The 115,343-nt window shown below is 42.2% G+C and carries 80 protein-coding genes and 1 tRNA gene (1 of these 81 running past the window's edge); 44 read left to right on the forward strand and 37 right to left on the reverse strand.

Annotation, left to right across the window (positions count from 1 at the left end; translation table 11 throughout):
* Window positions 1–616: 616 nt before the first annotated feature.
* Together arr and HWV58_RS18480 are read right to left on the reverse strand one after the other, a co-directional pair.
* The gene (gene arr, locus HWV58_RS18475) at window positions 617–1,060 is read right to left on the reverse strand and encodes an NAD(+)--rifampin ADP-ribosyltransferase (RefSeq protein WP_175635505.1); all 444 of its coding nucleotides are present in this window, start codon (window positions 1,058–1,060) and stop codon (window positions 617–619) included.
* A gap of 282 nt (window positions 1,061–1,342) precedes the next feature.
* The gene (locus HWV58_RS18480) at window positions 1,343–2,305 is read right to left on the reverse strand and encodes a phytanoyl-CoA dioxygenase family protein (RefSeq protein ID WP_175635506.1); all 963 of its coding nucleotides are present in this window, start codon (window positions 2,303–2,305) and stop codon (window positions 1,343–1,345) included.
* 42 nt (window positions 2,306–2,347) lie between these two features.
* Here HWV58_RS18480 and HWV58_RS18485 point away from each other — a divergent pair, with 42 nt between their 5' ends.
* The 9 genes from HWV58_RS18485 to HWV58_RS18525 all read left to right on the forward strand — a co-directional run bounded on the left by HWV58_RS18485 (window position 2,348) and on the right by HWV58_RS18525 (window position 19,717).
* Window positions 2,348–3,148, forward strand: a complete 801-nt coding sequence (locus tag HWV58_RS18485; RefSeq protein WP_217707025.1) for an aspartyl/asparaginyl beta-hydroxylase domain-containing protein — start codon at window positions 2,348–2,350, stop codon at window positions 3,146–3,148.
* Between the two features lie 137 nt (window positions 3,149–3,285).
* Window positions 3,286–4,098, forward strand: a complete 813-nt coding sequence (locus HWV58_RS18490) for a hypothetical protein (RefSeq protein ID WP_175635507.1) — start codon at window positions 3,286–3,288, stop codon at window positions 4,096–4,098.
* Window positions 4,099–4,525: 427 nt separating this feature from the next.
* The gene (locus HWV58_RS18495) at window positions 4,526–5,476 is read left to right on the forward strand and encodes a bifunctional UDP-sugar hydrolase/5'-nucleotidase (RefSeq protein ID WP_175635508.1); all 951 of its coding nucleotides are present in this window, start codon (window positions 4,526–4,528) and stop codon (window positions 5,474–5,476) included.
* Window positions 5,477–5,517: 41 nt separating this feature from the next.
* Window positions 5,518–6,060 (forward strand): phage tail protein, encoded by a 543-nt coding sequence (locus tag HWV58_RS18500; RefSeq protein WP_175635509.1) that lies wholly within the window; start codon window positions 5,518–5,520, stop codon window positions 6,058–6,060.
* 2 nt (window positions 6,061–6,062) lie between these two features.
* On the forward strand, window positions 6,063–7,217 hold the full coding sequence (locus tag HWV58_RS18505) for an ABC transporter substrate-binding protein (RefSeq protein ID WP_175635510.1): 1,155 nt from the start codon (window positions 6,063–6,065) through the stop codon (window positions 7,215–7,217).
* A 12-nt stretch (window positions 7,218–7,229) separates the two neighbouring features.
* Window positions 7,230–13,274: a cadherin-like beta sandwich domain-containing protein gene (locus HWV58_RS18510; RefSeq protein ID WP_175635511.1), complete on the forward strand. Its 6,045-nt coding sequence runs from the start codon at window positions 7,230–7,232 to the stop codon at window positions 13,272–13,274.
* A gap of 44 nt (window positions 13,275–13,318) precedes the next feature.
* Complete coding sequence (locus HWV58_RS24310) at window positions 13,319–18,202, forward strand: YDG domain-containing protein (protein WP_262890334.1); 4,884 nt, start codon at window positions 13,319–13,321, stop codon at window positions 18,200–18,202.
* 57 nt (window positions 18,203–18,259) lie between these two features.
* The gene (locus tag HWV58_RS18520; RefSeq protein ID WP_175635512.1) at window positions 18,260–19,147 is read left to right on the forward strand and encodes a PorP/SprF family type IX secretion system membrane protein; all 888 of its coding nucleotides are present in this window, start codon (window positions 18,260–18,262) and stop codon (window positions 19,145–19,147) included.
* Window positions 19,148–19,204: 57 nt separating this feature from the next.
* On the forward strand, window positions 19,205–19,717 hold the full coding sequence (locus HWV58_RS18525; RefSeq protein ID WP_175635513.1) for a hypothetical protein: 513 nt from the start codon (window positions 19,205–19,207) through the stop codon (window positions 19,715–19,717).
* 377 nt (window positions 19,718–20,094) lie between these two features.
* Here HWV58_RS18525 and HWV58_RS18530 read toward each other — a convergent pair whose 3' ends face one another.
* Entirely contained in the window at window positions 20,095–20,982 is an 888-nt protein-coding gene (locus HWV58_RS18530) for a LysR family transcriptional regulator (RefSeq protein WP_175635514.1), read from the reverse strand.
* A 107-nt stretch (window positions 20,983–21,089) separates the two neighbouring features.
* On the opposite strand from HWV58_RS18530, the gene HWV58_RS18535 reads away from it, so the two are divergent.
* The 4 genes from HWV58_RS18535 to HWV58_RS18550 all read left to right on the forward strand — a co-directional run bounded on the left by HWV58_RS18535 (window position 21,090) and on the right by HWV58_RS18550 (window position 24,243).
* On the forward strand, window positions 21,090–21,608 hold the full coding sequence (locus tag HWV58_RS18535) for a GNAT family N-acetyltransferase (protein WP_175635515.1): 519 nt from the start codon (window positions 21,090–21,092) through the stop codon (window positions 21,606–21,608).
* 2 nt (window positions 21,609–21,610) lie between these two features.
* Window positions 21,611–22,525 carry a DMT family transporter gene (locus tag HWV58_RS18540; protein WP_175635516.1) on the forward strand — a complete coding sequence of 305 codons (915 nt, stop codon included), beginning with the start codon at window positions 21,611–21,613 and terminating at the stop codon, window positions 22,523–22,525.
* Between the two features lie 12 nt (window positions 22,526–22,537).
* Window positions 22,538–23,041 (forward strand): GNAT family N-acetyltransferase, encoded by a 504-nt coding sequence (locus HWV58_RS18545; RefSeq protein WP_175635517.1) that lies wholly within the window; start codon window positions 22,538–22,540, stop codon window positions 23,039–23,041.
* 215 nt (window positions 23,042–23,256) lie between these two features.
* On the forward strand, window positions 23,257–24,243 hold the full coding sequence (locus tag HWV58_RS18550; RefSeq protein WP_175635518.1) for an arginase: 987 nt from the start codon (window positions 23,257–23,259) through the stop codon (window positions 24,241–24,243).
* 560 nt (window positions 24,244–24,803) lie between these two features.
* Here HWV58_RS18550 and HWV58_RS18555 read toward each other — a convergent pair.
* The 3 genes from HWV58_RS18555 to HWV58_RS18565 all read right to left on the reverse strand — a co-directional run bounded on the left by HWV58_RS18555 (window position 24,804) and on the right by HWV58_RS18565 (window position 28,573).
* Window positions 24,804–25,307: a CinA family protein gene (locus HWV58_RS18555; RefSeq protein ID WP_175635519.1), complete on the reverse strand. Its 504-nt coding sequence runs from the start codon at window positions 25,305–25,307 to the stop codon at window positions 24,804–24,806.
* A gap of 301 nt (window positions 25,308–25,608) precedes the next feature.
* Entirely contained in the window at window positions 25,609–27,372 is a 1,764-nt protein-coding gene (locus tag HWV58_RS18560; protein WP_175635520.1) for a flavin monoamine oxidase family protein, read from the reverse strand.
* A 13-nt stretch (window positions 27,373–27,385) separates the two neighbouring features.
* Entirely contained in the window at window positions 27,386–28,573 is a 1,188-nt protein-coding gene (locus tag HWV58_RS18565; protein WP_175635521.1) for an FAD-dependent oxidoreductase, read from the reverse strand.
* A gap of 658 nt (window positions 28,574–29,231) precedes the next feature.
* Between HWV58_RS18565 and HWV58_RS18570 the strand changes: the two genes are divergently transcribed.
* From HWV58_RS18570 to HWV58_RS18585, 4 genes are all read left to right on the forward strand, one after another.
* A complete protein-coding gene (locus HWV58_RS18570; RefSeq protein ID WP_175635522.1) occupies window positions 29,232–29,663 on the forward strand; it encodes a DUF1801 domain-containing protein in 432 nt (143 codons plus the stop codon).
* A 520-nt stretch (window positions 29,664–30,183) separates the two neighbouring features.
* Window positions 30,184–31,059 carry a formate dehydrogenase accessory sulfurtransferase FdhD gene (gene fdhD / locus HWV58_RS18575; RefSeq protein WP_175635523.1) on the forward strand — a complete coding sequence of 292 codons (876 nt, stop codon included), beginning with the start codon at window positions 30,184–30,186 and terminating at the stop codon, window positions 31,057–31,059.
* Window positions 31,060–31,066: 7 nt separating this feature from the next.
* Window positions 31,067–31,423: a DUF7009 family protein gene (locus tag HWV58_RS18580; protein ID WP_175635524.1), complete on the forward strand. Its 357-nt coding sequence runs from the start codon at window positions 31,067–31,069 to the stop codon at window positions 31,421–31,423.
* Window positions 31,420–33,741, forward strand: a complete 2,322-nt coding sequence (locus tag HWV58_RS18585) for an FdhF/YdeP family oxidoreductase (RefSeq protein WP_175635525.1) — start codon at window positions 31,420–31,422, stop codon at window positions 33,739–33,741. The genes HWV58_RS18580 and HWV58_RS18585 overlap by 4 nt, the downstream gene beginning before the upstream one ends.
* A 989-nt stretch (window positions 33,742–34,730) precedes the next feature.
* Here the strand turns inward: HWV58_RS18585 and HWV58_RS18590 are convergent.
* On the reverse strand, window positions 34,731–35,003 hold the full coding sequence (locus HWV58_RS18590; protein ID WP_175635526.1) for a DUF4242 domain-containing protein: 273 nt from the start codon (window positions 35,001–35,003) through the stop codon (window positions 34,731–34,733).
* Between the two features lie 447 nt (window positions 35,004–35,450).
* Here HWV58_RS18590 and HWV58_RS18595 point away from each other — a divergent pair, with 447 nt between their 5' ends.
* The 12 genes from HWV58_RS18595 (at window position 35,451) to HWV58_RS18650 (ending at window position 58,515) form a co-directional block, all read left to right on the forward strand.
* Complete coding sequence (locus HWV58_RS18595; protein WP_175635527.1) at window positions 35,451–38,567, forward strand: DUF5107 domain-containing protein; 3,117 nt, start codon at window positions 35,451–35,453, stop codon at window positions 38,565–38,567.
* Window positions 38,568–38,748: 181 nt separating this feature from the next.
* Entirely contained in the window at window positions 38,749–39,339 is a 591-nt protein-coding gene (locus HWV58_RS18600; RefSeq protein ID WP_175635528.1) for an RNA polymerase sigma-70 factor, read from the forward strand.
* A gap of 930 nt (window positions 39,340–40,269) precedes the next feature.
* Entirely contained in the window at window positions 40,270–41,415 is a 1,146-nt protein-coding gene (locus HWV58_RS18605) for a FecR family protein (RefSeq protein ID WP_175635529.1), read from the forward strand.
* 164 nt (window positions 41,416–41,579) lie between these two features.
* Window positions 41,580–45,044, forward strand: coding sequence for a TonB-dependent receptor (locus tag HWV58_RS18610; protein WP_175635530.1), 3,465 nt, complete (start codon window positions 41,580–41,582; stop codon window positions 45,042–45,044).
* A 13-nt stretch (window positions 45,045–45,057) separates the two neighbouring features.
* Window positions 45,058–46,710, forward strand: a complete 1,653-nt coding sequence (locus HWV58_RS18615; protein WP_175635531.1) for a RagB/SusD family nutrient uptake outer membrane protein — start codon at window positions 45,058–45,060, stop codon at window positions 46,708–46,710.
* Window positions 46,711–46,988: 278 nt separating this feature from the next.
* Window positions 46,989–47,687, forward strand: coding sequence for an RraA family protein (locus tag HWV58_RS18620; protein WP_235972766.1), 699 nt, complete (start codon window positions 46,989–46,991; stop codon window positions 47,685–47,687).
* Window positions 47,688–47,715: 28 nt separating this feature from the next.
* Entirely contained in the window at window positions 47,716–50,634 is a 2,919-nt protein-coding gene (locus HWV58_RS18625) for a glycoside hydrolase family 2 protein (protein ID WP_175635532.1), read from the forward strand.
* Between the two features lie 136 nt (window positions 50,635–50,770).
* Window positions 50,771–53,698, forward strand: coding sequence for a glycoside hydrolase family 2 TIM barrel-domain containing protein (locus HWV58_RS18630; protein ID WP_175635533.1), 2,928 nt, complete (start codon window positions 50,771–50,773; stop codon window positions 53,696–53,698).
* Window positions 53,699–53,857: 159 nt separating this feature from the next.
* Window positions 53,858–55,024: a mandelate racemase/muconate lactonizing enzyme family protein gene (locus tag HWV58_RS18635; RefSeq protein WP_175635534.1), complete on the forward strand. Its 1,167-nt coding sequence runs from the start codon at window positions 53,858–53,860 to the stop codon at window positions 55,022–55,024.
* A gap of 8 nt (window positions 55,025–55,032) precedes the next feature.
* Entirely contained in the window at window positions 55,033–55,821 is a 789-nt protein-coding gene (locus HWV58_RS18640; RefSeq protein WP_175635535.1) for an SDR family NAD(P)-dependent oxidoreductase, read from the forward strand.
* A 108-nt stretch (window positions 55,822–55,929) separates the two neighbouring features.
* Window positions 55,930–56,811 (forward strand): SMP-30/gluconolactonase/LRE family protein, encoded by an 882-nt coding sequence (locus tag HWV58_RS18645; RefSeq protein ID WP_175635536.1) that lies wholly within the window; start codon window positions 55,930–55,932, stop codon window positions 56,809–56,811.
* A gap of 51 nt (window positions 56,812–56,862) precedes the next feature.
* Window positions 56,863–58,515: a sodium:solute symporter family protein gene (locus HWV58_RS18650; RefSeq protein WP_175635537.1), complete on the forward strand. Its 1,653-nt coding sequence runs from the start codon at window positions 56,863–56,865 to the stop codon at window positions 58,513–58,515.
* A 279-nt stretch (window positions 58,516–58,794) separates the two neighbouring features.
* On the opposite strand, the gene HWV58_RS18655 is transcribed toward HWV58_RS18650, so the two are convergent.
* From HWV58_RS18655 to HWV58_RS18665, 3 genes are read right to left on the reverse strand one after another with little or no spacing between them, the layout of a single operon-like run.
* Window positions 58,795–59,343 carry a DUF5018-related domain-containing protein gene (locus tag HWV58_RS18655; RefSeq protein ID WP_217707028.1) on the reverse strand — a complete coding sequence of 183 codons (549 nt, stop codon included), beginning with the start codon at window positions 59,341–59,343 and terminating at the stop codon, window positions 58,795–58,797.
* A 26-nt stretch (window positions 59,344–59,369) separates the two neighbouring features.
* Complete coding sequence (locus HWV58_RS18660; RefSeq protein WP_175635538.1) at window positions 59,370–61,238, reverse strand: RagB/SusD family nutrient uptake outer membrane protein; 1,869 nt, start codon at window positions 61,236–61,238, stop codon at window positions 59,370–59,372.
* Window positions 61,239–61,250: 12 nt separating this feature from the next.
* The gene (locus HWV58_RS18665) at window positions 61,251–64,292 is read right to left on the reverse strand and encodes a SusC/RagA family TonB-linked outer membrane protein (RefSeq protein ID WP_175635539.1); all 3,042 of its coding nucleotides are present in this window, start codon (window positions 64,290–64,292) and stop codon (window positions 61,251–61,253) included.
* Window positions 64,293–64,506: 214 nt separating this feature from the next.
* Here HWV58_RS18665 and HWV58_RS18670 point away from each other — a divergent pair, with 214 nt between their 5' ends.
* The 6 genes from HWV58_RS18670 (at window position 64,507) to HWV58_RS18695 (ending at window position 69,735) form a co-directional block, all read left to right on the forward strand.
* Complete coding sequence (locus HWV58_RS18670) at window positions 64,507–65,370, forward strand: AraC family transcriptional regulator (RefSeq protein ID WP_175635540.1); 864 nt, start codon at window positions 64,507–64,509, stop codon at window positions 65,368–65,370.
* An 83-nt stretch (window positions 65,371–65,453) separates the two neighbouring features.
* Window positions 65,454–65,527: transfer RNA gene (locus tag HWV58_RS18675), tRNA-Pro, on the forward strand.
* Window positions 65,528–66,493: 966 nt separating this feature from the next.
* Window positions 66,494–66,961, forward strand: a complete 468-nt coding sequence (locus HWV58_RS18680; RefSeq protein ID WP_175635541.1) for a nuclear transport factor 2 family protein — start codon at window positions 66,494–66,496, stop codon at window positions 66,959–66,961.
* Between the two features lie 170 nt (window positions 66,962–67,131).
* On the forward strand, window positions 67,132–67,635 hold the full coding sequence (locus tag HWV58_RS18685; protein ID WP_175635542.1) for a DinB family protein: 504 nt from the start codon (window positions 67,132–67,134) through the stop codon (window positions 67,633–67,635).
* 373 nt (window positions 67,636–68,008) lie between these two features.
* Complete coding sequence (locus tag HWV58_RS18690; protein ID WP_175635543.1) at window positions 68,009–68,803, forward strand: SDR family oxidoreductase; 795 nt, start codon at window positions 68,009–68,011, stop codon at window positions 68,801–68,803.
* Window positions 68,804–68,820: 17 nt separating this feature from the next.
* Window positions 68,821–69,735: a helix-turn-helix domain-containing protein gene (locus tag HWV58_RS18695; RefSeq protein ID WP_175635544.1), complete on the forward strand. Its 915-nt coding sequence runs from the start codon at window positions 68,821–68,823 to the stop codon at window positions 69,733–69,735.
* Here HWV58_RS18695 and HWV58_RS18700 read toward each other — a convergent pair whose 3' ends face one another.
* The 17 genes from HWV58_RS18700 to HWV58_RS18780 form a co-directional block, all read right to left on the reverse strand.
* Window positions 69,736–70,434, reverse strand: a complete 699-nt coding sequence (locus HWV58_RS18700) for a sulfite exporter TauE/SafE family protein (RefSeq protein ID WP_175635545.1) — start codon at window positions 70,432–70,434, stop codon at window positions 69,736–69,738.
* Complete coding sequence (locus HWV58_RS18705; protein ID WP_175635546.1) at window positions 70,434–70,862, reverse strand: FixH family protein; 429 nt, start codon at window positions 70,860–70,862, stop codon at window positions 70,434–70,436. Before HWV58_RS18705 ends, HWV58_RS18700 begins: the two co-directional genes overlap by 1 nt.
* A gap of 12 nt (window positions 70,863–70,874) precedes the next feature.
* Complete coding sequence (gene ccoG, locus HWV58_RS18710) at window positions 70,875–72,242, reverse strand: cytochrome c oxidase accessory protein CcoG (protein ID WP_175635547.1); 1,368 nt, start codon at window positions 72,240–72,242, stop codon at window positions 70,875–70,877.
* A 6-nt stretch (window positions 72,243–72,248) separates the two neighbouring features.
* Window positions 72,249–73,160, reverse strand: coding sequence for a cbb3-type cytochrome c oxidase N-terminal domain-containing protein (locus tag HWV58_RS18715; RefSeq protein ID WP_235972767.1), 912 nt, complete (start codon window positions 73,158–73,160; stop codon window positions 72,249–72,251).
* Between the two features lie 81 nt (window positions 73,161–73,241).
* On the reverse strand, window positions 73,242–73,397 hold the full coding sequence (locus HWV58_RS18720) for a hypothetical protein (protein ID WP_175635548.1): 156 nt from the start codon (window positions 73,395–73,397) through the stop codon (window positions 73,242–73,244).
* Window positions 73,398–73,399: 2 nt separating this feature from the next.
* Window positions 73,400–75,541, reverse strand: a complete 2,142-nt coding sequence (ccoN, locus tag HWV58_RS18725) for a cytochrome-c oxidase, cbb3-type subunit I (protein WP_175635549.1) — start codon at window positions 75,539–75,541, stop codon at window positions 73,400–73,402.
* A 61-nt stretch (window positions 75,542–75,602) separates the two neighbouring features.
* Entirely contained in the window at window positions 75,603–75,785 is a 183-nt protein-coding gene (gene ccoS / locus HWV58_RS18730; RefSeq protein ID WP_175635550.1) for a cbb3-type cytochrome oxidase assembly protein CcoS, read from the reverse strand.
* Entirely contained in the window at window positions 75,782–78,166 is a 2,385-nt protein-coding gene (locus HWV58_RS18735) for a heavy metal translocating P-type ATPase (RefSeq protein ID WP_175635551.1), read from the reverse strand. Before HWV58_RS18735 ends, ccoS begins: the two co-directional genes overlap by 4 nt.
* Before the next feature lie 44 nt (window positions 78,167–78,210).
* Window positions 78,211–79,557: an oxygen-independent coproporphyrinogen III oxidase gene (gene hemN / locus HWV58_RS18740; protein WP_175635552.1), complete on the reverse strand. Its 1,347-nt coding sequence runs from the start codon at window positions 79,555–79,557 to the stop codon at window positions 78,211–78,213.
* Entirely contained in the window at window positions 79,557–79,988 is a 432-nt protein-coding gene (locus HWV58_RS18745) for a Rossmann-fold NAD(P)-binding domain-containing protein (protein ID WP_175635553.1), read from the reverse strand. Before HWV58_RS18745 ends, hemN begins: the two co-directional genes overlap by 1 nt.
* Before the next feature lie 509 nt (window positions 79,989–80,497).
* On the reverse strand, window positions 80,498–81,529 hold the full coding sequence (locus HWV58_RS18750; RefSeq protein WP_175635554.1) for a response regulator: 1,032 nt from the start codon (window positions 81,527–81,529) through the stop codon (window positions 80,498–80,500).
* Window positions 81,530–81,544: 15 nt separating this feature from the next.
* Entirely contained in the window at window positions 81,545–82,735 is a 1,191-nt protein-coding gene (locus HWV58_RS18755; RefSeq protein ID WP_175635555.1) for a PAS domain-containing sensor histidine kinase, read from the reverse strand.
* A 42-nt stretch (window positions 82,736–82,777) separates the two neighbouring features.
* Window positions 82,778–84,604, reverse strand: coding sequence for a hypothetical protein (locus HWV58_RS18760; RefSeq protein ID WP_175635556.1), 1,827 nt, complete (start codon window positions 84,602–84,604; stop codon window positions 82,778–82,780).
* 181 nt (window positions 84,605–84,785) lie between these two features.
* Window positions 84,786–85,934, reverse strand: coding sequence for an efflux RND transporter periplasmic adaptor subunit (locus tag HWV58_RS18765; protein ID WP_175635557.1), 1,149 nt, complete (start codon window positions 85,932–85,934; stop codon window positions 84,786–84,788).
* 9 nt (window positions 85,935–85,943) lie between these two features.
* Window positions 85,944–90,302 (reverse strand): CusA/CzcA family heavy metal efflux RND transporter, encoded by a 4,359-nt coding sequence (locus HWV58_RS18770; RefSeq protein ID WP_175635558.1) that lies wholly within the window; start codon window positions 90,300–90,302, stop codon window positions 85,944–85,946.
* An 89-nt stretch (window positions 90,303–90,391) separates the two neighbouring features.
* Complete coding sequence (locus HWV58_RS18775; RefSeq protein WP_175635559.1) at window positions 90,392–90,766, reverse strand: hypothetical protein; 375 nt, start codon at window positions 90,764–90,766, stop codon at window positions 90,392–90,394.
* A gap of 90 nt (window positions 90,767–90,856) precedes the next feature.
* Entirely contained in the window at window positions 90,857–91,258 is a 402-nt protein-coding gene (locus tag HWV58_RS18780; RefSeq protein ID WP_175635560.1) for a hypothetical protein, read from the reverse strand.
* Window positions 91,259–91,459: 201 nt separating this feature from the next.
* Between HWV58_RS18780 and HWV58_RS18785 the strand changes: the two genes are divergently transcribed.
* Entirely contained in the window at window positions 91,460–91,675 is a 216-nt protein-coding gene (locus HWV58_RS18785; protein ID WP_175635561.1) for a hypothetical protein, read from the forward strand.
* 91 nt (window positions 91,676–91,766) lie between these two features.
* Here the strand turns inward: HWV58_RS18785 and HWV58_RS18790 are convergent, their stop codons facing one another.
* The 9 genes from HWV58_RS18790 to HWV58_RS18830 form a co-directional block, all read right to left on the reverse strand.
* Window positions 91,767–92,063, reverse strand: coding sequence for a hypothetical protein (locus HWV58_RS18790; protein ID WP_175635562.1), 297 nt, complete (start codon window positions 92,061–92,063; stop codon window positions 91,767–91,769).
* A 139-nt stretch (window positions 92,064–92,202) separates the two neighbouring features.
* On the reverse strand, window positions 92,203–93,480 hold the full coding sequence (locus HWV58_RS18795; protein WP_175635563.1) for an MFS transporter: 1,278 nt from the start codon (window positions 93,478–93,480) through the stop codon (window positions 92,203–92,205).
* Window positions 93,481–93,485: 5 nt separating this feature from the next.
* Window positions 93,486–93,716, reverse strand: a complete 231-nt coding sequence (locus tag HWV58_RS18800; protein WP_175635564.1) for a hypothetical protein — start codon at window positions 93,714–93,716, stop codon at window positions 93,486–93,488.
* Between the two features lie 4 nt (window positions 93,717–93,720).
* Window positions 93,721–94,311 (reverse strand): TetR/AcrR family transcriptional regulator, encoded by a 591-nt coding sequence (locus tag HWV58_RS18805; RefSeq protein WP_175635565.1) that lies wholly within the window; start codon window positions 94,309–94,311, stop codon window positions 93,721–93,723.
* A gap of 462 nt (window positions 94,312–94,773) precedes the next feature.
* Window positions 94,774–97,905: an efflux RND transporter permease subunit gene (locus HWV58_RS18810; RefSeq protein WP_175635566.1), complete on the reverse strand. Its 3,132-nt coding sequence runs from the start codon at window positions 97,903–97,905 to the stop codon at window positions 94,774–94,776.
* Between the two features lie 27 nt (window positions 97,906–97,932).
* Window positions 97,933–99,024, reverse strand: a complete 1,092-nt coding sequence (locus tag HWV58_RS18815; RefSeq protein ID WP_175635567.1) for an efflux RND transporter periplasmic adaptor subunit — start codon at window positions 99,022–99,024, stop codon at window positions 97,933–97,935.
* 10 nt (window positions 99,025–99,034) lie between these two features.
* Window positions 99,035–100,306 carry a TolC family protein gene (locus HWV58_RS18820; protein ID WP_175635568.1) on the reverse strand — a complete coding sequence of 424 codons (1,272 nt, stop codon included), beginning with the start codon at window positions 100,304–100,306 and terminating at the stop codon, window positions 99,035–99,037.
* A gap of 34 nt (window positions 100,307–100,340) precedes the next feature.
* Entirely contained in the window at window positions 100,341–101,714 is a 1,374-nt protein-coding gene (locus tag HWV58_RS18825; RefSeq protein WP_175635569.1) for a sensor histidine kinase, read from the reverse strand.
* Window positions 101,714–102,391, reverse strand: coding sequence for a response regulator transcription factor (locus tag HWV58_RS18830; RefSeq protein WP_175635570.1), 678 nt, complete (start codon window positions 102,389–102,391; stop codon window positions 101,714–101,716). The genes HWV58_RS18825 and HWV58_RS18830 overlap by 1 nt, the downstream gene beginning before the upstream one ends.
* Before the next feature lie 158 nt (window positions 102,392–102,549).
* Here HWV58_RS18830 and HWV58_RS18835 point away from each other — a divergent pair, with 158 nt between their 5' ends.
* From HWV58_RS18835 to HWV58_RS18855, 5 genes are all read left to right on the forward strand, one after another.
* Window positions 102,550–103,143, forward strand: coding sequence for an RNA polymerase sigma factor (locus tag HWV58_RS18835; RefSeq protein ID WP_175635571.1), 594 nt, complete (start codon window positions 102,550–102,552; stop codon window positions 103,141–103,143).
* Between the two features lie 100 nt (window positions 103,144–103,243).
* Entirely contained in the window at window positions 103,244–104,398 is a 1,155-nt protein-coding gene (locus tag HWV58_RS18840; protein ID WP_175635572.1) for a FecR family protein, read from the forward strand.
* 287 nt (window positions 104,399–104,685) lie between these two features.
* Complete coding sequence (locus HWV58_RS18845) at window positions 104,686–107,979, forward strand: SusC/RagA family TonB-linked outer membrane protein (protein WP_175635573.1); 3,294 nt, start codon at window positions 104,686–104,688, stop codon at window positions 107,977–107,979.
* A 10-nt stretch (window positions 107,980–107,989) separates the two neighbouring features.
* Window positions 107,990–109,378 carry a RagB/SusD family nutrient uptake outer membrane protein gene (locus HWV58_RS18850; RefSeq protein WP_175635574.1) on the forward strand — a complete coding sequence of 463 codons (1,389 nt, stop codon included), beginning with the start codon at window positions 107,990–107,992 and terminating at the stop codon, window positions 109,376–109,378.
* Between the two features lie 78 nt (window positions 109,379–109,456).
* Window positions 109,457–110,947: a TlpA disulfide reductase family protein gene (locus tag HWV58_RS18855; protein ID WP_175635575.1), complete on the forward strand. Its 1,491-nt coding sequence runs from the start codon at window positions 109,457–109,459 to the stop codon at window positions 110,945–110,947.
* A 468-nt stretch (window positions 110,948–111,415) separates the two neighbouring features.
* Here HWV58_RS18855 and HWV58_RS18860 read toward each other — a convergent pair whose 3' ends face one another.
* The gene (locus HWV58_RS18860; protein ID WP_175635576.1) at window positions 111,416–112,399 is read right to left on the reverse strand and encodes an aldo/keto reductase; all 984 of its coding nucleotides are present in this window, start codon (window positions 112,397–112,399) and stop codon (window positions 111,416–111,418) included.
* Between the two features lie 603 nt (window positions 112,400–113,002).
* Here HWV58_RS18860 and HWV58_RS18865 point away from each other — a divergent pair.
* From HWV58_RS18865 to HWV58_RS18875, 3 genes are all read left to right on the forward strand, one after another.
* Window positions 113,003–113,560: an RNA polymerase sigma-70 factor gene (locus HWV58_RS18865; protein WP_175635577.1), complete on the forward strand. Its 558-nt coding sequence runs from the start codon at window positions 113,003–113,005 to the stop codon at window positions 113,558–113,560.
* 289 nt (window positions 113,561–113,849) lie between these two features.
* On the forward strand, window positions 113,850–114,794 hold the full coding sequence (locus tag HWV58_RS18870) for a FecR family protein (protein ID WP_175635578.1): 945 nt from the start codon (window positions 113,850–113,852) through the stop codon (window positions 114,792–114,794).
* A gap of 137 nt (window positions 114,795–114,931) precedes the next feature.
* On the forward strand, window positions 114,932–115,343 hold the 5' portion of the coding sequence (locus HWV58_RS18875) for a SusC/RagA family TonB-linked outer membrane protein (RefSeq protein WP_235972768.1). Its footprint extends 2,891 nt past the window's final position; the window shows 412 of its 3,303 coding nt (coding positions 1–412); the start codon lies at window positions 114,932–114,934; its stop codon lies beyond the right edge, outside the window.

A 115,343-nucleotide genomic window follows, 5' to 3' on the forward strand; every position in this document is an offset into this window, starting at 1 on the left:
GGTAATTATTACTATTGGAAAACGACACACCAAACGAAGTTATTCTGACAAACCGCCGTATACCGAACGGTACGTACGGTGGTGTGAGGAGACAGCAGGGAAACTAATCCCCTGCTTCTTACTCGATCAGAGAGGGATGATTAAAGTTTAAACAGCCCCGGATGCACGGAATACACGGAGAGCCTCAGCGCTATTGAATCGTTGTGGTTAACTAAATTCAGTATTTATTCAAAGATGATTTAGTCCCCCTTGTTGAAGGGGGGGCAGGGGATGATTAAAGTTTAAATAGCCACGGATACTCGGAATACACAGAGAGCCTCAATGTCGTATAAACGGTGAAAAATACATATAACTTACCACCTTAGACATGTAAGTGCATGTAAGAAGCACAAAACTCAGGTGTGCTAAGGTGTCTTAGGTGGTGAAAAATACCTATAACTTACCACCTTAGACATGTAAGTGCATGTAAGAAGCGCAAAGACTCAGGTGCGCTAAGGTGTCTTAGGCGGCGAAAAAATACATGTAATCTGCCAACTTAGGCATTTAGGAGCATATAAAAAGTACAAAAAACAGATGTACTAAAATGCCTTATATGGTAAAAAGAATAAAATAATACTTATTCCTCTATCGTCATAATGCCTTGCTGTTTAAGCTTTTCAATACCTTCTTTCATTGCATTAACCTGTTCTGCCGAATGACTTTGCCATACCGTAACCTCGCCAATAACTTTAAACGGATGTACCGACCGGTAAGACATAGTAGGGTTGCCCGCAAATTTCTTGTCGGTTACATTAGGATCATCTTCAAGCGGACCTGTGGCTTCTACCAGATAAATGCGCTCAGGACCATCGCCCGAAGCCAGTTCTGCGCCCCATATTGCTGCATTTAAGGTAGCTGAGAGGTAAATGTGTTTCAGTTTTTTGTCGATAAAATTTGACTGATATCCGGTGGAGATCAAATCTCCGGGTTTCAAATCGGCTTTGGTGCCATGAAAAAAAGTTTGGGCAAAAGCTTGTGGGATAGGTGACTGAGGTTCGTCTTTCTGATCGGTAGTTTTCATTGTGTAGTTGTTTTATATTTGGTAATGACAGACTTTTAAAATTAATAAAAATAATGGAAAGCGTGGCTTGCATCAGGTTTCTCTACGGACATTTGCTTGCTAACCAATTGTTTTTATCATCAAGTAATTAAGATCATTAAGGGGGTGGGTGTAGCATATTCAGTCTACATTTAGTGATTAACTAAACACTTTGTGGCCTCTGTGGTAAAATAGCCACGGATTTTAGGAATACATGGATTGTTTACTGATGCCTTCGCGGTTAAAATCTTGGTTTTTTTACCGTTAAAAATCCACTTCATTAAAACTCACATATTGCACAAACCTGGGTGAATCAGAATGGTTCGGACTGGCAGCATGAGGAAGCGATTCTAACCAAACAATTAAATCGCCTTTTTTACCTTCAATCGGAATTTGCAAACCTTTATTTCGTAAAGCAGTCATAGCGCTTTCAGGATCATCGAAACGGCTTAGGTATTCCTCCATCTGTTGATGAAAACCCGGGATTAAAGTAAAAGCACCTCTGTTAGCAGGAACATCGTTTAAATACACCAAGCCCTGGATATAGTATCTCGGCCCTTTCTGGAAATCGATATCCCAATGCAACGGACTTCCCTTAAAATAAAAATGGTGATTCACCGGAGGATTGTAACTCACTTTTTCCGAATTAGCCAAGAGGTTATTGTGCTTATATAAACTGCTGAAAACCGATCTAAGCTGTACATTATTGCGGATTTTGGCAATCGATTCGTCCTGGTATTTTTGCAACATTAAACCCTGTAACAGCTCATGCTGAGGATACCAGGTTTGAGGATCAGTTAAATCAATATTCAGGGTTTGACAAATTAGATCCGATACCGCATCGCAGTCTTGTCTCTTAATAATTTGTTCTATTTTGAGGTAGCCGTTGGTATTCCAGAAAGCATGTTGTTCGGTAGTGAGTGCATCCACAAAGTCAGCTTTTTGCCTGTTGTTTTTGCCGCTTTGCAGCTCATGGAATTGAAGCGCCGCTGCATTAAAAAAATCTTGTCCTTTAAGGTCAATAATCCACTGCCTGAAATTTGCTGTATCTGTACATTTGCTATATAAGAAATCATAAATTTCGAATAAACCCAGTTGAAAGATGTTTAGAAAATGCTGTTCTTTTTGAATAAAAGCTTCGCCTGTTTGTTTCTGCGGATCTCTGGGATGATGGTGTAAACGGTAAATTTCAAGGAAAGCAGTAATAGTGCTGGAAGAGTAGTGCATAAAGATCGAAGCAAATTCATTCACCCAATACTAAGATTAAAATTGCAATTTCTGAAATATTTAATTGAATCTAAAACAGGTATAACCGATAAAAAGCAAATTAAATATTTGCGCAATAAAAAACACTTAACTAATATTACAGAAAACATCCCGGCCTTGTTAAAACATATTCAGTTTAATCAAAACTATAACGTTCAGCTCCTTAAAGCAGAACTCGCCCTCGCTTTAGAGCAGAATTGGGTAGATCATTTCAATAAAGAAGATTATGCGGGGAATTGGCAAAGTATTGCACTGCGCTCGGCCAGTGGAAGAGAAAACGATATTTTAGCTCACTATGGAGTAGATGAATATCAGGATACGCCCTTGTTAAATCGATTGCCTTACCTGAAATCGATCATCGAAACCTGGCAATGCCCTAAAGAAGCCGTTCGATTGCTCGCTTTACACCCTGGGGCAGAAATTAAACCGCATAGGGATCGTGGTTGTAATTACGAAGGGGGAGCATTGAGGATACACATTCCTATTCAAACCAACGATCAGCTAAAATTCACAGTAGGTGGTGAGCAGCTAAAGCTCGCGGAAGGCTCCTGTTGGTACATCGATTTCGACCAAACACACAGCATTGTTAATGCAGGCGAAAATGTTCGGGTGCATTTGGTTATTGATGCCTTAAGAAATGAATGGACAGATCGTTTATTCGAAAGCTATGGCTATAAATTCGAAGAAGAAAATCAAGCTCAGGCTTTAGATCGGGATACAACCTTAAAAATGATTGAAGAACTGGAACGAATGGATACTTCGACGGCAAAAGAGCTGGTAGCACAATTGAAAAAAAATCTGTAATGAGCACCTTAATAAACTGGATTCCCTACCAATTGATTTACAAAGAAAATGGTTGGCAGCTTTTGTGGATGGATTTACAGGATAAGCATATCGAAGAACCCTTTTTTGATGAAACCATTCAGCTTTGCCGGATACGCATGAAAGAAAGATCAGGGTATTTGCCAACTAGTAGTTTAGATTTTTTAGTTGAATCGGCAAAACAGATCGACTCGATATCACCAAATGCCTTCATCTTTCATGTATCGAGGTGCGGGTCAACTTTATTATCGCAAGCTTTGGCCACGGCCGAAACAAACATCGTTTTTCCTGAGGCTCGGTTAATCGATGAAATTTTGCGAATGAAAGAGCAGGATCCTACTGTAACAGAAGAACAGCAGGAAATTTGGTTTAAATCGGCTATTGCCATAATGGGGCAAAAAAGAAAACCAGCATATAAACAACTCTTCGTGAAACTAGACAGCTGGCATATTCATTTTTATTCCTTGTTAAGGAAATGGTATCCAAGCACCCCCTTCTTTTTCCTTTCAAGAGAACCTAATGCTGTTATTGCATCGCATCACCAACGAAGGGGAGTTCATGCTGTTCCAGGTATGGTTAATTCAGGTATTTTAAAGGTCGAGATACAAGAAAAACATTATCAGGATTTTAATTTGTTTACCGCAGAAGTGCTTACAAACTACTATGAAAACTTAGCAGATATTACGGCGGTTAATCACCCCAAAAATACCTTTTTTGATTATAACTGGGGGAGAGATTTGTTGTTGTCACATTTTTTTAAAATGGTAAAAATTGACAAAACGACACACGAAAAAAAGGCTGAGCGGTTAAAGTACCACAGTAAAAACCCGGGCGAAAAGTTTAGTGGAGATAATAAACTAAGGCTCTTAAGTTACCCTGGCGTTGCTAGTGCTTACGAGAGTTTTTCAAAACAGTTATCAAGGCCAAATTAAAAAAGGGTACTAAAAAATATGTTGGAGTACTTATAATTTAATTGATCCTGGTAATGCTTTCTAAAAACAATAAAACCAGTCCTTAGTTTTAAATACTATTCAATCAATTTCAATAAAAAGTGTAAATCAATTACACACTTTATTTATTAAGCGACAAAAATGAATTTTTTGTAGTATTACGTGTACTCATTTGTGTTGGTTTATATGGAGTGAAATGACTTATTTTTTTAATTTTCATAAATATTGACATATATCAATAAATAAATAATATTCTCTCTTGCCTACTAAAACACTGCTTTTATATACTATTTTGAGTCTTTTGTCTACTGAAAGTGGGGGGGGTATATAAATGTAACCTTGTAGTATTTGTACTATAAGTAAAATTGTCCCATCTTTACAGCAACAAACATCCCTTATTAAACTTTTTATGAATACCAATAGACGCTCTTTTCTAAAGAGGAACGTCTTGTTGAGCAGTAGTCTCTTATTGGCTGGTCCAATTGATTCACTTGCTAAAGCAAGCCGTACTATCTATACCAAATCTGTAAACCAAAAACAGGTTAATATCATGTATAGCAATGATATTTGTGGGGCTGTTAATTCAACCGCTCAAGGATTTGGTGGACTAAAGTCTTTACAAACTACCATCAATAACGAACTTGTTTCTACTTTATTATTAGATGCAGGTGGATTTTTAAATTTTAACCGAAATAACCATACCGAAACTATCCAATGGATGAATAAGGTAGGTTACCATGCGGTTAATCTTAGTGCCGCCGACTTAAAACAAGGGATTGATGCTTTTGCCAATTTACTTCCACAAATGGCTTTCGATCTGTTAAGCTGCAACTACCATTTTGAAGACCACAAGGTACAAAAGGCTGTAAAAAGTTACCAAGTAATTACTTATGGTAAATATAGGGTAGGGGTTACGGGAGTTGGAGAAACAACTCAAATAACAGGGTTAAAGGTGTCTGATCCAGTTGTGGCTTTAAACAATATCGCTAAATATTTAAAAGAAGTTGAAGCATGTGATTTGGTGGTTTGTTTATCTCATTTAGGATTTTCTTTAGATGCTGAAGAAAATAATCATAATCTGGCTGCATCGAGCGCTAAGGTAGATTTGGTTATTGGAGGCAATACCAAAACGGGGCGAAGCTTGCTCAGAATAATCAGGAACACTGAAAAGGAAGAAGTTTTATTGGGTCAGAATTATAATGCTGCACAATCTGTATCGCAGGTAACCCTAGAATTCAATGTGCTAAAAAAGAAGACTTTGCTCGATCTGAAACAACGTGTTCCGGGGGCAGACCAATCTTTGCATGTATCTGAAAGCTTAAGCCTGATCAAACCAAAACATAGTAAATACAACACTTAATCAAATAAATTAATCAAAATCTCACTTTTAAAACATTAATCATGGAAGAATACATTTCAGTCATTAAAATGTTCGGCCTCAATTTTCCGGTAAGAGGTTGGGCGATGTGCAATGGCCAAATTATGTCAATAGCGCAAAATACCGCGTTATTTTCTTTACTTGGAACCACTTATGGCGGTAACGGGCAAACTACCTTTGCTTTACCTAATTTTCAGGGTAGAACACCGATTCATTGGGGCTCTGGCCCAGGGCTTTCACCTTATGTTCTAGGGCAGGCGGCCGGAACGGAGTCGGTAAGTATCTTAACCAGTAATTTACCTGCACATACCCACACATTAACGGCCAATACAGCGGCCGGAACTACAGGTGTTCCAACAAACAATTATTTATCTGCCAGTCCAAAAAATGGCTCTGGTCCAAGTGCTGTATCATTGAACACGTACACCACAACAGCTCCAAATACCAATCTGGGGCTACTTTCTGTTGGTGCTACAGGAAGTAATATACCTGTATCGATTTTGCAGCCTTACCTGGCAGTTAGTTTTGAAATCTGCCTGGAAGGTATTTTCCCTTCAAGAAACTAAAAATGAATAGTCCCTCCAAAATTGGTTTTCTGATGCCCTACTCGGGGATCTATCCATATTATGCACAGCATTTTATGACTGGATTTTCGTGTGCGGCATCAGAATTGGGCATTCGTGCTGCAGAATTTGCCTTTGTGCCAGCTTATGTTGGTCAGGGAGGTAGGAAAGCAGTTGTAGAAGCTGTACAAAAACTGGTGTTTTTCGATGGGGTAGATGTGATAATGGGCATGTTGAGCCTCAAATCAATTGAAGACATCAGGCCAATGCTAGAAAATCATCATAAATTCGGACTTTTCTTCGATATGGGAGAATTGGTTCCGCCCCCTAATGGCTTTGGTCCTTTTATCAACACCATTTCACTGGCCATATGGCAAACCGAGTACGTATTGGGAAAATGGGCAGTAAATAATTTTGGCCCATCGGGTCAAATGCTAATGCCTATTTACGAATCTGGTTTCAATTTAGGTACATCATTTTTTAACGGTGCCATAGCTGCCGGAAGCGCCAAACTAGGTAGTTTTGTACTTCCGGAGGCCTATGCTAATTCAGAAACGTTAAACCTCGAGCCTTTTTTCGAAACAATAGATAAAGATATGCCTGATTTTGTTCATGCTATTTTTACGGGAGATTTGGGGAACCGGTTTTTAACACAATGGAAAAACAGTAAATTTTACGATACTATACCATTGATAACTGTTGAAAATATGGCTTATCCGGACAAGCTGGAAGAAGTTAATCACCTTGGTATTAAATTCTATAGCGCATTTTCGTGGACCAGAAGATCCGAAGAAAAGAAAAACAAGAGCTTTGTTACCAAATTTGAAGACTTTTCGAAACAGGATGCGAACATTTTCGCCATGATGGGCTACGAGAGCGGCATAGCCATCTCTACCATGCTTCCTTTGTTAAAAAAACGACAGTTAGTAGAAGCGGCTAATCATCTAGAATCAAGAGGAGTTGCAGGACCAAGAGGCCATATCGTGCTTCAAAAGCCTATTTCTGGACCTTTTCCAATCATAGATATTTGTAAAATAAATACGGGCCAAAATGCCCATAACCATACCATCATTGCTCAGGATACAGCTCTGGGTTATGATATATCGACCGTTTTTGATGAAACAGAGAGCGGTTGGCAAAATCCATATTTATCAGTTTAAATTAACCTCACTATGAAGAAATTTATTACAAAAGTACTCGGTACGGTTTCTACTATTGTGCTCTTTCTGGCGCTCATGCCCGCAATGGCACAGTATACTAAAACCCAGTTACATGCTGGAGGGTTGTATTCTGCTTTGGCTAAAGATGCCAATGGAAACATTTATGTAACTAAGGCAGTCAGTGCCGGGTCTTATCATGTAGTTAAGTACACAAATGGCACCGGCAGCCCAACCCAGATTTACAGCGGATTAACCTCAAATGTAGCAGAGCTGCCTTGGGGTTTAGCTGTTGCACCAAACGGTGATGTTTACATCAGTACCGATTTTACATCAAATAATGGCGCGATTATCAGGTTAAATGCTTCGGCAAGCTATGCACCTACCACCGTGCAAACCGGTAGTTATTTTACCGGTTTAACATTTGATGCCACAGGCAATTTATATGCGCTGGAATATAACGCAACCAATTCGGATTATGCAGTGTGTAAATACACCAATCCATCGGTAGCAAGCTCAGCAAAAGTAATGTTATACCATGGTTTGCCTAACGATCAGGGGGTTGGTTATCCAACAGGTATCACTATCTCTCCAAGCGGTGACATATATGTAACCAAACCATACACCGTTTCTGCTGTAGTTGGTGTACCAACATACACTGGAGGGATTTTGAAATTAAATGCACCTACATATGCTACAACTACAAGTATTGCTACAGGTACCTATGCAACAACACTAGGATTAGATGATTTCGGCAACCTTTATTCAACAGAAAGCAGTGGAACAAATATTTATTCGCTAAATAAATATACTGGTGCTACGGGTACGCCTACTGCTTTTTATTCGGGTTTGCATGGAATAGGTACATTTCTGCCTTATGGAGTGGCTTTTATTGGCACTACCGGATACATAGCTGATGGCGACGATGGAACATTAGGAGGGGAGTTAATTAAAATAGCCCCAACTGATGTTATCTTACCAACAGTACCGACCGGACTTGCTGCAAGCGCAGGAAGTTCGCAAAATACACTAACCTGGAATGCAAATGCGGATGTCGATTTATTAGGTTATAAAATTTATGGTGGCACTACACCAGCACCAACCACTTTCATTGCTGGTGTGCCGGTAGGAACCACAACCTATACACATACAGGTCTTGTTAACGGCACGCAGTATTACTACCGCATTTCTGCAGAAGATAATTATTTTAACGAAAGTGCTAAAACAGCTGATGTAACCGCTACACCTACACCACCAACTATTACATCGGCTACTTACAATGCTTCAACAGGTGCTTTGGTGGTTACCGGATCGGCTTTTCCTGCTTTGGCTGGTGCTACCAACGATATAGTAACCAATAAATTTACGTTAACCGGAGAAGGGGGCACAACCTATAACCTTACCTCAGCTAATGTAGAAATCACATCATCAACAGCTTTTACCATAACGCTAAATGCTACAGATAAGAATGCTGTTGGCGTGATGTTGAATAAAAACGGAACCTCTTCTACCAGTGGAAGTACCTATAACCTGGCAGCGGCCGAAGATTGGGCTGCGGGAGAAAATCCTGCATCAGTTATTGTAGATGCAACCAATCCAATTACAGTATCCAATGTAGCAGCGCCTGCTATTACAAGTGCTACTTATAATGCTTCAACCGGAGCTTTAGCGGTAACCGGAACCGGTTTTCTTTCGTTATCAGGAGCTACCAACGATATTGTAGCTAACAAATTTACCCTAACAGGTGAAGGAGGTACTATCTATACCTTAACCAACACGGGTAATGTAGAAATCACGTCAGGAACAGCATTTACGCTAACGTTAAGTGCAGCCGATCAGGCAGGAGTTAATCTTATTGCCAATAAAAACGGTACCTCATCAACAAGTGGAACAACTTATAATTTGGCAGCAGCCGAAGATTGGGCAGCTGGAGCAGATGCAGCCGTTGTGGTAGCAGATTTAACCGGAAATGGTATTACCGTTTCTAATGTGGCTATTCCTGCAATCACCAGTGCTACTTACAATGCATCGACCGGGGCTTTAGTGGTAACAGGAACAAATTTCAGCTCTTTATCGGGCGCAACAAACGATATTGTCGCCAATAAATTTACTTTAGTTGGTGAGGGCGGTGCTATCTATACTTTAACAACTACGCCTAATGTAGAAATTACTTCTTCAACAGCATTTACGCTAACGTTAAATGCTACAGATCAGGCAGGGGTTAACCAGATCATAAATAAAAACGGAACCACTTCAACCAGCGGAACCACCTATAATTTGGCTGCCGCCGAAGATTGGGCAGCCGGAACAGATGCAGCCGTTGTAGTTGCAGATTTAACGGGTAACGGAATTACCGCAAGTAATGTTGCGGCACCAACCCTTGCCTCGGCAACTTATAATGCTACTACAGGCGTTCTTGCCGTAACCGGAACAGGATTTTTAAAGTTAAACGGCGCAACCAACGATATTGTAGCCAATAAATTTACCCTGACAGGTGATGGTGGTACAACTTACACCTTAACCACTACCTCTAATGTAGAAATCACTTCGGCGACAACATTTAGTTTAACTTTGAGTGCGGCAGATAGAACAGGAGTTAATCTTATTGCCAATAAAAACGGTATATCTTCAACAGATGGTACAACTTATAATCTGGCAGGAGCCGAAGATTGGGCAGCCGGTGCTGATGCAGCAGTTGTAGTTGCAGATTTAACAGGAAACGGGATTATTGTTTCGAATGTGGCAATTCCTACTATTACCAGTGCTACTTATAATGCTTCGACCCGAGCTTTGGTAGTAACCGGAACCAATTTCTTACCATTATCAGGAACTACAAACGATATTGTTGCCAACAAATTTACCTTAACAGGTGAGGGAGGTGCTACTTATACCTTAACCAATACCAGTAATGTAGAAATCACTTCTGCAACAGCATTTACCCTAACATTAAGTGCCGCAGATCAGCTTGGCATTAATCAGATCGTTAATAAAAACGGAACTGCTTCAACCAGTGGAACTACTTACAACCTTGCTGCAACCGAAGATTGGGCAGCCGGGGCAGATGCCGCAGTTGTGGTGGCCGATTTAACAGGTAATGGAATTACTGTAAGTAATGTAGCTGTTCCTGTAATTACTTCTGCAGCTTACGATGCCGCTACAGGCTTATTGACCGTTACCGGATCAGGCTTTTTAGCTAAAACAGGAGCAGCAAATGATATTTTGGCCAACAAATTTGCAATAACGGGTGAGGGAGGAATTACTTTCACGTTAACCGATACGCCTAATCCAGAGATTAGCTCGTCAACATCATTTACTTTAGCCTTGAGCCTTACTGATCAGGGAATAGTGAACCCACTTATTAACAAAAATGGTACCTCATCAACAGGTGGTACAACTTACAATTTGGCCGCTGCCGAAGATTGGGCAGCCGGAGCAGATGCAGCCGTTGTTGTTGCAGATTTAACCGGAAATGGAATTACAGCCAGCAATGTTGCTGTACCAACCCTTACATCAGCATCCTATAATGCCACTACCGGCGTACTTGCCGTAACGGGTACAGGCTTTTTAGCAAAAGCAGGTGCACTTAATGATATTGTAGCCAATAAATTTACACTTACAGGCGATGGTGGTGCAACTTACACCTTAACCACTACCTCTAATGTAGAAATAACTTCAACAACAGCATTTAGTTTAACTTTGAGTGCAGGAGATAGAACAGGGGTTAATCTTATTGCCAATAAAAACGGTACCTCTTCAACAGGTGGTACAACTTATAATCTGGCAGGAGCCGAAGATTGGGCTGCCGGAGCAGATGCAGCCGTTGTTGTTGCAGATTTAACCGGAAATGGTATAACAGTTTCAAATGTAGCTGTTCCAGCTATTACCAGCGCAACTTACAATGCTTCAACAGGTGCTTTGGTAGTAACCGGAACCAACTTCTTATTACTATCAGGATCGGCAAACGATATTACAGCTAATAAAATAGGTATTACTGCCGAAGGGGGTAGTACTTATACCTTAACCAACACTGCTGATGTAGATATTACTTCGGCAACAACGTTTACATTAACTTTAAGCGCCGATGATAAAGCAGCACTTAATCTGGTTGTAAATAAAGATGGTACATCATCAACTGGTGGAACAACCTACAATCTGGTAGCAGCAGAAGACTGGGCAGCCGGTGCAGATGCAGCTGTTGTTGTAGCCGATTTAACCGGAAATGGGGTTACTGCAAGTAGTGTAGCCGTACCGGTTATTACTTCAGCAACTTACGATGCCACTACAGGTGTATTAGCTGTAACAGGAACTGGCTTTTTAAAACTAAACGGAGCCACAAATGATGTTGTAGCCAATAAGCTAACTTTCAGAGGTCAGGGGGCAACAACATATACCTTAACCGATTCGCCTAATGCAGAGCTTACCAACGGCACTTCATTCAGTATTACCGTTAGTGCAACAGATAAGTCGGCTTTAGCTTTATTAATGAATAAAGACGGCCTGACTGCAGCCGATGCAACCGTTTACAATCTGGCAGCAGCCGAAGATTGGAACGCGGGTGCTGCAGCGGCAGTAGTTATTGCTGATGCAACAAGTCCGGTAACTGTTTCGGGAGCAAAATCAAGAAATGCCGATTTAGCTTCATTAACAACCAGTGCCGGAACATATACACCAGTCTTTGCCGCCGGTACTACAAGTTACAGTATTAACGTGCCTTATACCGCCACAATAGCTACGGTTACAGCAACAAGGGCTGAAAGTCATGCAACATTAGAATCGAGTGTGGGAGCAGGAATTTACACCTCACTAACCAATGGTGCAGCTTCAACAGCTTATACGTTAGCTGATGGTGCAAATTCAATTAATGTTAGGGTTACTGCCGAAGAAACTACCGTTACCAAAACTTATACACTTACGGTAAACAAACAGGTAGCTGCATCAGTTGGTAATTTTGTATGGTTGGATTATAACCAAAATGGTGTACAGGATGGAGGTGAGCCAGGGGTAAACGGTGCAACCGTTACCTTAACCGGAACAGACATCTTTGCTAATGCGGTAAACTTAACAACCACAACAAACGCATCAGGCAATTATACATTCAGTAACTTAAATCCTTCGAGTGCTTATACAGTAGTGGTAACAGGTTATCCTGCTCGTTATACCAGCACTTATGATCTTGATGGAACAGGAACTGTTGGTGCAACTTTCGCACTTGCTTCAGGGCAAAACAGAACTGACGTAGATTTTGGTTTCTACGATCCGTATTATGCAAACGCCGATTTATCTGCATTAAGTACCACTGCCGGACTAACACCAGTATTTGCAGCAGGAACTACCACTTATACTGCAAGCGTTTTAACTGCAACTAATACTGTAAAATTAACTGCTACTGCACTTGCAGCTGGATCAACATTGCAAATCAATGCAAACGGAGCAGGCTATGTAGCCTTAACCAGCGGTGTAGAAACAGCAGACTTAGCTTTAAACTTTGGTAACAATACTTTTGATATTAAAGTTACTGCACAAAACGGAACTACAACAAAAACATATACCGTAACGGTTAACAGGCCAAATGCAAATCAAACGATCACATTTGCAGGTACTGCTTCAACTACTTATGGTACTGCCGATTTTGATCCGGGAGCAAGCAGTGCAACTTCAGGAATTAATACCATCACTTACACCAGCGGTAATCCGGCCGTAGCTACAATTGTAGCTGGTAAAATTCATATTGTAGCAGCAGGAACGGCAGTAATTACTGCAAAACAAGCTGCAAGTACCGGATTTAATGCCGCAACAGATGTAACTCAAACTTTAACTGTAAATGCAAAAGACCTTACCGGTAACTTCACTGCTGACAATAAGGTTTACAATGGAAACAATACAGCAAGTATATTAACCAGAACACTCACTGGTGTGGTAACAGGCGACGAATTAACTGTAACCCTAACGGGAGGTACTGCAACTTTCGATAACGCCAATGTAGCCAATAGCAAAACTGTAACTTCAGCGGGTAGACGCTTGGAGGAACAAAGGCTGCTAATTATACTTTATTATCTGTAAATACAACAACAGCTAACATTACCGCTAAAGATATCACTGGTAGCATTACCGCCAGCAACAAAGCTTATGATGGTAACAATACAGCAAGCATTTTAACCAGAACATTAACTGGCGTAGTAACAGGCGATGAAGCAGATGTAACCTTAACAGGTGGAACAGCAACCTTTGCTGATGCATTGGCCGCAACAGGTAAAACCGTTATTGCAACAGGTTTAACCTTAACCGGAACCAAAGCAGCAAACTACAACTTAACAGGCGTTGCTACTACTACAGCCAACATTACCGGCTTGGCTTTAACCGGTGCATTTACTGCCGATAACAAAACTTACGATGGCAATACCACAGCAAGTGTATTAACCAGGACCTTAACCGGTGTATTACCAGCCGATGCGGCCGATGTTACTCTAACCGGTGGTACAGCTACTTTCGGCACAGCCGATGCAGGTACGGGCAAAACCGTTACTGCCGCAGGTATGACTTTAGGTGGTACCAAAGCAGCAAACTATACCTTATCGTCTGTTGCAACAACTACTGCTAGTATTAACAAAAAAGATATTACCGGAACCATTACTGCAGGCAATAAGAGTTACGATGGTAATGCTACCGCAACACTTACTGGCAGAAGTTTAGTTGGTGTGCTGGCTGGTGATGTTGCAGATGTAACAGCCACAGGTGGTACAGCTACATTCAACAATGAAAATGTAGCTACCGGGAAAATCGTTACCTCAGCAGGCATTACAATTACCGGTACCAAAGCAGGTAACTATAACTTAACTTCAATAGCTACCACAACAGCCGATATAACTGCAAAAGATATCACCGGAACCTTTACTGCAGCTAATAAAGCTTATGATGGTAACACTACGGCAGGCATCTTAACCAGAAGCTTAACTGGTGTATTAGCGGGCGACGTTGCCGATGTAACTTTAACCGGCGGCACAGCTGCTTTTGCAACTGCCACAGTAGGTACGGGCAAAACGGTTACTTCAGCCGGAATGACCTTAGGTGGAACAAAAGCAGGTAACTACAACCTAACGAGTGTAGGCACTGCCTCTGCCAATATTACCGGATTGGCCTTAACAGGCAACTTTACCGCTGGTAATAAAGTGTACGATGGTAACAACACTGCAACGATTTTAACCAGAACCTTAACAGGTGTATTGGCCGCCGATGCAGCAGATGTTACCTTAACAGGAGGTTCAGCAACATTTGCTGATGCCGATAAAGGAACAGCTAAAACCGTTACCGCAACCGGAATGACACTTGGCGGAACCAAAGCAGCCAACTATACTCTAGGCTCGGTTAATACTGCTACTGCCGATATTACCGCTAAAGACCTTACCGCAAGCTTCACAGCCGATAGTAAAGTGTACGATGGTAATACTACCGCTACCATTTTAACCAGAACCTTAACAGGTGTATTGCCTGCCGACTTAGCAGATGTAACTGTTAACAGCGGTACGGCAACATTCAATAACGAAAATGCAGGTACTGGCAAATCTGTAAATGCATCAGGTTTGGTATTGGCGGGAGCTAAAGGAGGCAACTATAATATCACTACTGTAAATGCAACTACTGCAAACATTACTGCTAAAAATATCAGCGGTAATTTTACAGCTGATAGCAAAGTTTATGATGGTAACACCAATGCCGCAATTTTAACCAGGACCTTAACAGGGGTATTGGCTGTTGATGTTGCTGATGTTAACCTAACAGGAGGTACAGCAAGTTTTGCAACAGCCAGCGTAGGCACAGGTAAAACGGTTACTTCAACAGGTATGGCCATTACAGGAACAAGAGCTGGTAATTACAACCTAACTGGTGTGGCGACTACTACTGCTAACATCACGGGATTGGCCATTACAGGTAATATTACATCCGATAATAAAGTGTACAATGGCAATAACATTGCCGCTATCTTAACCAGGACCTTAACAGGTGTGTTAGCGGGCGATGCAGCAGATGTAACTCTAAGCGGTGGAACAGCAACTTTTGCCGATGCGAACAAAGGCACCGGTAAAACGGTTACCGCAACAGGCTTAACACTAACAGGCGCTAAGGCTGTCAACTATACTTTAGCATCAGTTGGTACTACCACTGCCGATATTACAGAAAAAGATATCGCGGGTAATTTTACCGCCGATAACAAAGTGTACGATGGCAATACAACCGCAAATATCCTTACCAGAACTTTAACCGGTGTACTTGCAGGTGATATAGCCGATGTAACTTTAACCGGCGGAACAGCAAGTTTTGCCACTGCCAGCATTGGTACGGGTAAAACTGTAACTGCAACGGGTATGGGTTTGTCGGGTACAAAAGCAGGCAATTATAATTTAACAGGGGTAGCTACTACTACGGCTAATATTACTGGTTTAACCATTACCGGTAACTTTACAGCTGGTAATAAAGTATACGATGGTAATACCAACGCCACCGTATTAACCAGAACTTTAACCGGGGTACTGGCAGCAGATGCCGCTGATGTAACCTTAACAGGTGGTACTGCAAGCTTTGCCGATGCCAATAAAGGTACAGGTAAAACCGTAACAGCTGTAGGTATGACCATAACGGGTGCGAAAGCAGCTAACTATACTTTAGCTTCGGTTGCTACCACAACAGCCGATATTACAGCCAAAGATATCGCGGGTAACTTTACTGCTGATAGCAAAACTTACGATGGCAATACTACTGCAAATATCCTGACCAGAACTTTAACCGGTGTATTGGCAGGCGACGTTGCCGATGTTACTTTAACCGGTGGAACCGCAAGTTTTGCCAATGCAAACGTAGGTACAGCTAAAACGGTATCGGCTACGGGCTTAACTTTAGCCGGAACCAAAGCAGCCAACTACAACCTAACAGGTGTAGCCACTGCAACTGCTAACATTACGGCAAAAAATATCGCAGGTGCATTTACGGCCGATAACAAAGCTTATGATGGTAACACCACTGCAACCATTTTAACCAGAACATTAACTGGTGTAATTACAGCCGATGTGGCCGATGTAACCTTAACCGGTGGCACAGCCAGTTTTGCAGATGCCAATATTGGTACAGGTAAAACAGTAACTTCAACAGGAATGGTTTTAGCCGGTTCAAAATCTGCTAACTATAACCTAACAGGTGTAGCTACAACAACGGCTAACATTGGGGTAAGAAATATCACCGGAACATTTACTGCTGACAGTAAGGTTTACGATGGTAATACTACTGCCACAGTATTAACCAGAAGCTTAACAGGCGTTTTAACCGCCGATGCTGCTGATGTTAACTTAACAGGTGGTACAGCGAGCTTCGCCGATGCAAATGTTGGTACAGCGAAAACAGTAACTTCAGCAGGCATGGCGCTTACAGGTACTAAAGCAGCTAACTACAGCTTAACCAGTGTATCAACCACAACAGCAGCCATTACTGCGAAAACTGTAAATGGCAGCATTACTGCCGGCAACAAAGTCTACGATGGTAATACTACCGCTGCCCTTACAGGTAGAACGTTAACCGGTGTATTAACTGCTGATGTTGCCGATGTAACCTTAACCGGTGGCACCGCAACCTTTGCCGATAAAAACATAGGTACAGCAAAAGTGGTAACAGGTGCAGGTTTGGTGTTATCGGGAGCTAAAGCTGCCAATTATACTTTGGCTAGTGTATCAACCACTACAGCAAACATCAGTGCAAAACCAATTACGGTTACTGCCGATGCGAAAACAAAAGTTTATGGTAGCACCGATCCGTTATTAACCTATACACTTTCTACAGGTGCCCTGGCCACAGGCGATGCTATTACAGGTAGCTTGAGCCGTGCAGCCGGAGAGAATATTGGTAACTATGCAATTGCACAGAATACCATATCAGCCGGAACAAACTACATTATTACTTACACACCTGCCGACCTGGTAATTACCAGAAAAGCGCTTGTAATTACAGCCGACAATAAAAACAAAAACTTCGGCGCAGCTAATCCTGCACTTACCGCAAGTTACAGTGGCTTTGTGGGTACCGAAACCAGCGCGGTGTTAACCAGTCCGGTAGTGTTAGCTACAACCGCTACTACAACATCATCAGCGGGTAATTATCCGATTACAGCCAGTGGTGCAGCAGCGGCCAATTACAGCATCACTTATGTTGCGGGTACACTAACCATTAATCCGACAGCACAAACCATTACGTTTGCAGCGCTGCCAAATAAATTAGATACCGATGGAACCTTTACCTTAACGGCAACCGCAAGTTCAGGTTTACCGGTAACTTATACCAGCAGTAACCCTGCAGTAGCACGGATCATTAATGGTAACCAGGTTGAGATCCTGAAAGCAGGTGTAATTAACATTACCGCCAGTCAGGCAGGAAATGCCGATTACCAGGCAGCAACCAATGTGGTGCAGTCGTTCACAGTAATCGAGAACCCGCCACCGGTAATTACCATTACCAGCAACAAAGGCAATAGCATTAGCAAAGGCGAGGTTGCTGTACTTACAGCAAGTGGAGCATTAACTTATCAGTGGTCGAATGCAAATGGTATCCTTAGCGGACAAAACAATGCTTTATTAACTGTTAGGCCATCTCAAACCACTACTTACACGGTAACCGGTTTTAACCAGTACGGACGTAGCAGCACCAAAACCTTTACCCTTGAGGTAAGGGCCGATTACCAGGTGCTGAATATTATGAACGTAATTACCCCTAACGGTGATGGTAAAAATGATACCTGGAAAGTAGAGAATATCGATATGTATCCAAACAATACGGTTAAAGTGTTTGACCGTTCAGGAAAAATTGTATTCGAAATGAAAGGCTATGACAACAGCTGGGGTGGTACTTTCAGGGGATCGGTAGTACCGGAAGGTGCTTATTATTACATCATTGATTTCGGTCCCGGAGTTGGTGTGAGAAAAGGATATATCACAATTGTAGGTAATAACTAAGATTTAACCTGCCATAACCGGTTTAAAACACTGGTTATGGCATAAAAAAGTATAAAGATGAAAACAAGGAAAATGCTTATCACATTGGTGATGTTCGGTCTCAGCATCCCGGCCTTTGCGCAGCTTAACCCTATGGGCAGTATGTACTATCAAAACCTTTATTTAAGCAATCCGGCCATGGCCGGTATCGAAAAGGGATGGGAGCTCAATGCAGGTTATAAGGCACAGTGGACTTCCATTGAAGGCGCACCTACCATGCAGGCAGTAACAGCAACCTACGGTACGCAAAGTAACAAGGTTGGGGCAGGCTTGTCATTTTACAATGAGAACGCAGGCGTGATTCAGCGTACCAGTTTAAAAGGTACTTATGCCTATCACTTACCATTGAACAACGAATCGAGCTACCTCGATTTTGGATTGTCGGCAGGTATTATGAACGAGTGGATCGATTTTAGTAAAATAAGGGGCGACCAGGGCGATTTGTCGTTAACCAACTTTAACCAGCGTAAACTGTACTTTGATGGCGATTTCGGGATTGCTTTCCGCAACCAGAATTTAAATATCCAGGCGGCGCTGCCCAATATGAAACGTTTCTTCAACCGCGATGTAGCCAGAACAGTGGTAGACCGCGCAACCTATTTTGCGGCAGTAAGCTACAAGTTCCTTAATCCAAACAAGGTGTTGAGTGTAATTGAACCGAAGTTTAGTTACAGAGGTATTGATAACTATCGCGATATTGTTGATTTAGGACTAAATACCCAATTCTGGACCAACAAACTATTGTTAAGCACCATTTACCACAGCAGTAACAGCGTTTCAGTAGGTGCAGGTACAACCTATCAAAACCAACTGTCTATTTTAGTGATGTACACCACAAATACTTCGGCTTTACAAAATTATGCCAATGGCGAGTTTGAAGTGGGTTTAAAATACAATTTTAAATAAAATTTAAACTGCAAAATTAGGATAGGGGAATAAACCTTACCCGTCAGTTGTTTCAGCATGAAATCCTTTTTATCAGAAATCTCACCGATCCTTTCTTTTTTAGATAGGATCGGTTTGCTTTATAAGCTTACTGAAATCGACGGTCAAACCTTTCTTCCGGGCTTAAAGCTCAGCGAGGGGATTTTAATTCTCGATATCAATAAACTGCTCTATCCCGGCGATATTTTGCATGAAGCCGGGCACCTGGCCTGCATGCCTCCCGAAATCAGACAAGGAATGAGCGATGATTTGGTGCCTTCAGATCTCCACCAGGGTGGGGAGATGATGGCCATCGCCTGGTCTTACGCAGCCTGCATTCACCTTAATATCGATCCTATTGTGGTGTTCCATGAAAATGGATATCAATCAGGTGGCAAAAACATCATTGAAAATTTTCAACAAGGATCTTTTATGGGGGTTCCACTGTTGCAATGGTGCGGTATGACCTTCGATAATATACAAGCTGAAAAAAATCAAGCCCAGCCGTTTCCATATATGCAAAGCTGGTTATGCGAAAACAGGCCTGCTTAAAGGTTCATTAGTTCATTTGTCATTGGTTCATTAGGCTACCCCATAGTTTAATCCAGTCCCAACTCATTACTCCCAACTCGAATACAATTGTTTTTGTGCTTACTATAATCTCAGTACCCTCTGTGCTTTTCTCCGTTCGCTCTGTGGTTAAATAGCCACGGACGCACGGTATAACACGGAAGGTTTTTGTGCGTTTGCGGTTCCTATAATCTTTGTGCCCTCTGTGCTTTTCTCTATTAGCTCTGTGGTTAAATAGCCTCGGATGCACGGTATAACACGGAAGATTTTGCATCTATGGGCTTACTATACTTTGCTGCCTTCGCGCCTTTGCTTTGCATACTTTGCGGTTAAACAGCCACGGGTACGCGACTTTGCGGTTAGAACGCCTGCGGTACCAACTCAATCTCCAGCAACAGTTTAATAATATTCGCTATAATCGGGTTCTCATCGTCACTTCTCCAGTTCAGGTATAAATCGGTTGGGTAGGGGAGCTGAATGTATCTGATGCCTGGTATAGCGTGGTAGACATACGAATCGGGCAAGATAGCCACCCCGAGTTTCCGACGAACCAGAGCGATAATCGTTGAACCAAATTCAGAGTGCAGATAAACATTGGGCTGGATACCAAAGGATTTAAACACGTTTTTAATGATGTGGTTATAGCTGCTACCTTCATCTTTAACCGGCAGGATGAATTTTTGGGCGGCCAGCACCTCGCGACTCAACTCCTCCACACTTTTCAGCGGATGATCGTCGGGCACTACCAGCGCCAGATGGTCAGTATATATTTTTTTTGCGCTAATCCCATCAATGGTATTCTTATCGCGGGTAATCACCACGTCGAGTTTATAGTTCGCTAAAAACTCCTGCTGATTTTCGTACATCACCTGTACGAGCTCAATCTGCAGTTTGGGAAACTCTTCATTTATCCTCATGGTGATTTGCGGCACCAGTGATCCTGAAATAGAATCGGGATGTGCAATTCTGATCGTTCCGTATTCGCCCAGCTGAATCTGGCTCGCAAACTTATGGATGTGGCTGATTTCGTTGAACTGTTTCATCCACTTTTCCTTCATGAACTTGCCCGCTGCAGTAAGCTTTACATTACGCTTGTTGCGGATAAAAAGCTGGATATCCAGTTCCTGCTCCAAAGCCTGGATCTGCCGACTTAATGCCGATTGCGTGATGTTCATCTTAGCGGCCGTTTTCCAGAAATGAAGTTCGTCGGCCAGAGTTAAAAAATATTTGATTTGTTGCAGATCCATTATTGCAATTTATGCATTAATAAATGATAAAATAGCATTTTATTGAATTACTCAGTAGCTTATCTTTGTGCTATTATTCCGCTTTACAAGTCAGCAAACAATATAAAATGCATCAATTAACCCTACAACAGGTCGGCCCGCCGGCTATTTTAACATTACAGTCTATTAGCCGGCAAATCTTTTTAGAAGCCTTTGTCGATACAACCAGCAAAGCCAACATGAAAGCCTACCTCGATTCGAGTTTTTCGTACGACAAACTGATGGCAGAACTTGAGCACCCTAACTCTCAGTTTTACTTTGCTCTTTCTGAAGGGAATGTAGTAGGTTATTTAAAATTGAATACCGGTGATGCGCAGACAGAACAAGAACTGGCAGAAGCACTCGAAATTGAACGCATTTACGTGCTGGCTGCTTTTCACGGCCAAAAGGTAGGGCAGATACTCTTAAATAAAGCTTTCGAAGTTGCCGAGGAACTTCAATGTAAAACCATTTGGCTGGGGGTGTGGGAAAATAACCAGCGGGCGCTCCGTTTTTATACCAAAGCAGGTTTCGAAGTATTTAACTCACATATTTTTCGGTTGGGCAACGACGAACAGACCGATCTGATGATGAAAAAACAATTATAAACATGGGCAAAAAAAATATTTTTCTGGTATTACTCGTTATAGGCACTGCTTTTTGGGGGATATCTTTTTCGGTAACCAAATTATCGATCAGCAATCACTCACCACAACTTTTTTTACTTTATCGTTTTGTGGGAGCAACACTGGTGCTGGCAATTGTTTTCCGCAAAAAATTAAAACACCTGAGTTATAAAAGCATTGTTTCGGGTGCCTTGCTGGCCATTCCGTTGATGCTGGGCATTGGACTGCAAACCCTGGGTATTAAACTCACTTCGGCTTCGCAATCTGCGTTTTTAGCTGGTACCTGCGTGGTTATTGTACCCTTACTAAAAATGGCTTTGTATAAAAAGGTACCGCACCTTAAAATCTGGATTGCTGCAAGCCTTTCGTTAGTAGGGTTGTTTATTATTTCTGTTAAAAATGGCTTTTCAGTTAATGCAGGCGATATGTTTACCATTGGCGGCGCCATCGCTTTTGCCTACTACCTGATCAGGGTTGAAGAAGAATCGGCCAGGATAGATATCGTGGCTACCATTGTACCTATGTTTGCCACTTGTGCGCTGCTTACTTTTGGAGCGGTTGTCTGGAGCACATCAGAAAGCTTGTTGCCAGCCGATAATACCTTTTGGTTCGGCGTTATTTTCTGTTCGCTTTTTTCAACAGCCTACATGTATTCCGTATCCAACATGGCGCAACAATACATCAGTGCCGAGCGGGTAGCCGTAATTTACCTTTTAGAGCCTATATTCGGTGCACTTGCTGCATCTTATCTCATTGGCGAGGTAATTACCTGGCAGCTTTTAATAGGCGGACTATTTATCTTTGCTGGTATGGGCATCTCTGAACTTAAATTGAAAATTTTTAGAAATATGTTCAAGCCGGCAGGTAAAACCCTTACAACCCATTTAAACAAACACTAAATTAAACCTAATATGGACGCTTTAAAATTCAGGACTGCAACCCGCAACGATTTGCCCCGAATTGTGGAAATCTATAACTCTACAGTACCAACCAGATTGGCAACTGCAGATACCGAACGTGTATCGGTAGCCAGTCGCGAACAATGGTTTAATGAGCACGATAGCAGCCGACCGCTATGGGTAGTTGAAGACACTCAAGGCCATATTCTGGGTTGGGTGAGTTTTCAATCTTTTTATGGCAGGCCAGCTTACCAGGCCACTGTTGAAATCAGCATTTACATCGATCCGGAGAGCAGGGGTAAAGGGCTTGGCAAAAAGATCCTGGAATACTGCATAAACCAGGCACCCAATTACGGTATCAAGACACTTGTTGGTTTTATATTTTCGCACAACACACCTAGCCTGCGCTTGTTCCAGCAATTTGGCTTCGAGCAATGGGGGCAACTTCCTGATATCGCCGTTTTAGATGGCGTAGAAAAAAGCCTGACCATATTGGGCAAAAGAATTACAGCATAAGCGAATAATTTTCGTTAGCAAATAGCCACGGATGCCCGGAATATAAGGATATTATTTTACTTAGCGCCCTCTGCACCTTCCTCTCTGCGTACTCTGCGGTTAAAAACGGCCGCGGATGCCCGGAATACACGGATTGCTTTACGTAGAACTCCAATTCCCTCTTCACTTTCCAACTCATTTTACTTACTTTGCAGCCATAACCAGATATTAATTAAATGGAGAAGAAGTTGATCAACACCGAAGCACGTACCATTAAACTCGTTAAAAACCGGTCAGACATAGGCGCTGGTACACGCGGTTCGGATATGGGGATCGATGCCATCGAGATTGCTGCCATTAACAAGGGCAGCGATTATTTTAACAGCTTTCCTTTTGTTGACGTAGAAACACATAACGAATCTATTTACGATAAAGACCGCAACACCTTTGCCAAGCGTATTGGTCAGGTATTGCAGCAGTGCACGCGACTGGCCGAAACGGTAAAACAAACGCTGGCCCTTGGTCATTTTCCACTCGTGTTTTCAGGCGACCATTCTTCCGCCCTGGGTACTATCAGCGGTGTAAAAGCTGCTTATCCCGATCAAATACTGGGCGTGGTATGGATCGATGCACACGCCGATCTGCATTCTCCCTATACTTCACCTTCAGGTAACATCCATGGTATGCCACTTGCAGCTGCTTTGGCTAACGATAACCCTGCGTGTCATATCAATGAGGTAAGTGGCGAAACCTTAACCCATTGGGACCGTATGAAAGCCATTGGTACTCCAGCTCCTAAGCTCAAGCCCGAACATCTGGTGTATTTCGGAGTGCGCGATACCGAGCATGCCGAAGATTGGTTGATGGAGCAGGAAGCGATCCGCAATTACCGGGTAGATGAAGTACGCTACCGTGGTCTGGCTACTTGCGTAGAAGAAGCCCTGCACAGGCTCTCTGCCTGCAACCTCATTTATATTTCTTTTGATGTAGATAGCATGGATTGCGACCTGATTTCTGATGGTACAGGTACGCCGGTTGCCAAAGGGTTCGATCAGTACGAAATAATCGAAATCATTAACCAGATAATTGATTCGGGCAAGGTTGCTTGTTTAGAAGTGGCAGAGGTTAATCCTTTACTCGATAACAAAGGCAATAAAATGGCCGAAACCGCCTTTGAAGTGCTGGAGGCTGTAACTGGTCGTTTAAGTGATGTTGTTGTTTAACGATCTCATTTTAAGTTAACTGCTTAATGTCCTTAATCCCTTAATGGTTTAATTATTTATCTTTGAGAAGTTAAGATTATTAAGGATGTTTTATTTGAAATGTTAAAGCAGCCACGGATGCACGGAATACATGGATATTAATTGGTTTACTTAGCGTTCTCAGTGCCTTCTTCTCTGTGTGCTTTGTGGTTAAATAGCCACGGATGCACGGAATACACGGAAATTATTCCTTTTTTACTTAGCGTTCTCAGTGCCTTCTTCTCTGTGTGCTTTGTGGTTAAATAGCCACGGATGCACGGAATACACGGAAATTATTCCTTTTTTACTTAGCGACCTCAGTGCCTTCTTCTCTGTGTGCGTTGTGGTTAAACAGCCACGGATGCACGGAATACACGTAAATTATTCCTTTTTACTTAGCGTCCTCTGCGATTCTCTCTGCGCACTTTGCGGTTAAAACAGCCACGGATGCACGTAATACACGGATATTATTCCTTATATTTTACTTAGCGTTCTCTACGATTCTATCTACGTACTTTGCGGTTAAAATAACTCCCCGCATCCTAAACATTCCCTACAACCTCCTCAATTTTCCCTAAAATATATTCCACTGCTTTTTCGCGGATTTCATTTCGCTCATCATCGGTTCCATCGGCTTTAATTACCGTTTCGAATTGATGAAATGCTTTATACCAGATAGCAACATAGATTTGGCCAACCTCTCTTTCAATAATGTAATCGGTTGTGGGTAGGGAGGCCACACCGGTAACAGCAACCGCAATAGTAGTGTCGGGGTAGATTTCTCTTAAACCTGCGCACATCGCAAAAGTTGTTTCTTTAGATTCGGCCGTATGATCTGCTATAATTTGTTCATCAACGCCCAGCACTTTCGTTTTAACCGTAGCATCGTAAGTTACAATACTGCCTTTTAATATAGCTGAGGCGCCAGAAACCGAAGCAATGGTGCTTGATAATAAGCCTGCGGTAATGCTTTCGGCACAAATTAGGGTTAGCCCTTTATCTCTTAAAAAGTTATTGAAATTGGCGATGCGTGTTTGGGAGATCATAATATTTGATTTTTGGTTAAGATATTGATTATTTGGTTCATTTGTCATTGGTTCATTAGTGCTAAGCCATCGTTTAAGCCATTCCTAACGTCACCCTGAGCAGAGTCGAAGGGTACTTATTGTAAACCTAATCAAAAGAACAACTCTGCAGATGCTGAACACGAAGTAGCGATTAAGCTGATAAAAACACTAAAAAATGCCATTAAGCACAAGAAGGTGCTCAACGTCAAACGCTGAACACCCTCTTGATTTTTGATTATTGGTACTTGGTTATTGAATATTGGTTATTCATTCCCCATCATTACCAACCTAAATAATAATCCTTATCTAACCAAACCGGGCGTTTGAGACCGAAATAATCCTGCAGCATCAGTTCGGCCACGCAGAAAGCGCCCTCAACCCAGCCTTGCTGATCAGAATAAGCCTCACCAATAATGTGGATCTGCTCGTCTACTACAGGTTTTCGCATGTAAGGCATCACCTTGTCAACCGAGTAACCCGCTTTCCAGGCGTGGTAGCCTGCACCAAAAGGTTCGTCGGTCCAATCCCTGAAATAGGTTACATAAGGTTCGGGGATGGTTACCTGCGCACCGTGCAGTTCGCGCAACTGGTTCATCAACTCATCTACCATCAGTTTAGTGGCCTGCACGCTGTCTAATTCGTGTAGTTCCTTTAGCGAAGCCGATTGGGCTGGCTTTACTTCGAAAAGCAATTTATCATCGCTAAGTGCTTTCCAGAAAGTTTCGGTTTCCATATCGCCGTAGCTACCCAGCAACATGGAGTTATTGGTTTGCGGATCGGTTCCGAAATAATAGCATTGGCGCATCGGTAAATCGGTAATCGAGTGACCTGAGTCGATACCCAGTTCTTTCCACCATGGGTAAGTAAAGCCCATTAATATTTTAAATGCCGGTTCCATAATTACCGAACGGATATTGTTGTTCAGTACTGCGTTTTCGTTAATATCGAAGAAGAAATTATCCTGATCTAAAAGCTCAAGCGATTTCCGTGGCATAGCGAGCACAAGGGTGTTGGCGTACACTTTCCATTTGGTATTGGTTTCGATGTTTAAAAAAGTAAGCTCGTATTTATGCGTATGGATAAACGGATGCGTTTTGGTAAAAGTAAGCAGCTTGTTTTTCGCCCATATACAAGCACCGGCATGGTCGGTATAGGCATTGGCTACCGCATAGGCGATACTATCGTAACCCTCTTCGATGGTTTTGTAAATGGTACCGGCGGAGAAATCGCCCACCATGTACGGAAAAGCTTCGGCCGAATTCCAGTTAATCGTATTCGAATAATAACCGCCGGCATTGGCTAAAAATTCGTAACCCTCCTGCGAAACCTGGTCTTTAATCAGATTCCAGAAACCCAGGTCGTTTACCAAACGTTTATCGTAAGGCGAGTTAGGGAAATTGTACACCAGTTTAGGCTTGATATCGTCCCAATCGCGACTCGTTAGCTCAAAAGAATAATCATAAATACCAGTACCTTTAATAATCTTGTCGCCATAGGTTTTGGCCACCCATGGATCGGCCATCAGAACATCGTAAATAATTTTATTGAACAGCTGATCAGAACTGAAACCCAAATCATCATCATTGAGGTAGTAGCGGGTAGATAGTTTTTCGCCATAGCGTTGTGCCACATTCCAGGCATCCTGTTTAAAATGTTGCTTACGCAGGTAGAATAACAATTCAGCAGGATTGCCCATCGGAAAGGGAACGGGTGTCATTTTATCTTTAAGTACTGGCGTACGTTTGGCCGGATCTTTTTCGCTAAGCGGATAACCCTCAATTAAAGTGGTTACGATTTGCTGCGAAGTGAGGTAACGCATGCCGCCAAGTTCGCCCCAGAAATTCATTCCCGGCATAATTACCGATTCCAGTCTGCCGCCAAGTTTATCGTTCATGTCAAAAATCTGCACCTGGCTGGCATTGTATTTTTGATCGGTTACCAGGCGGTAAGCAGTGTACAATCCAGAGGTTCCGGCACCAATAATGGCGACTTCAGTTTTTAAATCGGGTTGCATACCCGTGTTTAAAGGTGTGTTTTTGTTCATAATGAGGTAGTTTTTAGAGTGCTTTAAAGAATTTTTGTCCCAGTTGGAAAGGAGTAATATCGAAATCGGTGTGTCCGTCCAGTACCAGATCAGACATAATTTTGCCTAAGAAAGGGGTGAATTTTGCTGCCCAGCCTGTGGCGTATAACACAATATTTTTATGATTGGGCACATAGCTCGGTGCAAAATCAATTAACAGTTCTTTGTTAGGGATAGTACTCAGCGCGATTAAGCAGGTCGAAGTATATTCGGGCTCAGCGCTTAAGCCTGTCATGTGATCATTTACCCATTCGGCCGTATAGCCGAGTTCTTGCTGATTTGGAATTAAAGTCCTTTCATTTGGTTCATCTAAAGGGGTAATTACGAAATCGGGTGCTACGCGAATATATTCCGGGTGATCCCAGTCTACCGAAGGGAAGCCATAAAACTGGTTGCCGTTTTGGCCATCTGCATTTTGAAACACAAACCAGGTGGGGTATTGTATGGTAGGATCTGTTTTTTTAAAGTAAGCCGACGACATGTTCCAATACGTAGCTTCGATTTTAAAATCGAGCAGGTTAATTACGCTGTTGATATAGGGGCCGGGAATAATAGATAGCTTTTCGGTAATGTAAATGCCATTTGGTGTTTCAATTTCGAAAAGTTTCCCCATCTGATTGATTTTGAGCACAGGAGAGTTCTCTTTCAGTTCGACTGTTTCCTGTTTCTGGCACAAACCTAACAGCGTTTCGATAGTAGCTTTAAAATTAATACTGGCACCATCGGGTTGAAAAAGTCCTGTATAAGTTTCGGGCAGGTTTTTGAAGTGGTATTTTTCTTCAATTTCTTTTGCTGTTAAAGTGGTGTAAGGAACGTTTAAAGCTTTCAGTGCTGCTTCGGCCTCGGCAATATTACCTTCGGTTGAGTGTACTGCCGGATCGCCAAACCATAAGGTGCCCACCTTATCCAGCAAGGAGGTGCCCGTTTCTCTTTCCAGCTCATCCCAATAGGGTTTTGCACTTAAAGCCATTTGTACCATGTACTCGTCAGGGTAGGGAATGCGGAACTGGCGCGATACGCCTGCCGAGCTTCCGAGTTGGTTAACAAAAGTAAACTGCTCGAGTACAAGGGTTTTAGCCTTTCGTTTACCCAGGTGATAGGCGGTAGCCAGGCCGATAGCCCCACCACCGATAACAATTACGTCGTAATTTTCTGTAGTCATAAGTTGTATGTGTTATTCTTTTTTGGAATAGATTCGAAAACAAATAAAATGGAGTAGCCTGGTACTCAATCCCGGTAATCTGATATAGATTGAGCTAATGGATAGTAGCCACTAAAAATTAAAATTGTATTCCTTATGCCCGTAAATTGGTTGCGGCAGGGGAGGAAAACCGAACAAGATTATGGTATCCGTTAGCATTGCTAACAGGAATTAAGGGTTGGGGACTGAATGGGGACATTTGGAGCTAATTTAGTTTATGGGGACCTAAAATAAATAAATCTGTAAGTGTTTGGTTATCTCAAAAATAAATAATAAACTACAAATTTTTTATACTCAATTGTAAGTAATTTGTTAGCTGGTTCACTGGTTCATTCGTCATTTGTTCATTAGTGCTAACCCATAGTTTAATCCTGTCCAAACTCCAAACTCAACACTCCCAACTCAACAAGGTTGTCATTCTGAGCCTGTCGAAGGGCATAGGCCATATTAAGTTAAGGTTACTTCTTCCGGAGTTGCTGAAACAAGTTCAGCAGGACGAATATGGAAAAGATGATACTTAATGCTAAATGTCCTTCATGACCATTTTTTTGGTCATTGGTTATTGTTCAATTGTTTATTTATTTGTAATTTTCTTTATCCTCATCAAAATATTACCCTTATGGCTGCTATTAAAACCACCCTGAACGATGCAAGTGTAACCGATTTTATCAACACCTTTGCCGAAACCGAACAAAGGCGAAAAGATGGTTTCGAACTGTTAAAAATAATGAAAGATTATACCGGTTATGAAGCCAAAATGTGGGGACCCAGTATGATTGGTTTTGGTACTTATCATTACAAATCGGAGCGGAGCAAGCAAGAGGGCGACTGGCCGCTGGTAGGTTTTTCGCCACGCAAAACAGCCATTTCGCTATACGTTTACATGGGTACGCCCGTTAACGAAGCTTTGCTTAAAGAATTAGGTAAATTTAAAATGGGTAAAGGCTGTATTTACGTTAATAAGCTCGCCGATATCAATATCGAAGTGTTAAAGAAAATGATTAGCGAAACCATCATGCGGTTACAGGAAAAGTTTCCTGCTAAAGGTTAGGTTTTTTGGTTCACTGGTTCATTCGTCATTTGTTCATTGGGGCTAACCCATAGTTTAACCCTGTCCAAACTCCATACTCACCACTCCCAACTCAAACACGGCTGTCATTCTGAGGGTTAATTTTTTTTCATAAAAAACAATATTAGTGACATCCCCTTCGGAGTCGTCATTGTGAGGTACGAAGCAATCTTACTACTATGGTTGGGAAAAAGCATTGATTCAGTTTCAACTAGCGATCGTTGTAAGATTGCTTCGTTGTGCCTCCTCACAATGACGATTCTTCTACAGGATCTGTCAATAGTAGCATAGTTGAAGGGCGTAGCGCGAGCCCGCTTCAAAGTAGTGTTCTTACCTGTCTAAGGTGGTAAAAAAATACAACGAAACCTTATTTTTCACTAGCTTATCTGGTTAAGTATTTAGAAAAATCAACGCAGAATATCTACCTTAGTAAAAGCAATGGTAGCAACAAAATGGGGCTTCCCAATAAATAATGCCAGTTTTTACCGCAAAATAAGCTAACATGAAATCACTTTCAGATGTTTCCCTTCAAAGCGCACCTCAAACTGCCTATAGCGGAAATGTAGCCATTAAAAAGGTACAGGATGGGGTCGGCCACGAACATCATGATCTGCTGGCCATCGAAGAACCATTGGAAATCAGGCTTACAGGTAGCAAAGGGGGACAGCAGTTGTTAAGCAGTATTTCGGTAACCATGCGCACACCTGGTAATGATGAGGAACTGGCCAAAGGTTTCCTGTTTACCGAGGGAATTATAAACTGCGATGCCGAATTGCAAAAATCGGAAGTACTTGTATGTGGCGAAGGCCGTGAGAATATCATAACACTGGAACTAAAATCTGGCGAAATTCCAGATTTATCGTCCAGCGAACGCAATTTTTATACTACCTCCAGTTGTGGCGTTTGCGGAAAATCTTCTATTGCAGCCATTCGTACCCGGCAGTCTTTCTCAGCGGCAACCATTAACCAGGGCTGTATCGATGGTGAGATCCTTTTGCAGTTACCCGCTATCATGCAAAGTCAGCAAGATTTGTTTTCCGCAACAGGCGGATTGCATGCCTGCGGTCTTTTTAATACCCGGGGAGAACTACTCGATTTAAAAGAAGATGTAGGACGGCACAATGCCCTCGATAAGTTGATTGGAAAGGCCTTTGCCGAAGGTTTATTGCCGCTTAGGGAGCATGTTTTATTGCTTAGCGGCCGGGCAAGCTTTGAACTGGTACAAAAGGCAGCCATGGCAGGCATCGCCACTATTGCGGCCATTGGCGCGCCATCCAGTCTGGCTGTTGAGCTGGCCATCGAATGCAATATTACCTTGATCGGTTTCCTGCGGGGCAGAAATTTTAACATTTATACAGGCGCTGAGCGCATTAAATAATACAGACATGAAAATACGAATTAAAGGCAATTTTATCAGATACAGGTTAACGCGCCCGGAAGTAGAAGGCCTTTCTGCAAATAACACTTTGTCTGAAACCGTAGATTTTGGCAACCGCAAGCTCATCTATAGCATCAGCTGTACGAATGATGATGCGCTTTCGGCTACTTTTATAGGTGATGAAATTAACCTCAGGTTTCCTGAAGCCTGGCTCGCCGAATGGAAATCGACAGATAAAGTTGGTTATAAAGACACATCAGGTGCACTCAGTATTATGCTGGAGAAAGATTTTACCTGTTTGGACAATGTTGAAGAAGACCAGCGCGATCATTATCCCCACCCACTTTTGAGTCCGAACAAATGAAAAAGCTAAAAGTAGTGCCCAATCCCGAAAATCCAGAGAAATTACTCAACTTGAAATATACACCGGCCAAAAACTGGGCTGCAGGCATTCCCGGGGTATTGGCGGCTTTTGGCGATCTGATTGAGGAAGGGATCCCGTTTCGCGGCACACGTGCTTTATTTAGCATGAACCAAAACGGTGGCTTCGATTGCCCCAGTTGTGCATGGCCCGATCCGGATGATGAACGTTCGCCAATTGGCGAATATTGCGAAAACGGCGTGAAGGCACTGGCAGAAGAGGCGACTTCAAAAAAAGTTACCGAAGCGTTCTTTACCGAAAATTCGGTTGTAGACCTGGCGAGGTTAACCGATTTCGAGATCGGGAAGAAAGGACGGCTTACTTCGCCCATGTTTTTGCCCAAAGGAGGTACACATTATCAGCCCATAAGCTGGGATGATGCCTTTAAAAAAATAGCGGCGCATTTAAACGCACTTAATTCTCCAGACGAGGCTATTTTTTATACCTCTGGGCGTACCAGTAATGAAACCTCATTCCTCTATCAGCTTTTTGCAAAAGAATTTGGTACCAACAACATGCCCGATTGTTCTAATATGTGCCACGAAACCTCGGGCACGGCACTCTTACCAACCATTGGCATCGGAAAAGGTACAGTAAAACTCGACGATTTTTATCAGGCAGAGGTGATTGTGGTGATTGGCCATAATCCCGGAACCAATGCACCTCGCATGATGACAGCCTTGCAGAAGGGTAAAAATAACGGGGCAAAAATTATCGCCATTAACCCGCTGCCAGAGGCCGGGCTGATGGGTTTCCGGAATCCACAGGCCCTGAATGGCATTTTGGGCATTGGCGAACATTATTCGGACCTTTACCTGCCTGTAAAAATAAACGGGGATATGGCTTTGCTGAAAGCAATAGGTCTGTTGCTGGCGCGCGAAGAAGCGCTTACACCCGGTCTGGTTTTCGATCATGAGTTTATCCGCGAGAAGACAAGCGGGTCAGCAGATTACCTTGCACAATTCGAAAATTATCAACTCGATGAGCTTGCTGCAGCTGCAGGTTTATCTGTTGCCGAAATTGAAGCTGTTGTTGAAATACTGGCGCATAAAAAGCGGATTATCTTTGCCTGGGGAATGGGGCTTACCCAACAACCCAATGGCGTGGATATGATTCGCGAAATTGTAAATATTCTGCTGTTGAAGGGAAGTATTGGCAAGCCGGGAGCAGGTGTATGTCCGGTAAGGGGGCACAGCAATGTACAGGGAAACCGTACCATGCTCATTAACGAAAGGCCAACGCAGCAGCAACTGGATAGGATCAGAGATGTTTTTGGTTTCGAACCACCCAGGGCACACGGTTATAATGTAGTAAGCGCCATTAAGGCCATGCACAAACAGGATGTTAAAGTGCTTTTTGCCATGGGCGGCAACTTTTTATCAGCTACGCCCGATACTACTTTTACAGCTGAGGCTTTGCGTAAGCTCCGGCTTTCGGTACATGTTTCTACCAAGCTGAACCGGAGTCATTTGGTGCACGGAGAAGAAGCACTGATTCTGCCCACACTCTCGCGCAGCGATATTGATCTGGTTAACGGAGTCGCTCAGTTTATCAGTACAGAAAGCTCGATGGGGATTGTGCAATCTTCAAAAGGAATACTAAAGCCTGTTTCCGATCAGTTACTCAACGAAACGCATATTGTTTGCAGAATGGCCATGGAAACACTGGGCGAAAGATCGGTGGTAGACTGGAAATCCTTCGCTGATGATTATGATAAAATTCGCGATGTAATTGAAAAATGCATACCTGGTTTTGAAAATTACAATGAACGCATCAGGCAAAAAGGAGGTTTTTATTTACCCAATGCTGCCCGCGATGGGAAGTTTATCACCGGAATAGCAGGAGATAGGGCGGCCTTTACCCTTTCAGGTGTTCCATCGAACATGCTGGCCGAAAATGAATATCTGATGGCCACCACCAGAACGCACGATCAGTTTAATACCACCATTTACGGTTTGGAAGATCGCTACCGGGGTATTAAAAATGAACGCCGGGTAGTATTTATGAATCAGCAGGATATGGACCGACAGGGATTTAAAGCCGAAGATAAAGTTGATCTCTTTAACTTCGATGATGGTATTGAGCGGGTAGCCCGGCTTTTTCTGGTTGTTCCCTATGCCGTTCCTAAGGGTAATGCTGTAACCTATTTCCCTGAAGCGAATGTGCTGGTTTCGATCAATAATGTGGTGAAGGAATCGAATATGCCTGCTTCTAAATTTGTGCGCATTCAGATCAGGCCACACCAGGCAGAGCTGACTTAGCAATAACAATAACAAGGGTGGCAGGACTAGGCCAACGATCCGTTTTCGTTTTTACGCGATCGTCATTCCCGCGCATGCGGGTACCCTAATGCTTTGGCTATTAATTTTGATCAAGCTCCTTTATTTCCCTTTTCTCAGGTGTACTAAGATGTCTTAGGTGGTAAGCTCATGCTGTTTTTTAACGCGATCGTCCTTCCCGCGCATGGGGGAACCCTAATGCTTTGGCTATTGATTTTGATCAAGGCTTCTTTATTTCCCCTTTTCTCAGGTGCGCTAAGATGTCTAAGGTGGTGAGTTATTGCTATTTCTTCTTTTTTTAAGGCGATCGTCCTTCCCGCGTATGGGGGAACCCTAATGCTTTGGCTATTGATTTTGATCAAGGCTTCTTTATTTCCCCTTTCTCAGGTGTACTAGGATGTCTAAGGTGGTGAGTTATTGCTATTTCTTCTTTTTAAGGCGATCGTCCTTCCCACGAATGCGGGAACCCTAATGCTTTGGCTATTGATTTTGATCAAGGCTTCTTTATTTCCCTTTTCTCAGGTGCGCTAAGATGTCTAAGGTGGTGAGTTATTGCTATTTCTTCTTTTTAACGCGATCGTCCTTCCCGCGCACGCGGGAATCTTAATGCCTGGGCTAATCATACATTTGCATTTATTCAATAGTTTGTAACCCTGAGGGTTAATTTATTTAGTAAAAATCAATATTAGTGGACAGCCCCTTCGGAGTCGCCATTTCTAGCGGAGTGCAACCCAGTCGAGAACCACGCAGTCCTCAGCGAAGCTAAATCTGTCTCGATAGATTTCTCCATTCCGCCACCAGTGAAAAACCGGCCGGCTCTAGTCGAAATGAAGATTCTTCTATCGGGTCTGTCAATGGTGACCTGTCGAAGGACTTAAGCAATCGCATAATTTCCCTCATGAGCCTATAAACTTAAATGCACTTATAAGCCTTATGTGGTGAAAAACAACTTTATTTACACGAACCTCAAACTACTCAGCCGTAATCGGATCTATAACAGCAGAAACTTTTTTGATCGAATTAGCCGGAAATCCACCTAAATGCGCATGTTCGCGTACCATTTCCTCATTTGGTGCATTGTAAACACAGTAAATTTTATCGTCGGTTACATAGCTGTTTACCCACTGGATTTGTGGCCCCATTTTGTTTAGCACTCCACACGATGCTTTCGAAATGGTTTTCAGTTCCTGAGCGGTTAATTTTCCTGCGCCGGGAATTTCCCGTTCAATTACATATCTGGGCATAATAAAATAGTTTAGAAATTATTCCTACTCATCTGGCTTTTCGGTAACGCCCCGTTTTTATTGGTATCTGGCCTCCAATTCAGGAACGGTTTAGCAGTATAATCTCGATTGGTCTTCTGGTGCTGCATGCACTTAAGCTCGCCGGTTGGCGGAAAATGGAGGAATTGACAATTGATGCTTAATTAAATTTACAAATAATATCTGGTTGCCAATCAATCAGAACTGCTCATTTTACTTCACAATTTGTGCGATATTAACCTGTATTTAATTTCCATTCCTTGTGGTTCTTCAGAAATTTTTATCTTCGGGCTCACCTAACCAAATTTTACCGTGCAAAATAGCCTTGCGCTTGAATAGTCAGCTGTAAACCAGGAAGAAGTAAACACTATATTGGTTTTAAGCGCTCGTTGAGCACTTCTGTTTTAAACCGGTCAAATCCATTTTCAAATGAAGAAACTATTGCTAACTTTTTCTGTTTGTATAGCGGTAATCGGTACCTATGCACAAAATAATGCCAGCTTTAAGGAAGATAAACAGGTATTTACTACCTATCCCTTTTCCGATCCGAACCCTATACCGGCCTTTACGCACATTTACCCTTATTTCCGTTATGACGGATTTACCGATAAAGCCATACAAAAAGAATGGAAAGTAGTAACCCTCGAAAATGACTATATCAAACTAACCATATTGCCCGAAATTGGCGGCAAAATCTGGTCGGCTATCGAAAAATCTACAGGCCGATCGTTTATTTACGATAACCACGTAGTGAAATTCAGGGATATTGCCATGCGCGGCCCCTGGACAAGTGGCGGGATAGAGCCCAACTATGGGATTATGGGACATACCCCCAATACCGTAACCCCTGTTGATTATTTAACACGTAAAAACAGCGATGGAAGTGTAAGTTGTGTGATTGGCGTACTCGATTTGTTAACCCGAACCAACTGGACAATGGAAATCAATCTTCCGAAAGACCGCGCTTACTTTACAACCAAATCGTTTTGGTATAATGCCACACCTTTAAATCAGCCCTATTACCACTGGATGAACGCAGGGATAAAAGTGAAAGGAAACCTGCAGTATATTTATCCCGGTACACATTACCTAGGGCATGAGGGAGAGCACAGCGACTGGCCAATTAATAAAGAGAATGGTAAGGACATTTCCTTTTACGAACAGAATAATTTTGGAGGCTACAAATCGTACCATGTTTTTGGAAAATACACGGATTTTTTTGGTGCCTACTGGCATGATGATGATTTTGGAATGGCCCGATATGGCAGTCACGATGATAAAGCCGGAAAAAAAATCTGGATCTGGGGGCTGGCCGATCAGGGCATGATCTGGGAAAAATTATTAACCGATACCGACGGGCAATACTCCGAAATCCAATCGGGCAGGTTGTTTAACCAAACGGCCGAAAAAAGCACTTTTACACCCTTTAAACACAAAAGTTTTACGCCCGGAGCAACTGATACCTGGACCGAATACTGGTATCCGGTATTAAAAACAAAAGGATTTGTAAAAGCCAACCAATATGCTGCCCTGAATGTAAAATATGAAAAAGGTTGGTTGAAAATTTATTTAAATCCGGTGCAAACCCTAACCGATACCCTTTTGGTTAAGCAGGGCGAAAAGGTGATTTACACAAAGCGGGTAAAGTTAAAACCTTTGCAAACTTTTGCCGATTCTATAAAAATGGATGGCCCTGTTAACAATTTATGGGTTACACTTGGAGGTGATAAACTGCAATACGAATCTAAACCAGATGCCGATGTGCTAAGCCGTCCGCTCGATTCGCCCAAAGATTTTGACTGGAACTCGGGCTATGGATTATACCTGCAGGGCAAAGCCTTTATGGATCAGAAAATGTATGCCCAGGCCGAAGAGAAACTCAGTGCTGCATTAGGTAAAACACCAGGTTTTGTGCCGGCATTGGTTCAAATGGCCGAACTGATGTACCGCAACATGCGCTATAAAGAAGCTTTAACATTTGCAAAAACGGCTTTGAGTGTTGATACGCACGATGGTGCAGCAAATTATTTTTATGGTATTATCAATAATCAGCTCGGCAACGCCACCGATGCCAAAGATGGTTTTGATCTGGCCGGTTTAACCATGGCTTTTAAAAGTCCGGCTTACCGCGAGTTGAGTAAGTTATATTTAGCCGAAAAAAACTGGGACAAGGCCTTAAATTATGCCACTAAATCCATCGATTTTAACCGTTACGAAATAGGGGCGTTACAGGTGCAGGCCATTGCTTACCGCCATCAAAATAAAATCAGTGAGGCCAAAGCAGTTTTAGACAGCATTTTGGCTTTCGAGCCGCTTAGCGATTTCGCCCGTTTTGAAAAATACCTGATTCAGCCATCTGCAGAAAACAAGAACCGTTTTACAATAGCAATCCGCAATGAGCAACCTACTGAAAGCTATCTTGAATTGGCTGCTAATTATTACCAGATGGGCCGTTTCGACGAAAGCGAACAAGTACTTCAACTGGCACCCGATAATGCTTTGGTAAATTTTTGGCTGGCATTTTTACAAAATAAAAAAGGACAGTCTTTTGCTTCCGCTTTAGCCAAAGCCGATCAGGCTTCTGCGGCTTTTGTTTTTCCTTTCCGTTCAGAAGATGAGGCCGTATTGCTTTGGGCGAATAAGCAACTTAACAGCTGGAAACCCAAATATTACCTGGCACTTTTATACCAAAACCGTAATCAGCTTAACCTGAGTAAAACATTCTTTAAAGCCTGTGGCAATACTCCCGATTTTGCTCCTTTTTATGCTGCACGTGCCGCCATGCATATCGATGCCACTGAGCTGGCCGATCTTAAAAAAGCACAAAGTTTAGATCGGGCCGACTCGCGTTATACCAAGCTTTTGGGCGAATATTACCTTAGCCACAATCAAAACAACGAGGCCTTAAAAACGATCGAGCCCTATTACCAGTCGAATACTGGAAATTATATCATGGGGATGCTTTATGCTAAAGCTTTATTGCTGAACAAGCGTTATGCTGATTGTGCACAACTGCTCGATCAGATTCAGATCCTGCCTTTCGAAGGCGCTACCATTGGTCGCGAATTATACCGTGAAGCGAAATTGATGCAAGCCATTAATGAAATAAAACTTAAACACTACGGCCAGGCACTTCGTCTGATTGCAGATGCTAAAAAATGGCCTCAAAATTTAGGGGTAGGCAAGCCTTATGCCGAAAATATAGATGAGCGTTTAGAAAACTGGATGGATTACCTGTGTTATCAGAAAATGGGCAACCAACAGGCTGCAAAAACCGCCTTACAACAGGTTACCGGCTTTAAACCTAAGATAGAAAATACAGTAAGCAATTTTACCGCTGCAAACCAATTGTTAACCGCCTGGGCAATGGAAAAACTTGGGCAAAAACAAGAAGCCAGGGTTTGGCTTGATAAGCAGGTGAAACTATACCCTAAAGATGCAATTGTAAAATGGTGTCAGAAAGTATTTCTGCACGTTCAAGGCGTTAAGGCCGATACAACAGATTCAGGAGTACGTTTAATAGAGCAAATGAGAATGTTAAAATAGCAAAACAAAGGATAATTTTGATTAGAGATTACACCAAATCTGCAAATCTGTGGCTTTTAATACCGAATTTTGCATCTGGTAATGTTTGAAGTCTTTTTAGTCAGACAATAGTGATGAAAAATATATAAATTGAACCCTTAATTTTTTTGCTTAGCATTGTAAAAGCTATTCCCTATAAAAAATGAAACCTGATAACCTGGAACTATGGCCTGATAGTTTGCTTGTAAGCAATATGCAAAGCAATGACCGGACTGCGTTCGAGAAAATTTACAGCAGGTACTGGAGCAAGCTATATTTATCAGCTTATCACATTTTACGCAATAGGGAAGCCTCAGAAGATATTGTTCAGGAAATATTTGTAAGTCTGTGGTTAAAACGCGAGTACACTTTAGTCGATAATCTCAATAATTATTTATTTACTGCTGTCCGTTTTCAGGTTTTCAAAGCCATTAGGGATGGGAAACTACGCACCGATTTACTGCACGATACCGATTTGCTGGTGAGTGCCCACAATGCAGAAAATGCTTTTGCCGAAAAGGAAATAACACAACGTTTAGATGAAAGCATTGAGCAGCTGCCTCAAAAATGTAAAGAAATTTTTATCCTGAGCAGGAAAGAGCACCTCAGTGTGAAAGAAATAGCCGCACGTTTAAACATCTCACCTAAAACTGTCGAAAATCAGATTACCATTGCACTGCGCCGCCTGCGTACCGATATGGGCGAATTTTTATTTTGGGCGATATTGCTGCTGGGTGGCATCTGGGGTAAATAAGTTTTACATCCATTAACATTTTTTTACCATATAAGACATTTAAGGGCAATTAAGATAGATGCTTTTGATTTAAGACATTTAAACTTTCTGGATCGTCATTCCCACGAAAGTGGGAATCTTAATGCTTATGCTTAAGTTATTTCACCACCTAAGACATGTGAGCACAATTAAGCTGGATGTTTTTGAATAGCACTCTGTTAACAAAAACCTCAGGTGAACTTAGGTTTCTAAGGTGGTAAGATTTATAGTGTTTAGCCATTAATAAAACAATGATGGTTTTTAATATGGCGAATGATTTTCACCACCTAAGACACCTAAGAGCAATTAAGCTGGATGTTTCTAAATTTTCGAATAAGAGACCGTTTAAATTTTCTAGAAATATCACATGGGCGGTGGAGACACCGCCCAAAGCTTTCGCTAGAGGTGGGTGTCCCCACCCACCTGATAGACCAATGAATTTTTTTTCATTTTTAACCAGTTTCTAATAATATATCGTATATAATACCTCAGGTGAACTTAGGTGTCTAAGGTGGTAATATTTACTGTCCCCAACCAGTAATACACCAAAATCGCCACTAAAACATAAACTTATATTTCCTTCTATGACTTATATGGTTTTTCTTACGACGAATGATTTTCAGCACCTAAGGCATATAAGCACAATTAAGCTGAATGTTTTTGAATAGCACTCTGTTAACAAAAATACCTCAGGTGAATTTAGGTGTCTAAAGTGGTAATATTTAACATATAGTGTAAGCCACAAATAACCCTCTAAAACATAAACTTATATTTCCTTCAATGACTTATATGGTTATTTTTTTAGAAAGCGCACTAAATATAAATCACTGTTAAATAGCTTCTTGTAAAATAATTAAAATTCTTTTGGGGGATACCCCTCGTTTTAGGTACATACACCCAAACCACAGCAAATTGAAAAAAGCAGCATTAATACGTTTAACAGAAAAATATATAGCCGGTACTGCCAGTGGGGAAGAACGCCTCGAGCTCGAATCATGGTACAATGAACAATTGGCGCAAAACAACTTGGAAGATGAAGCGCAAATTGATGAAGCCGAGCATCGTTTAACAGGTGAAAAGATTTTGAATAACATTAACCAGCAGATCGATACGCAAGAGCAGATAAAGCCTCGCCGCTATTTCTCCCGTTGGGCCGTTGCGGCATCAATAATTGCGGTTTTGGGTTTTGGCTGGTATCTCATAAGCAAGCGTGAAGCTAATAAAAACGTAAATAATGTAGCTGCGTTAATTAAACCAGGTGGTAATAAAGCGTTTTTAACCTTAGCCAATGGCACTAAAATTAACTTAGATGAAGCCGTTAATGGTACTATAGCCAATCAGGAAGGTATTAAAATTACTAAAACGGCCGATGGCCAGCTGGTTTATACCATAGTTGAAACTAAAGCCGGCCAGCAGGCCACAGGCTACAATACCATCAGTACGCCGGCTGGTGGCCAGTATCAGGTTACTTTGCCCGATGGAACCAAAGTTTGGCTAAATGCCTTATCATCATTAAAATATCCAACTGCCTTTACCGGTAAATACCGTACAGTAGCTTTAACCGGCGAAGGTTATTTTGAAGTTGCCAAAAACAAAAACAAACCCTTTAAGTTAAGCACAGCCAAACAGGAAATCAGCGTGTTGGGAACTCATTTTAATGTGAGTGCCTATGCCGATGAGCCCGAAATTAAAACCACGCTGGTAGAAGGTGGTGTAGCCGTTAAAAACTTTAGTCCCTTGGCCACCGGGTTGTTAAAACCTGGCCAGCAAGCCATCTTTCATGGCTCGGATTTCGAAATTAACAATGTTGATGTAGAAGAATACATCGCCTGGAAGAACGGTTTCTTTATGTTTAACAATGAGGGCATTAAAGAAGCCATGCAAAAATTAGCCCGCTGGTACGACGTAGAAATCGAGTATGTAGGCAATTTTGACGGCATTTATTTCGGCGGGTCGTTTTCTAAACACAACAACCTGCAGGAAACCTTAAAGATTTTAGAATCAACTGATAAGTTTAAATTTAAGATAGAAGGAAGGAGGATTAAAATTATAAAGTAATACACTGAAATTTTAATCCGGAAAAACGGATTTCGACTGCAATCGAAACCCGCTTAAAGCTTTGGATTAAAAAAATGTCCCAACGATAACCAAATAGTTAAAACATTGTAAATGCAATAGCAACAGCTATAGGCATTTATATCAACCCAAAACCTAACAAATGTATGAAAATTTACGATTTTAATTTATACCGCGCGGGCAGTATAAAGCATAAAATTCTGTTATCCATGAAGCTAACCATTCTATTACTTTTTGTAGCTTTTTTACACGTTAATGCAAGCAGTTTCGCGCAAAAGAACATTACGCTTAACGAGAAAAACGCATCCCTACAAAAAGTGCTCAAAGCCATTAAAAGCCAAAGCGGTTTTAATGTGTTTTTCATCCAGAGCGATTTAAAAAAATCAAAAGCTGTAAGTATTGATGTTAAAGACGTTTCGCTGGCCGAAGCTTTAAACCAGTGTTTTAAAGATCAGCCCTTAACATATTCTATACAGGCCAACACCATTGTGGTGAAAGAAAGGCCTGCAAATGTGGCTCCTGCCAATAAAACAGCACAGGAAACGCCCGTAAATAAAGTAATTGATGTAATCGGTACCATTTTAGATGAAATAGGCAAGGGCATACCCGGAGCCAGCATCAAAGTAAAAGGTAAGGAACAAGGTGCTGCGAGTGATGAAAACGGAAATTTTAAACTGGTTGGCGTAGCAGATGATGCCATATTAATTATTTCGTACATGGGTTATAAAACCCAGGAAGTAAAAGCTGCTGCCAGTTTAAAAATTACACTGGTGCCTCAAACTAACGACTTAAACGAGGTGGTAGTAGTGGCTTATGGTACACAGAAAAAATCGAGTTTAACTGGTGCTGTTGCTACCATTACCCCTAAACAATTAAAAGAGCGTCCGGTAACTTCTATTCAAAATGCTTTACAAGGTATTTCACCAGGATTAACCATTTTGCAACGCCCTGGCGATGTGAGTGCCAGTGCCACTGGAGGTACCGCTGTAAATATCAGGGGTAGAAGCAGTTTAGCAGGAGCAGGTACACCACTTTACATTATTGATGGTATCCCGGCCAGTTCGCAGGAGTTTGCCATCTTAAATCCAAACGATATTTCGGGCATGTCTGTGCTAAAAGATGCTTCATCTGCAGCGCTATATGGTTCGAGAGCGGCCAATGGTGTAATTATGGTTACCACTAAACGCGGTGGAGGTGATAAAGTAAGTATTGAGCTAAATGCCAATTATGGCTGGCAGTCGCCTACCCGCATCTCTAAATATTTAGGATCGGTTGATTATACTACGCTTTATAACGAGGCTTTAACCAATGTTGGTCGTAGCCCAATGTACACACCGGCACAAATAGAATTATACAGAAATGGTTCTCAACCCGATTTATACCCAAATACCGATTGGTACAAAGAAGTTTTAAGATCGAGTGCGCCACAAAGTGATGTGAATTTAAATATCAATGCACCTGGTAAAACCACCAGCAGTTACTTAGGTTTAAATTATCTAACACAGGAATCATTAATTCCAAATAAAGACCAGGATCGTTTTAGCGCAAAGCTAAATACCGAAACCAAAGTAGTAGATAATATTTTAAAGGTAGGTACCAACATCTCTTTCATTAACCAGGCTTTCGATCGTTTGGGTAATTTATCGTGGACAGAGCTAAACCGTTCTTTGCCAACTAGTGTTTTTCGCCAAAGTAATGGCCAGTGGGGTTCGGTAAATAACGGAACGGTAGCCAGCAGCTCTATTCCATACCGTAACCAGGCGCGCATGATCGCCGAATCATCAAAAGGAAGCAATCGCAATAACTTATTGCAAACTGCTGCCAACGCTACATTAACGCCATTAAAAGGCCTTTCTATTAATGGATTGGTTTCGTTAAAGTTTACCAACAACAACAGTACAGCCTTTAACAATACCATGACTCCGATCAATAACTTTTTAACCGGAAATCCGATTGCATTACCAGCCGGACAAGGTACACAGAACGATTTAAGAGAGTACTGGGTTAAAAGAAAAGAATTACTCGTACAAGGTACTGCAGATTACGAGCGTACTTTTGGCAAGCATTATGGTAAGGTAACTGTAGGTGCATCGCAAGAAAGTAATGTGCTTAGAAGTGCGTTTATTGGCCGCAGAAACTTTCCTAACAACGATTTAAGCACCATTATCAACGGTTCGGGTAACGGAGAAGATGTGTTATCGGATAGCAATGGCGATGATATTATTGCCGGTGTTTTTGGTTTAGCCAACAGAACTGCTGCCGAAGAGTGGTCTATGCGCTCAATGTTTGGTCGTTTTAACTATGCTTTTGATGATAAATACCTGTTAGAGGTAAACGCACGTATCGATTATTCTTCACGTTTCCGTGATGATGTACGCCGGGCCTTTTTCCCATCGTTTTCTGCAGGCTGGGTAGTTTCAAAAGAAGATTTTATGAAAAACATCACCTGGGTTGATAATTTCAAGCTTCGTGGCTCTTATGGTTCATTGGGTAACCAGGACGTAGTTGCTGTAGGAAACTATTTTAACCGGTTAAACGCAGGCTTCCAGTATAGCTTTGAAGGTACAGCACAAGACGGTATCTGGCAAGCTGATGGATCTTGGCCAACCACAACCTGGGAAAAAGTATACATGACCGATTTCGGTGCCGATATTACCTTGTTTAAAGGTAAATTAGACATTACCGCCGATTACTACATTAAAGATACTAAAGATCTGTTATTGCGTAACGCCGCGTTGGCAACTTATCCTTTAACAGTACCTTTTACTAACGCAGCAAGCACCCGTAATACCGGATTCGAGCTGGCTGTTACCCATAATAACCGCATTGGTAAAGACTTTACGTTTAGTGTAGGTGGTAATTTATCTTTAATTAAGAGTAAAATCACCAAAATTGGCGATAACAACAATGATCTCTTTCCTGATCCATATATTCAAAGAGTTGGCGAATCGCTTGGATCTTTTTATGGCTACCAGGCAGATGGTCTTTTTGTTAGCGATGATGAAGTTAAAGGACACGCTTTTCAGGATGCCCGTACCAAAGCGGGTGATATTAAATACAGAGATTTAAATGGTGATAATGTAATTAATGCAGCCGATCGCACAATCATTGGTAACGATGTACCTTTTGTTAACTATGGCTTTAATTTAAGCGCATCTTATAAAGGTTTCGATTTTAATATCCTTACTTATGGCGTAGCTAAAGTTAAGACCTATTTGGGGCAGGAAGCTTCTCAACCTTTCTTTAACGGTGCAAATGCAAAAGTACAGTTGCTAAATCGCTGGACAAAAGAAAATCCTGATCCAAATGCTGATTTTCCAAGGACTTTATTAACTGCAGATGCAGGTCACAATATCAATCAGCTTTCATCATTTTATCTGTTTAATGGTTCATACTTCAGGGTAAGGGGCATTACTTTAGGTTATACTTTACCTCAAAATGCTGTAAAAAAAATTGGTTTGTCTAAACTTAGAATTTATGGAACAACCAATAATCCTTTCACCATCATGGCCGATAAACGTTTGGGCGACTACGATCCCGAATCTGCTTCAGGCCGTGGAGGTTACCCGGGTATTAAAACATGGTCGTTTGGTTTAAGTGCTGGATTATAAAATGATTAGAAAAATGAAAAAGATATATATAGTTACAAGTGTACTCTTATTAAGTGTTTTTGTTTCTTGTAAGAAGGATTTCTTAGAAAGACCACCCCTTAATCAGGTGTCAGAGGCTACTTTCTGGAAAAATGCAAATGATGTTTACTTAGCTGTAAACGGTGTTTACAACCAGTTGCCAGGCGATGATATGGTATACGATGATGCCGCTGCAGATAACGCGCATGCACAATATCCGTGGGAAAGTTCGGCAACAGACGTATCGTCAGGTAATGTAAACTCTACTCTAGATGCAGGCTGGGGTTTTACTGCAATTGGGCGTGCCAATTATTTTTTAGATAATGCCGATAAAGTAACCGTTATTGACAAGGCTTTGCTTGATCGCTATAAAGCTGAGGTTCGTTTTATCAGGGCAAATGCCTACTTCTGGTTGATCTGCAAATTTGGCGATGTGCCTTTGCAAACTAAAACGGTTGTGCTTGGCGAGGAAAATATACCCCGCACACCAAAAGCACAGGTATTAAAATTTGTAGTAGATGAGCTGGATGCCATTGCTAAAATTTTACCACAAAGTTATGGTGGTGGGAAACCAAATGAAAAAGGGCGTATTACGAAAGGTGCAGCCCTGGCTTTGAAAGCGCGCGCACACTTATACGAAGGCCAGTGGCAACTGGCGGCTGATGCAGCAAGCCAGGTAATGACTTTAGGCTACAGTTTGTTTAAAGTAACTGCAGAAGATGCCCTTAACGCCAAAGATGATTATAGTGTATGGGTAGATTTTGCCAATGCCGATGATGAGAAGAAATTCCGTTTAGGTTTACGCAGCTACGAAGCTTTGTTTCAACAGGTAAACGAAGGCAATTCGGAAGTGATTTTAGACAGACAGCGTATTCCGCAACAAGATGCTAATTTCTTAAACACATTATTACCTTCAGGTGATTTAGGGGGCTGGGGTTCTATTGCGCCAACACAAGAACTGGTAAATAGCTACCCGAGTTATAAAACCGGCGATTTAATTACGCCGCCCACGCCAGCGCAACGTGCAGCATGGTATAAAGCCAAAGATCCGGCATTTAAAAACGAATATAGAAACAGGGATCCCCGTTTTTATGCCAGTATTTTATTTGACGGAAACCCCTGGAATGCGATTGAAGATGGCTATGCCTTTAAATGGACAGAAGGTGCAGGTAATACTGCTTTAACCGGTTACAGTGTACGTAAAATGGTTGATCCAAAAATTTACCGCGACCAGATCGATAACCACGCCAATAACATACTGATCCGTTACGCTGAGGTTTTACTAACCTATGCCGAAGCTAAGAACGAATTAACAGGGCCTGATGGATCGGTATATGACGCTTTAGATCAGATCAGAACCCGTGCTGGTATGCCTGTGGTAGACAGAACTAAATATGCTACTCAGACAACATTAAGAGAATTGATCAGAAACGAAAGACGTGTAGAGTTAGCCATAGAAGGACAACGTTATATGGACATCAGAAGATGGAAAATTGCACCACAGGTAATGAAATCCATTTTTAGTATCAGCGATGCCGTTAAACCTATACAAGTTAGAACGTGGACTGATAAATTGTATCTAATGCCTGTTCCACAATCCCAGATAGATCTATCAAGAGGTGTTTTAAAGCAAAACAGCGGATATTAAAATAAAATGCATCTACTTATGCACACACAATGATTGTAGCGGCCAGGCTTATCCTGGTCGCTATTTTTTTGCATAAATTTAAATGATATCTCCATAAATGATCAGCTGAGATTCGATTACTAAGTGAATTATTTTGTCTTTTTTGTTGCTTTAATCGCTTTTGTTATGGTAAAAAAGTTTAAAAAGTAGGTAACTATGCTTAAAGGTTTTTTTTGCCAATTATCCATTTTTGAATCATAAACAAATACAACCTCCCAATACATAATAAGCTGATGACAATGAATACTATGGAATGGCAAAATGACGACGAGCTTTTTGAAATTATAAGAACAGAACTTTATACTGCGGTAATTGGCGACATTATGGATAAGATGGGCCTTCTACACCAGTTTTTGCCGCCACAAATACAACCTTTACGTGCGGATATGTTTGTTGCAGGCAGGGCGATGACCGTGCTCGAGGCAGATGTGTTAGAATGCGCGGCATATGAAAGCAGTAACCCCATCCTTAAAAAGCCATTTGGTTTAATGCTCGAGGCGCTCGATGACCTGAAAAAAGATGAGGTTTACATTTGTTCAGGAGCATCGCCAACCTATGCCTTGTGGGGCGAGCTTATGAGTACGCGTGCAAAGATTTTAGGTGCTGCAGGCGCAGTGGTTGATGGCTATTCGAGAGATACCAGAGGGATATTACACCTCAATTTTCCTTCATTTTCTTACGGCAATTATGCACAAGACCAGGCACCCCGTGGCAAGGTAATCGATTTTAGGGTACCAATCGAAATCAAAGGCGTTTTGGTTAATCCCGGCGATATCGTGGTGGGCGATATAGATGGGGTTTGTATTGTGCCAAAGCAGCACGAGGCAGAAGTGATATCACGTGCACTTGAAAAAGCCAGAGGCGAAAAAATGGTACAGAAGAAAATTTTGGAAGGCATGAGTGCCAAAGAGGCATTCGATAAATACGGTATTATGTAAATATATTTTAATCATAACAAACACACAAATGAAACTATTTTATAAAATATTTACCGTTTTAACGATGCTGGCTGCTGTGGCGCAGGCGCAGATCCAAAAGATAAATTATACCAGCACCGATCAACAGGTGTTGAAAATCAACCGGATTTCGCCAGCTGCCTCGAAACAGCCAGATAAAATTGCTTTGGATGGTACCTGGAAGTTTTCGGCTGATATCAATGCACAACCTGCAGATAAAAACATTCAGGTGCCCGGCGAATGGGTAATGCAGGGCTTTGAAGTAAAGAAATCAGTTTTTGCGGGTTATCAGAGAACATTCGAAGTGCCTGCCAACTGGAAAAGCAAGCGCATTAAACTCCGTTTTGATGCGGTATACAGCGATGCCGAAATTTGGGTCAATGGCAAGAAAACCGCATCGCATTTGGGAGGTTTTACACCTTTCGAAATCGATATTAACAACGTGGTAAAATGGGGTGGCAGCAACGAGTTATTGGTAAAAGTAAAATCAGAAAGCAAAGCCGATTCGTTGGCCAGCGCATCTACCTATGCCGTACATCCTTTGGGTGGCATTTCACGAAAAGTGTACCTGATGGCCCTGGCGCCTGTAAATTTTGCCTATGCCGATGTTAAAACCATTTTAGATAAAAACTACGAAAATGCTAAGCTCAGCACTGATGTAATTATTGCTAACGAACAGGATGTGAAAACAAATAACCTGAGCCTCAAGGCCTCGTTGTTTAAGGCCGACGGAACAACGCTGGTTACCGAAAAAACAATTACACTCGATAAAGCTATTGCCAAAGGGGAATATTTGCAGCAAAACATCAGTTTCGATGTGGCAAAACCAGCCAAATGGGATACCGAACACCCTAATTTGTATGTGGTAAAACTGAGTATTATACAGGATGGTAAAACCGAAGATGTAATTACCAAAAGCATTGGTTTCCGTCAGATAGAAGTGAGGGGTAACCGGGTTTTTGTAAACAACATGCCCATCAAACTGCGTGGTATCTGTCACCACGAAACCATGCCTTTACGTGGCCGCTCCGTAGGCGAAAATATGTGGGAGAAAGATGTGGAGCTTTTCAGGGAGGGCAATGTAAACTATTTTCGTACCTCACATTATCCGCCAGCCGAAGAACTGATTGATGCCTGCAACCGCCTGGGGATGTTTTTAGAAGTAGAAGCTCCTTTTTGCTGGGCCGAAAATACTGCGGTGCCTGCGGGTACTGAAATTTACCAAACCCTGATGGTTGATCAGACTGTTGATATGGTAAATTATTTCAGGTCAAACCCTTCTGTATTAATCTGGTCGATGGGGAACGAAAGTGGTAAATACAAAGAGTATTTTAAAGAGACCGCTAAGCTGATTAAAGCATTCGACCCAACCCGCCCACGCAACTTTAGCCAATACGGACCTGATGCCGATGACGGCGATCTGGAAATTACCAATCACCATTATCCCGGACCAACAGGACCACAAACTTACCGCAATTACAAACGCCCGATCGTTTTTGACGAGTATGTACACTTAAATGCCTATAACCGTTTGGAGCTGGTTACCGATCCGGGCGTGCGCGATGCATGGGGAATTGGTTTTGAAAGCATGTGGGAGAACATGTACCGTACCGATGCCGTTTTAGGCGGTGCCATTTGGGCGGGTATTGACGATACTTTCTTTTTACCCAATGGCAAAACAGTAGGTTATGGTACCTGGGGACCGCTTGATGGCTGGAGAAGACCAAAACCAGAATACTGGCACATGAAAAAAATCTATTCGCCGGTAAAAATTAAACTCGCAGCTAACTGGAATGATGGTAAAATAGCCATCGAACTGGAAAACAGATTACTCTTTAGTAACCTCAACGAATGTAAAATAGCCTGGAGTTTGGCAGGTGAAAGTGGTTTAATTACAGCCGATTTAAAAAGGAATGGTAAAACGACAGCTAATGTTGCAGTGCCTAAAAAACCAGCTGCGGCAGATAAAATGAATGTTAAGGTCTACGATCCACGGGGCGTACTGATTGATATTTACGAGTTTGCTGTTGTGCCCACCATTACCGACCTAACATCAGCGCAAAAAACGGTGAGCGAGCAGTGGAGCTATAGCCAAAGCGCTAATACTTTAACCGCCAAAAATGGTAGCGTAAAGGTGCAGGTCAATTTAACCAGTGGGGATGTAGAACAGGTTAGCCAAAATGGTAAAACGGTTTGGAATACTGGCGCAAGGCTAATGGTCTTACCCTTAACAGGCGAGGGCAGAGGAACACAAATGACAGGCGACAGCCAGCAATTCGATCCTTTTACCAGCGCATGTAAAAACCGTATTGTAAGAGATATCAAGCTGCTTAAAGCTAAAAATAGCTTTACCCTCATTGTAACCGATGCTTACAGCGAAGCCAGTGGTACTACCAATTATGTTTTTTCAGCTAATGGTACCGTCAAAATCGATTATAAGTACACCATTCAAAAAGAGATTAATCCCCGTCAGTGGGGCCTGGTTTTTGGTTTGCCAGAGCGCTTTCAGGAACTGGATTGGAACAGGAATGCCCAATGGGATTATTACCCGGCCGATCATATTGGCAGGCCTGTGGGTAAAGCATGGTTAAACTCAGTCAATGAAATATCTGGACCTGCTGGCCCGAATAAATTACCAGCTACACCATGGAGTTTAGATAGAAATGATTTGGGTACCAACGATTTCCGTTCAACAAAAATGTATATTAACAAAGCAACTTTAAGTAATGGAACATCTTCTTTTAAAATAACAGCTAACGGACAGCAGCACTTCAGGGCATGGAAAGAAACGGCGGGAATTAAAGCCCTGGTAGCTGGCTATAGCAACATGGGAGCCGAAAGGTTTTTTAGGGGGCATGCCGAAAAAATGGACCGGCCGCTAAAAGTAGGTGATGTAATACAGGATAGTGTTATACTTCAGTTGAGATAGGAAGTTTACCGTCATTTCGACCAGAGTGCCTGCCTGTACAGGTGGGGAGAATCTTTGTTTATGAATAATTGCTAAGATTTCTCCATTCCGCTACGCTCCAGTCGAAAAGACGACTAAATAATAGAATTAAACAATCATGACCCTAAATAAAATTAACAACCATAAAACAGGGCGTAAAATATTACTTACGCTTGCTTTGATATACAGTACAGTTTTACCACTTCTGGCACAAAACAGTGGTATAGCCAGTACTTTATCGCCCATGCCTTCGGTTACACAGGGCAATAGCAAAACAGCTATTTCATTGAACGGGGAGTGGCTTTTTGCTGCAGGCCACAGCACTAAAACTTCTGCTATAAAAGTACCGGGAGAGTGGGTAATGCAAGGCTATACCGTAAATGCCGGAGAAACAGCAACCTATAACAAAATTTTTTCAGTACCTCAAAACTGGAAGGGCAACCGCATTAAATTGCGTTTTGACGGCGTGAGTTCGCATGCTATAGTTAAAGTAAATGGTAAAAAATTAGCCGAACACGAAGGTAGTTTTGTTCCTTTCGAAATAGATATTACCGATGTCCTTAAAAGTGGTGAAAATTTACTGCAGGTTGAAGTGCAGGCCAATACCATCAGCGATATTTTAGCCTGTACTTCGCAATATGCCGTACATACCGTTGGTGGTATTTTGCGTAATGTAACGTTGTTTGCCCTGCCAGAAATAAATATTTCTGACTTCACCGTAATTACCAATTTAAACGAAAAATTCACAGATGCTACTTTAATACTAAATACCACTATCGATAACAAAAGCCAGCGAAATAGTTCGATACAACTGGCCTACACATTAACAGACCACAGCGGCAAGGTTGTGCTGGTTAAAATAACAGCAGCACAGCAGGTTGGTGCCGCAACAGCACAAAAAATACCAGAAAACAGTTTTACGGTTAAAAATCCGTTAAAGTGGAATACCGACCGGCCATACCTTTACAATTTGCAAACGGTATTGTTGATAGACGGAAAGCCTGTTCAAACCAACCGGCAAAAAGTAGGCTTCAGAGAAGTTAGGGTAAACGGAAACCAGTTAATGGTAAACGGACGGCCTGTAAAATTAAGGGGAGTAAACCGTCATTCGGTACATCCGCTAACCGGCCGCGCCATCAGCGATGAGCTGGAATTAAAAGATGCCGAATTATTTAAAAAGGCCAATTGCAATTACATCCGCACCTCGCATTACCCGCCTAGCGAAAGGTTTTTAGCCATAGCCGATAGTATTGGTTTGTTTGTAGAGAACGAAAGCTCTTTAACCTGGATTCAGCACGGAGCTTCTCCGATCTGGAAATTGTGGAATTATAAAGACGAAAAATTCTACCCCTACATGCTGGCCGCCAATATCGAAAAAATGCAGGCAGCTAAAAATCACCCTTCGGTAATTATATGGAGCCTGGGTAACGAAAGTTACTGGAGCCCCCTATGGGATAAAGTTTACCGCGAGGCGAAAAAATTAGATCCTACGCGCCCCATTTCATTCCACGATCAATGCTGGGGAGGTTTTAACAATGGGGGTAACAAGGTTGATATTGCCAATTACCATTATCCGGGTATTAACGGCCCGAAAGCTACTGATACCATGAAGAGGCCTGTTTTATTTGGAGAGTATGCGCATTTAAGTACGTATAACCGCCGCGAGTTGTTAACCGATCCGGGTGTAAGGGCAAGTTTCGGCCCATCGCTGGTTAAAATGTACGATAGCATGTATGTGCACAAAGGAAATTTAGGTGGTGCCATATGGAGCGGTATTGATGATACTTTTCACCTGCCCGATGGCAGTATTGTAGGCTATGGACCCTGGGGGCCGATTGATGCCTGGAGGAGGTTAAAGCCCGAGTACTGGGGCATGAAAAAAGCCTACTCACCTGTAGTAGTTAAAAACATTTTTCAACCGGTGGTTAAAAATGGTAAATTGGTATTGCAGATAGAAAACCGTCACGATTTTATCTCTTTGAGCGATGTAGAAATAAATGCAAAGGTTGATGGTGAGGCGATTCATTTAAACTCGGCCATTAAACCACATGGCGAAGGCACATTGCAGGTACCTGTAAAAGCCGATACTAAAGAAGTTTATATTTCATTTAAAGATCCTTCAGGTAACATCGTAAATGAAGAGTTGATTGTTTTAAAACCTGCGGAAGAAAAGGAGCAAAGCAGTAAGGTTGCCTTATCATTTACTGAAAACGAAATGGCCTATTTGATAACTCAGGGCGATGTAAATTATACCATTAGCAAAATTACCGGTATCATATCCGGTGCAACAATTAAAGGCAAACAAGTTTTAACACAAGGACCTGTTTTTGGTGTGGTAACCATGAACAGCGAAGATGGGGGCAAACCCAACGTAGCAGGCGAAACCTATCAGAATAATATTTATCCGGTTAAAAACTATCCGCTATACACCATTTTTGCCAATACAATTAAGGCAGATCAAACTGCTGATGCAATTATTTTCACGATAAAAACTACTTACACCAATGGTGAAGGTAATTTAACTTATACCTTTTCTGGTGATGGCAATACCCGCGTAGATTACGAAGTAAAAACAAGCCTCGAAAAACCTTATCAATACGGAATGATTTTTCAGCTGCCTAAAACTTTCGATGAATTAAACTGGAAACGTAAAGGTGAGTTTAGCGTTTATGCACCGGAAGATATTGCCCGCGATAAGGGAACAGCGAAATTAAATGCCAGATGGTTACCTGCTGTAGAAGAATTTGGGAAACCTGGCGCTAAGCTTTGGAAAGATGATGCCAACGAAATGGGATCGAACGACTTCAGGTCGACCAAACAGCAGGTTCTACAGGCTCAATTGAGCGATGGCCATAGCCGCCTGCTTATCCAATCAGATGGCAAGCAAGCATCGCGCAGCTGGCTACAGGACGAAAAAATACAATTATTGATAGCCGATTATTCGAATAATGGTTCAGAGCCGTTTTATGGCAGTCCCTTTACCGATAACCGCATCAATATTAAGGGTAAAACACTGAAAGGAAGTGTTAAATTTAGGTTGCTATAAAAATCGTCATTGCGAGAAGGCTTTTTCAGCCGACGAAGCAATCTTACAACGATCGCCATAAGGGTGCGAATTATGGCAGACAAAGAAAAGAGAAACTATCGGATGGTAACATCCGACAGCACGTACTGTAGGGGAATCGATTAAAATAAAAACACAAAAATGAAAATAACAGATGTAAAAGTATGGCTGGTTGAAGGTGTAAAGTACAACTGGACATTATTAAAAATATATACCGATACCGGTCACACCGGAGTGGGCGAAGCCACCAACTGGCCGGGCAGCCCCATTGTTTTCGAAGCAGCAAAACATGTTGGTGAGCGCATTATTGGCTTAGACCCGATGAAAACCGATTTTATCTGGACTAAACTGTACCGCGATCTAAACTGGATGGGGCCATTTGGTGCCAGTATGTGCGCCATCAGTGGTATCGATATGGCACTGCTCGATTTAAAGGCAAAAGTGTTGGGCGTACCCTGCTACGAATTATTAGGAGGTGCTTTTAGGAAAGATATACTACTCTATGCCAATTACTGGTTTACGGGTGGCGGCCACAATGCAGCAGATTATGCTGAGCAGGCACTAAAAGTTAAAGCAGCTGGTTTTACCGGCTTAAAATTCGATCCCTTTGCTCATACCAATTATTTGTATGGCGAAGATTTATCGTCGAACCTGCAGCTCACAGCAGCTCAGCAAGATCTGGCATTTAACGTAAGCAAAGCCGTACGCGATGCTGTTGGTCCTGATTGCGATATCATGATCGAAACCCATGCCATGCTCAATTATCGTGTAGCCGTTACCATGGCGCAAAGGCTCTCTGAACTCAATATTACCTGGTACGAAGAACCAGCAGGACCCGAAAATGCCAATACTTTAAAAGCCATGCGCGACAGGATTCCGGCAAATGTTTCCATCTGCGTGGGCGAGCGCCATTATACCCGTCATGGTATTCGCGATGTGCTGGAAAAACACATTTGCGATGTAATGATGCCCGATATTACCCGCTGCGGAGGTCCTTCAGAGATGAAACGCATGGCAACCATGATGGAAGCTTATAATGTATTGCTGGCACCGCATAACCCTAACGGACCACTTTCTACACTGGCTTCGGCGCAGGTTTGTGCTTCGGTGCCTAATTTTTTCAGGCAGGAATTTATGTTTAACGATGTGCCGTGGCGCGATGAAATCATTACACACCCCATCGCAGATATGGTGCAGAACGGCCATTTAAAACTGAGCGAAAGACCAGGTTTAGGGGTAGATTTAATTGAAGAAGAAATGGAAAAACACCCGGGAATTTTAACACCCAGGGCAGGTTTTTATGTTTAATTGATATTATGGCACTAACGATAGATTTAAAAGGAAAAATAGCTTTGGTAACCGGTGTTACCTCGGGTATTGGTTTGGGGATTGCCAAAATGATGGCCAAAGCCGGCTGCACAGTAATTGGATGTGCAGAGCAAAGCGAAACGAGTGATGTAGCCCAGCGGTTTTTGGCCGAAATGGAATCTTATGATGCCCATACCGATTATTTTAAAGCGGATATGGCAGCAGCAGAAGAGATTGAAAATCTGGTTGCTGATATTACCAGCGATTACGGTCGGCTGGATATTTTAGTTTCTAACGCAGGGCAAAATGTATTTACCGGTTTAGCAAACAGTAACGAAAAAGACTGGCAGTTTAACCTCGATTTAAACCTAACCGCACATTGGCGACTCGCCAAAAGCTGTAAACCACTGCTGGCACAAAATATAGGGGTAATCATCATCATGGCTTCCAACCATGCCTACGCCAGTATACCGGGCTGTGCACCTTATAGTGTGGCTAAAACTGCCCTAACGGGTTTGGTTAGGAGCCTGGCTATAGAATGGGGCCCAGGCATCAGAACGGTTGGCATTGCACCTGGTTTTATCGACACACCGGGCAATCAGCAATGGTTTAATGGTTTCGAAAATCCGGAAGAGGAAAGACAGCGCACCGTAAACCTTCACCCAGTAAAAAAGATCGGCACCGTAGAAGAAATTGGCGGTTGGTGCGTGTTTTTGGCAAGCGAATATGCTGCTTTTGCCTCGGGTGTTACCTATTTGGTTGATGGAGGTAGAAGCGCGGTGATGCAGGATAGGTAGGAGGGATGATGGATGAGGGAAGATGGAAGAGGGAGCATGGGAGAGGGAAGATGTGAGATGGATGATGGAAGATGGGAAATGTGAGATGGGAAATAAGATATAAAATGTATGATGGAGATTTGGAAGCCGGATTTAATTTACAAGGCAGATTTAACTTTAGGCGAGGGTGCCCGTTGGCATGCTGAATGGCAAAAGTTTTTGTTTATCGATATCAAAGGTAAACTAATTGGCACCTGTAACCCTTTAAACGGGAAGTTGGTTATCCAAAAAACAACAAAAATGCCCGGTATGCTGGCTCCGGCTGCCGATGGTAAACTTTTAGTGGCTTTACAAGGCGAAATTGCTTTATTGGATTTTGAGACCGGTAAAACGCAAAGCCTGATTAAATTTAAAGAGGATGAAGAAAACCGGAGTAACGATGGTGCCTGCGATGCACTAGGCAGACTATGGGTAGGTACCATGCATGTTAATGCCAGGCATCATGCCGGAAATCTTTATTGTTACAACGGTAAACTGGTAAAAAAAATAAAAAACACAAGTGTGTCCAATGGGATTTGCTGGTCGCCAGATAACCGCACTTTATATTACATAGATAGCTTTTTGTATCACATTAAGGCTTTCGATTACGATTTAACTACAGGTAACATCAGCAACGAAAGGGTTGTGGTAGAAATACCCGGACCTAATATGCTGGCCGATGGAATGTGTATCGATAATGAAGGGATGCTTTGGGTGGCCATGTGGGGAGGAAGTTGTGTAAACAGGTATAATCCACACAATGGCACCTGCATAGGAAAGATCGAAGTTAATGCCCCTCATGTTACCAGTTGTGCTTTTGGTGGCGAGCTGATGAACCAGCTATTGATTACTACTGCAAAAGAGGGGTTAAATGAGGAAGAATTAAAAAAATACCCGCATAGCGGCTCCTTGTTTTTGGTAAAATTAAACGTAACAGGCCTTCCGGCTGTACCGTACAAACCCCATCTATAGCATTTGGCTTTGCCAAACAACAAATAATACTAACCAAATAATACTGTTTATATGAAACTGGAATTTTTCGATTACCTGATTATTGCCGTTTATTTTATTCTGGTAATGGGCATTGGATTAGTGCTGAAGAAGAGAATAAAAACTGGTAATGATTTTTTGCTCAGCTCGCACAATATTCCTTTGTGGATTACCTGCCTGGCCTTTATCTCTGCCAATTTAGGCGCACAGGAAGTTTTAGGTATGGCCGCCAATGGTGCCAAATATGGTTTGTACACCATGCATTTTTACTGGCTTGGTGCTGCTTTGGCCATGATCTTTTTAGGTGTGTACATGATGCCTTTTTATTATGGCAGTAAAGCCCGTAGTGTACCTGAATATCTAAAACTGCGTTTCGACGAAAAAACAAGAACTTTTAATGCCTTTACTTTTGCCGCCATGACTGTTTTCTCGTCGGGTGTTTCATTGTATGCACTTGCAATGTTAATGAAAGTGATTTTAGGCTGGGATTTCGACTTATCGATCTGGCTGGCCGCGGGTGTGGTATTGATTTATACTTTTTCAGGAGGTTTAACAGGTGCCATTTATAACGAAGTGCTGCAATTCTTCCTCATCATTATTGGCATAGCACCATTGGTTTATATTGGTTTGGATAAAGCGGGAGGGATTGATGGCATCCTTCAGCATGTAGATGCAGCTAAGCTCCATGTTTGGAAAGGATTAGACAGTCCGGCCAATAACCCCATGGGGGTAGATGCCTTCAGTATGGTGTTTGGTTTGGGCTTTGTTTTGGCTTTTGGTTACTGGTGTACCGATTTTTTAGTAGTACAGCGCGCCATGGCCACCCGAAACCTGAACGAAGCGCAGCGTACACCTGTTTTGGCTGCCTTCCCTAAAATATTAATGCCTGCCATTGTAATTCTTCCCGGTATTATTTTGCTGGCCTTGCAAGGTCAGTATACCGGTTTTGATTTACCGGTAAATGTAAATGGCGATAAAGATTACAATATGGTACTGCCTTTACTCTTGCAAAAGCTTTATCCTACAGGTTTACTCGGCCTGGGGATTACGGCTTTAATCGCTTCTTTTATGAGTGGCATGGCTGGTAATGTTACCGCTTTTAACACCGTATTTACTTACGATATCTACCAAACACACATCAAAAGGAATGCTTCAGACCGGCATTATTTAATGGTGGGTAAAGCTACTACTATTGCCGGGATACTGATTTCGATAGCTACAGCTTACGTGGCACAAGGCTTTAACAGCATAATGGATTTATTGCAACTGGTATTCAGTTTCGTTAATGCGCCATTATTTGCCACTTTCTTTTTGGGTATGTTTTGGAAACGTACTACCGGCCATGGGGCTTTTTGGGGTCTGTTATCAGGCACAGTTGCTGCGGCTGTAACCCATGGTTTATCAGTTGCCGAGGGTAAAGGAGGCTGGCTGGCTCATGCATTCGATTTTTATTCAGCAACGGGACAGGCTTTTACCATTGCTTCAATTTCATTTATCGTGTGCTTGTTATCAACCATAGCCATTAGCTTATTTACCAGGGCAAAAGATGAAAAGGAATTGCTTGGCCTGGTATATAGTTTAACGCCTAAACAAGATTTAAAAAGCAAAACCTGGTATTCCAATCCGCTATATCTGGGTATGATAGTGCTCGCCATTACCTTGTTTTTTAATGTACTCTTCTTTTAACTGAGATATAAACCATGGCTTATTTAACATCTGTTAAAATAGCCTATAACCTAAAACTACCGCTAAGACTATTAAAGTGCCTCCAAAAACTAATTTGGTGTTTGGAGGTACCTAATGGTGTCTCCGGATATTAAAAGGGCCCGGGCAGTATCCACCGCCGGGCCCTTGGTCCTAACTAACTAAACCTAAAAATCTTTTATCGTTCGCAGAATATAATTTTTGGTGCTGCCATTTTTAAAAGCGTTTAAATTATCTTTTTGGGGACTGTAAAAGTTGTTCTTAGAAACCTTTAATTGTTCTTATCACATAATCTTTAGATGAACCATCTGCAGCCGTAACACGATAGTAACGGTCTTTTGAAAAATCTGCAGGTGTTCCAAGTTTTGGAGCATCTTCCAAAGGCGTTACCATAGATGCGTCTGGAACAGTAATGTAGACCCATAACTTATTCAATTGGTCATTTGCAATTAAAGTTTGAAACTTTGCATACAAATCTGCTTTGGTTACCTTACCTGTAGGGCCGGCTTTCAGTACCGAATTTGCATCATAGGTAAGTGTTGTACTAAAACCAGTTTTACCATTAACGGTTATTGGTGTACTTACTTTTTTAAATACAACTTCGCAAACGCGATCTTTTAGGTTTTCCTGATTAGGAGTTCCTTCTTTTATCACATCATCATATAAAAATCTGTAGGTGTAATCTACTGTAGACAATGCATTTTGATTAGAATTTTTCAATTCCTCCATCCCACGCTTTAAACATCCGGTAGATACTGAAATAACTACAAGTGCAATTATACTTAAAAACGGTTTTATAATTTTTTTCATCTTTTTCTCATTAATTTGTTTCAAAATCAATCCCATCCCGGATTTTGTGCAACACCAGATTTTAACCTGAATGTTTCGTTTATTGGCAATAAATAACGTTTGGCAGTAAATTTAGCTTCACCAACCACATTGTTATCTGTAAAAAAGCTATAGCTGTTGCCATCTCGGGCAATTCGAATACCGCGCAGCGGACCTGTTAAATCGGGTATAATATAGCCGCCGGTTGCATACTCGCCGTTTTTAACACCACCACTGGTACGCATGCCCCATCTTAGCAGTGACCAGTAGCGATCATTGTTTTCGTATACCATCTCTACATTTCTCTCTCTTTTGTAAGCTTCAAATAAAGTGTTTCCCCAAACATTGCCCGATAAGGGAGCCAAATAGGCGTTGGCTTGTGCCTCATCAAATCCACCATGTTTAACCATGGTCGGAACCATATATTTTTTAGCATTTATAAAATCACCTTTCATTAAATAGGCCTCTGCCATATTTAAATAGGCCTCTCCATATCTCAGTACGCTATAGCAGTAATCTAATTTCTGGTCGCCCGGACTAGGCACACTTAAAACATGGGTATAAAAGTATTTCAACATGCCATACCCCGTAGAAGAGTTATAATTCTCTGTGTTTCCGGCAACGTAACCATACTCTGCCTGAGAACCTTCGTTTATTTTACTGTTAGCGTTGCTAACATTACCATCTCTTCTAAAATATACTTTAACCTGATCGTTAAAATAGGTACAGCCATCATATAGAATAGAAGAATAAAATCTTAAATCTCTCTTTTTGGTAGCAGTAAAATACATTTTTTCGTCTACGTTACTACCGGTGTTTACATAACTGGCATTTTGCCATGGTTTAATGGTTCCGTCAATATCTTTAACTAAATAATCATCAACCAGGTCTTGTGTTGGCCAGGCTCCACCATCCATTCCCCAAAAATTCATGGTAACCGAAATAGGGAAGTTTGTTTTTGCGTAAGTAGAAAATTTGCCTGTAGACCAACAGCCCTGATATTGCATTGGCGTATCGTATAATGAAGAGTTGATTTTATTCCGCTCGTATGATAAAATAATTTCTCTTGAGGCAATGGCAGTTTCATATTTCCTAAACATATCAAAATACGGACTCAACTGGCTACCAGTTGCATTTAAACCTAGTGCTGTACCGGCTGAAATAACCTTATCATAATAGGTACTGTTTGCGGTTCCTCCATCTACATAAGCTGCTGCCTGTAGGCTAACACGCATTAATAAGGCGTTGGCAGCCATTGAGGAAGCTCTTCCACGTTGACTTACCGCAGGGAGATCTGTAGCTGCTTTATCCAAATCACTAATGATGAAATCGTAGGTTTCTTTTGTAGTTTTTCTTGGAATCTGTAAATTATCTTCTTCAGATAATTCGCGATCAATTATTTGTAAGCCACCATATTGTTTCGCGAACATAAAATAGTGTGCTGCGCGTAAAAAATACAGCTCTGCCAATGCCCGTTTTTTATAATCTGCGCCGAATGAATTACTGGCTTGAATGTTTCTTATTGCGGTATGTATTTTCCATAAAACGCTATAACTCAACCAACCATAATTATCGTTTTTTGTCATCAAATCTGCGCGGTCTTTTGACCAATAAGCGCTATTTAATGTTCCGGTCATGGCATTTTTTGTTGAACTTTCTGACCGGGCTGCGTTACCCGTGCTGTAAGCAGATAACCAGGTATTGTTGCCTAACACATCTGCATATATCTGGTAAATAAAAGCGGTGGTTAAATTTTCACTTGCCCAGGTTTGTTCTCCTGTTATTTTATCGTAAGGTTGGGTATCGAGAAACTTTTTACACGATAGTGGAAGCAAAGCTGCAACCCCTAAAACCCAAATTATAATATTTTTTTTCATTTTTATATAGATTTAGAAACCTAGTTGAAAGCCTGTTGAATATGTTCTCATCATCGGATACGCGTAACCATCAAAACTGTTTGCTTCAGGATCGCCGTATTTTACTGAAGGTCCAAAAGCGAACAAATTCATGCCCGATACAAATAAAGACAGGTTGCGGATCCAATTTTGTTTGTTAAGAATGGCTTGTTTAAAATCGTATGATATAGTAACAGATTTTAATCTGACATAGGTAGAGTTTCTGGCCCAGAAATCAGATGACGCATAGTTGTTGTTATCGTTTAATGATGCATTTCCTGCTCTTGGAAAGGTAGCATTAGGATTGGTGGGGGTCCAAACGTCAGATTGGAATTGAAAATCCAAACGTCTTTCACCTTCGGAGCCCATTGCCGCACTTCCCATATAGGTTTCTCTTGATCCGGTACCTTGAATAGTTGCTGCAACAGATAAGCCTTTATAGTTTGCACCCAAATCTATTCCGTAAACAAACGTTGGAGAAGTGTTATGCCCAAATCTTTTTTGATCTTGTCCGTCTATTTTTCCGTCGCCATTTACATCTTCATATTGTAAATCTCCGGGTTGAAGATCTCTTGAAGTGATACGCTTTGGATTGTTGAGTATGTCTTGTGCATTGGTATAAAATTTAGCCCCAACATAGCCCGTTCCAACATAAAATTTCTCGTTTCCTTGTGCCCGTATACGTGGGTTGGCAAGAGTAACACTATCTTCGTTGGTTTTAAAAGCAAAAGATCTGTAGTAAGTGAAATTGAAACCAGCATTGAAATTAACGCGGCCAATATTAGTTTTATACCTTAAACTTCCATCAATTCCTTCAATTCTATCTTCGGCCTGAGATACTACAAGCGGTAATGCATATCCAATAGGATCGGTATAACGGAAAGCTGCAGAAGCCAGGTAACCTTTAGTTTTTTCAAAGAAATAATCGACAGAACCTTCGAGTTTATTTTTAAACATAAAGAAATCTAAACCCGCGTCATATTTTGTTCTATCGAACCAGGTGATGTTGACACTCGGGGTAGGGCCGGGACTAACCGTGTTTTGTAACTGGCCATCAACTACATAAGCATTTGTGTTATAGTTGTAGGTTGGTAGGTAAGCATAAGCAGCATGATCTGCACCATTTATACCCACCTGACCATAAGAAACCCTTAATTTTAAGAAATTAAGCACATTACCATCTTTTATTTTTTTGAAGAAACCTTCTTCAGAAATTGCCCATCCTGCTGATACGGATGGAAAGAATCCCCATCTTTTGCCACTAGGGAAATTGTCAGATCCATCATAACGACCAGCAAATTCAATAAGGTATTTTCTATCGTAATCATAATGAAAACGGCCAACATAGCCCATCCATGCTTGTTCACCTTCTGTGTTCGATGCCGTAATTAATGAGGCATCACCTTTCTGAATTTGTTTAATTTCGGTAACTGTAAAACCTCTTGTTCCGGCACCTAGGGTATTACTGTAGGTGTGCTGTTGTGTTTGAACTACTGTAGCCTCGATATTGTGTTTTGCAAACAAGGTTTTTTTGTAATCTGCTCTTACGTTAACATCGAACCTGCTTGTGAGATACGAAGATCTGTTAACACCAATGTTTGCCGGTATTTCCTTTGTTGCATTACCAGCCTCATCAAAGTATGTAGCTGTTTGAATCCAGTCAACCCGGTCTAGTGATTCGATATTGTAATTTCCGTTGAAGCCGAAACTTAAGCCACTCACTCCAGGCACTGTCCAGGTTAATTGTGCACCTAATTGATTGTAAACGGTTCTTAATTTGATATATCCCGGACTGAGTAGCTGAAGCGCCGGATTATCAAATTGATTGGAAATATTGCCAGTAGCAGTAAATGGCTTTTCAAAAGGATTTCTATCTCTTAAACGTGAAAATATTGTTCCAGCCCCTGCCGGTGGATATTTTTCGTCCGTTAGTGTACCATTGATATTAAAATCAAATGTTAAACCAATTTTATCAAATGTGGTACCTACGTTCGATCTATAGTTGTACCGGTCATAATCTAAGGAGTTAAATTTATAAATACCTTGTTGCCCCAGTTTATTCAAGCTTCCTGAAAATCTCAACTTCTCAGTACCACCGTTTATAGTAATCGAATGCTCGGCCTGAGGAGCAAAGTTGCGTAGTAACGCGTTTTCCCAGTTGGTGTAATCAGATAAATGTTGTTTAATATCTTCTAGCTCTGCCTGGGTTTTAAAAGAATAAGTTCCTTGCCCCAGGGCCTGGTTAAGGTTATTAATGGCTACAGCATGTTGGTAAGCATCAAACCGTTTCGTAGGGTATGAAAGCATATTGAACGCAAAATTTGCCTGATAGTCAATTTCCAGCTTACCGGCTTGTCCTTGTTTAGTGGTAATTACAATAACTCCATTACCTGCGTTCATACCGTAAACAGCAGTCGAGGCACCATCCTTAAGTACAGTTAAGGAGTTTATATCAGCTTTATTTAAGGTTAGAAAACGTGCTCGTGTAGAAATAAAGCCATCTATAACGTACATGGGTTCGCCATTACCTCTGATCGATATGCTTGCGCCATTTTGGCCGGGCTCAGCACTTCCTTGCTGAACAATAACCCCCGGAATTCTTCCTTGTAAAGCCGTTCCCATGTCACCAACCGGCAAAGTTTTTACGTTTTCAGGGTTTAATGTTGATACTGCCGTTGAATTTTTTCGAACGTTAGTAGTTCCGAATCCTACCACTACAACATCATTCAACGCATTTTTTTCATCTTCGCTTAATGTAATATTAAGTCCTTTGGGATCATTTGCTGCTACTTCGATTGTAGCATAGCCCACAAGGCTAAATCTTAGCTTTGCACCCGTTGGTTTCGGGATTTGAATAGTGAAACGGCCCTCATTATCGGTTGTAACGATAATGTTCTGCCCGATTACCCCCACATTAACGCCTGTGAGCGGTTCTTGTTTCGTATTTCTTACGGTTCCTTTTACAAGCGTTTTATCTTGCGAAAACACCGCGGAGGATAGAAATACAATAAAACAAATTAGGAAAATTTTCTTCATACAGTTTATATTGTTTTTGGTTAAAAAAACTCCGATAGCTCTGCTACAGTTTATATCAGACGATCAAAAGTTTACTAATACTAAAAGTACGGGCAGCCCAATTTCTTTTGTAAAACTATAATTGTAAAAACCTAAACTTTTTTACCTCGAATAGGTGTATTTTACTATTTATCATTAATTTAGTTTACTTATAAGGGCTTAATTCGAAAATTTTATGAAATCTGAACTGATTAATGTTAACCATTCGGGTAATAAATCCATCCATATTAAACACATTGATAATAACCGGCTTATATCATCATTCCATTTCCACGATCTGTGCGAACTGGTGTGGATTGAGCGGAGCCAGGGTAAACGGATTGTTGGCGATCACATCGGGAATTTTGAAGATGATGACCTGGTATTAATGGGGCCAAACCTGCCACATATCTGGCAGAACGATAAGAGTTACGAAGATATGGACGATAAAACAGTTAAATCGGTGGTGGTATATTTCAGTAGCGATTTTTTCTCCAGTCTAACCGATGATCAGGAGGTTTTGTTGCAGGTAGATGATCTTGCTTCGCGGGCAGCGCGGGGGATGGTATTTGATAAGGAAACCACTAACATGGTGAAACCGATTTTACTTAGCCTGGCTAACAATGATGGTTTTGGTAATATTATTTCGGTAATCGAAATCATTAAAATACTCGCCAAATCGAAAGATTACAGATACCTTTCGAGTGCAGCTTTTAAAAACCATTACGACGAAAAAGATAATAACCGCATCAATAAGGTTTATCAGTTTTTAATGAAAAATTTTCATAACGATATCCACCTCAATGAAGTGGCTGAGTTATGCAACATGACTCCCAATTCTTTTTGCCGCTTTTTTAAAATGCGGGCGCAAAAATCGCTCACCCAGTTTATCAACGAAATCAGGATTGGCCATGCCTGCAAGCTTTTACAATCAGAAGATAACAGCATTACCGATGTGTGTTATGCCAGTGGTTTTAACAACCCCACCAATTTTAATAAATTTTTTAAGGCGATAAAGGGAATGAAGCCTTCCGAATACCGGAGTATGCTGCGGAAATAAAAAAAATAAAATATCTGTCTGCCACTCTTGAGATTTTCGTTCCGGATGTTATCTTTGTTCGTTTTTCAGATCAAATAGATCAACGGGATGTAGCGTAGCCAGGTATCGCGCCAGCATGGGGTGCTGGAGGTCGGAAGTTCGAATCTTCTCATCCCGACAACACAAAGAGCCTTTAAATATCATATTTGGAGGCTTTTTTGTTTTTGAGTAAATTGTGTGTTCCTTGTTGGTCCTCGCTGGTTGGGATTTGTAATCCCGATCGTATTTCTAACGCTTTTAACTATTATATTCTTTACAACTTAATGACCTTAATGATGAGTGTGTTTTCCGTCAATGGCATCAATGGAATATCAAATCCAAATTTTTATTCTACCACCTTAGACACCTAAGCGCATTTAAAGGGAATACGAAAACTAGCCATAATTTTTGTATATTAGTTTAAACAAAAGGATGATGACCCAATTTAATCGATCTGATTAAAAGTTAAAAAAAATATCACACCACTCCACCTTTATGCCACATTTACTCCACATTAAGGCCACCTTCCAGCCAGGCTTGCCTGTGTACTGCTTCGGCCCAGGTAGAGGGCTATGTTGGCTTTACTTCGGTAAATGCTAAGCGCTGTTTACATTTGCCTATAGCCCGGGTTTAGAAAGCTTTCGGTTAGTGGGTTAAGGATGGCTGGATAAAAGGTTTAGGAATGATGGTGCACCTATCCACTTAACTCCTGCTAGCCCGCATAGGAGATCCTGGTTAGTCGGGATTTGTAATCAAGACTGTATTTAGATGCTTCGTTGCACTCAGCATGACAAGTTACCGAAGGTGATAGCGTTTAGCGAAGGCACATTCAGTCTGTTGCGCCCGTAAAGGTATTTTTTTATCATTAAGGCATTAAGTGCATTAAGTTCGATTTTAAATAGGTAACATACATTAGCGTTTCAAGCTATCGTAGGCTTTATTTCTTAATGACCTTAATCTCTTAATGATGAAAGTGTTTTACCATCTAAGGCATTAAGTCCAGACTTTTATTTTACCACCTTAGACACCTGAGGGCATTTAAGGGGATGGTATTTAACCTTTTAGAGATGCTTCGCTGCGCTCAGCATGACAGATCGTCTAAGGTGTGTTAGCTGTTTTAGGTAGTGAAAAGATTTTTTCTTACCGTAGATATAAAACAGATATATTGATTAGCGCTTTTATATCTTTAGCAGAAAAAACAGCTATGGAAAGTAAAATTCTAAAGTTAGAAGAACAGCTTGTTGCTGCCATCTTAAATAGTGATGTGGAAGTATTAGAAGAATTACTTCACGATCAACTCGTATTTGTTAATCACACGGGGGCAATACTTTCCAAAAAAGAAGATTTAGCTCCGCATATTAGCCATGATTTAAAAATTACTGGTTTAGCGGTTTCAGATCGGCAGTTGCAGCTGTTCGGAGATACCGCTGTGGTTGTGGTTACAAAAGAAATAAAAGGTAGCTATCTCAACCAGCCGTTTGAAAGTAAGTTGAGATTCACCAGAACCTGGAAATTGTATGAGCAGGATTGGAAAGTAATCGCAGTAACCAGTGTACCACTACAGGTAGGTTAAAAACACATCCTTGTTGGTCGGGATTTGTACTCCCGGCCGTATTCATTGCGTTAATTTTTAATCTATTTAACTAATCCGGCAGGCAAATATTTTTGTCTGTTATACGCTCAAAAATCTGTCTCAATCCAAAATATTCCTTATTTTTATTATACAACAAAACATGATAAAAAATGATGAAACAAGCATTAATTGGTGAGTTCATGCATGAAGCTGAAAACACCAGAAAGTTATTATCAATGATTCCGGATAGTGCATTGGAATACCGCCCGCAACCACATCTTTGGTCGGTAGGACAGCTGGCTTCGCATATTGCCGAAGTGTACAACTGGTATGAGGCTACATTTGATCAGGATGATTTTGATATGGGTTCTTATAAATATGATAAAGGAGATATCAGCAAGGCCGCTAATATCCTGGCCAAGTTTGAAGAGAATGTTGCCAGGGCAAAGACGGTAATCGAAAACTCTGATGAATCTAAGTATATGAATACCTGGACAATGTCTGCAGGAGGCAACCCACTGATGCCGGCGATGCCAAAGATTCAGGTAATCAGGGGATTTCTTTACAATCATTTGTACCACCATCGTGGAGAGATGATCTCACATCTCAGGGCAAGTGGTAATAGGGTACCATCGCTTTATGGGCCTAATTACGAAGAATCGCAGGCGTTCTAAATTTTAAGAACGCAGGCTGACTTATTAAGGCTCTCTAATTTTTTTAGGCAGCCTTTTTATTTTTTCATTTATCCGTTCCCCATTACTAGCGCAAGTCTTAGCGGGGAGGATAGCGTTGTTGGTTGACTTGTGCTTTTAAAGCCAGTAGGGTTGTAAAGGATTGATTAAGATTGGTTTAATGAAGCGACATTCAGTCAGTTGCATAGACTCATTGGCGAGGGCACAAGTCAGGCAATTGTACAGGCCTGGAGCGCTAAGACTTGCGCCAGTGGTGATCCATAACCTTCCGTCATTTCGGCTACAAATAGCTGCATTTTGGCAACGTAAGCCAGTTGCCCGTAAGCGAATTTTGTATTGTTAAAAGAAAAACAATATGAAAACAATTTTTATTACCGGTGCTTCAACTGGATTAGGCCGGGCCACCGCGATATTATTTCAGCAAAATGGATGGAAAGTAATTGCTACCATGCGTAAACCAGAAGCAGAAACTGTACTGGGGCAATTGGAGAACGTAACCCTTTTACCACTCGATGTAACCAATGCCGAACAGATTAAAAGCACAGTAGATTTGGCGATACAGCAAGGTGTAGATGTGGTGTTTAATAATGCAGGTTATGGTTTAGTTGGCCCAATGGAAGCCATTGCTGATGAGCAAATGGTTAGACAATTAAATACCAATCTTTTGGGTGTAATGCGCGTAACACTGGCTTTTATTCCCTATTTCAGAGAGAAAAGGGCAGGTACCTTTATTACCACCACCTCAATGGGCGGTTTGTTTGCTTTTCCGCTGGGCTCGGTTTATCATGCTACCAAGTTCGCTTTAGAAGGTTGGAGCGAAAGCCTTTCCTTAGAGCTGGGGTTGTTTAATATAGGCGTTAAAACCGTAGCACCGGGTGGTATTGCCACCGATTTTATGGGCCGTTCTATCGATGCACCTTCACATCCGGCTTATGAAGAAGCTAACGAAAAACTCTGGGGACTTTTTAATGCAGATAATTTCTCAACTGCCGAACAAATTGCCGGAGTAGTTTACGAAGCAGCTACCGACGGAAAAGACCAGGTGCGCTATGTAGCCGGCGAAGATGCAAAAGCATTGTATGTACAACGAACTGAAATTGGTTACGAAGCTTTTAGAAAAGAGATGCGTAAAAACATTTTTGGACAGTAGATACTTAAATTAGCCTAATGAAAAGAGCTGTTGTCGCACCGCACAAAATAGATACCATTACGGGCTTACACCGCATGTTGGGCCTGCCGGGCCCGCTGCACCCTTTGGTAAGCTTAATCGATAATACTAAAATTGCGGTGGCGGTAAACCATCTCCCCGAAACATTTATATTAAGCTATTATAAGATTTCATTTAAAAAACTGCTCAAAGGCCGCATGGGTTATGGGCAGGGCTATTACGATTATGATGAGGGCGGCCTGGTATTTACCGCCCCTCATCAAATTATATCTATTGATGCCGAAGCTGAGTTTTATGGCGCTACCTTATTAATTCATCCCGATTTTATCCGCAATTACCCTTTAGCCAAAAACATTAAACAATATGGTTTCTTCTCTTACGAAACCAATGAGGCGCTGCATTTGGCAGAAAAGGAACGGACAACCATTTTAGAGGTGCTGGCGCATATCGACAGGGAACTGAACAACCCAATCGATGACTTCAGTCAGGATGTAATTATGGCTTACATCGAAGTATTGTTGAATTACAGCAACCGTTTTTACAAACGCCAGTTTATTACACGCAAGGCTGTTAACCACGATTTGCTTTCTAAAATGGAGCAATTGCTGCACGATTATTTTGATGTAGAAAATGGTTTGAATAAAGGCTTGCCAACTGTAGAGTACCTGGCCGATCAATTGAATCTTTCGCCCCGCTATTTAAGCGATATGCTCCGCTCGCTTACCGGACAAAATGCGCAGCAGCATATTCACGAAAAACTGATCGAAAAGGCCAAAGAAAAATTGAGCATTACCAGTTTATCGGTGAGCGAAATTGCCTATGCGCTGGGTTTCGAACACCCTCAGTCTTTCAGTAAATTATTTAAGAGCAAAACCAGTCAGTCGCCGCTTGCATTCAGGCAATCGTTTAACTGATTAACGGCAAAGCACCGTTCCGTTAAAGTGAGTACTCATATTGGGCGAAATAAAGGGAATACCCAACTCCGCCGAACGGAGCAAAAGCAACACGCCCATAAAAAGCATAAACCAGGGAATAAGTCTTTTGGTATTAAACCGAATGTATTTTTTGAGGTAAATACCACCCAGCGAAATCATCATCAATAAAGGCGAAGTGCCTAAACCAAAAAGGAACATGAATTGCAAACCGCTACTTACCGATGCGCCATTAACAGCCGTAGCCAAAGCCAGATAAACCATACCACATGGAATAATACCGTTGAGCATACCCGCCATCAATTGCCAGAAGGGAAGGCCCATGAGTTTACCCATCAATTTGGCAACAGGATGAATGAGTTTAAACTGAACTGCACTGAGCTTTTGGCTGTAAGCTGCCCGCATTTGCAAAAGGGTAAACACAATTAACAACAAGCCGATGCTAATGCTGAGCATTTTTTGGTTAGCCACCAGATTGAAGGTGCTACCTAGCCAGCCAGCAATAGCACCCATAACTGAATAGGTGAAAATCCTGCCCGATTGGTACAGCAACATGCCCCAGGCCGCTTGCCAGCTGCTTTTCTTTTCAAGGGGCATCGAAAGCATCAGCGGACCGCACATTACGGCACAGTGCAGGCTTCCGAGCAAACCCATTAAAAATGCAAGTGGGAGGTTATTCATTACAGGGTGATACTTTTTTTATACTGGTATTGTTTGTGCTTGCTTTCCCATTTTAAATCGAGGTACCACAGTCCTTTATCTGCAGGTTTCCGTTCCAGTAAAATGAGGTGATCGTTGCCAATGGTATTGCCCACCTGTTTTTTATCGGCTTTGGCGTTGGAGGGGCGCATTAATACCAGCGCATAACTGGCACTGTCTTTTAACCGGATAATTACCTGACTGGGATTTACAGTAATTACCGGTTCGGCATGATCGGAAAAGGTATTCGCCTTTAACTGGTATTCTTCTTCGTAACGAAGTCCTTTTTCGTAATAGTTACTTTCTACCAGTGTATCATTCCCCTGTTTGCTGAGCATGTAAGCACCCAAAGCCAATATAAAAACTATAAAAGCGGCCATGGTAAGCATAATTTTATTTCCCCAGTTCATATCGTTTCTATTTTAATTTGGATTGGCAAAAAAGCTGGTCGTTGCCGTGCTGATTGTTTGCTTATCGGCCACAACCTCAAAAGCCACCTCTGTTTTATAGCTTTTAATCTGTCCAGGTTTTCTGATCAGGAAAAAAGTTAATTGTACCGTTCCTTCTTTAGGCAGCAGGCTTTCGTTCTGGATAAACAAAATACTGTCGGTTTTATTGGTCGGTTTAAAGCTAAAGCGGATATCGCGGTTGGTTTTGTTAATCAGTTCGGCATTGTAAAGGTTGCTGATACTGCCATCGGCACGGGTTTGAAATAACGTACCACTTGCCCTTAATACCGTGGTTTCTACATTTTGCCTCTGATAAATAAGCGATGAAAACAAGATCACAGCTACAAACAGCACAGCAGCATAACCATAAGCTTTTAAACCTGCTTTAAAAGGTTTACGTGTTTGAATGAAATCGTTGTTATAGAAGCCAATAAGGCGTGTAGGCTTGTTAATCTTGATCATTACCTCATCGCAGGCATCGATACAGGCCGTACAGTTGATACATTCGAGTTGCGTGCCCTTGCGGATATCGATACCGGCAGGGCAAACCTGCACACAGAGGCTACAATCTACACAATCGCCTTTTAAACTACCAAGATCTTTTACGAGCTTACCGCGGGGTTCGCCACGGGTTTCATCGTAAGCTACAATTAAACTCTGGTTATCAAGCAAAACGCCTTGCAAACGGCCATACGGACATATAACGGTACAAACAATTTCGCGCACATAAGCAAAAACGATGTAGAAAACGGCAGTAAACAAGCAGATAGAAATAAAACCTGAAATATGTTCCGATACCGGTTCGGTAATGATTTTATATAGTACATCGCTCCCGATAAGGTAGGCCAGAAAGGTATTGGCAATGGCAAAAGAAATGATCAGAAATAGCAGGTGTTTGACCGATTTTTTGAAGATCTTTTCTGCATTCCAGGCTTGTGCATCCAGTTTTTTCTGACGTACGGCATCACCTTCAATCCAGTATTCGATACGGCGGAAAACCATTTCCATAAATATGGTTTGCGGACAGGCCCAGCCGCACCAAAGCCTGCCCAGTACCACGGTAAAGCAGATCACAAAGAGGATAAAAATCAGCATCGCAAAGGCGAAGAGATAAAAATCCTGTGGGGTAAAAATCAGTCCGAAGAAAACAAATTTGCGGGTAATGAAGTTGAGCAGCACCAGCTGTTCGCCTTTAAACTGTAAAAACGGAAAACTGAACAGGCAAAGCAAAAGTGCATAGCTTACCCATTTGCGGTAGGTATATAACTTACCTGAGGGTTTCTTTGGGTAAAGAAAATTACGGCCTTTGCCTTGCTGATCGGTCTTGTTTTTTTGTGGCATTGCTAATTACTTGGTTGCTGGTTCATATTTTTCGCCCTGTGGTGCTTTGGCACCTGCCGGTTTGCTTCCTTCGAGCGATAAAATATAATTAGACACCTCGCTGATCTGTTTCGGCGTAAGCGTTTTTTCCCAGCTTATCATTCCTTTTGCCGGAACGCCGTATTTGATGGTTTTAAAAATATTGTTAATTCCGCCGCCATGCAGCCAGAATTCGTCGGTAAGGTTAGGGCCAATTAAACCACCCCCGGACGGGCCATGGCAAACGGCACAATTTGCAGCAAAAATGGTTTTACCCGATTCGATTACAGGTGCAGCCTTGTCGGCTTTTACCGAGTTTTCGTCAATTGCATTGGCCGATTTTTGAAGGTAAATGGCTTTTTCTTCAGCCGAACGCGTCATTTCTGCCTGATACAATTGGTCCTGGTTTAAACCATAACCGCCAATGTAATAGTAGAAGAGATAGCCAATGCCAAATAAAATGGTACCGTAAAACAAAAAGTTAAACCAGGCCGGAACAGGATTGTTGAGCTCATGGATACCATCATAAGCATGGTCGATAACAATGTCTTTTTCTTCTTCGATAGGTTTTAAACCCAGTATTTTGCTCCAGATAGAAGGTTTGTGCTTTTTGGTTTTCAGCCAGCTATCGTAGTCGAGCGCAGCTTCTTTTGCTGGAGCATGGTAAGGTGTTGGGTTAAGCTGCTCGCGGTACATCACCTTAAAAGCATTTAATAAGGTAATGGATACAACCAGCAATACGAGTACAAATAAAAGCATGATCAGCAGTAGTGTTTCGGCCTGACTGAGGCCTAATAAACTTGGATCCGAACTCACTTCAACCGGCGCCACTTGCTCATCAGCTGCCAGCGCCGTTATTGCGGGTAATATCAATAGGAGGGTGATGTTAAATTTTTTCATCCGTATGTTTTGTATTTATGTTGCGAAGGTTACAGGCTTTTGTGGTGTAACCTTCGGTAATAATGGCTAATAATGGGGCTCCTAATCGTTTAAAGGTAGCTGGCTCATGTTGCTGATGTGTTTCTTGTTCAGCTTAATGAGGTAAATGCTCACGATGATAAAAAAGACCATAAATAATAGCAGCGAACTGATCAGGTAATATTCGCGGCCTGCTAGGTTTTTAAGTTGTTCGAACATGGCTATTGGTTTGAAGGTATAGTTTCTTTATTGGCTTTAATGTCGGTGCCGAGGCGTTGCAGGTAAGCAATAATGGCTACAATTTCCCTGTCGCTTTTTACCTTAATGTTGTTTTGTTTCAGGTCTGCGGTAATTTCCATGGCCTGCTTTTTCAGGTCATCGTTGGCCGTTTTATCAAATCCTTCAGGGTAAGGAACACCTAAAGTTTGCATGGCCCTGATTTTGGCAGGCGTAGTGCTGATATCAAGTTTCTGCTCAATTAACCAGGGATATGGCGGCATAATACTGCCCGGAGACATGGATGCCGGATCGAGCAGGTGGTTGAAATGCCATGCATGCGAGTACTTTCCGCCCTCGCGGTGTAGATCCGGTCCGGTGCGCTTACTGCCCCATAAAAACGGGTGATCGTACACAAATTCTCCGGCCTTGCTATATTCGCCATAACGTTCTGTTTCTGAACGGAAAGGCCTTACCATTTGCGAATGGCAGTTTACACAACCCTCGCGGATATACAAATCGCGGCCCTGAAGCTCAAGGGCAGTATATGGTTTTACACTCGAAATGGTGGGTACGTTAGATTGAATGGTGAAGGTTGGCATCATTTCTACCATCCCGCCAATTAAAATAATGATGAGCGAAAACACCATGAATTTCATGGGTTTACGTTCCAGTACGCGGTGCCATTTTTTATCCATCGGATTGGTTTCTACAATTACCGGCGCTAAAGCCATGGCTTCGGCAGCTTCATTGGCTTGTAAACTTCCTTTTAGCATGGTTTTGGCCAGGTTAAAGGTCATTACAATTGCACCCAGCAAATAGAAACCGCCACCAACTGCACGGAATACATGCATTGGGATAATTTGAAGGGTTACGGCCAAAAAGTTAGGGTATTTTAAAAGCCCTTCTGGTGTAAACTCTTTCCACATTAAGCCCTGGGTAAAACCGGCCCAGTACATCGGTACGGCATAGAAAAGAATTCCCAGCGTACCAATCCAAAAGTGGAAACCCGCCAGTTTTTTAGAGTAAAGCCCGGTTTTGTAAATTCGTGGAATGAGCCAGTACAGCACGCCGAAGGTTAAAAATCCGTTCCAGCCCAAGGCACCTACGTGCACATGCGCTACAATCCAGTCGGTAAAGTGTGCAATGCCGTTAATCTGTTTAATAGAAAGCATGGGGCCTTCGAAAGTGGCCATACCGTAGCAGGTTAGTGCTACTACCATAAATTTCAGGGTTACATCTTCTCGCACTTTATCCCAGGCACCACGTAAAGTAAGCAATCCGTTAATCATACCGCCCCAGCTTGGTGCAATAAGCATGATAGAGAAAACAATACCTAAAGATTGTGCCCATCCCGGTAGCGATGAGTAGAGTAAATGGTGCGGACCGGCCCAGATGTAGATAAATATAAGCGACCAGAAGTGGAGGATACTCAGTTTATAAGAGTAAACCGGTCTGTTGGCCATTTTGGGCAGGAAATAATACATCATACCCAGATAAGGAGTAGTTAAGAAAAATGCCACCGCATTGTGCCCATACCACCATTGTACCAGTGCATCCTGTACACCGGCATACCAGTAGTAGCTTTTCATAAACGAAACAGGCAGCTCAAACGAATTTACGATATGCAACACGGCAATGGTTACAAACGTGGCGATATAAAACCAGATGGCTACATAGAGGTGGCGTTCCCTTCTTTTAAAAATGGTACCGAACATGTTGATACCAAAAACCACCCATATGAGCGTAATGGCAATATCAATCGGCCATTCCAGCTCAGCATATTCGTGCGAAGTGGTAAAGCCCAGAGGCAGGGTAATTACAGCCGAAAGGATGATGAGCTGCCAGCCCCAGAAATGTATGGAGCTTAAAGCATCGCTAAACATGCGTGCTTTGAGCAGGCGTTGCAGCGAATAATAAACACCCATAAAAATGGCATTACCTACAAAGGCAAAAATTACGGCATTGGTGTGCAGCGGACGGATACGGCCAAAGGTGGTATATTGGCTGCCCATGTTCATGCCGGGTTTAAATAACTGCATGGCGATGAGGAGGCCCACTGTCATGCCGATTACGCCCCAAACTATGGTTGCGATACCAAAGTTGCGGACAATCTTATTGTCGTAAGTAAATTTCTCTAACTGCATAATAATTAAGAAGGGTTGTTAGTTTTTGTACAGCAAATGTATTCAGGCTGGCTGTGCCCAATTATGATGTGGGTTGGTTTGAAATGTGATTGTCGTCACTTTTGGTTTCATCGTCAAAAAGGATGCGCATACCTGGAGTGTGCACATCATCGTGCTGACCGGTTTTGGAAGCCCAGAAAAATGCAGCCAGAAAAACCAGGGCCATTAATACGCTGCAACCGACTAAAAAATACAGGATGTTCATAATTTATTTTTACGTGCAAAAAAGTGTGTGGCAATAGAGGTAAAAGAGATGATGGTAATGGTACTGATGGGCATGAGCACAGCTGCAATTAATGGATACAAAGTACCCTGAACAGCGAAATACAGGCCAATACAGTTATAGGCAATGGCGATGGCAAAACTGATTTTAACCACTTTGAGCCCATCGCGGCTTAATGCAATAAAGTTGGGCATCAGGTTAAGGTTGTTTCCGGTTAAAATGGCATCGCAACCGGGGGTAAAGTTGTTGATGTTATCGGTGATGGCCACACCAAAATCACTCTGTTTTAATGCACCAGCGTCGTTAAGGCCATCGCCCAGCATCATTACCTTGTGGCTGGCCCTTTGTTGCTGCAATACGTAAGCTAATTTTTGATGGGGGCTTTGCCTGAAACTGATTTTGGTATTGGGTGGGAACATGGTTTTTAATTCCATATACTCGCGGTCTGTATCGCCTGATAGTACATGCATTTTAAACCTTTTGCCCAGCTTTTGAATGAGTTGGTTTAATCCGACACGCCATTGCTGTTCCATTTGGAAATGGCCTTTGTATCGATCTCCGATTACGACATGCACCCCATTGCTGTTGGGTATCTTAACATTTTTGGGCATCATGGCGTGGTTTCCGAGATAAATCTGCTGCTGGTTTACCCGGCCCGAAATGCCTTTTCCAGCGCGTTCGGTATAATGGCTTACCTGTAAAAAATCATCGCAATGCAGGTATTTTAAAATGTGGCGGCTTAGGGGATGCGATGAGTTTCTTACCAGCGATGCGATTAAGCTTTGTTCGTGATCATCGAGCTGACCTGAAAAAGATAGTCTGGCATTTTCTGTACTGGTTAAGGTTCCGGTTTTATCAAAAATGAGGGTGTCGCAGGCTGCAAGTGCTTCCACGGCATCGGTATTTTTAACATAAAAGCCCTTTTTGTCGAAAATAGAAAGGATGGCCGAAAGGGTAAAAGGCGTGCTTAGCGACAGTACGCAGGGGCAGGCCACAATTACAACGGCTGTAAAGGCTGCCCAGGCTTTGCTGCTATCATTTTGCAGCAACCAGTAAGCCGCTGCCGAAAAGGCCAGTATAAAAACACCCAGACTGAAATACTTGGCTACGCGATCGTTAAAGTTCTGTTTTTTTAAATCGGCCTGGTAATTTTCATTGTTCCATAAGCCGGTTAGGTAACTTTGCGATACCGGTTTAATTACCTCCAGTTCTATGGCTTCGGCGGTTTGCCTGCCACCAGCGTAAATAATTTCACCAAGCACTTTATGTACCGGTTCAGCTTCGCCGGTTACAAAACTCATATCCATCCAGGCATCGCCTTTCATTAAAATGGCATCGGCAGGCACAATTTCACCGTTCCTGATCCAAAGCCTGTCGCCTATGGCGATATCTGCTATCGCTGTAGGTTTTTCTTTCCCGTTAATCATTTTGGTAACGGCAATTGGAAAGTAAGAGCGGTAATCGCGATCAAAAGAGATGTGGTGATAAGTTCGTTGTTTAATCCATTTGCCCATCAGCAGCAGGAATACCAGTCCGGTAAGCGTATCGGCAAAACCAGGCCCGGTGCCCGAAAGGATGTCGTAAGCTGTTCGTAAAAAGAGCATGGCTATAATCAGGGCCAGCGGGGTATCGAGGTTAATTCGTTTGTGTTTTAAACTGGTTATTGCCGAAACAAAGTAATCTTTACCACAGTAAAATGCCGCAGGGATAGAAAAGGTAAGGTTTAGCCAGCCAAACAGCTGTTGAAATTGTTTTTCGAAACCATCCAGCCCGAAATATTCAGGGAAACTGAACAGCATTACATTGCCCATTAAAAAGCCTGCCACGGCAATTTTTTGGATCAATTGCTTATTGATTGACCGGTTATTTTCTTTCACTACGTCCTGCAGGCTGATTAAGGGAGCATAACCGATTTCGTTTAAAATTTCGACGAGTTTACGGAGCGGAACTTCCTCGTGCCGGAAACTGATGGTTACCTGGCGCTTTAAAAAATCGATGCGCGAAGAAAAAATGGCAGGATTAATTTTATACAAATGCTCTAAAAGCCAGATGCACGAACTGCAATGAATAGCAGGAATGTAAAAGGTTACAATGCTGGCCTTATCGTGCTGGTAATCGAGTAGCTGACTGATAATGGCAGGCTCGTCGAGATATTCGAAATGGCTGCTTTGTTCAGCTCTTTTGCCGGGCGAATCGTTGTAAGTATAATAATTGCAAAGGTTATTTTCGGATAGGATCTTATACACACTCTTGCAGCCCGTACAGCAAAAATCATGACCGCTATAGGTAAATTTAATCTGTTCTAAAGGCTCGCCGCAGTGGTAACAAAGTGTTGCTGCAGCCGTTGTGTTTTGATTTTCCATAATCGGGTAATTTGTGTTTTATCGATAGGCTATTTCACAAGGTTTTATATGGCATAGCTGAACATCTGGCTTTCGGGTGTTTTTTCCCAGAGGCGTTCATCAAAAGCCATACAGATATTCCTTAAAAAGGGCTTTCCCTTTAGATTTACACTCAACTGGTTTTCGGTCAGGGAGATTAAACCGTCATCAAGCAGCGAAGCCAGCTTATAATAGGCAGGTTTGGGAATTCCATCCAGGAAAAGGCTCTTGCCATCGCACATAATATTGCGGATGTGCCTGCGGATTTTTAAATCTTTGCGAGAGAGGATGTGACCCTTTTCTATCGCAAAACGACCACTGTTAATGGCATCAAGGTATGCTTCAACTGTCTTCACATTTTGGGCAAAAGCGGTATAACTATCGCTGATTGAAGAAACTCCAAGCCCAATAAGCAACTGTGTGTGCTGGTGGGTATAGCCCATAAAATTTCGGTGGAGGTTACGTTGTTGCGCAGCCAGGTACAAACTATCGTGCTTTCTGGCAAAGTGATCCATACCGATATCATAATAGCCAGCTGCAAGCAGTGCATCCTTACCCAATTGATATAAGCCGAATTTAGCTTCGCCTTGTGGTAGGTCTTTTTCGGTGTAGCGGCGTTGTCCGGGCTTTAACCAGGGCACGTGCGCATAACTATAAAAGGCAATTCTATCTGGATTGATCCTGATTACCTCTTGCAGGGTTTCGCTCAAACCAGCCTCAGTTTGAAAGGGCAGCCCATAAATCAAATCGAAATTGATTGAGGTATAGCCAATTTTTCGGGCCAGCGCTGTAATGTCTGCTACCTGTGCAGGTGTTTGAAAGCGGTTAATCATTAACTGCACTTTAGGATCGAAATCCTGGATACCCAGGCTCAGCCGCTTAAAGCCTAAGTTAAATAGGGTTGTTAAATGTGCTTTGGTGGTATTGTCGGGATGCGCTTCAAACGAAAATTCAGCATCGCTTGTGGGGTCGCATTTACTGATAATGCCGGTAATGAGTTTTTCGAGGTTCTGCGCATTGAAAAAGGTAGGCGTACCGCCACCCAGGTGCAATTCTCTTATTTTAGGCCTGCTGCCTAAAACCTGCAAATACATATCCCATTCCTTTAGTACTGCATCAATGTACGGTGCTTCTACCTGGTGGTTTTTGGTAATGCGGGTGTTGCAGCCGCAATAGGTGCATAAACTTTCGCAAAAGGGCAGGTGGATGTAAAGGCTTATGCCCTCGCTTTTGTAATCTGCAAAAGTATTTTTTACCGAAAGTTGCCACTGTGCATTGTCGAAACGGTCGGTTTCCCAAAACGGAACAGTGGGGTAGCTGGTGTAGCGCGGGGCAGCAACATTGTACTTTTTGAGCAGGTTTAAGGTATTCATCAGGCTTTGTTTAATGTTTTCGGAACGGAGCAGTTGTTCTGGCAGCAGCAGGCACTGCCTACACATTTGCCTGCAGCCCAGTTATCGAGGTTTTTAATCACCTGCAGCATCCGGTCTAAAGCACTTTGTCCGTCTTTTAACGGTACATTGGCAATTTTAAAACCTGCTGTTGCTGCGGATTTTAAATCCAGGTGACTCGTTTCGAAAGAGGAGGTTGCAATGTATTTTACGCCCAGTTCCTTCAACCGGGCAATGAGCGCCTGATCTACCGTATCGTTATTGAAAACAAGTAAAGTTTCCTTTCCTGCAGCAAAAGCGATGGTTTCGGCCGATAGGCTGTTGGCGATAATGGTGATATCGTGTTTCTTGTGGTTAGCCAGTACCAGGCATTCTTTTTCGTCGGGCTTAATGTTATAAGCAATTGCTTTCATAAACAAATTTTTAGTATTCAAAACTATCATTTGTTGATGGTGGGGGCCGTGAGGTTAGTCAGCTGAAAAAATGATGTTGATCAGGAATGGGGATTTGGATTGGCCTGGTGTGGCCAGGTGTGGCCACGGAGGCACGGAAAAACACGGATGGTTTGATTGCAACGCGCACAAGGGTAAAAGCTAATGATCAGTGCAGACACTGACCATGGCGGAGGCTTTTTGTTAAACGATATGATCGTTTGGTTATTTACGCACGCGTTAGAAACGCGCGCAAGCGTAAATTGGCTTCGTGTGGCTAGGTGTGGCCATGGAGGCACGGAAAAACACGGATTAGTTTGATTGCAACGCGCACAAGGGTAAAAGCTAATGATCAGTGCAGACACTGACCATGGCGAAGGCTTTTTGTTAAACGATACAATCGTTTGGTTATTTAAGCACGCGTTAGAAACGCGCGCAAGGATAAAGGCTAATGGTCTGTGCCTCCACAGACAATCATAGCAATACCAGTCTTATTGCTTAATGTTTTTCAATTTGGAAACAGCGGTAATCTTTATTGCATTGCCACTTTTTTCAATAAGCTTTTCTTCTTTAAAATCGGCCAGCATGCGGCTTACTGTTTCGCTTGCAGTGCCTACCATTGCGGCAAGGTCATCGCGCGATATTTTAATCGTAGAACTATCATTTTCAATCGTACCAAATTTTTCTGCAACCTGCACCAAAGCATCTGCAACACGTTTACGCACCGAAAAATAGGCCAGTTGCAGCATCTGGTTTTCCTTATCGCGCACACTGCCCGATAGCAGGCGGATAAAAGCTGCCGATAGGGGTTGATGCTGGTAAAGGTAATCGGTAAATTCTGATTTGGGGATTAAAACGAGCTCGCAATCTGCAAGTGTTGCCGCATTGTCTTCGTAAGCACGCTCGGTAAAAAGGCTTTCGTAACCAAAAAAATCGCCGGTTTGGTAAAGTGCCGAAGAAAGCTCGCGGCCATCTTTAAAACGTTTGTAGGTTTTAACCTGTCCTTTTTTCAGGTAGTACACATGGTTAGGCTCATCTTCCTCTACATAAATAAGCTGTTTATTGGCTAATACTCGGCTCTTTCCTTTTTTTATCAGTTCGGTAAACAATGATTGGGTATCAATATCAGCGCCGTTAAAATGACCACTTGTTTTACTTTTTTTTAATCGGCCTTCTATGGCATTAAGCAGTTCTATATCATCAAAAGGCTTGGTGAGGTAATCGTCGGCACCCATTTCCATTCCCTTACGCATATCGGCACGTTCACTTTTGGCTGTAATGAAAATGAAAGGAATGGAAGCTGTTTGCGGGTTTTTATGCAGTAGGTAAAGCACACCATAACCATCCAGCTCGGGCATCATAATGTCGCACAAAATGAGATGGGGGTGATGTTTAATCGCCAGTTCTACTCCGACCTTTCCATTGTTTGCAGTAAAAGTTTCGTAACCGGCCAGCGAGAGGATTTCTGCCGTGCTTTCGCGGATATCGTCGTTATCTTCAATAATCAGTACTTTCTTTTTCATGCTGGAAGGTGTTGTTTAACGGGTAAATGGGAATTTTAAAAGGAAAGTGGTGCCTATGTTCTGAGCGCTTTCGCACGATACAGTGCCATTCATTAAACTGGCATAACGTTTTACAATGTTTAGTCCGAGGCCGGTACCGGGAATGCTACCGGTATTATGCGCCCTGAAAAACGGTTCGAACAGGTTATGCAAATCGGTTTCGGGGATGCCGATTCCGTTGTCTTTAATTTCGATAATCAGTTCATCATCTTTTAAAATGCTGTTAAACTGGATCATGGTATTCTCACCCGAATACTTTACGGCGTTCGAAATGAGATTGATGATGCTGTTTTTGAGTAAGTTGATATCGAGGTACACCTGTGCCGAAACGCCCTGGTGCTCGTAAATGATATGCTGGTCTTGTTTGCTGATAAGCTGCATTTCTTCTACAATTTCTTCGGCAAAACTTACAATGTTGAACCAGGTTTGATTAACTTCAACCTTACCGGCTTCGAGTTTTTCGAGCGAAAGGAAATCGTTTAAAATGGTAGTGAGGTTACCCACTGCATTTTTGATTTTACCGGTATGCTTTTCAATGTTTTCGGTATCCTGCTTAGGGGTATATTTATCAATCAGCGTAGCCGATAGCTGAATGGAACTCAATGGCGTTCTAAACTCGTGCGAAGCCATGGAAACAAACCGGGTTTTAAGCTGGTTGAGTTCTTTTTCCTTGATGAAAAGTGCATTTACGTGCTCTTTTGCCGATTCTAATTCTGCTACAAGTTTCACCAGATCGCGCGTACGGTCTCTGATTTTATCTTCCAGTTCTTCGGTATAACTTTTAATCCGGGCTTCATCTTCTTTAAGTTTGCTCAGATCGTGGATAAAACCGGTATAGATTTTCCTGTCGCTGAATTTAACCTCGCTAACCCCAAGCCTGAAGGGAAAGGTAGAGCCATCTTTGCGTTGCCCAATCACCTCGCGACCAATACCGATAATGCGTTTTTTGCCGGTGTCGTGATAGTTTTTAATGTAAGTATCATGCTGCGCTTTATCGGGCTGCGGCATTAACACCGAAACATTGCGGCCAACCAATTCCTGGCTTTCGAAACCAAACAGTTTTAATGCTGCGGGGTTAACATGTTCAATTATACCTTTATCGTCTATCGTGATGATGCCATCGATCGCATTTTCGATAATGGCACTTAGTAATTTTGCTCTTTCCATAAACCAATCAGGTAATATTAATCATTTAGGCAGGATTTTGGCCTAAACTTTTGCACTCAAATTTAGCGATTGTGTATTTATGCTGTGGATATTCGTTACCGCTTTTTCAAAAAGTGCCACCTGTTCTTCGCCCCAAACCCTTAAATCGGTATCTGCTTGCTGGAAACTGGCGCGGTAAAACTCAACACCGTTTAATAACTGATTATAGAATTTGTTGAGGTAAACCTGTTTCTTCTGGCGCAGGTTCTGTACGTTTGTCTTGAAGTCGTCGTTAAAATGCTGCAGTTCTTTTTTAAAATAATCGATATAAAGGCCAAGTTCTTTTACAAATAAATTGGGACGATTTACGCCTTCGAGCAAGTTTACCTTACCATAAATATGATCGACCATTTCCTTTAAACTGTATTTTTTAGAAAAATAGGCAAGGTTTGGCCCCGGACAAATGCTTACTGCCTTGCTTTCTTTTGGCTTTAGGATATCGTCTTTGAGGTAAACCGAAGCACAAAGCCCTTCGCACAGGCAGGTCTTTTCGGTTACAGCATCAATCTGTTTTTTCAGCTCTTCGGGCGAGGTAGCAAAAGCTTTTAATTCCCTTATTTTTAAGTGCTGGTACTGCCTCGAAGCGGTGCAAATGGGCTGATCGGTAAATTCGGTGTTGGTGCAAAGGTATTTTTTGGTGCAGGGACTTCCCGGCCTGCTTTTGGCAATTCGGTGGAGCCTTTCCTGCTCGGCAGTACTTTTTCTGAAATTATTGAACGGAACACCAAGCGGCGAAGCATTGCTTAAATAAAAATCGCTCACAGTTGCTTCGGCCAGGTTTTTTAAGGTTTCGCTATCTACATTGGTGGCTTCTTCTACAAGTAAAAACGGACTTCCCCAGCCGGCAGCATCCAGGCCATAGGCTTGTAATAAATGATTATGCTCTGCAGCGGTACCAATTCCGCCCTGTGCAGTTATTTTTTGGATGGGTTTAGCCGCAAGATATATGTTTTTCTGTTGTAAGGCAGCCGTGTAAATCGTCCAAAGCTCTTCACTTAATGCAATACGGTTTTCTTTAAATTCGTGCAAAATGGGGCCTAGTAAAAAGCCTTCGGTAGCAAAAGCATGTCCGCCACAATTTAAACCCGATTCGATCCGGAACTCTGATACCCATAAGCCTTTTTTGGCCAGCATTTTAGCCTGAACCATAGCCGAACGGTAATCGCTTACTTTTAAAATGATTTTTTTGTTGAAATGACCGGTCTCATTGGGATAAAAATCAATAAAGTTTTCGAGGTAACTGAACAAGCGCGGGTTAAGTCCGGCCGAAATAACCATTGCCGATTGCAGCTTACTGTTGGCAAAGCCCCTTAAGGCCGCCAATGCATCTGTATTTTCATTACCCAAATCGATATCGTCAATAAAATTTACTTTATCAACCTTAGCCATAATGTTTACATCAATGCTACCCGCCTCAACAGCTTCCCGCAATTGGTTTTCGCGTTCAGCTCTTTTACTGCCGGCAGGCATTTCGAGCATCTCGTTGTAGGCTTTTCTGAGCGGGCTGCTTTCGCACTGTAACTCAAAATAACGGCTTATGCCTGAACCAGCTTCAAAAGCTTGTTTTTTGATGTTGGCAATCTGACTATGAACCAGTTGTTTTAGTAAATTGAGGTAAGCCGTAATCCGCTTTGCGCGGCTATCGTTTACCGTTTTATCTATCTGAATGTAAGGTAGCTGATTTAATTCGGAGTGGTATTTACGCATCCGTTCGCAAAGTTCATCATCAACAATAGAAACAACAGATGAAATGCCAAATTGGGCAACTTTTAAGGGCGTATCAACCGAGTAGGCGAGGCCAAGAACGGGTATGTGGAAGGTGTGCGGCATAGTTTATTTTAAAAACAAAATAACGCAACCTGCCTGTTTCAAAAAGTGACCCAGGTCATTTTTTGGTGTGACGATGGTTTCTTTTTATCACCTGCATTGATTTTTCTCAACGAAAAAGGGAGTCAGTTTTTTTTCTGACTCCCTGAAATACAGATGAGCTATTTTAAAATTACGTGGTGGCTTAGCCTTCTTCGCCGCTGTTTTTAAGTTTCATTAAAACGGCGTAGGCATTTTTAACTACGATATTTTGAAGCGCCGACTTTGTTTTTATCGCAGTGAAACCTGCTAAAGTAGCACCTGTTTCTACGCCAACCATTTTAAACCGGCCTTTTGCTGTTTCGGCAAAAACATAATACTGGTTTTCCCACTTCACAATGGCATCATCGGGTACGGCCTGTACATTGGCTCCGTTTAACTGGATAGCTGCATTTAAAAAGGTACCCGGCAACAGGTTTTGATCAAAGTTTTCCAAATCGCAATGTACGCTGGTGCTCCTGTCGTTCTCAATATTCGGCGTAATGAGATGGATCGTAGCAAAGTATTTTTTATCGGGATTATTACTGGTGGTACACACAATTTTTTGACCGATTTTCAGGCTTGCTGCGTCCTGCTCAAAAACTGTTAAACTTACATGTAATGCACTGGGGTTAATCAGTTCGAAAAGCACATCGGTAGCATTTACATACTTACCGGTATTTACATTTACTTTTGAAAGGTAACCGCTTATTGGTGCATAAATGCGGATGGTTTTCGAAATGTTGCTTTCGCTTAATTTTGCTGGGTTTAACCCGATTAAGCGTAACTTTTCGGCCAAAGCACTTACCAATACCTTTTGGTTGTTGAACTCGCTTTCGGTTTGCTGGAAAATTTTATCGCTGGTGGCCTTGGTGTGGTTTAACATTTTTTGGCGCACATAATCGGCTTCCGAAACTTTTAAACGGTTTTTAGCAGTCAGGAAATCCTGCTGCAGCTGGATATATTGCTGATCTTCTACACTGGCGAGCACACTTCCTTTCTTAACCAGCATCCCCGGAATGAGGTTCATTTTAGAAATGTATCCACCCATAGGCACACTTACCGAATAAATGTTTTCGGGTGGTACATCTACCACACCGTTTACATTCAGGGTTTTGTACATGCTTTTTGTTTCGGGGCTACCGATAACAATACCCGCATTTTTTAGTTGCGCGTCGGTTAAGCTCACCTGATCTGTTGCAACTGCATTTTCTTGCTTAACAGGACTTTCTTCAGCTTCCTGCTTTTTAGCCCCACAGGCCAGGCAAAAAACCGAAACAATGGCCAGGATTATAATATTTTGATTGATTTTCATTTTTGCTGTTTATTTAATTCCCTTTAATCTTTCTATTTCGAAAAGTGATTCGTTGTATCGTTCTACCTGATCAAAATACTCGCTTTTGAGTTGTACCGACTGGTTAATCAGGATTACCCAGTCCAGATAGCCGATTTCGCCGGCATTGAGCTTTAGGGTTGAAGTATTGATGATATCGTCGGCATTTGGCAGCAAGGTTTGCTGGTAATTTTTAACCAGTTTGCTGTGCTGACTATAACTTTGCAAAGCATTTTCGTAAGCCGTATTCAGTTCCTTTTTGGTTTGCTCCAGTTCGGTTTGTTTTTGTGCAGTGGCTAAACCTGCAGCTTTTATCCGCGATTGTTGCGCGCCAAAAAACAGGGGAATGCCTAAACCCACATTAACCGATGAAAATCGTTTGGATTTATCGAAATACTGGTCGGTACCTAAGGCACTGGTTTGCCAGCCAATGATACTCGAATTGTTATAACCGAAATTGATATTAGGTAGTAACTTGCTTCTTTCCAGTGATTTCTGATTAATAGCCAGTGCAATTTCTGCTGCCTTTTGCTTCAAAACCGGGTGGTTTGCAGTACCTTCAAGTAATGAAGTAGCAGACTGGTAAACAGCCGTACCGTCAGGAACCAGGCGATTGCCGCTATTCAACAGCAGGTTGAAGCGGTTTAAGGCCAGGGTATAATCGGTTTCCAGAAACTGTAACTGGTTCGCAATTTGTTGTTTTTGGTTTTCTGCTGTGCGGAGCTCTAAAACATCCACATCGCCCGATTTAAAACGTTGCTTCGATTTTTCTAAAAATGCAGCATAAACGCTATCGGCTTTAAGCAATAGATTGCGCTTTTCGGCCAGGATTAACAAACCGAAATAGCTTGCTTTTACCTGATAGCTGAGATCGATTTCCTTACCCTGTAATTGTATTTCGCTAATGCGAACAGCGGTTTTATAAACAGCCGATTGTTTGGCATAAACAGTAGGAAACTCCAGCCCCTGACTTACCGAAATTTTATTGTCGTTGGCCAGGCTGTTAAATTTGCCATATTCGTAGTTTACGTCCGTTTTAGGCAAATCGAAGCTGGTTTTGCCAATCGCTTTGTTATAGTTTACGTCTGTTCGAGCCAATTGAAGGGTATAACTGTTTTTAACTGCCGTATCGAGCGCAGCCTGTAAAGTTATTTTTTGCTGGGCGCTGGCTCCGGTTGCAGCAAAGCTGAAAACCAAAATAAGCATGGCTATCGGTTTTTTCGGTTTAAAATAACCGAAACCTTTTTCGAAAAGGATATAAAGCATGGGCAATACAAAAAGGGTTAATAAGGTAGAAAAGATTAAACCGCCAATTACTACAGTTGCCAGCGGTTTTTGCACGGCACCACCGGCACCTGTACTTATGGCCATCGGGATAAAGCCCAGCGAAGGCACCAGTGCGGTCATTAAAACAGCACGGAGTTTTGATTTGGTAGCATGGATCACAATGCGTTTTACATCCGTCCAGCCTTCTTTTTTTAAACGGTTAAATTCCGAAACGAGTAATATCCCGTTTAAAACTGCCACACCAAACAGTGCAATAAAACCAACGCCAGCCGAAATGCTGAAAGGTAAATCGCGCATCCACAAGGCAAATATGCCGCCAATGGCTGATAGGGGAATAGCTGTGTAAATAAGCAAGCCCTGTTTTACCGAACTGAAAGCAAAATAAAGCAGCAGGAAAATGAGGAGCAGGGCGATGGGAACTACGATGGCTAAACGCGATTTTGCCGCAGTCATGTTTTCGAAAGATCCTCCATAAGAAATGGTATAACCCTTGGCCAGTTGAAGATTCTTACCTGCCTTTTGCTGCAGTTCTTCCACTATCGATTGTACATCGCGGTCTTTTACGTTAAAGCCTACAATAATCCTGCGGCGGGTATCTTCACGCTGAATCTGGTTTACACCTTCCACTTCGCTGATGTTGGCCACCATACTCAATGGAATCTGGTTTCCGGTTGCGGTAGAAATCATCAAATCCTGCACGTTTTTAATGTTTTTGCGGGCATCTTCCGATAGCCTTACCACCATGTCAAAACGTTTTTCGCCTTCGTAAACCTGTCCGGCTACCTGCCCGGCAAAAGCTGTATTTACCACACGGTTAATATCGGCAACGTTGAGCCCGTATTTGGCCATTCCATCCCGGTTATAGCTAATTACCACTTGTGGCATTCCCGTAACCTGCTCTTCATACACATTAATTGCACCTTTTACCGTGCCGATAATGGCACCTAGTTTTTTAGCATAATTGGCCAGCGAGTCGAGGTCTTCGCCAAAAATCTTACAAACTACATCCTGCCTGGCACCCGTCATCAGCTCATTAAAACGCATTTGCACAGGAAACTGGAAACCCACGGTAATCCCCGGGATAACTTCGACCGCTTTGGTCATTTTAGCGCTCAGTTCGGGAAAAGAAGTGGCCGAAACCCATTCTTTTTTCGGCTTTAAAATCACCATCATATCGCCTGCTTCAAAGGGCATCGGATCGGTTGGAATTTCGGCGCTACCAATTTTGGTTACAATTTTTTGCACCTCCGGAAAGCTATCCAACAGGATTTTAGATGCTTTCTGTGTGGTTTCGATAGTGTTGTTCAGGTTGCTGCCGGTTAGCAGACGTGTTTCTACTGCAAAATCGCCTTCTTCCAGTTGCGGAATAAATTCGCCACCCAAAGTACCCATTACGAAAACAGCAATGGCAAAAAGCGAAAGCGTTGCCGCTAAAATTGATTTCGGAAACTGCAACACCCGGTTTAACAAAGGTTGGTACCGGCGTTCTAACCAGATTACAAACCTGTCGGTAATGGTTTTCTTATGCGAGAGTTTCTTGTTCAGAAACAGGGCCGACATCATGGGCACATAGGTGATAGAAAGGATAAAAGCACCCAGAATGGCAAAAGCAATGGTAAAGGCCATTGGCTTAAACATTTTTCCTTCAATACCTTCGAGCGAAAGGATAGGGAGGTAAACAATCAGAATGATAATCTGACTGAAAACCGCAGATTTAATCATCGAACCCGACGATTTTTCTACTTCCTCATCCATTTGCCCCTGATTGATCTGGCTTAGGTTCCTGAATTTTTTGGAGTGCGAAAAGCGGTGTAAAATCGCTTCAACAACAATAACAGAACCATCTACAATCAGACCGAAATCAATAGCTCCCAGCGACATTAAATTACCACCAACCCCGAATTTATTCATTAAAATAATAGCGAATAACATAGAGAGCGGAATAACCGACGATACAATTAAGCCGGCACGCAGGTTACCCAGAAAAAACACCAGTACAAAGATTACAATCAGCGCGCCTTCCATTAAATTGGTTTCAACCGTACTAATGGCGTTATCAACCATTTTGGTACGATCGAGAAAGGGCTCTATCACTACGCCTTCGGGTAGCATATCCTGTATTTTGGCTATTTTATCTTTTACCCGCTTCACCACAACTGATGAGTTTTCGCCCTTGAGCATCATTACAACAGCACCGGCTACTTCGCCCTGGTCGTTATAAGTCATGGCACCATAGCGGATGGCCGAGCCATAACGCACATCGGCCACATGGCCCATCAATACCGGCATGCCATTGCTGAGCGTTTTCACCACAATTTTTTTAATGTCTTCTGGACTTGTAGTTAAACCTTCACTCCGGATATAAAGCACGGTTGGCCCTTTCTCTATGTAGGCACCGCCTGTGTTTTCGTTGTTCTTTTCCAGCGCATCGAAAATATCAGAAATGGTTAAGCCAAATGATTTAAGCTGATCCTGTTTTACGGCTATTTCGTACTGTTTAAGCTTACCGCCAAAACTCGATACTTCTGCCACGCCAGGTGTACCCAATAGCTGCCGGCGTACAATCCAATCTTGCATGGTGCGTAGCGCCTGCTCGTCGTACTTGCCTTCGTAGCCTTTTTTCGGGCGTACTACGTATTGATAAATTTCGCCCAAACCGGTCGAAACGGGAGCCATTTGCGGTGCGCCAATCCCTTCAGGAATTTCCTGCTGCACTTGTTGCAGGCGTTCGGCAATTTGCTGCCGCGCCCAGTACACATCGGTTTCTTCGTTAAAAACAATGGTCACCAGAGAAAGTCCAAACCGCGAAAAACTTCTGATTTGTTTCATCCCCGAAATGCTGCTACAGGCCTGTTCTATAGGGAAGGTAATTAACCGTTCAATATCAGGTGCGCCTAATGAGGGAGAAACAGTGATTACCTGCACCTGGTTATCGGTAATATCGGGCAAGGCATCAATAGGTAGTTTGGTTACTTCGTAAGTACCCCAGCCAATAAGCGCGAATACAAACAAAGCAACAATCAGCTTATTCCTGATGGAAAAGCCAATAATCTTATTTAACATAATATCTTATTTAAAAAGGATCGACAAGAAAATTCAGTCGCAGCAAAAACTGCAACCAAAAAGAATAAACAATAATATTTAAAGGGATATTATGCGGTAGGTGGCCTTAACAGGCTGGTGGTATAAGGACCTGGAATAAATAATTGATAGCCGAATACCTGTTTGGACGATATTTTTTTTGAAGCTGCCGCAATAAGCCTGGTTTTGCCTTGTGGTACGCCCAGCGAGAACATGTGGTGCCCGTCAATTTTTTTGAAAGGGAGTTTCATGTCTTCCTCCTGGTCGTTATCGTTAATATCCTGACCAAGGTAGTGCATTTTAATAAAGGTAACGATACCGATATCGGCATTTAGCTGATTGTGCTTAATAAAATGTGAAACCAGTTGAGGCACCTTAAGCAACTCACAGAATGAGGCATTAAGCATGATTACCGGCAATAGGAAAATCAAACAGATTTTATTCACGGTGCAAATATAGGCACACTGGTTTAAATTTATCTGCTATTGCACTATCAAGTGTGTTACAAACCGTATTTTTTAAATTTTCCGTTTGGGTTATGACGTGTAAATCAGCTTTTTCGCTTCTTTAAGTCGATAGCCATTTTGGTTGCTCAGTTCTAGTTTCCCCTTTTTCCAAACGTATTTTCCCTTTTTGCGGGTTCTGATTAAAATCTGGCTTTCGGGATAACTGGCCAGAAAAACTTCTGCTTTGGTATTATCGGCACTAAAAATAACCGCCGCAATAGCTTTGTAACTGGCAGCCGAATCGACCTGGTGTAATTTGATTTTTTGTTCGAAAACCCTGATACAATCTTTTTTAAGTATAGAGTAGGTGTAGCCGGCTGAACCAATACAGCCGTGCTTATCGCGATCGGCACCTGTGATAACCTGTTGCGCATAACCTGCTGTAGTAAAAAAGATTAGGCTGCTACAAAAAACTAATAATTTTCTTTTCATTTAGGTTTCGTTATAGGATTAAAAATAATAAAAAAGAATTGCGTTGCAAAAAAGGAGCATCCGGAATGTAACAGAATAAAAAAGGGTAAGGGAGGTTTAGCGAAATGTTAAATGTAAATAGTTTGTTGCTTACCGAAATTTAATATTGAGGTTACCTATAACTGGAATCAATTCGGTAAATTAGTATAATTTTAAGAGGACATGGAAAACTACCCAAATTTAGCGAGCGCTGGTGATCTTCCTGATCGAGATTTGGAGATCGTAATCTTTAGTGGCACCACAGCGGTTACAGATACAGCGGTTCAGCAAACTTTATCAGATGATATTGAAGACCTGGATTATCTTTTGCGCTGCCGCAATAATTTCAGAAATGCAATAGGCATTGCACGGGGTATATACGAAGCAAAACTGGCTTAGTATATTTATTGGCTATCCCGTATCGTATTATTTTACCCTTATCAGGTTAAGAATGGTTTGTTGTGTGCTTTGCAGATTCCTGCTAAACGGATTAACTATGCCCGCGTTCCAGCTGTGAGATCCTGAAAACTTCCCTCGAAATTACCGCTATATTTTCTTTTAGGTTTTCGCTGCAGCAATGCAATACGGCTATGGAGATGGTAATTCCGCTAATTTCTTCGCAAAGCTCCATTTGGATGCAGCAGCCCTGTATAGGTTCAGTTTTTCCTTTGAGCATGCCAAAAATATTCTTGGCTTCCCTGCGGTCTGTTCCCAGTAAAAATGATCCATAAGTATGGAGTCCGATAGGAACAAGTAAGCTTAAAGTAACTGCATATTTGTTTTCCATTATCTATTCAACGCTTATTATGGTACTCATCATATCAGAGCGAGAAAAAGATATTAAATATACCAAAAAATGCAAATACTTGTATCAGATCAATTCAACATAGTTTAAAATCGTTACAGTATTTGCATTTTTTTCCTTTTTAGGCTATTTCGTGCAACACGGGCTCATCGGCCGGAATTGTGGTGTTTGTTTTGGCTTTTCTTTTGGCCAGGTTACTCACCCTCGACATTAAAAGAATGCCGATGATGGAAATGATGACAATGAGATAGCCCACAACATTATAGTTTTGCAAGGGGGCACCTTTGGCCGGTTGTGTTACAATCAGACCAGCTACACCGGCTGCCACTCCTCCGGCAATTTGTTGCAAGGAAGAATTTATGCTCATAAAAGCACCACGATCAGCCATATCGGGTATTGCACTGGTTAAAGCCGAAGAAGGAATCATGCGGCTCATTACGCCCATCATCATCAACACGTTGTAAAATATAACCAGGTAGAATGGCGTAGGACCAAGGTTGGTATAAACCACGCACATGATCATCATCCATATCGATGCCGCTGCAAATATTTTAAACTTATCTATCCTGTCGCTTAATTTTCCAACCACTGGCATGATAATTAAAGCACAAATGCCCGATACCATAAATAATAAGGGTAGTTGTTGCGGAGTAAGTTTGAGGTTGTTTACTGCAAATGCACTGCCGAAGGGCATCATCATAAAACCGCCAATAGAGAGCAGGGCAGTGGCTGTAAAACCAACACGATAATCGGCTTTGGCAACAGTATGCAGTAAATGTTTAATGGCCGATTTATCCGTTTGCACCAATAAATGTTGCGTTAACGGGCGCAGTTTAGCCGCAATAAGTAGCGCAATGCCAACACTTAACGCAGCTATCATCCAGAACGGTGCTTCCCAGCCCCATGCATCGGCCAGGTAAAGGCCAATTGGGATGCCTAACACCTGACTGGCACCGAAACCAATCTGTATAAAACCCATCACGCGCCCGCGCTGCTGTAGAGAAAAGATATCGGTTATAATCGCCATGGATATAGAGCCGATAACGCCACCAAATAGACCGGTAATGATACGTGCTGCCACCAAAAGGGCATAAGTGTGGGCAAGTCCGCAGAAAATGGTGCCCAAAATAAAACCGGTGTAGAAAAACAGCAGGAGTTTTTTGCGGTCAAATTTATCGGCAAAACCTGCGGTAAGCAAACCCGAAATACCGGCACTAAAAGCATAGGCCGAAACCGCAATACCGAAATTAGCGGGTTTAAGGTTCAGCGATTTCATTAGGATATCGCCAAGGGGAGACATAACCATAAAATCCAGTATCACTGTAAATTGGGTTATGGCCAGTAAAAATATAACAAGTTTCTGGTAGCCGCTAAAGGCTGCCTTCGGTGTATTTTCCATATTGTTTAGGTAAGCTCACAGCATTCGTAGCCGTGGCTGGTAAGTAAATGAATAATCTCGGCATGCGAGAGGGTATAGGATATCACGCGGAGCACACGGTCTATATCTTCGTGGTCTACGGTCCAAGAGTTGATGCCCGGATTGTTGTTCAATAAAGTGCATAGCGATGGATTTGCCATTTCTAAGGTGATATTGGTTTTGAACAACAGGATGTGATCGAAATTTTCAGGGTCCATAATCTTATTTTTTAAGTGCTTTTACCACGAGATCAAAGGTTTGCCAAAAAACTGTATCGGTTACCTTAAAAGACGTACCGTCTAAACTTTTACCTTCCTGATCGAGGCGGATAAGGTTGTACAAGGGCGCAAAGGCGATAGACCAGTAGACATCGAGGGGCATCTTTTCAATCTCGCCACGTTGAATGGCATTGGTCATAAACGTGCCCATTGTCATTTTAAACTCGCTGATGGCATCAGAAAGGAGTGTTGGCTGGTAACTCGAGCTGCGTAACTGATCAAAAAACAAATTCATCTGTGGTTTTTCTTTAGCAAATGCATACCGGTTTTCCCATTGTTTGTGAAGCCCCTGTTCGAAAGACATTTCCGGACTAAAATCTTTCATAATCCCTTGCGTCATCGATTCGAGTTCTTCGATGGTGATTTTAACAATCAGATCGTCGCGGTCTTTATAATAAATGTATAGCGTAGCAACCGAAATCTGACAGGCTTTGGCCAGCTTATTCATGCTAAAACCTTCTAAACCATCTTTTACAATCAGTTCGATAGCCTTTTGCTTTACCAGCAATACTTTTTCTGTATCTCTTAATCTCATGAGGCTTCAAAAATAAATAAATATTCATTCACTTAAAGAATTATTCATAGTTTTTTAGAAATTAAAACAATAAAGTGTGTGAAAGTGATGGCCTGACTAAATCAGACAATCAGAAAAACAGCAAACGAGAATAGTTTTTTGATAGCTTTAATTCTATATACTTAGGTAGCAATAAATTAGTTTTACCAACCAGATATTCCTTATTTTAATATATGAATGTCAAGTCCCCGATGATGCCAGGTGCAAAAACTTGCCCAAAATGCCCAAAGTGTGAGCCAGACAGGGTGCCACTTGGGTTTTTATTTAAAACGATATTGCCGTTTATAACGGTATAAATGCTATAGGTGTTTCAAAAAATTTTATGTGATGTAGGAATTTTTTGGACAATAATTGATTAAAGTTTTAGTTTCGGCCTGGTTGAATATTCATCCAGGCCGTTGTTTTTAAACTATTTAATCGTCCTTAATTTGAAATTGCCGATAATTCTGCTTTGGCTTTCTTTTGATAGGCCCAGTAAAATACGATGGGATATACAAAAAGGTTAAACAGCGTGTTGGTAATCAGTCCGCCGATAACCACAATAGCCAAAGGTTTCGAAGCTTCCGATCCGATTCCGGTAGAAAGTGCTGCCGGCATTAAACCAATTGCAGCCATCAGTGCGGTCATTAATACCGGCCTAAACCTGCTGGCTACACCATCCCGCATGGCATCGCTAAAGGTCCAGCTGCTGTGGTGTTTTAATTCGGTAATGTTGCTTTTAAATTTGGTAATCAATATTACCCCATTCTGTACACAAATACCAAACAGGGCGATAAAACCAATACCTGCCGAGATGTTAAAGTTTACACCTGCAGCCAGGAGCGCCAGTATGCCGCCTATCATGGCAAAAGGTACATTGTTTAGCACCAGCAAGGCATCTTTAATGTTGCCAAAGAGTACAAAGAGGATAAAAAAGATGAGCAATAAACTGATGGGCACCGCCTGCGATAGCCTCGAAACCGCCCTTTGCTGGTTTTCGAAATCGCCGGCCCATTCCAGTTGATAGGTTTTGGGCAACTTAATCTGTGCGTTAACTTTGGCCTGGGCTTCGGCAATTACACTGCCCATATCGCGGCCGCGGATCGAAAATTTAATGGCACCATAGCGTTTATGTTTGTCGCGGTATATCATACTGGGACCGGTAATTTTTCTGATGCTCGAAATTTCGCCGAGTTGTACGTTAGAACCAGATAGGGTAGGAATACGCAATTTACTGATCGAGCTTTCGTCGTTCCTGAAATCTTCGGGATAGCGGATTACCAGATCGAATTTTCTTTCGCCTTCAAAAATCTGTGTGGCTGCTTTACCCCCTATAGCCATTTCAATTACGGCATTGGCATCGGCCGTACTTACTCCGTAAAGGGCCATTTTTTTCTGGTCGAGATTGATTTGCATTTCTGGCTGACCGAGGTTGCGCAGAATACCCAGATCGGCAATGCCATCAACGGTTTTCAGGATCTTTTCGATCTTTTCTTCCTCTTTTTCTATGTATTCGAAATTTTCGCCAAAGAGTTTCACTACTATACTGCCTTTCACCCCCGAAACGGCTTCCTCCACATTATCCGAAATGGGTTGCGAGAAGTTGAGGCTAATGCCCGGGAAACTTTTCAACTTCTCCTGCATGCGCTCAATAAGCTGTTCTTTGGTTTGCTTGCGTTTCCATTCCTTTTTGGGGTAAATATCTACATGAAACTCCATGTTGTAAAAGCCGGTGGCATCGGTACCATCGTTGGGTCGGCCAGTTTGCGACATTACCTGTTTTACTTCTTCAAAACTTAAGAAAATCTTTCGCATCTCGTTGGAGAGCTTTTTGGTTTCATCGAGCGAAATACTCAGCGGGCCGGTTGCCCTTACATAAATAGAACCTTCATCCAGACTGGGCAAAAATTCGGTACCCAGAAACTTAAAGCTAAAAGCGCCGAGCACAAGCACCATGATGGAGATGGCAAATACCAAACGTTTTTTGTTAAAGCACACATCGTAAAACCTGAGTGTGGCTTTGGTTATCCCGGTTAAAAAGATATTGTGCTTTTCTTTTACATTCTTTTTTAACAGCAGGCTGGCCATAGCCGGAACCAGCGTAAAGGTTAAAATGAGCGCACCAAGCAATGCAAAACTGAGGGTCCAGGCTAGGGGCGAGAACATTTTACCTTCTACTTTTTCGAAAGTAAAAATGGGTAGCAATCCGGTAATGATGATGAGTTTGGCAAAGAGAATGCCCTTGCCATTTTCCATACAGGCTTTTTTGATGAAACCAAGCTTGCTCATTTTGTTAAACCGGGCCATGCCTACCTTTTTCGCCCGCATATCGAGGGCTACAAAAATGCCTTCGACCATTACAACCGCGCCATCAATAATAATCCCGAAATCGATGGCACCCATTGAGAGTAAATTGGCGGGCATGCCCTTTATTTTTAGACAGATAAAGGCAAAAAGCAAAGCCAGGGGAATAATGATGGAGACAATGAGCGTAGTGCGCCAATCGGCCATGAAAAGGAAAACGATCAGGGTTACAAATAAAATCCCTTCGAGCATATTGCCCATTACGGTATGCACAGAATAGTTAACGAGGTCTTCGCGATCGTAAAAAGGTTTGATTTTTACATCTCCCGGCAGCAGGTTCTGGTTAATGTCGTTTATTTTTTCTTTTAGCCGGGCAATAACTTCGCTCGGATTGCCGCCCTTGCGCATCACTACAATACCTTCTACCACATCGGGATCCTGGTCTCTACCTACCTGGCCCAGGCGAGGTAAGGCCGATTCAGCTACACTGGCAATGGTTTTTACATAAACAGGAGTGCCATTTATGTTATCAACCACCACATTTCTAATCTCATCGATATTGTTTAACACACCGATACCGCGTACTACATAGGCTTGTCCGCTTTGTACAATTACATCGCCACCCACATTGATATTGCTCTTAGAAACCGCCTCGAAAAGCTCTGTGGCACTCACGCCATATTGAATGGCTTTTTGCGGGTCGACGGTAATCTGATAGGTTTTAACTTCGCCACCAAAACTAACCACATCGGCTATACCCGACACGGATAACAGTTCGCGTTTAACTACCCAATCCTGCAGGGTTTTGAGCTCGCGTACCGATGCTTTATCGCTGGTAAGGGTATAACGGAAAATTTCGCCGGTTGGTCCGTAAGGGGGCTGTACTTCGGGCTGAATACCTTCGGGCAGATCGGCTTCATCCAAATGGTTGTTAACCTGCACTCTTGCTGCGGCGTAATCTACATCGTCTTCAAAACTGACTTTAACAATCGATAAACCAAAGAGCGAAGAAGAGCGGATATTGGTTCGCTTTTCGGTTGGGTTCATGGCAATTTCGAGCGGCCTGCTCACAAATTTCTCTACCTCTTCGGCACTTCTACCCGGCCATTGGGTAATGATGGTGATGTTGGTATTGGTTACATCAGGAAATGCATCGATAGTGGTATGCTTAAAGCTGAAATAACCTGCAAGGATGAGGATAAAGGTGGCAAAAAAGACGAAATATTTGTTCTTTAAGGCAAAGCCGATGATATTTTTAATGAGTTTATTCATTGAGGAAAAGCTTAAGGGTGAAAAATCTTACTGCGCTTTAAGGCTTTCGAAAAGAAAAACCTGTTTCGAGGCAACCACACGATCGCCGGCATTGATACCCTTTTTAATGTACGTTTTATCGGCAGTTTTGTGGCCGATGGTTATTTCGCGGATATGTACTTTGTTTGAGGCATCGAGCAAAAGCACATAATTTTTGTTCTCGTCGAAAATAACGGCGCGCGAGTTCACCACTGGCAGGTCTACCCCCGAACTGGCCGAAACTTTAACGGTGCCGAGCATGCCCGGTTTTAACAAAAAGTTTGGGTTGGCAATTACCACCCGTGCATTCATCACCTTGCTTTCCTGATCAACCAGGTTGTATATTTTTTCGATATGGCCGTTAAAAACCTGATCAGGGTAGGCCAGGGTAGACAGGCTAACCGCATTGCCGGGCTGTACGCGCGAAATGTCTGATTCGTAAATGTTGATCATAGCCCAAACGCTCGACAGGTCGGCAATGGTGAACAAACTTTTGTCGTTATCGCCGCGCAGCTGCATGTTTTCGGTCACGTTTTTTTCGATGATAAAACCACTTACAGGTGATTTGATGGCGTAAGTACCATTTTTATTGCCACCATTAAGTTTAAGCACTGCAGTTGCCCTTTTAAGTTCGGCTTGTTTAATCTGATACTCGTTTTTAGCATCTTCGAGCTCTTTTGCCGATGACAAACCACTTGCGTAAAGTTGTTCGGCCTGTTTTAAAGCGCGGTTTGCGCTGCGCATCTCGGCACCGGCCGATACTGCTTCTTTATCAAAGCCGGCCATTTCTGCACTGTTTACCCGGGCCAGTAATTGCCCGGTGCTCACCCGGTCGCCCAGCCTTACATTTACCTGGTTTACTGTACCACTTACCATCGGAAAAAGCTCCGACCGGCGTTCTTCGTTGGCACTGATCTTGGCCGAGAAAATAATTTCGGTTTTGCCACTGGCTTGCTGTACGGTATCAATCAGCAGGCGTTGAAGTAAGGAATCGGTAATGGTAAATTTTTCTTTCGGGGCTTCTGTTTTATGTTCGTTACAAGCCATACTTAAGCCTAAAAGCGGAAAAAAGATTACTCTTATCAGGTTTTTGTTCATCATATCGGTTACGTTATTTAAAAATGTTGGTGCCGGTTACATAGTTGAGTTCGGCCCTCGAGTTCATCCTTTCCAGTTGCACTTTGTTAAGCTGGAGCGTATTGGTTTTGTAAGCATCGTACAGATCCAGAAATTCGATTAAACTGATATTCCGCGCTTTAAAGTTTTTAATCAGTCCGGAAATGAGCTGGTTAAAGTCGTTGCTAAATGCCGGATCGATATCCTCGTAAAGCTTTTCATTGCGCAACGCGGTGCGATATGCGTTAAATACTTCGTTATCTAATTGTAGGGCTTGTTTTTTGAGGTTAGCATTGGCGGCATCAATCCCAACCCTGGCTTTTTTAATTTCGCCCTGGTTGCGGTTAAATAAGGGAATGGGGATTTTTAAGCCTAAACCGGTGTATTTTTCAGGATAATTACCTTTAAGGTCGTAGCTCAACGAAATTTCTACATCAGGTACGGCCATTGCCTTTTGCAGTTTAAGGTTAGCTTCGTTATATTCCAAACTGCTTTTGGCCAGTTTTAAATCGCTGCGGTTTACCCGGGCCGAATCGAGCAGCTGGCTGTATGGCAACTGTCCGGCCGTCAGTTTCTCAGTGGCTTCGGTATTTAAAACGAGTACTAGCGGTGTAACTGCATTGATGCCGCAAAGCAGCTTCAGGTCTTTGTAATTGTCTTCGAGCTCATTTAGCAAGTCAGCCAGTTCTGCCTTAAGCCCAATCAGTAATGATTTAATGCGGATTACATCTTTAGCAGCCACATTACCCATTTTCAGCTGGATTTCGTAAGCCTTTAAAAGCTGTTGGGTAGACTGGATTTGCTCCCTGTACAAGGTAAGCGATGAAGCTACAAAATAGCTTTTATAGAAGGTACTCTGCAGTTCAAATTTAAGGCTGCGCAGTAAATCAAAATATTCCAGTTCAGCCAGTTTAGTGCCTGCTTGTGCCAGTTTTATGTTTTTATTGCGCTTACCGGCCAGTTTTACCAGTTGCGATAGGGAAGCAGCATACTGCCCGTATTGATAGGAGGTTTGTAAGAATTTTTTGGTTTCGTGGTTGTAAAAAAGATTTTCGTATTCCAGCTCCGGGTTATCAAAAAGGCGGGCGGTAATTACATCTGCCCGGGCACGGTCTATATCGTAACCAGCTGCAATTAAATCATAATTCCGATTTAAAAACAGCTGCTCTGCCTGCTTCAGCTCTAGTTTTAAAGTATCGGTTTGGGCAAATGCAGCCTGCATGCCCCATAGCCAAAAGGAAAGGAACAATAAGTAAATTCTTCTCATTCGGCAAAGCTATTTTTGCCGGATTAAAGCGGAATTAAATCGAAATTAAAACGGGATTAATTCGGGGCAGGGTGATGATAAAGGTACATCCGGCACTTGTTTGTTGACTGATTTCGATTGATCCCTTAAAAAGACCGATGATTTTCTGTGCCATGTATAAGCCCATACCTTCGCCTTCAAAACCCATGTCTTTTGCCCTGGTGTAAAATGGTTTAAATATTTCTGCCTGCTGTGCAAGGGGGATACCGGGGCCTTTATCACTGATGTAAATTTGCCAGGCATCACCGGTATCGCTAAGCAGGGCTTTTACTTCCTGTCCCTGCGAAAATTTAAAGGCATTGGCAATTACGTTATCGAGGGCAATTTGCAGTAAAACAGCATTGGCCAGCACCGAAGCTTGCCCTTGGCGGGCGGGATTTTGTTGTACGCTAAAGCGAAGTTGTTTCTGGCTTTGCCAGTCGCGGCTGATTTTGTCGAGCAAAAGATCGAGGTTGATAGGCGAAAGCTGCGAATTGATCAAATCGAGATCCATTTTGGCTAAAGCCAGCAAACCGGTAATGATGTGGTCCATTTTTTCGGCATCCTCTACCGTTTCGGCCAGGGCTTGCTGATAATCGGCGGCAGTCCTTTCTTTCACCAACGCCAGTTCGGCGCGCATCATCATCCGGGTAATGGGGGTTCTCAGCTCGTGTGAGGCATTGGCCACAAAGGTTTTCTGTAAAATAAAGGCATGTTCGAGTTCTTCCATCAGATGATTAAAACTCTGGGCAATGAGGTTTATTTCGTCTTTGTTTTGGGATACAGCTACACGGGCTTCCATATTTCCCGATCCAATTTGCTGTACCTCCTGCATAAACCTGTTTAAGGGTTTCAGCATTTTTTCGGCAATCCACCTGCTTAGCAACAAAAGAATAAGCGAAATAAGCAGGAAAACAACAATCATGATTTTGAGCAGTTTGGCAAGCCTGTTATGCGTACCCTGATCGTTGGCTGAAGCCAGAATTACAAAATCGCCCTGGTTATCGCGGTAATAAATGCCTACTACCTGGCGTTCGCCATCGGTATATTGCAGCCTACCAAGTTTGCGTACTTTTTCAATGGTTTGTTTGGTCCAGTATTGTGCCGAGTCTCCAATAAAGGTGGCCCTGTCTTTTCTATCGTAAATCCTGATGACCTCACTATTGAGTTTCTGCAGGTATTGGTGACGTACTTTGCTTACAGCATCGCGGCTAATCTCGTCGGCCTCGAGGTAAAGCTTGGCGGTAACCATGGTTCTGTCGGTAAGGCGCTCAAAAAAATCGGCTTTTAAAAAGCGCATAAAGGTGAAATAAATTACGCAGAGCACAGCCAGCAGCATCGTAGTACTGATTAACGTAAAGTAAAGTGCTATGCGGTCTTTTATTTTCATTATTTAAGGATATAGCCCATGTTAATTTTGGTATGGATCAGTTTACGACCAAAGCCCTTTTCAATCTTGTTCCTCAAAAAATTAATGTACACATCAATTACATTGGTGCCCGTTTCAAAATGAACATCCCAAACTTTTTCGGCAATGTACTGCCTCGATAAAAGCCTGTTTGGATTGTTTAAAAAGAGCTCCAGCAGTGTAAATTCTTTAGCACTCAATGTTATCGGCTGGCCATTCCGGGTTACGCTTTTGCTCCGCATATCCAGACAAAGATCTTCAAAACACAATTGTTCTGCTGCTTTTATCGTGGGGCTAGCCTGTCTTCGCAACAGGGCTGTAACCCTTGCTAAAAGTTCTTTGAGGTGAAAAGGTTTAACCAGATAATCGTCGGCACCGGTATCGAGGCCGTTTACCCGGTCTTCAACAGTACCCATTGCGGTAAGCATTAATATTGGGGTGTTATCGCCTTGTTCGCGAATATATTTGCAGAGTTGAAGGCCATTTAAGCCCGGCATCATGATGTCGAGGATAAGTAGGTTGAATTCTCCCGGCAGAAACAGGTTGCGGCCCTCGTTACCATTATTTACGGTGATTACTTCGTAGCCGCTTTCTTCGAGTGCAGATTGGAGCAGTGCGGCAATTTTAGGATCATCTTCGGCTATGCCAATTTTTTGCATAAGGCAAAAATAACGATACCATCTTAAAATGAGATTAAAAATAGTTTGTGCAACTTTCGCGGGTACAGGCTGAACTGGTTATAACCGTTCTGGCAACGTTATTACATCATTTACACCCGATTATTTTATATTTTCTTCTATATTCGTTTTTATAAACTATGCCATTCCTAAGCCACGTACCGGACCTCGAACTGATCTTGCTGATTAACCAGGAAGAGGAGCAGGCATTTACGGAAATTTATAACCGCTATTGGGAAAAAATGGCATCATACGCTGTAAGGTTAACCAAATCGGAAGAGGAAGCAGCCGATATTGTGCAGGAAATTTTTGTATCGATCTGGAACAGAAGGACTACCTTGGCCATTAAAAGTACTTTAGGTGCTTATCTTATCCGCAGTACCCGCAATTTATGTTTAAGGTATATCGAAAGAAATATCCATACCGATAATTTTTTAGATAAAATAACAGAACAGGCTGTAGATAGCAGCCTGAACATTGAAGAAAGTATTTCGCTAAAAGAGTTACAGGAAAATATAGACCTCGGCATTGCCAAATTGCCTAAAAAAATGCGGGAAGTTTATCTTTTAAGTCGCGATGAACAATTGTCATACCGCGAAATAGCCGAAAAACTCAATATTGCCGAAGGAACGGTTAAAAAACAGGTAAGCAATGCGCTTAAAATAATAGCAGATTCGTTAAACGGGAAACTTTCGGCCACCATGATGGCCATATTTCTACACCTTTTAAAGTGATAAAAGCACTTTTTAAATTTTTTTCAAAATAAATCTACCACCAAAACAGGTTTTTCGGAATATACATTTGTAAGGCACGCTCAATGCGCTTCAAAACCCTATGAAAACCGAACAGGCAAAACAATTAATACAGCATTATTTAGATGGAACAGCCTCGGCTAAAGAAATCCATCTGGTTGATTCTTTTGTGGATCAGCAGCTATTGGAAAATACCTGGTCTGCCGATGATGCGCAAAAGGCAGCTTTCGGTGCAAAACTGAAAGAGAAGATCGATGCCGAACGGTTAAAAGGGAAAGCGGAAAGTGAAAATGTAACTGTAAGGCCTAAAACAATCACCCGTCGCCTTTGGATCATTGCCGCTTCGGCTGCAGTACTGGCCTTATGCGTGATTGGCGGCTTGTTTGCGATAAAAAACAGGACTGAAGACCGCTCGGAGCGCTACGCCAACGATGTAGCCCCAGGTGGTAACCGTGCTATTTTAACCCTTGCTGATGGCCGCAAGATAGATTTAACCGACAGTAAAACCGGTGAACTGGCCACTGCAAACGGCCTCAGCGTTAAAAAGGCTGCAAACGGCCTGTTGGTTTTTTCGGTTATCGATAATGGAATTGCGAACGGGGATGGAAAAAATAACAGCATAACCACGCCGGTAGGAGGCCAGTATCAGGTAAACCTGCCCGATGGTACATTGGTATGGCTGAATGCGGAAACGAAATTCAGTTTTCCAAGTCACTTTAATGGAAAAAACAGGCAGGTAGAACTGGATGGAGAAGCTTATTTTGAAGTGAGCAAAGATAGAAGCCACCCTTTTATTGTTAAAAGCAAAAAGCAGGAGGTAGAAGTTTTAGGAACACACTTCAATATTAACAGTTACGATGTTAATGTGGGTACCCAAACAACACTTTTAGAAGGCTCGGTAAAAGTAAAAGGGGCAGGCGACGAAAAAGTAATTGCACCGGGCGAGCAGTCTATGTTATACGCCAACAAGATTGAAGTAAATGCGGTAGACCCGGCATTGGCTATTGATTGGAAAAACGGCGAGTTTCGGTTTAAGAACGAGGGTTTACCCAGTATCATCCAGAAATTATCGCGGTGGTATGGTGTTCAGTTTGTAATGAACGTCCGTTACGAGCAAATGCCTGCTTTTACGGGTTCGGTATCGCGTTTCGATAACATTTCTGAAGTGCTTAAAATGCTCGAAGAAACATCAAATATTAAATTTTATATCAACGGTAAGGTGGTAACCGTAAAATAATACCATTAGCAGCCTTAACCACGCTGTTTAAATCAATTAATATCAACTAAAAACCAGAAAAAAATGAAGAAACCACTACCGGAAGAGCGTTAAATAACACCATCGGTTTAAAAGAAAAAACCATGGAAGTGTTGGAAGCACAACCATGGCTATGATCTGAGTTAATCCTTTAAAAACGAATTCTGAGGTCCATTTACGCATTAACCCAAACAAACGAAAGTATGAATATTTATCCTTTTTATCAAGGAAGGCATTTGGCGTGCCTTCCTAAAAAAATCCTGTTTATTATGAAACTCACCATCATCATCATGACGACCTTACTCATGCATGTTAGTGCCAGTAGTTTCTCGCAAAAACTTACCTATGCGGCTAAAAATATAACCGTAGATCAGGTTTTTAAAGAAATAGAAAAGCAAACCAACTATAGGGTATTGTATGCCACCAGTACGCTTAACGATGCGGCGAAGGTGAGCGTAAATTTTAAAAATACACCGCTTAAAGACGCGATCGAATACCTGTTAAAAGATCAGCAATTAACCTATAATATTGAGCAGAACACCGTACTGATTAAAAAGCAGGAGCGCTCATTTATCGATAAAATTGCTTCGGTTTTTACTTCCTCGCGTTTTAACGGCAGAATTGTAGATGAAAACAATAGTCCGCTTGTAGGCGCAACCATTACAGTTAAAGGAAGTAAAAAGTACACGGTAAGCGGATCAACCGGGTCATTTGTGCTCGATTTGGAAGAGAACGACGTATTGGTTATCTCATATATCGGTTACGAAACCAAAGAACTGAAAATAACACGTGGCTTGTTGCAGAGTGGCGTAGCCAGTTTACTGGATATTAAATTAAGTCCAGCTGCATCTTCATTAGATCAGGTGCAGATAATTGGTTATGGCAGTACCACCAAACGCAATAATACAGGTGCTGTAAGTTCGATTACTGCCGAAGAAATAGGTAAACAAACGGTAGAAAACCCTTTGTTAGCGTTACAAGGCCGTATTGCCGGTGTGCAGATTACACAAGATAACGGTTTACCTGGTGCTGGTGCCCGAATGAACATTCGCGGAGCTTATACGGGCATATCAAATGCAGGTTACATTCCACTGTACGTAATAGATGGAGTTCCTTTTACTTTATTTAACGGTGCACAACCTGCTACCGATAACTTAAATGCAAATGGTGTTAGCGCTGCCAACGGTGGTGTGAGCCCGTTTAGTATCATTGCACCAGAAGATGTGGAGCGCATCGATATCTTAAAAGATGCCGATGCAACTGCTATTTACGGTTCTCGCGGATCGAATGGTGTGGTATTGATTACCACTAAAAAAGGAAGTAAAGGTAAAACCGCTTTTAATTTTAACGTGAATTCGGGGGTAAGCAATGTAGCCAACTACATCCCGATGATGAATACGCAGGAATATCTGGCTACCCGCAGGGCTGCCTTTGCGCGTTCGGGCGTTACGCCAACAGCAGCCAATGCATTGGATTTAACGGTTTGGGATCAGAATGCCTATACCGACTGGCAAAAATATTTTATTGGCCATACCGGCCATACCACCAATGCAACCGGATCAGTTTCTGGCGGAAATGCACAGAATTCTTTCTTGTTTTCTTCAACTTACCGCAAGCAAAGCACCGTTTTTGAAGGCGATTTTGGTGCAACTACTTTTTCGAGCAGGTTAAACGCCGGTCATAAAAGCACTGATGGCCGTTTTAATATAGATGGTTCGGTAAATTATACCTACATGAAAAACCTCTTGCCATCTACCGATTTGAGTACCATTTATAACCTGGCACCCAATTATCCTCTGTACAATGCCAATGGTAGTGTAAACTGGACGGCTACAAGCCCGCTTTCGTACAACCCGAAAACAACCAATGCACAAACTACCAATTTATTTACCAACGTAAACCTATCGTATCGCATCATTGATGGTTTGGTGGTTAAAGCCAATTTGGGTTATACTTCAACCCGTTTAAAACAGCAGCAAATTAGTCCGGCCAGCTCGCAAAACCCGGCTACCGCTCAGGTAAGCTCTTTAAGGTACACCGATAATGATAACAACAATTACATTATCGAGCCACAAGCGGTGTACACCACCAAAATTGGCGAAGGTAATCTGGAAGCCTTAATCGGTACTACTTTTCAGCGTACCAAAGCAACAGGTATTTTCTTAACCGGTACAGGTTATAACAACGAAAACCTGATTAACTCGCTGGCAGGTGCTTCGGCTGTGGTTACCAGTTACAATGCCGATGCAGTATACAGTTATACCGCTTTTTTTAGCCGTTTAAATTACAACTGGCAAGGCAAATACATTGTAGACGGGACCTACAGAAGAGATGGTTCATCACGTTTTGGTGGGAACAACAAATTCGGTGACTTTGGTGCAGTAGGAGCCTCGTGGATTTTTACCCAGGAAGACTTTATGAAAGACCTTGGCTTTTTAAGCTTTGGTAAACTGAGGGCCAGTTATGGTATTACCGGTAACGATCAGATTCCGAATTATGGTTACCTTTCTCTTTATTCATCAACCGGCTCGAACTATAACTATGATGGAACAAGTACATACATTCCTTCGAGTATTCAAAACCCTGATTTAAAGTGGGAAACCAATAAGAAACTGGATATCGCATTAGAGTTAGGTTTCTTGAACGACAGGATTTTGCTAAAGGCAGATTATTACCGTAACCGCGTTTCTAATCTGTTAAACTTCATTACCATTCCATCTCAAACCGGTTCAACCGGTTATACCGCCAATTTAGATGCAACCGTACAAACCAAAGGTTTTGAATTTGAATTGAATACGATTAACGTAATTGCCGGCGATTTTAAATGGACTACCAACCTGAACTTAACCATTAGCAGGAATAAGTTGTTGGATTTCAATAATCTGGCTAATACTTCTTACGCCAGCTCTTACATTATTGGGCAACCAACCGATATCAGGAAGTTTTATAATTACACGGGTGTTAACCCTGCTACAGGCTTACCAACTTATGCGGATTTAAACGGCGATGGTAGCATCAGCTTTGCCGGCGACAGGTATGTGGGCTATTATGGGCACCCTTACTTTGCAGGTATGAACAATAGCCTTGGCTATAAAGGTTTTGCACTCGATTTTATGTTCCAGTACAACCACCGCTATGGGGTATTGAATTCGACTTTAAGTTCGAGTCCGGCTGGTTTTAACTATACCAACATGAGTACCGCCTTGTTAGACCGTTGGGGAGCTGTAGGCGATGTGGCACTTTTCCCAGCTGCTGCTACTGTTAACGATCCATCGTACGGAAACTTAACTTCATCTGATGTTAACTGGGGCGATGCTTCTTACTTAAAATTGAAAACGGTTAGCTTAAACTATACCTTCCCTAAAGCTTTGGCCAGCAAGTTAAAATTGTCTAACCTGAGTGTTTACGTGCAGGGACAAAACCTTTACACCTGGGCCAAACAGAAATACACTTACGATCCTGAAACTACATTGCCTGGTACAGGGCCTGGTTTGGGTACGGGCCAGTTCATAGCCTTCCCGCAGGTACGTACTATTGTATTCGGTTTAAACTGTTCATTTTAATCAAGGAATCATGAAAATTAACTATATGTTTTTCAAAAAAATAATGGCATTAGGCTTGGTTTTAATGGCATTGTCGTCATGTAAAAAGTTTGTTGAAGCCGATTTGGCTAGCAACCTAATTGCTAAAGAAGATGCTTTCACCACTGATAATTCAGCAACCAGTGCCACCTTATCACTTTATTCGTACTATTCAACTGTTGATAACTTACGCTATGCTACCTGGTTAGGCGGTTTATTGGCCGACGAGTTGCAGAACACCACATCAACTGCTGATCTTATCCAGTTTTCGCAAAATGTGGTCGTACCAACCAATAATGTGGCTACAGGTAACGTTTGGGGATATTCTTATCAAACCATCAGGTATTGCAACCTGATTTTGGATGGTATCGGCCGCTCTACCGGAATGACTACTCCAGTGAAAAACCAGTTAAGTGGTGAAGCTAAATTTTTCAGGGCTTTAATGTACTTTAACCTGGTGAACTTCTACGGTGGCGTGCCCATTACTTCAGAAATCACAGAGCTGGATAATGCATTTAAACCAAGGGCTACAGCTGCCGAAGTTTACGCACAGGTTCTCAGCGATTTAAAAGATGCGCAAAACCTGTTGCCTGCCACCTACGCAGGTAGTGCTGCTTTAAAGGTTAGGGTAAATAAATGGGCAGCAACTGCACTGCTGGCTAAAGTTTATCTGTATAATAAGGAGTATGCAAATGCCGAAGCCGAAGCTACCAAAGTAATTGGTTCGGGTACCTACAACATGGCTACTTTGTCCAATGCTTTTATTAATACCAGCAGCGAAACCATTTTGCAGCTATCTACACTTTTTGGTGCATCGGCTTTCAGTACTTACCGTACAGCCAGTTCTACAGCTACTGTGGCACCTCCTGCTTATGTATTGTACAACAACTTTACCAAAGATTTTGAGCTAAACGATAACCGTAAAACCTCGTGGATCGATTCGACCACTTTTAACGCAGTTAAATATTACCGGATCAATAAATACAAGGTACAAGCGGCCACAGCGGCTACTTTGGGTAACGAATATACCGTGTTGTTACGTTTGAGCGAACAATACCTGATCAGGGCAGAAGCCAGGGCACAGCAATCGAATATCGGCGGTGCGCAGGATGATATCAATGTAATCCGCACCCGCGCAGGTTTGGGCAATACCACTGCTGCAACGCAAAGCACCCTTTTAACCGCCATTGCCAAAGAACGGAAACTCGAACTTTTTGGCGAATACGGAAACCGTTGGTTCGATTTAAAGCGTACCGGAACTGCTGATGCAGTATTAGGTGCCTTAAAACCAACCTGGAAAACCACAGCGCAGTTATTGCCAATCTCAGCAGATCAGATTTTATTAAACAACAAACTGACCCAAAACCCGGGTTATAACTAACTAATTTAAATTCAGGCTACCCGGAATTTAAATTTCAGGTAGCCTGATGTTTTCATAAAAAATAAAATATAAAGCGATATGAAATTATTAAAAACCGCCTGCTCGATACTCTTATCGGTAGTTGCCATCAATGCAGCACAGGCGCAAAACAGCAAACCGGCTGATACCCTGGTTCAATATCTGAACAAACTGGTAGCATCTAAAGATTCGGCTGATAAAATAGTATTGAGGGCCAGATTAGCAGATTTATCGGGGGCTAAAACTGAAAAGGAAGTGCTAACAGCCGCCAATTATTATTACCGTATTGGCGATACCAAGAAATCGGAAGCGATTTATGGCGATATCGCTACCCGTTTTCCATTGGGTACGCAAGCCAGAAGTGCAGCTTCTAAAGATTTTTACCAGCTTAAAACAGCTGCCGAAGCTGAAGCGGCTTACAAAGCCTGGGTTAAAAAGTTTCCGCCAACCATGTACGAAAATACCAAGGTAGACGACCGCCTGGCTTACGATTATGTTAGGGCGATGTTAGCCGGAAAGTTTGCCGCTGAAAAAAACGTAGCCAAAGCAAACGAATACGCCAACATGCTTGAAGTTGATTTCTGGAAAGGCAATGCTTACTCGGGGATTACCAATGCCTTTTATAAAAATGGCGATTTGGCTAACGCCGAAATTTACGCCAAAAAAGGAATGGATAATGCTTTTTCTTATGTAGATGGAAAAAAAGGAAACGAGAACTGGGCTAAGTTTTCGGCTTCGGGTTATCCGGGCTTAACCAGTACTTATGCCAATATTTTATTCGAAAGAAAAAAGTATACCGAGGCTTTGAAGTATTCGGAAATGGCCTATAAAAAATCGACAAGCTTAAGTCCAGGCTTAAACTATCGTTATGCCCAGATTTTAATGGGGTTGAACAAAAATCAGGAAGCATACGATAAGCTGGAAGAAGTAGTTAAAGCAGGTAAAGCTACACCGGAAATGGCTGCCGATTTTAAAAAGCTTTATGTAAAAGTAAAGGGTAATGAAAGTGGTTTCGATGCGTATGCTGCAGCCATCAGGAAGGCTTATTTAGAAAACCTGAGCAAACAATTAACCAAAGATATGGTAAAAGAACCTGCTGCAGGTTTCACGCTAACTGATTTAAATGGTAAACAAGTTTCTTTAGCCGATTATAAAGGTAAAATTGTAATCCTCGATTTCTGGGCTACCTGGTGCGGTCCGTGTAAAGCTTCTTTCCCGGCAATGCAAATGGCGGTAAATAAATACAAAGATGATGAAAATGTGAAGTTCCTTTTTATCCATACCTGGGAAAAAGTAGCCGATCCGGTTAAAGATGCATCCGATTACATCAAAAGCATGAAATACTCGTTCGAAGTATTGATGGATGTTAAAGATGCCGATACCAAAGTAAACAAAGTGGTAAGCAGTTACAAAGTAAACGGTATTCCAGCTAAATTTGTGATTGATGCCGCTGGAAATGTAAGGTTTAAATTAACCGGTTTTGATGGTAGCAATGAAGCCGCTGTTGATGAGCTGAGTATGATGATTGATATGGCCAAAGCCAAATCGTAAACTTTAACAAAGTCAGGCCTTTAAAGCCTGACTTTGTTGTTTATAAGCCTTTAGGTTGTGATCCTTGGCGGTTTATTTTTTACCACAAAGGCACCAAGCACACCAGGTTTGTTTTTTCGTGCTTTCTGAGTCTCTGTGGCTGTCTATTGTTTGCCACGGATGCATGGAACTCACGGAGGAGGGATTTCTTTGTGCTTTTGTGTCTTGGTTGTTTATTTTTTACCACAAAGGCGCAAAGCACACAATTTTATTTTTCCGTGCTTTCTGAGTTTCCGTGGCTGTTTGTTGTTTTGCCACGGATGCACGGAACTTACGGAAGTGCAGGATAGCACGTTTTGCGTTAAAAACGCTTTGTTATTCCACGCTCGTTTGGAAACGAGAGTGAGCTTAACTTTGTTGTTTACAATACCTCAGGTTGTCATCCTGAGTCTGTCGAAGGACGTTCTTATACCAAACAGCAACTAACAATTAAAACTTATCCAGCTCAGCTACAATAAATCCCAACTCATTTGCTTTAAGATCGAACTGCATCGTTTGCGCGTTGGCAATAGCCTGTTCTGCATTTCTGGCACCAGCCAATACGGTGGTGATTCCTTTTTGTAAGGTAGTCCAGCGCAATACCAGCTGTGCTAAAGTGGCCTTTTTAGCTTCGGCAATCGGGCGGATTTTTGCTAAAAAGCTTTCTACTTTTTTAAGGTCGAACTGACTGAAATACCCATTTCTGTGGTCGTCGGCTTTTAACTGGTTATTTTCGAAATATTTTCCTGATAAAAGGCCTCGCTCCATCGGACTGTAAGCCAATAAACCAATTTTGTTTTCGATGGCATAAGGCACTAATTCCTGCTCAATATCACGGTGCAGCATACTGTAGTAAATCTGGTTAGAGGCAGGAGGATAGGTTTTACCTGCTGTTTCCATTAGCTCAACAGTAGCGTTGGATAAACCTGCTGCGCGTATTTTTCCGGCTTTAATCAACGCTTCCATGGCTTCCATTGTTTCATCGATTGGGGTAGTGGCATCGGGCCAGTGTTGTTGTAGCAGATCAATGTAATCGGTTTTCAATCGTTTAAGCGATTCTTCTACTTCTTTGATGATGTTCGCCTTTGAAGAGAATTTATAAATGGGAAGGGTTTTACTAGCTTCCTGCATATCGAAAAAATGTTCGCCCTTTCCGTTATTACTGCCATCCCAAACCAATCCGAATTTGGTTAATAACTGTACTTTCGTTCTGTCTTTTCCTTTTAAAGCTTCTCCTATCAATTCTTCGCTAAGTCCGTAACCGTAAAAAGGCGCGGTATCTAATGTGGTAATGCCGTGGTCAATTGCTGCATGAATAGCTTCAATCGAATCTTTTTTCTCATTGCCTCCCCACATGGTGCCGCCTATTGCAAATGCCCCATAAGCTATGGTTGATAATTCGAGATCGGTATTTCCTAATTTTCTGTATTCCATTTTGATGTTGTTTTGAATTTGAAGCGACAAAATTTGGGATAAATGGGCTGTCATCAAAATAGGATGAATTATAGTTTGGTATCATTATTTTAATAGTAATGATCAGCCACGGATGCACCGAACTCTCGCTGGAGGGCTTTCTTTGTACTTTTGTGTCTTGGTGGTTTATTTTTTACCACAAAGGCACCAAGCACACCAAGTATTATTTTCCGTGTTTTCTGAGTCTCCGTGGCTGTTTGTTGTCTTGCCACGTATGCACGTAGCTCACGGAGGAGGGATTTCTTTGTGCTTTTGTGTCATGGTGGTTTATTTTTCACCACAAAGGCACCAAGCACACAAAGTATTATTTTCTGTGCTTTCTGAGTTTTCGTGGCTGTTTGTTGTTTTGCCACGGATGCACGGAGCTCGCGGAAATGCGAGATAGCACGTTTTGCGTTAAAAACGCTTTGTTATTACATGCTCGTTTGAAACGAGCGTGAGCTAAGTTCTTTGTGTCCTTCGTGTCTCAGTGGTTAATCTTAATAGCTAAAACCTCAGTGTTTAAGATTTATTAATATTAAGTGAATATAGGGGCGCTAGTTTTGCTGGGTAAATTCTGCACCCTTGAGTAATACACTGTTTTTATCGCTGAAAGAAGATGATCACCAGGCCATGGAGCAGATCTACCATGCTCATTGGGAATCGGTGTTCGATGCAGCCTTTAAAAGGATTGGCGATGAAGCCATAGCTCAGGATATTGTTCAGGAGATATTTATCACCCTTTGGCAAAACCGTAAAACCATCGAAATTCAGGGCGAACTTGGCGCTTACCTGCACGGTGCCGTTAAATACCGGGTAATTAATCATTTCCGCTCAGTGGCCATGCGCGACGGACATCAGACCGAATTTGCCTTTTTAATGGAAGGGAAACATACCGCGGCTGCCGATGCTGCGCTGATAATGCAAGATGCCAACAGGGAAGTGGAACAAGCATTGGCACAGCTTCCTGATCGCATGCGACTGGTTATAGCCATGAGTCGCAAAGAAGATAAAACCATTAAAGAAATTGCCAGCGAACTGGATGTTTCGGTACAAACGGTAAAAAACCAGATTACGGCAGCAATGAAAATCTTAAGAAAAAACCTTTCGTATATTCTGTTTCTAGCCTTTTTGATTTCTTAGTTGGGTTAACTGTTTGCTACCTCTTAATAGGGTTAATTGTTTAAATCGTACAAACTGGTTAACTGCCCGATCCCAAAACAATCTTTTACTGCCAGACCTTCAATTAACCGATTAACCAGTTTCAACAGTCGACCTTTAAAGCAATTAACCGATTAAAACAATTAACCAGTTAACCTTAAGAACAGTTAACCTTTAAAAACGATAACCTTTAAACTACTTAACCGAAACTTAACTTACTCATAACGTCTTTGGTTAGTACCTTTTTGCATTTGGATTGACATCTAATCAAATGACAGAAGAACAGGCAAAACAATTGCTGCAAAAATACTTAGATGGAAACGCTGAACCTGCCGAGGCCAGACATGTAGAAGAATGGTATAACCTTTTGCAAAAGGATGCACTCGATTTACCAGCCAGCCGCAAAGCCGCTATTGGTGAAGAAATGCTGCTTAACCTCAGGGCAGCCATGAACGGGAAAGCTAAAACCCGTAAAATATTTAGTCAATCGGTTTGGTGGCGTGCCGCGGCCCTGCTGGCCATAGTGGTATCTATTGGCCTGGCTATATGGAAACTTAACAATGCTGCACCAAATAATCCGCAGGTTGTAATCACCACCCAAGCGGGTGAGCAAAAAACAATCTTATTAAGCGATGGATCTGATATTACCTTAGGCCCCTCAGCACGTGTGGTTTATCCAAAACAGTTTGCTGCAAACAGCCGTAAAATTGCACTGGTAGAAGGAGAAGTATTTTTCTCGGTTGCCCATGAAGAAAACCGGCCATTTACGGTGCAGGTTAGATCAGGGCTCGATATTAAAGTGTTGGGTACTTCGTTCAGGGTAAGTGCTTATGCGCATCATCCAAAGGTGAAAATTACAGTGGCCACTGGTAAAGTGGCGATCAGCAAGCAACAGCTGTTACTGGGAACACTGGTAAAGGGGCAGCAGCTCGAATACAACAAGGCAAACGGACATGCAGCCATCCACCAGAGCAAACACGAAGAATATGTGAAAATCAGCTTTGATGGCGAAACACTGGCGCAAGTGGCCCGAAAAATCGGTTACATATATGGTGTCAAAGTGGTTTTAACCAATAAAACAATTGCCGGGTTAAAATGTCGTGCCAGCTTTACCAGCAAACAACGACCTGAAGAAATTCTCGATATCCTATGCAGCCTGCATCACCTGAAGTTCAGTGCCGCTAAAAACCATAAAACATTTAAAATATATCCATAATGAATACATAAAGCCAACAGCAGACTGGTTCGCACCGTGTTCGGACCAGGAATAAATTAAAGCACTTTTTAAACATACAAGCAATCAAACAAATGAAAACAACCTCAGCCAAGAGGACATCACACCTTTATCGGATCATGAAATATTCATGTTTAACATTTTCAATTATCTGCATATTCTGCAGTTCACTGCTGGCATCGGCGGGCATGGCCCAACGCCTGGAAAAAAGTAGTGTAACCATTAAAATTAATAAAGGCCGCAGGCTTAACGAAATTGTAAAAGAAATAGAGGCCGCATCGGGTTTAAGTTTCGTGTACAATCCCGATTTGCTTCAGGAGAGGAACACTTTTGTAAGCGGCGACTTTAAAATGGAGCCTGTACGCTCTCTTTTAGATAAATTAGGACTTAACGTTGTAGAGAAAGGTGATTATGTGATTCTGAACAATGCCACTTTTAACAAACCCGACCGCATTATTACCGGTGTGGTTAAAGATTCGTCAGGTATTACACTTCCGGGGGTTTCGGTAAAAGTAGTGGGCACGCAAAGTG

Source organism: Pedobacter ghigonis (assembly GCF_903166585.1).
In the GTDB taxonomy this organism is placed as follows: domain Bacteria; phylum Bacteroidota; class Bacteroidia; order Sphingobacteriales; family Sphingobacteriaceae; genus Pedobacter; species Pedobacter ghigonis.

Bases quoted from the DNA above. Each gene is read 5' to 3' on its own strand.
- arr (WP_175635505.1), bottom strand. From the start codon at position 1,060: ATGAAAACTACCGATCAGAAAGACGAACCTCAGTCACCTATCCCACAA.
- HWV58_RS18480 (WP_175635506.1), bottom strand. From the start codon at position 2,305: ATGCACTACTCTTCCAGCACTATTACTGCTTTCCTTGAAATTTACCGT.
- HWV58_RS18490 (WP_175635507.1), top strand. From the start codon at position 3,286: ATGAAAGAAAGATCAGGGTATTTGCCAACTAGTAGTTTAGATTTTTTA.
- HWV58_RS18495 (WP_175635508.1), top strand. From the start codon at position 4,526: ATGAATACCAATAGACGCTCTTTTCTAAAGAGGAACGTCTTGTTGAGC.
- HWV58_RS18500 (WP_175635509.1), top strand. From the start codon at position 5,518: ATGGAAGAATACATTTCAGTCATTAAAATGTTCGGCCTCAATTTTCCG.
- HWV58_RS18505 (WP_175635510.1), top strand. From the start codon at position 6,063: ATGAATAGTCCCTCCAAAATTGGTTTTCTGATGCCCTACTCGGGGATC.
- HWV58_RS18510 (WP_175635511.1), top strand. From the start codon at position 7,230: ATGAAGAAATTTATTACAAAAGTACTCGGTACGGTTTCTACTATTGTG.
- HWV58_RS18520 (WP_175635512.1), top strand. From the start codon at position 18,260: ATGAAAACAAGGAAAATGCTTATCACATTGGTGATGTTCGGTCTCAGC.
- HWV58_RS18525 (WP_175635513.1), top strand. From the start codon at position 19,205: ATGAAATCCTTTTTATCAGAAATCTCACCGATCCTTTCTTTTTTAGAT.
- HWV58_RS18530 (WP_175635514.1), bottom strand. From the start codon at position 20,982: ATGGATCTGCAACAAATCAAATATTTTTTAACTCTGGCCGACGAACTT.
- HWV58_RS18535 (WP_175635515.1), top strand. From the start codon at position 21,090: ATGCATCAATTAACCCTACAACAGGTCGGCCCGCCGGCTATTTTAACA.
- HWV58_RS18540 (WP_175635516.1), top strand. From the start codon at position 21,611: ATGGGCAAAAAAAATATTTTTCTGGTATTACTCGTTATAGGCACTGCT.
- HWV58_RS18545 (WP_175635517.1), top strand. From the start codon at position 22,538: ATGGACGCTTTAAAATTCAGGACTGCAACCCGCAACGATTTGCCCCGA.
- HWV58_RS18550 (WP_175635518.1), top strand. From the start codon at position 23,257: ATGGAGAAGAAGTTGATCAACACCGAAGCACGTACCATTAAACTCGTT.
- HWV58_RS18555 (WP_175635519.1), bottom strand. From the start codon at position 25,307: ATGATCTCCCAAACACGCATCGCCAATTTCAATAACTTTTTAAGAGAT.
- HWV58_RS18560 (WP_175635520.1), bottom strand. From the start codon at position 27,372: ATGAACAAAAACACACCTTTAAACACGGGTATGCAACCCGATTTAAAA.
- HWV58_RS18565 (WP_175635521.1), bottom strand. From the start codon at position 28,573: ATGACTACAGAAAATTACGACGTAATTGTTATCGGTGGTGGGGCTATC.
- HWV58_RS18570 (WP_175635522.1), top strand. From the start codon at position 29,232: ATGGCTGCTATTAAAACCACCCTGAACGATGCAAGTGTAACCGATTTT.
- fdhD (WP_175635523.1), top strand. From the start codon at position 30,184: ATGAAATCACTTTCAGATGTTTCCCTTCAAAGCGCACCTCAAACTGCC.
- HWV58_RS18580 (WP_175635524.1), top strand. From the start codon at position 31,067: ATGAAAATACGAATTAAAGGCAATTTTATCAGATACAGGTTAACGCGC.
- HWV58_RS18585 (WP_175635525.1), top strand. From the start codon at position 31,420: ATGAAAAAGCTAAAAGTAGTGCCCAATCCCGAAAATCCAGAGAAATTA.
- HWV58_RS18590 (WP_175635526.1), bottom strand. From the start codon at position 35,003: ATGCCCAGATATGTAATTGAACGGGAAATTCCCGGCGCAGGAAAATTA.
- HWV58_RS18595 (WP_175635527.1), top strand. From the start codon at position 35,451: ATGAAGAAACTATTGCTAACTTTTTCTGTTTGTATAGCGGTAATCGGT.
- HWV58_RS18600 (WP_175635528.1), top strand. From the start codon at position 38,749: ATGAAACCTGATAACCTGGAACTATGGCCTGATAGTTTGCTTGTAAGC.
- HWV58_RS18610 (WP_175635530.1), top strand. From the start codon at position 41,580: ATGAAAATTTACGATTTTAATTTATACCGCGCGGGCAGTATAAAGCAT.
- HWV58_RS18615 (WP_175635531.1), top strand. From the start codon at position 45,058: ATGAAAAAGATATATATAGTTACAAGTGTACTCTTATTAAGTGTTTTT.
- HWV58_RS18620 (WP_235972766.1), top strand. From the start codon at position 46,989: ATGAATACTATGGAATGGCAAAATGACGACGAGCTTTTTGAAATTATA.
- HWV58_RS18625 (WP_175635532.1), top strand. From the start codon at position 47,716: ATGAAACTATTTTATAAAATATTTACCGTTTTAACGATGCTGGCTGCT.
- HWV58_RS18630 (WP_175635533.1), top strand. From the start codon at position 50,771: ATGACCCTAAATAAAATTAACAACCATAAAACAGGGCGTAAAATATTA.
- HWV58_RS18635 (WP_175635534.1), top strand. From the start codon at position 53,858: ATGAAAATAACAGATGTAAAAGTATGGCTGGTTGAAGGTGTAAAGTAC.
- HWV58_RS18640 (WP_175635535.1), top strand. From the start codon at position 55,033: ATGGCACTAACGATAGATTTAAAAGGAAAAATAGCTTTGGTAACCGGT.
- HWV58_RS18645 (WP_175635536.1), top strand. From the start codon at position 55,930: ATGATGGAGATTTGGAAGCCGGATTTAATTTACAAGGCAGATTTAACT.
- HWV58_RS18650 (WP_175635537.1), top strand. From the start codon at position 56,863: ATGAAACTGGAATTTTTCGATTACCTGATTATTGCCGTTTATTTTATT.
- HWV58_RS18655 (WP_217707028.1), bottom strand. From the start codon at position 59,343: ATGAAAAAAATTATAAAACCGTTTTTAAGTATAATTGCACTTGTAGTT.
- HWV58_RS18660 (WP_175635538.1), bottom strand. From the start codon at position 61,238: ATGAAAAAAAATATTATAATTTGGGTTTTAGGGGTTGCAGCTTTGCTT.
- HWV58_RS18665 (WP_175635539.1), bottom strand. From the start codon at position 64,292: ATGAAGAAAATTTTCCTAATTTGTTTTATTGTATTTCTATCCTCCGCG.
- HWV58_RS18670 (WP_175635540.1), top strand. From the start codon at position 64,507: ATGAAATCTGAACTGATTAATGTTAACCATTCGGGTAATAAATCCATC.
- HWV58_RS18685 (WP_175635542.1), top strand. From the start codon at position 67,132: ATGATGAAACAAGCATTAATTGGTGAGTTCATGCATGAAGCTGAAAAC.
- HWV58_RS18690 (WP_175635543.1), top strand. From the start codon at position 68,009: ATGAAAACAATTTTTATTACCGGTGCTTCAACTGGATTAGGCCGGGCC.
- HWV58_RS18695 (WP_175635544.1), top strand. From the start codon at position 68,821: ATGAAAAGAGCTGTTGTCGCACCGCACAAAATAGATACCATTACGGGC.
- HWV58_RS18700 (WP_175635545.1), bottom strand. From the start codon at position 70,434: ATGAATAACCTCCCACTTGCATTTTTAATGGGTTTGCTCGGAAGCCTG.
- HWV58_RS18705 (WP_175635546.1), bottom strand. From the start codon at position 70,862: ATGAACTGGGGAAATAAAATTATGCTTACCATGGCCGCTTTTATAGTT.
- ccoG (WP_175635547.1), bottom strand. From the start codon at position 72,242: ATGCCACAAAAAAACAAGACCGATCAGCAAGGCAAAGGCCGTAATTTT.
- HWV58_RS18715 (WP_235972767.1), bottom strand. From the start codon at position 73,160: ATGAAAAAATTTAACATCACCCTCCTATTGATATTACCCGCAATAACG.
- HWV58_RS18720 (WP_175635548.1), bottom strand. From the start codon at position 73,397: ATGTTCGAACAACTTAAAAACCTAGCAGGCCGCGAATATTACCTGATC.
- ccoN (WP_175635549.1), bottom strand. From the start codon at position 75,541: ATGCAGTTAGAGAAATTTACTTACGACAATAAGATTGTCCGCAACTTT.
- ccoS (WP_175635550.1), bottom strand. From the start codon at position 75,785: ATGAACATCCTGTATTTTTTAGTCGGTTGCAGCGTATTAATGGCCCTG.
- HWV58_RS18735 (WP_175635551.1), bottom strand. From the start codon at position 78,166: ATGGAAAATCAAAACACAACGGCTGCAGCAACACTTTGTTACCACTGC.
- hemN (WP_175635552.1), bottom strand. From the start codon at position 79,557: ATGAATACCTTAAACCTGCTCAAAAAGTACAATGTTGCTGCCCCGCGC.
- HWV58_RS18745 (WP_175635553.1), bottom strand. From the start codon at position 79,988: ATGAAAGCAATTGCTTATAACATTAAGCCCGACGAAAAAGAATGCCTG.
- HWV58_RS18750 (WP_175635554.1), bottom strand. From the start codon at position 81,529: ATGAAAAAGAAAGTACTGATTATTGAAGATAACGACGATATCCGCGAA.
- HWV58_RS18755 (WP_175635555.1), bottom strand. From the start codon at position 82,735: ATGGAAAGAGCAAAATTACTAAGTGCCATTATCGAAAATGCGATCGAT.
- HWV58_RS18760 (WP_175635556.1), bottom strand. From the start codon at position 84,604: ATGCCGCACACCTTCCACATACCCGTTCTTGGCCTCGCCTACTCGGTT.
- HWV58_RS18765 (WP_175635557.1), bottom strand. From the start codon at position 85,934: ATGAAAATCAATCAAAATATTATAATCCTGGCCATTGTTTCGGTTTTT.
- HWV58_RS18770 (WP_175635558.1), bottom strand. From the start codon at position 90,302: ATGTTAAATAAGATTATTGGCTTTTCCATCAGGAATAAGCTGATTGTT.
- HWV58_RS18780 (WP_175635560.1), bottom strand. From the start codon at position 91,258: ATGAAAAGAAAATTATTAGTTTTTTGTAGCAGCCTAATCTTTTTTACT.
- HWV58_RS18785 (WP_175635561.1), top strand. From the start codon at position 91,460: ATGGAAAACTACCCAAATTTAGCGAGCGCTGGTGATCTTCCTGATCGA.
- HWV58_RS18790 (WP_175635562.1), bottom strand. From the start codon at position 92,063: ATGGAAAACAAATATGCAGTTACTTTAAGCTTACTTGTTCCTATCGGA.
- HWV58_RS18795 (WP_175635563.1), bottom strand. From the start codon at position 93,480: ATGGAAAATACACCGAAGGCAGCCTTTAGCGGCTACCAGAAACTTGTT.
- HWV58_RS18800 (WP_175635564.1), bottom strand. From the start codon at position 93,716: ATGGACCCTGAAAATTTCGATCACATCCTGTTGTTCAAAACCAATATC.
- HWV58_RS18805 (WP_175635565.1), bottom strand. From the start codon at position 94,311: ATGAGATTAAGAGATACAGAAAAAGTATTGCTGGTAAAGCAAAAGGCT.
- HWV58_RS18810 (WP_175635566.1), bottom strand. From the start codon at position 97,905: ATGAATAAACTCATTAAAAATATCATCGGCTTTGCCTTAAAGAACAAA.
- HWV58_RS18815 (WP_175635567.1), bottom strand. From the start codon at position 99,024: ATGATGAACAAAAACCTGATAAGAGTAATCTTTTTTCCGCTTTTAGGC.
- HWV58_RS18820 (WP_175635568.1), bottom strand. From the start codon at position 100,306: ATGAGAAGAATTTACTTATTGTTCCTTTCCTTTTGGCTATGGGGCATG.
- HWV58_RS18825 (WP_175635569.1), bottom strand. From the start codon at position 101,714: ATGAAAATAAAAGACCGCATAGCACTTTACTTTACGTTAATCAGTACT.
- HWV58_RS18830 (WP_175635570.1), bottom strand. From the start codon at position 102,391: ATGCAAAAAATTGGCATAGCCGAAGATGATCCTAAAATTGCCGCACTG.
- HWV58_RS18835 (WP_175635571.1), top strand. From the start codon at position 102,550: ATGCCATTCCTAAGCCACGTACCGGACCTCGAACTGATCTTGCTGATT.
- HWV58_RS18840 (WP_175635572.1), top strand. From the start codon at position 103,244: ATGAAAACCGAACAGGCAAAACAATTAATACAGCATTATTTAGATGGA.
- HWV58_RS18845 (WP_175635573.1), top strand. From the start codon at position 104,686: ATGAAACTCACCATCATCATCATGACGACCTTACTCATGCATGTTAGT.
- HWV58_RS18850 (WP_175635574.1), top strand. From the start codon at position 107,990: ATGAAAATTAACTATATGTTTTTCAAAAAAATAATGGCATTAGGCTTG.
- HWV58_RS18855 (WP_175635575.1), top strand. From the start codon at position 109,457: ATGAAATTATTAAAAACCGCCTGCTCGATACTCTTATCGGTAGTTGCC.
- HWV58_RS18860 (WP_175635576.1), bottom strand. From the start codon at position 112,399: ATGGAATACAGAAAATTAGGAAATACCGATCTCGAATTATCAACCATA.
- HWV58_RS18870 (WP_175635578.1), top strand. From the start codon at position 113,850: ATGACAGAAGAACAGGCAAAACAATTGCTGCAAAAATACTTAGATGGA.